The sequence below is a fragment of the Polaribacter sp. KT 15 genome, assembly GCF_900143115.1.
Classification (GTDB): Bacteria; Bacteroidota; Bacteroidia; order Flavobacteriales; family Flavobacteriaceae; genus Polaribacter; species Polaribacter marinaquae.
Genome location: NZ_LT670850.1, coordinates 790,729 through 906,071, shown reverse-complemented (window position 1 = coordinate 906,071; position 115,343 = coordinate 790,729). Strand labels below are relative to the sequence as shown.

The 115,343-nt window shown below is 28.2% G+C and carries 119 protein-coding genes and 1 tRNA gene (2 of these 120 only partly in view); 27 read left to right on the top strand and 93 right to left on the bottom strand.

The window, feature by feature from the left end; translation table 11 throughout:
- Window positions 1-114, top strand: partial view of a response regulator gene (locus tag B5464_RS04270; RefSeq protein ID WP_079737341.1) — the end only. It extends 555 nt beyond the left edge of the window; 114 of the gene's 669 nt are visible here — the last part of the coding sequence; its start codon lies off the left edge, out of view; the stop codon is at window positions 112-114.
- A gap of 371 nt (window positions 115-485) precedes the next feature.
- Here the strand turns inward: B5464_RS04270 and B5464_RS04265 are convergent, their stop codons facing one another.
- The 29 genes from B5464_RS04265 to B5464_RS04120 all read right to left on the bottom strand — a co-directional run bounded on the left by B5464_RS04265 (window position 486) and on the right by B5464_RS04120 (window position 22,625).
- The gene (locus B5464_RS04265) at window positions 486-1,838 is read right to left on the bottom strand and encodes a TrkH family potassium uptake protein (RefSeq protein WP_079737340.1); all 1,353 of its coding nucleotides are present in this window, start codon (window positions 1,836-1,838) and stop codon (window positions 486-488) included.
- Between the two features lie 463 nt (window positions 1,839-2,301).
- Window positions 2,302-3,282 carry a hypothetical protein gene (locus B5464_RS04260; protein WP_079737339.1) on the bottom strand — a complete coding sequence of 327 codons (981 nt, stop codon included), beginning with the start codon at window positions 3,280-3,282 and terminating at the stop codon, window positions 2,302-2,304.
- 148 nt (window positions 3,283-3,430) lie between these two features.
- Window positions 3,431-4,021, bottom strand: coding sequence for a hypothetical protein (locus B5464_RS04255; protein ID WP_079737338.1), 591 nt, complete (start codon window positions 4,019-4,021; stop codon window positions 3,431-3,433).
- 115 nt (window positions 4,022-4,136) lie between these two features.
- Window positions 4,137-5,045: a hypothetical protein gene (locus tag B5464_RS04250; protein ID WP_079737337.1), complete on the bottom strand. Its 909-nt coding sequence runs from the start codon at window positions 5,043-5,045 to the stop codon at window positions 4,137-4,139.
- A 39-nt stretch (window positions 5,046-5,084) separates the two neighbouring features.
- Entirely contained in the window at window positions 5,085-5,936 is an 852-nt protein-coding gene (locus B5464_RS04245; RefSeq protein WP_079737287.1) for an IS3 family transposase, read from the bottom strand.
- Window positions 5,936-6,307, bottom strand: a complete 372-nt coding sequence (locus B5464_RS04240; RefSeq protein ID WP_079737286.1) for a transposase — start codon at window positions 6,305-6,307, stop codon at window positions 5,936-5,938. The genes B5464_RS04245 and B5464_RS04240 overlap by 1 nt, the downstream gene beginning before the upstream one ends.
- A 195-nt stretch (window positions 6,308-6,502) precedes the next feature.
- Window positions 6,503-6,853 carry a hypothetical protein gene (locus B5464_RS04235; RefSeq protein ID WP_079737336.1) on the bottom strand — a complete coding sequence of 117 codons (351 nt, stop codon included), beginning with the start codon at window positions 6,851-6,853 and terminating at the stop codon, window positions 6,503-6,505.
- An 8-nt stretch (window positions 6,854-6,861) separates the two neighbouring features.
- The gene (locus B5464_RS04230) at window positions 6,862-7,146 is read right to left on the bottom strand and encodes a DUF3997 domain-containing protein (RefSeq protein WP_079737335.1); all 285 of its coding nucleotides are present in this window, start codon (window positions 7,144-7,146) and stop codon (window positions 6,862-6,864) included.
- Window positions 7,147-7,443: 297 nt separating this feature from the next.
- Window positions 7,444-7,968, bottom strand: coding sequence for a hypothetical protein (locus B5464_RS04225; RefSeq protein ID WP_154066931.1), 525 nt, complete (start codon window positions 7,966-7,968; stop codon window positions 7,444-7,446).
- Between the two features lie 151 nt (window positions 7,969-8,119).
- Window positions 8,120-8,626 (bottom strand): hypothetical protein, encoded by a 507-nt coding sequence (locus B5464_RS04220; RefSeq protein WP_154066930.1) that lies wholly within the window; start codon window positions 8,624-8,626, stop codon window positions 8,120-8,122.
- 112 nt (window positions 8,627-8,738) lie between these two features.
- Entirely contained in the window at window positions 8,739-9,587 is an 849-nt protein-coding gene (locus tag B5464_RS04215; RefSeq protein WP_231963671.1) for an IS3 family transposase, read from the bottom strand.
- Window positions 9,548-9,991, bottom strand: a complete 444-nt coding sequence (locus B5464_RS04210; RefSeq protein WP_079737331.1) for a helix-turn-helix domain-containing protein — start codon at window positions 9,989-9,991, stop codon at window positions 9,548-9,550. The genes B5464_RS04215 and B5464_RS04210 overlap by 40 nt, the downstream gene beginning before the upstream one ends.
- Window positions 9,992-10,496: 505 nt before the next feature.
- Window positions 10,497-10,826, bottom strand: coding sequence for a hypothetical protein (locus B5464_RS04205; RefSeq protein WP_079737330.1), 330 nt, complete (start codon window positions 10,824-10,826; stop codon window positions 10,497-10,499).
- Window positions 10,827-10,988: 162 nt separating this feature from the next.
- Window positions 10,989-11,534 (bottom strand): hypothetical protein, encoded by a 546-nt coding sequence (locus B5464_RS04200; protein ID WP_079737329.1) that lies wholly within the window; start codon window positions 11,532-11,534, stop codon window positions 10,989-10,991.
- A gap of 156 nt (window positions 11,535-11,690) precedes the next feature.
- A complete protein-coding gene (locus tag B5464_RS04195) occupies window positions 11,691-12,044 on the bottom strand; it encodes a hypothetical protein (RefSeq protein WP_079737328.1) in 354 nt (117 codons plus the stop codon).
- A 102-nt stretch (window positions 12,045-12,146) separates the two neighbouring features.
- Window positions 12,147-12,998, bottom strand: a complete 852-nt coding sequence (locus tag B5464_RS04190) for an IS3 family transposase (protein WP_079737287.1) — start codon at window positions 12,996-12,998, stop codon at window positions 12,147-12,149.
- Window positions 12,998-13,369, bottom strand: coding sequence for a transposase (locus B5464_RS04185; RefSeq protein WP_079737286.1), 372 nt, complete (start codon window positions 13,367-13,369; stop codon window positions 12,998-13,000). Before B5464_RS04185 ends, B5464_RS04190 begins: the two co-directional genes overlap by 1 nt.
- Before the next feature lie 187 nt (window positions 13,370-13,556).
- On the bottom strand, window positions 13,557-14,291 hold the full coding sequence (locus B5464_RS04180) for a hypothetical protein (RefSeq protein WP_231963642.1): 735 nt from the start codon (window positions 14,289-14,291) through the stop codon (window positions 13,557-13,559).
- Between the two features lie 58 nt (window positions 14,292-14,349).
- Window positions 14,350-14,823: an RDD family protein gene (locus B5464_RS04175; RefSeq protein WP_154066928.1), complete on the bottom strand. Its 474-nt coding sequence runs from the start codon at window positions 14,821-14,823 to the stop codon at window positions 14,350-14,352.
- 162 nt (window positions 14,824-14,985) lie between these two features.
- Window positions 14,986-15,465: a hypothetical protein gene (locus B5464_RS04170; RefSeq protein ID WP_154066923.1), complete on the bottom strand. Its 480-nt coding sequence runs from the start codon at window positions 15,463-15,465 to the stop codon at window positions 14,986-14,988.
- Window positions 15,466-15,706: 241 nt separating this feature from the next.
- The gene (locus tag B5464_RS04160) at window positions 15,707-16,558 is read right to left on the bottom strand and encodes an IS3 family transposase (protein ID WP_079737287.1); all 852 of its coding nucleotides are present in this window, start codon (window positions 16,556-16,558) and stop codon (window positions 15,707-15,709) included.
- Window positions 16,558-16,929 carry a transposase gene (locus B5464_RS04155; protein WP_079737286.1) on the bottom strand — a complete coding sequence of 124 codons (372 nt, stop codon included), beginning with the start codon at window positions 16,927-16,929 and terminating at the stop codon, window positions 16,558-16,560. The genes B5464_RS04160 and B5464_RS04155 overlap by 1 nt, the downstream gene beginning before the upstream one ends.
- Window positions 16,930-17,118: 189 nt before the next feature.
- Window positions 17,119-18,300, bottom strand: a complete 1,182-nt coding sequence (locus B5464_RS04150; protein WP_079737326.1) for a hypothetical protein — start codon at window positions 18,298-18,300, stop codon at window positions 17,119-17,121.
- A gap of 164 nt (window positions 18,301-18,464) precedes the next feature.
- A complete protein-coding gene (locus tag B5464_RS04145; RefSeq protein ID WP_079737325.1) occupies window positions 18,465-19,133 on the bottom strand; it encodes an energy transducer TonB in 669 nt (222 codons plus the stop codon).
- Window positions 19,134-19,176: 43 nt separating this feature from the next.
- Window positions 19,177-20,028, bottom strand: coding sequence for an IS3 family transposase (locus B5464_RS04140; RefSeq protein WP_079737287.1), 852 nt, complete (start codon window positions 20,026-20,028; stop codon window positions 19,177-19,179).
- Window positions 20,028-20,399: a transposase gene (locus B5464_RS04135; RefSeq protein WP_079737286.1), complete on the bottom strand. Its 372-nt coding sequence runs from the start codon at window positions 20,397-20,399 to the stop codon at window positions 20,028-20,030. The genes B5464_RS04140 and B5464_RS04135 overlap by 1 nt, the downstream gene beginning before the upstream one ends.
- A 190-nt stretch (window positions 20,400-20,589) precedes the next feature.
- On the bottom strand, window positions 20,590-21,093 hold the full coding sequence (locus tag B5464_RS04130) for a hypothetical protein (RefSeq protein WP_079737324.1): 504 nt from the start codon (window positions 21,091-21,093) through the stop codon (window positions 20,590-20,592).
- Between the two features lie 131 nt (window positions 21,094-21,224).
- The gene (locus B5464_RS04125; protein ID WP_079737323.1) at window positions 21,225-21,869 is read right to left on the bottom strand and encodes a tetratricopeptide repeat protein; all 645 of its coding nucleotides are present in this window, start codon (window positions 21,867-21,869) and stop codon (window positions 21,225-21,227) included.
- A gap of 237 nt (window positions 21,870-22,106) precedes the next feature.
- Entirely contained in the window at window positions 22,107-22,625 is a 519-nt protein-coding gene (locus B5464_RS04120; protein ID WP_079737322.1) for a hypothetical protein, read from the bottom strand.
- 444 nt (window positions 22,626-23,069) lie between these two features.
- On the opposite strand from B5464_RS04120, the gene B5464_RS04115 reads away from it, so the two are divergent.
- Window positions 23,070-23,999, top strand: coding sequence for a hypothetical protein (locus B5464_RS04115; protein WP_172830855.1), 930 nt, complete (start codon window positions 23,070-23,072; stop codon window positions 23,997-23,999).
- Window positions 24,000-24,356: 357 nt separating this feature from the next.
- On the opposite strand, the gene B5464_RS04110 is transcribed toward B5464_RS04115, so the two are convergent.
- From B5464_RS04110 to B5464_RS03845, 51 genes are all read right to left on the bottom strand, one after another.
- Complete coding sequence (locus B5464_RS04110; RefSeq protein WP_079737320.1) at window positions 24,357-24,797, bottom strand: hypothetical protein; 441 nt, start codon at window positions 24,795-24,797, stop codon at window positions 24,357-24,359.
- 84 nt (window positions 24,798-24,881) lie between these two features.
- A complete protein-coding gene (locus tag B5464_RS04105; protein WP_079737287.1) occupies window positions 24,882-25,733 on the bottom strand; it encodes an IS3 family transposase in 852 nt (283 codons plus the stop codon).
- Window positions 25,733-26,104: a transposase gene (locus tag B5464_RS04100; protein WP_079737286.1), complete on the bottom strand. Its 372-nt coding sequence runs from the start codon at window positions 26,102-26,104 to the stop codon at window positions 25,733-25,735. The genes B5464_RS04105 and B5464_RS04100 overlap by 1 nt, the downstream gene beginning before the upstream one ends.
- Window positions 26,105-26,296: 192 nt before the next feature.
- Complete coding sequence (locus B5464_RS04095; protein WP_154066927.1) at window positions 26,297-27,163, bottom strand: hypothetical protein; 867 nt, start codon at window positions 27,161-27,163, stop codon at window positions 26,297-26,299.
- Window positions 27,164-27,315: 152 nt separating this feature from the next.
- On the bottom strand, window positions 27,316-28,110 hold the full coding sequence (locus B5464_RS04090; RefSeq protein ID WP_079737318.1) for a cation transporter: 795 nt from the start codon (window positions 28,108-28,110) through the stop codon (window positions 27,316-27,318).
- A gap of 158 nt (window positions 28,111-28,268) precedes the next feature.
- Window positions 28,269-28,916, bottom strand: a complete 648-nt coding sequence (locus B5464_RS04085; RefSeq protein ID WP_079737317.1) for a hypothetical protein — start codon at window positions 28,914-28,916, stop codon at window positions 28,269-28,271.
- A 45-nt stretch (window positions 28,917-28,961) separates the two neighbouring features.
- A complete protein-coding gene (locus B5464_RS04080; protein ID WP_079737287.1) occupies window positions 28,962-29,813 on the bottom strand; it encodes an IS3 family transposase in 852 nt (283 codons plus the stop codon).
- Window positions 29,813-30,184, bottom strand: coding sequence for a transposase (locus B5464_RS04075; protein ID WP_079737286.1), 372 nt, complete (start codon window positions 30,182-30,184; stop codon window positions 29,813-29,815). Before B5464_RS04075 ends, B5464_RS04080 begins: the two co-directional genes overlap by 1 nt.
- A gap of 199 nt (window positions 30,185-30,383) precedes the next feature.
- Window positions 30,384-31,577, bottom strand: a complete 1,194-nt coding sequence (locus tag B5464_RS04070) for a TlpA disulfide reductase family protein (RefSeq protein ID WP_079737316.1) — start codon at window positions 31,575-31,577, stop codon at window positions 30,384-30,386.
- A gap of 190 nt (window positions 31,578-31,767) precedes the next feature.
- Window positions 31,768-32,637, bottom strand: a complete 870-nt coding sequence (locus tag B5464_RS04065; RefSeq protein WP_079737315.1) for a restriction endonuclease — start codon at window positions 32,635-32,637, stop codon at window positions 31,768-31,770.
- A gap of 6 nt (window positions 32,638-32,643) precedes the next feature.
- Complete coding sequence (locus B5464_RS04060; protein WP_079737314.1) at window positions 32,644-33,756, bottom strand: ParB N-terminal domain-containing protein; 1,113 nt, start codon at window positions 33,754-33,756, stop codon at window positions 32,644-32,646.
- Between the two features lie 171 nt (window positions 33,757-33,927).
- Window positions 33,928-34,611, bottom strand: coding sequence for a hypothetical protein (locus B5464_RS04055; RefSeq protein WP_079737313.1), 684 nt, complete (start codon window positions 34,609-34,611; stop codon window positions 33,928-33,930).
- 158 nt (window positions 34,612-34,769) lie between these two features.
- Complete coding sequence (locus B5464_RS04050) at window positions 34,770-35,447, bottom strand: hypothetical protein (protein ID WP_079737312.1); 678 nt, start codon at window positions 35,445-35,447, stop codon at window positions 34,770-34,772.
- A 776-nt stretch (window positions 35,448-36,223) separates the two neighbouring features.
- On the bottom strand, window positions 36,224-37,261 hold the full coding sequence (locus B5464_RS04045; protein ID WP_079737311.1) for a RelA/SpoT domain-containing protein: 1,038 nt from the start codon (window positions 37,259-37,261) through the stop codon (window positions 36,224-36,226).
- A gap of 146 nt (window positions 37,262-37,407) precedes the next feature.
- Complete coding sequence (locus B5464_RS04040; protein WP_079737310.1) at window positions 37,408-39,255, bottom strand: ATP-dependent endonuclease; 1,848 nt, start codon at window positions 39,253-39,255, stop codon at window positions 37,408-37,410.
- A 262-nt stretch (window positions 39,256-39,517) separates the two neighbouring features.
- On the bottom strand, window positions 39,518-40,009 hold the full coding sequence (locus B5464_RS04035; protein WP_079737309.1) for a hypothetical protein: 492 nt from the start codon (window positions 40,007-40,009) through the stop codon (window positions 39,518-39,520).
- Between the two features lie 44 nt (window positions 40,010-40,053).
- Complete coding sequence (locus tag B5464_RS04030) at window positions 40,054-40,377, bottom strand: hypothetical protein (protein WP_079737308.1); 324 nt, start codon at window positions 40,375-40,377, stop codon at window positions 40,054-40,056.
- Window positions 40,378-40,436: 59 nt separating this feature from the next.
- Window positions 40,437-41,288: an IS3 family transposase gene (locus B5464_RS04025; RefSeq protein ID WP_079737287.1), complete on the bottom strand. Its 852-nt coding sequence runs from the start codon at window positions 41,286-41,288 to the stop codon at window positions 40,437-40,439.
- Window positions 41,288-41,659 carry a transposase gene (locus B5464_RS04020; protein WP_079737286.1) on the bottom strand — a complete coding sequence of 124 codons (372 nt, stop codon included), beginning with the start codon at window positions 41,657-41,659 and terminating at the stop codon, window positions 41,288-41,290. The genes B5464_RS04025 and B5464_RS04020 overlap by 1 nt, the downstream gene beginning before the upstream one ends.
- A gap of 648 nt (window positions 41,660-42,307) precedes the next feature.
- Window positions 42,308-44,185 (bottom strand): hypothetical protein, encoded by a 1,878-nt coding sequence (locus B5464_RS04015; protein WP_079737307.1) that lies wholly within the window; start codon window positions 44,183-44,185, stop codon window positions 42,308-42,310.
- A gap of 789 nt (window positions 44,186-44,974) precedes the next feature.
- Window positions 44,975-45,709 (bottom strand): hypothetical protein, encoded by a 735-nt coding sequence (locus B5464_RS04005; RefSeq protein ID WP_079737305.1) that lies wholly within the window; start codon window positions 45,707-45,709, stop codon window positions 44,975-44,977.
- 163 nt (window positions 45,710-45,872) lie between these two features.
- Window positions 45,873-46,922 (bottom strand): type I restriction enzyme HsdR N-terminal domain-containing protein, encoded by a 1,050-nt coding sequence (locus tag B5464_RS04000; RefSeq protein ID WP_079737277.1) that lies wholly within the window; start codon window positions 46,920-46,922, stop codon window positions 45,873-45,875.
- Between the two features lie 187 nt (window positions 46,923-47,109).
- Window positions 47,110-47,553 (bottom strand): TlpA disulfide reductase family protein, encoded by a 444-nt coding sequence (locus B5464_RS03995; RefSeq protein ID WP_079737304.1) that lies wholly within the window; start codon window positions 47,551-47,553, stop codon window positions 47,110-47,112.
- A 9-nt stretch (window positions 47,554-47,562) separates the two neighbouring features.
- Window positions 47,563-47,856: a hypothetical protein gene (locus B5464_RS03990; protein ID WP_079737303.1), complete on the bottom strand. Its 294-nt coding sequence runs from the start codon at window positions 47,854-47,856 to the stop codon at window positions 47,563-47,565.
- A gap of 158 nt (window positions 47,857-48,014) precedes the next feature.
- Window positions 48,015-48,596 carry a hypothetical protein gene (locus tag B5464_RS03985; protein ID WP_079737302.1) on the bottom strand — a complete coding sequence of 194 codons (582 nt, stop codon included), beginning with the start codon at window positions 48,594-48,596 and terminating at the stop codon, window positions 48,015-48,017.
- 256 nt (window positions 48,597-48,852) lie between these two features.
- The gene (locus B5464_RS03980) at window positions 48,853-49,233 is read right to left on the bottom strand and encodes a hypothetical protein (RefSeq protein WP_079737301.1); all 381 of its coding nucleotides are present in this window, start codon (window positions 49,231-49,233) and stop codon (window positions 48,853-48,855) included.
- An 11-nt stretch (window positions 49,234-49,244) separates the two neighbouring features.
- The gene (locus B5464_RS03975) at window positions 49,245-50,447 is read right to left on the bottom strand and encodes a hypothetical protein (RefSeq protein ID WP_079737300.1); all 1,203 of its coding nucleotides are present in this window, start codon (window positions 50,445-50,447) and stop codon (window positions 49,245-49,247) included.
- Complete coding sequence (locus B5464_RS03970; protein WP_079737299.1) at window positions 50,444-52,951, bottom strand: DNA cytosine methyltransferase; 2,508 nt, start codon at window positions 52,949-52,951, stop codon at window positions 50,444-50,446. The genes B5464_RS03975 and B5464_RS03970 overlap by 4 nt, the downstream gene beginning before the upstream one ends.
- Window positions 52,948-53,271: a helix-turn-helix domain-containing protein gene (locus B5464_RS03965; protein WP_079737298.1), complete on the bottom strand. Its 324-nt coding sequence runs from the start codon at window positions 53,269-53,271 to the stop codon at window positions 52,948-52,950. The genes B5464_RS03970 and B5464_RS03965 overlap by 4 nt, the downstream gene beginning before the upstream one ends.
- Window positions 53,272-53,541: 270 nt before the next feature.
- The gene (locus B5464_RS03960) at window positions 53,542-54,090 is read right to left on the bottom strand and encodes a hypothetical protein (protein WP_079737297.1); all 549 of its coding nucleotides are present in this window, start codon (window positions 54,088-54,090) and stop codon (window positions 53,542-53,544) included.
- A gap of 164 nt (window positions 54,091-54,254) precedes the next feature.
- Window positions 54,255-54,797, bottom strand: coding sequence for a hypothetical protein (locus B5464_RS03955; protein ID WP_079737296.1), 543 nt, complete (start codon window positions 54,795-54,797; stop codon window positions 54,255-54,257).
- Window positions 54,798-54,816: 19 nt separating this feature from the next.
- Window positions 54,817-55,110 (bottom strand): hypothetical protein, encoded by a 294-nt coding sequence (locus B5464_RS03950; protein ID WP_079737295.1) that lies wholly within the window; start codon window positions 55,108-55,110, stop codon window positions 54,817-54,819.
- 150 nt (window positions 55,111-55,260) lie between these two features.
- Complete coding sequence (locus B5464_RS03945; RefSeq protein WP_079737294.1) at window positions 55,261-56,052, bottom strand: hypothetical protein; 792 nt, start codon at window positions 56,050-56,052, stop codon at window positions 55,261-55,263.
- Window positions 56,053-56,851: 799 nt separating this feature from the next.
- Window positions 56,852-57,493 (bottom strand): DUF4253 domain-containing protein, encoded by a 642-nt coding sequence (locus B5464_RS03940; protein WP_079737293.1) that lies wholly within the window; start codon window positions 57,491-57,493, stop codon window positions 56,852-56,854.
- A gap of 166 nt (window positions 57,494-57,659) precedes the next feature.
- The gene (locus B5464_RS03935; protein WP_079737292.1) at window positions 57,660-58,637 is read right to left on the bottom strand and encodes a DUF3644 domain-containing protein; all 978 of its coding nucleotides are present in this window, start codon (window positions 58,635-58,637) and stop codon (window positions 57,660-57,662) included.
- A 157-nt stretch (window positions 58,638-58,794) separates the two neighbouring features.
- Window positions 58,795-59,547 (bottom strand): hypothetical protein, encoded by a 753-nt coding sequence (locus B5464_RS03930; protein ID WP_079737291.1) that lies wholly within the window; start codon window positions 59,545-59,547, stop codon window positions 58,795-58,797.
- A 1,394-nt stretch (window positions 59,548-60,941) separates the two neighbouring features.
- Complete coding sequence (locus B5464_RS03925) at window positions 60,942-61,109, bottom strand: hypothetical protein (RefSeq protein WP_154066926.1); 168 nt, start codon at window positions 61,107-61,109, stop codon at window positions 60,942-60,944.
- A 117-nt stretch (window positions 61,110-61,226) separates the two neighbouring features.
- The gene (locus B5464_RS03920) at window positions 61,227-61,586 is read right to left on the bottom strand and encodes an EF-Tu/IF-2/RF-3 family GTPase (RefSeq protein ID WP_079737289.1); all 360 of its coding nucleotides are present in this window, start codon (window positions 61,584-61,586) and stop codon (window positions 61,227-61,229) included.
- Between the two features lie 883 nt (window positions 61,587-62,469).
- The gene (locus B5464_RS03915; protein ID WP_079737288.1) at window positions 62,470-63,069 is read right to left on the bottom strand and encodes a hypothetical protein; all 600 of its coding nucleotides are present in this window, start codon (window positions 63,067-63,069) and stop codon (window positions 62,470-62,472) included.
- A 51-nt stretch (window positions 63,070-63,120) separates the two neighbouring features.
- Window positions 63,121-63,972: an IS3 family transposase gene (locus B5464_RS03910; protein WP_079737287.1), complete on the bottom strand. Its 852-nt coding sequence runs from the start codon at window positions 63,970-63,972 to the stop codon at window positions 63,121-63,123.
- The gene (locus tag B5464_RS03905) at window positions 63,972-64,343 is read right to left on the bottom strand and encodes a transposase (RefSeq protein WP_079737286.1); all 372 of its coding nucleotides are present in this window, start codon (window positions 64,341-64,343) and stop codon (window positions 63,972-63,974) included. The genes B5464_RS03910 and B5464_RS03905 overlap by 1 nt, the downstream gene beginning before the upstream one ends.
- Before the next feature lie 185 nt (window positions 64,344-64,528).
- Entirely contained in the window at window positions 64,529-65,683 is a 1,155-nt protein-coding gene (locus B5464_RS03900) for a DUF3800 domain-containing protein (protein ID WP_079737285.1), read from the bottom strand.
- Between the two features lie 158 nt (window positions 65,684-65,841).
- The gene (locus tag B5464_RS03895) at window positions 65,842-66,321 is read right to left on the bottom strand and encodes a hypothetical protein (RefSeq protein WP_154066925.1); all 480 of its coding nucleotides are present in this window, start codon (window positions 66,319-66,321) and stop codon (window positions 65,842-65,844) included.
- 343 nt (window positions 66,322-66,664) lie between these two features.
- Window positions 66,665-67,378 (bottom strand): class I SAM-dependent methyltransferase, encoded by a 714-nt coding sequence (locus tag B5464_RS03885; RefSeq protein WP_079737283.1) that lies wholly within the window; start codon window positions 67,376-67,378, stop codon window positions 66,665-66,667.
- A 166-nt stretch (window positions 67,379-67,544) separates the two neighbouring features.
- Complete coding sequence (locus B5464_RS03880; RefSeq protein WP_079737282.1) at window positions 67,545-68,117, bottom strand: WG repeat-containing protein; 573 nt, start codon at window positions 68,115-68,117, stop codon at window positions 67,545-67,547.
- A gap of 165 nt (window positions 68,118-68,282) precedes the next feature.
- A complete protein-coding gene (locus B5464_RS03875) occupies window positions 68,283-69,275 on the bottom strand; it encodes a DUF3644 domain-containing protein (protein ID WP_079737281.1) in 993 nt (330 codons plus the stop codon).
- A 168-nt stretch (window positions 69,276-69,443) separates the two neighbouring features.
- Complete coding sequence (locus B5464_RS03870; protein ID WP_154066924.1) at window positions 69,444-69,956, bottom strand: hypothetical protein; 513 nt, start codon at window positions 69,954-69,956, stop codon at window positions 69,444-69,446.
- A 165-nt stretch (window positions 69,957-70,121) separates the two neighbouring features.
- Complete coding sequence (locus B5464_RS03865; RefSeq protein ID WP_154066923.1) at window positions 70,122-70,601, bottom strand: hypothetical protein; 480 nt, start codon at window positions 70,599-70,601, stop codon at window positions 70,122-70,124.
- Between the two features lie 345 nt (window positions 70,602-70,946).
- Window positions 70,947-71,996, bottom strand: a complete 1,050-nt coding sequence (locus B5464_RS03855) for a type I restriction enzyme HsdR N-terminal domain-containing protein (protein WP_079737277.1) — start codon at window positions 71,994-71,996, stop codon at window positions 70,947-70,949.
- 188 nt (window positions 71,997-72,184) lie between these two features.
- Complete coding sequence (locus B5464_RS03850; RefSeq protein WP_154066922.1) at window positions 72,185-72,931, bottom strand: hypothetical protein; 747 nt, start codon at window positions 72,929-72,931, stop codon at window positions 72,185-72,187.
- Window positions 72,932-72,982: 51 nt separating this feature from the next.
- Complete coding sequence (locus B5464_RS03845) at window positions 72,983-74,140, bottom strand: tyrosine-type recombinase/integrase (protein WP_079737275.1); 1,158 nt, start codon at window positions 74,138-74,140, stop codon at window positions 72,983-72,985.
- A gap of 220 nt (window positions 74,141-74,360) precedes the next feature.
- Here B5464_RS03845 and B5464_RS03840 point away from each other — a divergent pair, with 220 nt between their 5' ends.
- Together B5464_RS03840 and B5464_RS03835 are read left to right on the top strand one after the other, a co-directional pair.
- Window positions 74,361-79,394: a translocation/assembly module TamB domain-containing protein gene (locus B5464_RS03840; protein ID WP_079737274.1), complete on the top strand. Its 5,034-nt coding sequence runs from the start codon at window positions 74,361-74,363 to the stop codon at window positions 79,392-79,394.
- 3 nt (window positions 79,395-79,397) lie between these two features.
- Entirely contained in the window at window positions 79,398-81,698 is a 2,301-nt protein-coding gene (locus B5464_RS03835) for a BamA/TamA family outer membrane protein (RefSeq protein WP_079737273.1), read from the top strand.
- Window positions 81,699-81,704: 6 nt separating this feature from the next.
- On the opposite strand, the gene B5464_RS03830 is transcribed toward B5464_RS03835, so the two are convergent.
- Window positions 81,705-82,391 (bottom strand): Crp/Fnr family transcriptional regulator, encoded by a 687-nt coding sequence (locus B5464_RS03830; RefSeq protein ID WP_079737272.1) that lies wholly within the window; start codon window positions 82,389-82,391, stop codon window positions 81,705-81,707.
- A 103-nt stretch (window positions 82,392-82,494) separates the two neighbouring features.
- On the opposite strand from B5464_RS03830, the gene B5464_RS03825 reads away from it, so the two are divergent.
- The 10 genes from B5464_RS03825 to B5464_RS03780 all read left to right on the top strand — a co-directional run bounded on the left by B5464_RS03825 (window position 82,495) and on the right by B5464_RS03780 (window position 93,473).
- Window positions 82,495-84,870, top strand: a complete 2,376-nt coding sequence (locus B5464_RS03825; RefSeq protein WP_079737271.1) for a heavy metal translocating P-type ATPase metal-binding domain-containing protein — start codon at window positions 82,495-82,497, stop codon at window positions 84,868-84,870.
- 1 nt (window position 84,871) lies between these two features.
- The gene (hemN, locus tag B5464_RS03820) at window positions 84,872-86,236 is read left to right on the top strand and encodes an oxygen-independent coproporphyrinogen III oxidase (protein WP_079737270.1); all 1,365 of its coding nucleotides are present in this window, start codon (window positions 84,872-84,874) and stop codon (window positions 86,234-86,236) included.
- 82 nt (window positions 86,237-86,318) lie between these two features.
- Window positions 86,319-86,495, top strand: coding sequence for a cbb3-type cytochrome oxidase assembly protein CcoS (gene ccoS / locus B5464_RS03815; protein ID WP_077810081.1), 177 nt, complete (start codon window positions 86,319-86,321; stop codon window positions 86,493-86,495).
- Between the two features lie 10 nt (window positions 86,496-86,505).
- Window positions 86,506-88,701, top strand: coding sequence for a cytochrome-c oxidase, cbb3-type subunit I (gene ccoN / locus B5464_RS03810; protein ID WP_079737269.1), 2,196 nt, complete (start codon window positions 86,506-86,508; stop codon window positions 88,699-88,701).
- A 5-nt stretch (window positions 88,702-88,706) separates the two neighbouring features.
- Complete coding sequence (locus B5464_RS14500) at window positions 88,707-88,874, top strand: cytochrome C oxidase subunit IV (protein WP_077810079.1); 168 nt, start codon at window positions 88,707-88,709, stop codon at window positions 88,872-88,874.
- Between the two features lie 12 nt (window positions 88,875-88,886).
- A complete protein-coding gene (locus B5464_RS03800) occupies window positions 88,887-89,744 on the top strand; it encodes a cbb3-type cytochrome c oxidase N-terminal domain-containing protein (RefSeq protein WP_079737268.1) in 858 nt (285 codons plus the stop codon).
- Between the two features lie 37 nt (window positions 89,745-89,781).
- The gene (ccoG, locus tag B5464_RS03795) at window positions 89,782-91,203 is read left to right on the top strand and encodes a cytochrome c oxidase accessory protein CcoG (RefSeq protein WP_079737267.1); all 1,422 of its coding nucleotides are present in this window, start codon (window positions 89,782-89,784) and stop codon (window positions 91,201-91,203) included.
- A gap of 7 nt (window positions 91,204-91,210) precedes the next feature.
- Window positions 91,211-91,657 carry a FixH family protein gene (locus B5464_RS03790; RefSeq protein WP_079737266.1) on the top strand — a complete coding sequence of 149 codons (447 nt, stop codon included), beginning with the start codon at window positions 91,211-91,213 and terminating at the stop codon, window positions 91,655-91,657.
- Window positions 91,657-92,355, top strand: coding sequence for a sulfite exporter TauE/SafE family protein (locus B5464_RS03785; RefSeq protein WP_079737265.1), 699 nt, complete (start codon window positions 91,657-91,659; stop codon window positions 92,353-92,355). The genes B5464_RS03790 and B5464_RS03785 overlap by 1 nt, the downstream gene beginning before the upstream one ends.
- A gap of 128 nt (window positions 92,356-92,483) precedes the next feature.
- Window positions 92,484-93,473, top strand: a complete 990-nt coding sequence (locus tag B5464_RS03780; protein WP_079737264.1) for a type IX secretion system membrane protein PorP/SprF — start codon at window positions 92,484-92,486, stop codon at window positions 93,471-93,473.
- Here the strand turns inward: B5464_RS03780 and murI are convergent.
- The 8 genes from murI to B5464_RS03740 form a co-directional block, all read right to left on the bottom strand.
- Window positions 93,470-94,258, bottom strand: a complete 789-nt coding sequence (murI, locus tag B5464_RS03775) for a glutamate racemase (protein ID WP_079737263.1) — start codon at window positions 94,256-94,258, stop codon at window positions 93,470-93,472. The genes B5464_RS03780 and murI overlap by 4 nt on opposite strands.
- Before the next feature lie 64 nt (window positions 94,259-94,322).
- Window positions 94,323-94,856 (bottom strand): OmpH family outer membrane protein, encoded by a 534-nt coding sequence (locus B5464_RS03770; RefSeq protein ID WP_079737262.1) that lies wholly within the window; start codon window positions 94,854-94,856, stop codon window positions 94,323-94,325.
- A 13-nt stretch (window positions 94,857-94,869) separates the two neighbouring features.
- On the bottom strand, window positions 94,870-95,661 hold the full coding sequence (locus B5464_RS03765) for an OmpH family outer membrane protein (protein WP_079737261.1): 792 nt from the start codon (window positions 95,659-95,661) through the stop codon (window positions 94,870-94,872).
- 63 nt (window positions 95,662-95,724) lie between these two features.
- Complete coding sequence (gene bamA / locus B5464_RS03760; RefSeq protein WP_079737260.1) at window positions 95,725-98,280, bottom strand: outer membrane protein assembly factor BamA; 2,556 nt, start codon at window positions 98,278-98,280, stop codon at window positions 95,725-95,727.
- A gap of 7 nt (window positions 98,281-98,287) precedes the next feature.
- On the bottom strand, window positions 98,288-99,031 hold the full coding sequence (locus B5464_RS03755; protein ID WP_079737259.1) for an isoprenyl transferase: 744 nt from the start codon (window positions 99,029-99,031) through the stop codon (window positions 98,288-98,290).
- Between the two features lie 3 nt (window positions 99,032-99,034).
- Window positions 99,035-99,712: a DUF6089 family protein gene (locus B5464_RS03750; RefSeq protein ID WP_172830854.1), complete on the bottom strand. Its 678-nt coding sequence runs from the start codon at window positions 99,710-99,712 to the stop codon at window positions 99,035-99,037.
- Window positions 99,713-99,818: 106 nt separating this feature from the next.
- On the bottom strand, window positions 99,819-100,718 hold the full coding sequence (locus B5464_RS03745; protein WP_172830853.1) for an NAD kinase: 900 nt from the start codon (window positions 100,716-100,718) through the stop codon (window positions 99,819-99,821).
- Window positions 100,719-100,774: 56 nt separating this feature from the next.
- Complete coding sequence (locus B5464_RS03740; protein WP_079737257.1) at window positions 100,775-101,434, bottom strand: CBS domain-containing protein; 660 nt, start codon at window positions 101,432-101,434, stop codon at window positions 100,775-100,777.
- Between the two features lie 60 nt (window positions 101,435-101,494).
- On the opposite strand from B5464_RS03740, the gene B5464_RS03735 reads away from it, so the two are divergent.
- From B5464_RS03735 to B5464_RS03725, 3 genes are read left to right on the top strand one after another with little or no spacing between them, the layout of a single operon-like run.
- Complete coding sequence (locus B5464_RS03735) at window positions 101,495-102,208, top strand: pyridoxine 5'-phosphate synthase (RefSeq protein WP_079737256.1); 714 nt, start codon at window positions 101,495-101,497, stop codon at window positions 102,206-102,208.
- A gap of 23 nt (window positions 102,209-102,231) precedes the next feature.
- Window positions 102,232-103,002: an alpha/beta fold hydrolase gene (locus tag B5464_RS03730; protein WP_079737255.1), complete on the top strand. Its 771-nt coding sequence runs from the start codon at window positions 102,232-102,234 to the stop codon at window positions 103,000-103,002.
- 31 nt (window positions 103,003-103,033) lie between these two features.
- Window positions 103,034-103,897 (top strand): phosphatase PAP2 family protein, encoded by an 864-nt coding sequence (locus B5464_RS03725; protein ID WP_079737254.1) that lies wholly within the window; start codon window positions 103,034-103,036, stop codon window positions 103,895-103,897.
- Here B5464_RS03725 and B5464_RS03720 read toward each other — a convergent pair.
- From B5464_RS03720 to B5464_RS03710, 3 genes are all read right to left on the bottom strand, one after another.
- Window positions 103,894-104,127 carry a hypothetical protein gene (locus B5464_RS03720; RefSeq protein WP_079737253.1) on the bottom strand — a complete coding sequence of 78 codons (234 nt, stop codon included), beginning with the start codon at window positions 104,125-104,127 and terminating at the stop codon, window positions 103,894-103,896. The genes B5464_RS03725 and B5464_RS03720 overlap by 4 nt on opposite strands.
- Window positions 104,128-104,130: 3 nt before the next feature.
- Window positions 104,131-104,736 (bottom strand): thiamine diphosphokinase, encoded by a 606-nt coding sequence (locus B5464_RS03715; RefSeq protein WP_079737252.1) that lies wholly within the window; start codon window positions 104,734-104,736, stop codon window positions 104,131-104,133.
- Window positions 104,737-104,804: 68 nt separating this feature from the next.
- A complete protein-coding gene (locus tag B5464_RS03710) occupies window positions 104,805-105,161 on the bottom strand; it encodes a MotA/TolQ/ExbB proton channel family protein (RefSeq protein WP_079737251.1) in 357 nt (118 codons plus the stop codon).
- A 224-nt stretch (window positions 105,162-105,385) separates the two neighbouring features.
- On the opposite strand from B5464_RS03710, the gene B5464_RS03705 reads away from it, so the two are divergent.
- Genes B5464_RS03705 through B5464_RS03675 form a run of 7 tightly spaced genes read left to right on the top strand, consistent with a single transcriptional unit; the run spans window position 105,386 to window position 111,507 of the window.
- The gene (locus B5464_RS03705) at window positions 105,386-106,444 is read left to right on the top strand and encodes a sensor histidine kinase (protein WP_079737250.1); all 1,059 of its coding nucleotides are present in this window, start codon (window positions 105,386-105,388) and stop codon (window positions 106,442-106,444) included.
- A gap of 1 nt (window position 106,445) precedes the next feature.
- Window positions 106,446-107,162: a LytTR family DNA-binding domain-containing protein gene (locus tag B5464_RS03700; protein ID WP_079737249.1), complete on the top strand. Its 717-nt coding sequence runs from the start codon at window positions 106,446-106,448 to the stop codon at window positions 107,160-107,162.
- Between the two features lie 34 nt (window positions 107,163-107,196).
- The gene (locus tag B5464_RS03695) at window positions 107,197-108,276 is read left to right on the top strand and encodes a diphosphomevalonate/mevalonate 3,5-bisphosphate decarboxylase family protein (RefSeq protein ID WP_079737248.1); all 1,080 of its coding nucleotides are present in this window, start codon (window positions 107,197-107,199) and stop codon (window positions 108,274-108,276) included.
- A 15-nt stretch (window positions 108,277-108,291) separates the two neighbouring features.
- A complete protein-coding gene (locus B5464_RS03690; RefSeq protein WP_079737247.1) occupies window positions 108,292-108,687 on the top strand; it encodes a hypothetical protein in 396 nt (131 codons plus the stop codon).
- Window positions 108,688-108,740: 53 nt separating this feature from the next.
- Entirely contained in the window at window positions 108,741-109,667 is a 927-nt protein-coding gene (locus B5464_RS03685) for a mevalonate kinase (RefSeq protein ID WP_079737246.1), read from the top strand.
- 8 nt (window positions 109,668-109,675) lie between these two features.
- Window positions 109,676-110,593: a geranylgeranylglycerol-phosphate geranylgeranyltransferase gene (locus tag B5464_RS03680; protein ID WP_079737245.1), complete on the top strand. Its 918-nt coding sequence runs from the start codon at window positions 109,676-109,678 to the stop codon at window positions 110,591-110,593.
- A 38-nt stretch (window positions 110,594-110,631) separates the two neighbouring features.
- Window positions 110,632-111,507 carry a pseudouridine synthase gene (locus B5464_RS03675; protein ID WP_077810054.1) on the top strand — a complete coding sequence of 292 codons (876 nt, stop codon included), beginning with the start codon at window positions 110,632-110,634 and terminating at the stop codon, window positions 111,505-111,507.
- 332 nt (window positions 111,508-111,839) lie between these two features.
- On the opposite strand, the gene B5464_RS03670 is transcribed toward B5464_RS03675, so the two are convergent.
- Window positions 111,840-111,912 (bottom strand) — tRNA-Phe (locus B5464_RS03670).
- A gap of 99 nt (window positions 111,913-112,011) precedes the next feature.
- On the opposite strand from B5464_RS03670, the gene B5464_RS03665 reads away from it, so the two are divergent.
- The 3 genes in view from B5464_RS03665 to B5464_RS03655 are tightly spaced (at most 20 nt apart) and all read left to right on the top strand, a layout consistent with a single transcriptional unit that may run on beyond the window.
- Window positions 112,012-112,740: a type III pantothenate kinase gene (locus tag B5464_RS03665; RefSeq protein ID WP_079737244.1), complete on the top strand. Its 729-nt coding sequence runs from the start codon at window positions 112,012-112,014 to the stop codon at window positions 112,738-112,740.
- On the top strand, window positions 112,737-114,035 hold the full coding sequence (locus tag B5464_RS03660) for a hypothetical protein (RefSeq protein ID WP_079737243.1): 1,299 nt from the start codon (window positions 112,737-112,739) through the stop codon (window positions 114,033-114,035). Before B5464_RS03665 ends, B5464_RS03660 begins: the two co-directional genes overlap by 4 nt.
- Before the next feature lie 20 nt (window positions 114,036-114,055).
- Window positions 114,056-115,343 carry the 5' portion of a lipopolysaccharide assembly protein LapB gene (locus B5464_RS03655; RefSeq protein ID WP_079737242.1) on the top strand. The gene runs 44 nt beyond the window's last position, so the window shows 1,288 of its 1,332 coding nt (coding positions 1-1,288); it begins with the start codon at window positions 114,056-114,058; the stop codon falls past the right edge of the window.

Below are 115,343 nucleotides of genomic sequence, written 5' to 3'. Positions count from 1 at the left end.
ACACCTTCAAGCACAAGTGCTATAGAAAAAAGATTAAAGTTTTTAAAAGAACATTTTAATGCCAATAATCCTGCACATTTGGTTGCAATAGCTAAAGATTTTGGTTTGATTTAAAATTCTAATATAATTGTTTATGCTAGGGAAATCATTAGTGTTTTTTGTGCTCTAAGAAATTAGGTTTGTTATTTAAAAATGCTAAATACTTCAAAAAAGAGAATCAAAGTATAAAGGTGTATCGATATACTGAACTAGCGGAAATATTTAAATAATTAATTAATAACCTTTCGGATAACTATAAAAGTCTGGGAATTTAAAGGTGTAATACAGATAGTTGACGGATATTTGGTGTTTATTTTCTTCGAATAAGCAACAACCTTAATTAAAAAGAACCGACCTAAGTAATTTTATATTACGTCTTAGCTACTGTGGCACAGTAAGATGTAATACTTAGGTAGGGGTTTACTGATAAGGTAGGTTCTAACTTTCTAAACAGCTAAATCATCAAGTTTAATTTTTTTAATTCCCTTATTTTTTTGTTGTAATAATGCAAAACCAAAAGTTAATACACCAACACGTCCAATAAACATCAAAATAATAATCAATATTTTTCCAATATTAGATAAATCTCCGGTTATACCCGTACTTAAACCTACGGTTCCTAAAGCAGATGCAACTTCAAATAAGATGCTTTCAAAAGAAAATTTTTCAAAATAAGAAAGTAAAAATGAAAACAAGAAAATTAAACTTGTATATAACATAAAAGTTGAGGTAGCAACATATATTCTTTCAAAAGGAATTAATCTATTTAAAAATGTAATTTTTGTTTGACCAAATAATCTACTTTTTAATATTGCTAACATTGCTGTTAAAGTTGTAATTTTCATACCACCAGCTGTTCCTGAAGGTGAGGCGCCAATATACATCAGAAAAGTTATAAGTAGTAGTATTGGTAAAGAAAATTCACCAATAGCTATCGTGTTAAAACCAACTGTTGTCATTGCAGACATTGCTTGAAAAAAAGATGTCATTAGTGTACTACTTGATCCTAAAATAGATAAAGATTCTGAAGAGTAAATTAGTAAAGTACCTAATATCAGTAAAAATAAAAAGCCGTAAATAATAATTTTAGTCGTAAACGAAATTTCTTTTGATTTACCACTTATTCGATACCAAAGATCTGTAATAACAATAAAGCCTAACGAACCAGAGATAGCTAATATAGAGATGATTGTATTGATAAAAGTATTGTCTTGGTAGCTTTCGAAACCATCATTAAATAAGCCAAAACCAGCTGTACAAAATGTAGAGACACTATGAAAAATAGAAAACCAAACAGCCTTTAAATTATCCATTCCGGCATTAGTAAAGGCAAAGTAAAAAAGAATTGCTCCAATAATTTCCATCACCAAAGTAAAAATTATAACACTTTTGATGAAATCTTTAATTTGAATTGTATTAGGTAACGTAAATTCTGTACCTATTAACTTACTGTGCCAGTGGGTTATTTTTTTTGTGGTAAATATTAAATAATATGTTGTTAATGTCATATATCCAATTCCTCCAATTTGTATCAATCCCATAATTATAAATTGGCCAAAAAAATTATAGGAATCAAAAATACTTACAGTTACCAGACCTGTAGTAGAAATAGCAGAAGTAGAAATAAATAAATTATCTAAAAAAGCGATATCAGTTTTGTGAAATAATGGAATAGACAGTAGAATAAATCCGGTTAAAGTGTACAAGAAGAAACCCCAGACTAAATTCATTTGTGGTGATTTGCTAATTTGAAGTTTTCTATACCAATTTGATATTTTCTTATATTTTTTATTTTCCATTATTTATACTCAGATGTTTAATTAAAAATGAGATTTACTTTAACTAACATAGCATATTTATAGGCACAAAGTTATTAAATAAAAGAAGAAAAAAAAGGTTATTGTATTTTTTGTATTTCTGTAAAGTATAAAAATCTTTCGGTTAGATATATTTTTATTGATTCTCAATAGAATTCTGTTTTGATAAGTTTTGTATCGTTGTGCTTATTATAAATTTCTCTGATTCTTTATATAGAGTAGGTATTTTATAATGAATTGTAAAATTATACTTCTCTTTCTGATTTGTGAATTAATTCTTAATCAGGTTATTTTAACGTTCAAGAGTTGTACTTCTGTATTTAATATTAAGCTAACTCAAGTTCTAAAATAGTGAGTAAAGCTACAGTTTTGCCAAGTTTTAAGGTTTATAGAAAAATTAATAAAATCTAAAAATAGGAATCAATTATATATGATGTATGCGAAGTTATTTTTCCGATTGTTTATTGATCCAATTCATTAATTCATCTTTATCTATTTTATTCCAAGTAGTCTGTGTATTTCGATTTTCAGATTGATTATATTCAGGCTGCAAAATAACTAATTCTGTATTTTTATTTCCTGCAAGTTCTAATTCGGCTAAAAATCCAATAATATCAGTAGCATTATTTTCATATAAAGTTCTGTAATACTTTTTAAGTCTGTACTTTATTTTTGGCTCGATATAGGCTCTTACAGCATAATTTTTATAAAAATTAATATTTTCATTATTTTGATTAGAGTAACTATAAGTCGAGAAATTATGATAATTATCTTGAGCAGTTTTGGGTGTACCTTTCAGATATGTTTCCAACATAAAATTCATAAAAGTCGGCTCCCAAAGTTCGATTCGATTTATTTTAATGTCTCGTTTATGTTGTTGCCATTTTCTTATCCAATCTAATGTGAAATCACAAATAACCACCCCTTTAATGTTAATCTTAAAATCGGAATCTTCTTTATTGATAAATTCAACATATTTCATTGCTCTATGACCAACTAAACCTGCGCCCAAAAAGAAAATATTTTCATTAGGGAGATTGAATTTTTTTAAAATTTTTTGAATTAAATTATGAGTAGATTTAATCGAAGATTTAGAAAAATAAAAATCTAGAGGTATTTCGGTAGAAATTGATAATACTGCAAAATTACTTATAGATGCTTGATTATATATCTGCTTAGAACTAAAATTCTTTTTGTTGTACTTTGAATCTTCTAAGAAAATAAGTACACCTTTTATCTTTTTATTTTCGGGAAGCATTAGAGTATATCCTTTTTGAATAAAGGGTAAAAAGTCATTTTCTCCTATTCCAATTTTTAGGCTATCATTTTTTACAGGTTCGTAATCTTTAATTATTTTCTGCGAAAAAGATTTCGTGCTTAAAGTAGTAAGAAAGAGTAATAGTAATAACTTAAAAGGTGTTTTCATTATTGTTTTTTATTTACAACAAGGTCTTTATGTATTGTTGGTTGTGTAAATTAAGTAACTAATTTACTAAATAAATCACGAACGGCGAAAATCCGAAGGATTTTCCAAGTGAGCTAAAACTATAAATTAATTATGCACTTTCTTGGCATTAGTTTCTTCTTTCGTTCCTTTTTATTTTTTTCATAATCTTTTCAAAACCTTTTCTGGTTAGTTTTTCTACGCTTTTTGTAAAAGCAAAATCTTGATTGTTTTCGTCAATAGTTAAATTAGCAACAACAGTGTGAAAATAAAATTTTTCAAGTAAATTTAAATCATATATTTCAATGCTAATTTCTACATTGTTTTCAAGACGTGAGTACACTGGTCCAATTTGTAGGTCTCCTATTTCATTTTTATTCGTATTTGCCCTTATATTAATGAAATAATCAAAATCAGTTCCATTCTTGATATCTTTAAGAATAGATTTATTGAAACTGTCTTTACTTTTAAGTTGTGGGACTAAAATGTTTTTTGCTTCATTTAATGTCGAAAATCTTTCACCTAATATTTTTGAAAATTTTTCTCTAGCTATTTTTGTTAAAACATAGTTAACTTCTTTAGGAGATTCTATATTATTTAATAACCATTTTCCCTTTCTAAAATCAAGGCTAGAATTAACATTTCCTGAATGTCTATAACTAGGAAAATGGCAAGATGAAAAAGTTATAAATATTATTAATAAAAAGGTAAGTTTTTTCATAGTTAGTGCTCACGTGTTTGTGAATGCTTCTTTGCATCGGTTTAGCGTAAATCTAGTAAATAAATCACGAACGCTGAAAATCTGAAGGTTTTTCCAAGTCAGCTAAAACTAGCAGTTAATTATATACGGTGTTGGGCATAGTTTTTTTCTTGATCCATTCTATAATTTCACTTTCATTTATTATTGACCAAGAATGTGGATTTCTTTCCCCATTTTTTCTGTAACCTTTATTTTTGGTTTCTATATACGATGTTTTAAATCCATTTATTTTTAATTCTCTATGTAAATTTTTTAATTGAAAACTATTTGTTTCCTCAAAACTTCTATTATAAATAGTTCTATTAAATTCTAAAGCTGGTTCTGTGTTAAATACCAATTCTGTTTTTTTAAATTTAACATTTTCAATATATTTTAAAGAATCTAAATATGGTGAAAATACTTTATAATTTTCTAAATTTTCTTTGGGTTTTCCTATTTTTTGATTTAAATAATTTAAAAGGAATTTAGATTCATTTACAAGGATAGAATTATTCTTTTTTATTTTCTTTTTACAATTTTTATATAATTGTATTAAATCTACAGGAGAATCCACAACAAAAATTCCTTTTGGATTAAATTCTCCATTTTTATAAAAAGTCAGATATTTCCCTAATTGTAAAGCGAGATTTCCACCTGCAGAAAAACCACCAATATAAATTTCGTTTCCTTGAATGTTGTTTTCATTTATTACCTCCCAAACAAGTTTTGCATTTTTTTCTTTTTCAAATTTATTCAGAAATAGATTTCTGTTTGTTTTAATAATTAAGACGGAAATATTTTCATCTAAAACACTTTTAATTAGTTTTGAAGCACTTTTAATTCCCTCATTACTTTCTCCAAAACCTGAAAATAGAATTAATAATTCTTTATGGTTTTTAGGAACTATTAATTCATAAGATTCAGAGTTAATATTTATTTCCTTTTTAGTGTAGTTTCTGCAGCTAAATAGAATTAAAACAAGTAATATGTATAAAGTTGTTTTCAAATGTCTTGTCCTGAAATATGGCTACAGGTTAAAATTGAATTAAGCTGATAATTTATATACCATATTTGGTGTTTTATAGTCTAAAGATAAGTGTAATCTTATCTCGTTGTATAAATTAATTGCATTTTTTGTAGCTCTCTTTGCGTGTGCCACATTATCAAAGGTTTGGTCTAGATAAAATTCATCTTTTAAAATACCATTTACACGTTCAGCCATTGCGTTTTCATAACAATGATTTTCTTCAGTCATACTGATGTCTATTTTCTTTCTTTTTAATATTTGAGTATATACATTACTGCAATATTGTATCCCTCTGTCTGAATGATGAATAAGCCCATTAATGTTTTTAGCTTTATAAATCGCCTTATTTAGCGCTCTCACACATCCTTTAAGTTCCAAGCTATCACTAAGGTCGTAACCAACAATTTTTCGAGAGTGCATATCTGTTATTAAAGCTAAGTAACAAAATCCTTTTACGGTTCTTATGTAAGTTATATCACTTACCCAAACCTGATTAGATTTTGTAATTTTTAAGTCTTTTATAATATTATTATATTTATAAAATCGATGATATGAGTTTGTTGTTCTGGCACTAGTTTTCCTTCTAAGTGTTAGCATTTGGTGTTTTCTAAGGACATTAAATAAAGTATCTCTACCAACTTTAATATTTACTTTATTAAAATCTACATCTAAAGATTTAGTAAGTTTACGCACACCTTCTCTAGGAAGAGATTTGCGTCTTTTTCTAACAATATTTATAATCTGTTGTTCTAATATTAAACGTTTATCAGCTCTAGATTTGTATTTATAATACGCATCACGTTTAAGTCCAAAACAATGAGTTATAGTCGTTAAAGACGCAAATTTCTTAGATTTCTCTTTAGCTTTTATTAAGGCTTTATACTTAACTTTTTTTTTAGTTCAGCAATAGATTTATAACCTAAATCTTCAGCAGCTACTTCTAAATAGGATTCTTCTACCATAGCATCGAGATCTTTTTTAAGTAGTAGTTTTTTTAGTTGCTCAACCTCTTTTTGAAGAGCTTTAATTCTGGATATTTCGTCTTTAGTCTCCACTTTTACTCTGGTGTTCATTAAGTCTTTACGATTGTACTTTTTAATCCACTCATTAACGGTTGTAGGTGCAATAGAGTAGAGTTTACAAAGTTCGCTCTTTGTGTGTTTTCCGATTGTAAGTTCGGCTAAAATTTTTAATTTAAAAGGTTCACTGTAACGTCTAATTACTTTGTCATTTCTATACATAATGTTTAAAATTATGTAGCCTTATTTCAGGACGGGTGTATATTGTTGCCAACGTTGTTGTATAAGGGAAGTTGCGGTTTTGTCAGCGAGGAATTTCCGAAGGAAATTCAGAAGTTGGCAAAAATGCAACCGACTTTAATTAATCACTAATTTAGCAAATTTTTTTATACGGTGTTGTGTACAGTTTTTTTATTTTCAACTCTTTAATAAATTCAGTTTCTTCACGAGAAATAATGGCAAAGATTGAATTCTGTATGTTGAAATTACAAGTGGTTTAAGACTTGTGGGTTTTCCATATTTAAATTCCAGTTTTAGTTCAGATTCTAGATATTTAAAAATTCGCTCATTGCATTTTATTTCTCCCTCAAACCAATTAGTCCAACCAAACAATATTTTTTTAAATCCCTTTCTTAAAATCAAAAAATCATCATCAATTCCAGCGTCAAAACCGTAATACTTAGCAGTAACAATCCAACCTCTTTTTCTTAATTCAGAGATTATTTCATTCCATTTTTCAGTTTTAATATTTATGGCTGTTCTCTTCAATTATATTTCTATTTTAATTCGTCGTAAACAATTTCAAAATCCAAACTTTTCGGAATATTCAGTTCTTTTCTTTTATTCTCAAATTGTTCTAAAGTCAAATTCGGATTTTGTTTAATACTTTTTTTGTCAACTTCTATGATATGATAGTATGTAACACTTTTATTAATTCCGCTTTCAAGATTTTTTGGATGACTTTTTGCAATAATAAAATCTCCGTTTTCTCCTAATGCAAAAACTGTTTCAGGTACAATTAGTCGATTAGAATATTTTTCAGCGTGAAACCAAATACTCATTTCGTCAAGTGAATTATTTGCAAATAAAAAATAGTCGTCCGTAATTTCCTTTTCAACTAATCCAGCTCCGAAATAGCAAGATTGTAGAATCAACAATATGATTATTCCTAATATTTTTTTCAAATTATTCAATGTGTTTTCGGTCGTTTCTTAAATTGTACACAACGTTGTTGTATAAGCTTTGTTGCGTTGTTTAAGCAGTGAATTTGCTGAATAAAACACGAACGGCGAAATTCCGGAGGAATTTTCCAAGTGAGCTAAAACTAGCAATAAAGTTTATACGGTGTTAGCAAAAGTTTATCTCTGAAATATTTGTTTCCTATTTGTTGAATGTGAATAATTCGTTCTTTTCCTTGTTTCATTCGTTGTTGTTATTACAATCCAAGAATTTTCTAATTCTGAATTATCGGTATATGGAATTTCGAATGTCATTCCTGATAAATCAATTGAATTATTAATAGAATTGATTGTGAAGTCAAGTACTTTTTTTTGGCTTCTATTAAAAGTTTCCCAAGTTCCTTTCTCTTTATCAACATATTTTCCTAAACTCATATAAATATCACCAACTGTGTATTTAGGGTTATCAAATTCAGGATTAATTTTAATGTTTCCTTTTTTGATTTTTACTTTCAGTTTTTTTTCATAAACTTTAATTTTTCCAAAACCACTAATATTTGTGGCTAAACAGCAGTTTTCAAAATTCAATTTTATATTTCTATATTTTACTTTTCCATTTTCAAGTTTTGTAGAAGAACAACTTGATATTAATAAAGTTAGAATTAGATAGAATAGAGATTTTTTCAGTGTATTTAGTTTCTTCATTTTAATTTTTGCTAACGTGTTTGTGTTATGATTAGTTGCGTGTTTAAGCAACTAATCTACTAAATAAATCACGAACGGCGAAAATCCGAAGGATTTTCCAAGTGAGCTAAAAGCAGCAATTAATTATACACGGTGTTGGCAAATCGTTATTTTAATTTCCGTTCTGCCATTCACAGCCATTATTTCTTTGTTCTTTAGTTATGGTCCAAACATTAATTGCTTTATTCTTAAGCTTATTTTCAGAATCAGGTTCGACTAACTCAATATCCATAATACATTCAGTCGCAATTTTGTATTTAGAATTTTCTATTAAATAACCATTCACATAAATTTCGTTATCTTTTTTTATTCCGAAAAATTCATTTAATTCAGATTGTGTTTTAAAATCAGTTTTTTTCTCTAATTTGGCAAAAATAATTCCGTTTTCAGTTAGATTGAAGAAATCATGCTTTTTTCGATTTGGTTTGTCTTTCAGAACACTTATCTCAGCAGTAAATTCTTTTGTTGATTCGATAGCGCTTTTGTTTCCAATAATATCTTTTCCAATAATTATTATCGGACAAGTATTTTTTACATTTGGTAATTTCAAATAAGTATCTTGACAATATATATTCATAAAGTACAAAGTGAAAATTACAGTAAAAATTATTCTTTTCATTTGCGTTTGTATTATACTGAAATAGGTTGACCTTTTTTAGGTTTAATTTATACGTTCAAACTATTTTTTTAAGCCGTTTAGAAGGCAAAAAATAGCTTGAACTGCTTATTGTTTAAATTTCGAGTTCAGTCAAATTTACATTATTTTTTCTATACGATTTGTATTTTATATTGGGATTAAGATGTACTTCAGCTGGTTTTCTTAAATTTAAGCTAAAATGTGTTCTTAAATTATTATAAATATACACAGCTTGTTTCGTTATTTTTTGAGCTACATCTGTATTTTTAATGCAGTTCTTAAGCCCATATTCATATTTTATCGTTCTATTAATTCTTTCAGCAATAGCATTTTCATACGGGGCATATTGTTCAGTCATACTCATCATAATTCCATTGTTTTCAGCGAATTGAGTGTACTTAGGATTGCAGTATTGGAATCCCCTGTCAGAATGATGAATGAGTTTTTTATTAGGATATTTTCTATTTTTAATTGCCATAGCCAAGGCGTCTTTACAAAGCGATGTCTTCATATGATTATCAATTTTATAGCCCATAATTTGTTTAGAATAAGCGTCTGTTACAATAGCTAAATAGTTGTGGCCATTTTCTGTTTTGAAATAAGTAATATCACTTACCCAAAGCTGTTCTGGACGAGTTGGAACTTTATCTTTTACAATGTTCTTATATTTTCTAAAGATATGATTAGAATTGGTAGTTGTAACGTAGTTTTTTCTTTTAGGGATTAATAAATTATTGAGTCTTAAAAAGCGATAGAACTTATCTCTCCCTATGTTGATGTTTTGTTCAATCATTTGAGATTTGAGTTCATTATAGAGTTTAATTCCACCCGTTTTAGAGCCTACTTTTTTACGATACTGTTGTACCATTAAGATTAGTTTTTTGTTATCTAATTCTTTTTTTATTAGTGTTTTGTGTCTTTTGTAGAATGCTTGTTTAGAGATCCCAAAACATTGATAGATCCATTTTGTTTTAAAATGTTTTTCTTTTTTAGTTCTATCTCTTTTGCTAATGTTTTGGGCAAGGACTTTTTTGCTAAATCGACACCAGTAATGATTTCCATATCCGCAATAATATCTTGTTGAAAGTCTTTTACAAACTCCAATTCTTCAATTTTTTCCTTTAATTTTTTGATTTCATCGTTTTTACTCATACCATTATTTTGTTGTACTAAGGTACTGTATTTTTTAATCAAATACCCAATAGTAGTTCTAGGAACATCATATTTTTTGGAAGCGAAGTTTGTTGATATTTGACCATTCTGAATTTGGTCAACGACGAATAATTTGGTTTCTAAAGTTACTTTTTGGTACTTTTTTTTCTGCCAGTGTTCATTTTGATTTTTCATAAGTGACTATCATTAATTGATGAATTTTTAGTCAACCTATTTCAGGAAAGTACATTTTCTCAAATTACTGCCAACGTGTTTGTGTATGATTCGTTGCGTGTTTCAAGCAACTAATTTACTAGATTAATCACGAACGGCGAAATTCCGAAGGAATTTCCCAAGTGAGCTAAAACTAGCAATTAATTATACACGGTGTTGGCAATTGGCTTTTCTTTCGTTAATAATTTTCAAAACATTGCATTCCGAATGCTCCACCAGTATAAGAAAGAACTATATTGTCCTTATAAAATATATTGTTGCATCCGTCATTATATTTTTCAATCTCTTGTTCATTCAGATTTTTCTCAAATATTTGATAGGAATAAACTCCAGCACCATTATAATCATATTCGATTTCAGTTGGTTTCCAATTTGATATTCCAACACATTCTGCTGATTCTAACTTTTCGTATAATTCTTTAAAAATTTCATTATTCCAATTCAGTTTTTTCTTGACTACTTCTAATCAATTCGTTTTTCCGTAATATTTTTTCCCTGAGTTTTTTTGAGGTTTTTCTTTATAATCTAAAAAATTCACATTGTAATCTCTAAATAATAATTCGTTTTCTGAAGAATCATTTATTTTTTCATAAATTTCTAATTTTATAATATTAGAAGATTTATAACGAATACTTACTTTAAAATTTTCGGGTATAGTTTTATCGAAATAGTTTTTTACTTCGTTTATTTCAGAACTTTTATTTTCGTAATTTCTTATTAAATCAGATTTATTTTTAGAATTACAACTCAAAATTAAAAGTGTCAAAATTCCGATAATTACTATTCTATGTTTCATTATCTGTCCTTTTTTTGCTTGTTGCCAACGTGTTTGTGTTATAATTAGTTGCGTGTTTAAGCAACTAATCTACTAAATAAATCACGAACGGCGAAAATCCGAAGGATTTTCCAAGTGAGCTAAAAACAGCAATTAATTATACACGTTGTTAGCAAACGTTTTTTATGTTAATCTACTTTTCTCAATTAATTTTTGAAGTTCTTTTTCAGAATGTTTCACTAAGTTTTCAATTGAACGATTTATAAAAAAATCTTTAAATATTTTATTTTCGTAAATCCAATCACGATTATTAATATTAATTATTTTAAGGTTTTTACCATTTCCATTATGCTCAGACTTTTCGATGTAAGCTTTAAGTCTGTTTTTTGGTACTGAAAATCGGTGAGGAGGATAATTAGAAAAGTCAAATTTTAACAATACATTTCTATTTGATATTTTTAAATTCAAGTATTGATTGTCTTCGAGTATTTTAACGTTTCCATACTTTTTCATTAAAAGTTTAGCCGTTTTTTTTCTTCTATTTTTTAAAATCCATAACCAATATTTTTTTTGAATATAACCCAATATATATGTTAAAAGAAATACATATATAACATATAAAATAATTCCAATATTTGATTTGCCAATTCCAAAGTAAAAAGGAAATCCTACTAATAAAATTATTGAAGGTAAATAAGTTAAATAGTAAATTATATTTCTGTATTCCATTTAAATGTTTGCTAACGTGTTTGTGTTATGGAAAGTTGCGTTTTTAAGATTGGCTGATTTTCCGAAGGAAAATTAAGACAAGATTAAAAAAGCATCAACTTTTGATTAAGCTAAAAATAAGCAATTTTTTATACACGGTGTTGTGTGCAGTTTTTATTATTTCAGTTTAAATTGATTCATTCCGATTTCAAATACTAATTCATTATTCAATTCAATTTGCTTTCCTTTTTTGTCATAAAATTCTGCAAATATTTTGTTCTCATTAATTATTTCCAAGACAACTCCCTTTTGTCCAGATTTTAATTTTTCATTCAGGTTTTTAGACAGTTCAATTTTTTTATGGAGAAACTTTTTTTCCAGCATTTTGATTGGGTCAATTTTCTTTTCAGTTCCGCTAAATAATTCACCAATTTTATTAAATCCTTTTCCAATTAATCTAAAAAAACCATATAAAATTCCTTCGAGTATTATGTCGATAAAAATCTTTCCAAGAATTTCAATTATTATCATATTTTCAATCTTTTTCTAAAATGAAATTTTCAAAATAGTTTCCTCTTTTGAGTTAATTTGGCAATGTCTTGTCCTGAAATATGGCTACAGGTTAAAATTGAATTAAGCTGATAATTTATATACCATATTTGGTGTTTTATAGTCTAAAGATAAGTGTAATCTTATCTCGTTGTATAAATTAATTGCATTTTTTGTAGCTCTCTTTGCGTGTGCCACATTATCAAAGGTTTGGTCTAGATAAAATTCATCTTTTAAAATACCATTTACACGTTCAGCCATTGCGTTTTCATAACAATGATTTTCTTCAGTCATACTGATGTCTATTTTCTTTCTTTTTAATATTTGAGTATATACATTACTGCAATATTGTATCCCTCTGTCTGAATGATGAATAAGCCCATTAATGTTTTTAGCTTTATAAATCGCCTTATTTAGCGCTCTCACACATCCTTTAAGTTCCAAGCTATCACTAAGGTCGTAACCAACAATTTTTCGAGAGTGCATATCTGTTATTAAAGCTAAGTAACAAAATCCTTTTACGGTTCTTATGTAAGTTATATCACTTACCCAAACCTGATTAGATTTTGTAATTTTTAAGTCTTTTATAATATTATTATATTTATAAAATCGATGATATGAGTTTGTTGTTCTGGCACTAGTTTTCCTTCTAAGTGTTAGCATTTGGTGTTTTCTAAGGACATTAAATAAAGTATCTCTACCAACTTTAATATTTACTTTATTAAAATCTACATCTAAAGATTTAGTAAGTTTACGCACACCTTCTCTAGGAAGAGATTTGCGTCTTTTTCTAACAATATTTATAATCTGTTGTTCTAATATTAAACGTTTATCAGCTCTAGATTTGTATTTATAATACGCATCACGTTTAAGTCCAAAACAATGAGTTATAGTCGTTAAAGACGCAAATTTCTTAGATTTCTCTTTAGCTTTTATTAAGGCTTTATACTTAACTTTTTTTTTAGTTCAGCAATAGATTTATAACCTAAATCTTCAGCAGCTACTTCTAAATAGGATTCTTCTACCATAGCATCGAGATCTTTTTTAAGTAGTAGTTTTTTTAGTTGCTCAACCTCTTTTTGAAGAGCTTTAATTCTGGATATTTCGTCTTTAGTCTCCACTTTTACTCTGGTGTTCATTAAGTCTTTACGATTGTACTTTTTAATCCACTCATTAACGGTTGTAGGTGCAATAGAGTAGAGTTTACAAAGTTCGCTCTTTGTGTGTTTTCCGATTGTAAGTTCGGCTAAAATTTTTAATTTAAAAGGTTCACTGTAACGTCTAATTACTTTGTCATTTCTATACATAATGTTTAAAATTATGTAGCCTTATTTCAGGACGGGTGTTAATGGTGTACAACGTTGTTGTATATGGTTTGTTGCGTGTTTTAAGCAACTAATTTAGTAAATAATTACCGACCAAGAAAGTCTGCGAGGACTTTCGCAAGTAGGCAAGAAGCCAGCAATAAATTATATACGGTGTTGTGGTGCGTATTTATTCAAAATTTTCTTCATTTACGGGAATTGGCGGTGGTTTTGGAATTTCCAATTTTTCAATCAGCCAAATATTGATATTCGTTTTTTTCGCAATTTCTTCGTAAGTTTCTGTTAATTTTTTCAGTGTTTGTTCAAAATTTTTGAACTCTTTTTTGTCATATGAAATTTGAATTAGTAGTTTCTCGGGATTATCGCTCAAACTCGGATTTTTTCCATTGTTTTCGTAATCTCTTTTTAAAATACTTTTCAAACTGTCTAAAGAATATAATTCTCCAAAATTTTTGCTAATTTTATTATTATGGATTTCAATAACATTTTTTTCCTTTATTAAAATACAACCAAAATTTTCCCAACAAGGATTTTGAAAATAAATTGTTTTCAATGTATTTTCAGTTTTTAAAGTAATTTTCGGAACACTATCATTACAAGAAATTCTTTCAGCTCGTTCTATTAATTCATTCCAATTATTAAACTTTTTAATATTTAATTCAACACTCAAACTGTCATTGTCTTTCCTCCATTTTCCGAATTCTTTTTGAACAAGTAAATTTCCATTTTTTTTATAATTTTTACATCCGGCTATTGTCAGAATTAGTAAAATCAGAAATGTTTCTTTAATGTTCAAATTTTCGTTTTTATATGCACCACAACGTGTTTGTATAAGGATAGTGCGGTTTTGTGCAAGGCTAATTTTCCGCAGGAAAATCAGACTTAGCAAAATTGTACTATCCATTGATTAAGTACTAAACTACGCATTATTTTTATACTGTGTTGTGAGCTGGCTTTTCTATTCACGATAATATAATTTCATATAACCATAGAAGTCCGTAAATATTTGCAATTCCGAAAATTATTCCGAAAATCAACTCTTTATTGATTCGGTATTTTTTCAATTCAGAACTTAATGTTTTTAAATTTTGTTCCGTTTCAATTCCGATTTTAGTTTCCGCAATTCTGTCTCCAATTCTCCGTGTTGGACTCACAAATGTAAAAAGTAAATCAAGTGGGATAATAGGTAAAAAATTCCGTAACGAACTTTTCCATTCAGACGCTTTTTGATTGTTCAGGTTTTGAACTTGAATTCCGAAAAGTCTTTTTCCTATGCTTTTTCCATTCAGAAAGTCCTTATTCATTGTAATTGGATAAACAATTATCATTGCGAGGAATAGATTGTCAGTAAGAGCAATAATTAGAAATCCGATTATTCCCATAATTAGATAATCAACTACAAATGCTTTAATTCTATTTTCTAATATTGGTTTCAAACGATGTTTTTTTTAGCTTGCTCACAACGTGTTTGTGTTATGGAAAGTTGCGTTTAAAGTGAACGGCTATTTTCCGCAGGAAAATAGAAGTTTACAAAAAAGCAACAAACTTTGGTTAAGCTAAAAATAAGCAATTTTTTATACACGGTGTTGTAAAACGTTTTAATTCATTTTTTTCTCAATTAATAAAATCATTTCGTTTATTTCTTCTAAAAATGACTTTTTATTTTGTGCAATTAAATTTTTTGAGTCACGGTTCAAGTTTTCAGGCTTTTCGATAAGTCTTCTCCAAAGTTTATAATGTTCTTTTCTAATACTCAAATAATTTTTGAAACCAGAATAATTTTCAACATATTCTCCTTTTTCATACTTATAAATTTTGTCAAATTCAAACGCACTGGATATTTCAATATTTAAAAATCCAGGTGCATCATTTTCAACTTTATTCTCTCGTTCAATAATTTCAAAAATTCCGTCATTATTAAGGTCAGTTAGAAAGTATGTGTTGAGAGAAATTCCGTGTATTTTTTTACTCTTTACTTTTAATTCAGAAATTTTTCCTTTTGCAACATTTAATTCTTCTTGAGCATTAATTGTGTTTATAGTAGCAAAAAATAATAATGTCATTATAAATCTTCTCATATTCTTTTCATTTTTTTGATTTAGAGAATTTTCCAATTGTTAATAAAAAAACAGATATTAAAATTAAGCTTAAAAAAAATATTTTTTCTCCAAAGAAATGCACAATTCCAATTTTAAAAACATAAATAATCCCACAACCTAAAATCAGAGCTATTGAGAATCGAAAAATTATTAATATTAACTTCATTTATTTTCGTTCTTAATGTCTTGTCCTGAAATATGGCTACAGGTTAAAATTGAATTAAGCTGATAATTTATATACCATATTTGGTGTTTTATAGTCTAAAGATAAGTGTAATCTTATCTCGTTGTATAAATTAATTGCATTTTTTGTAGCTCTCTTTGCGTGTGCCACATTATCAAAGGTTTGGTCTAGATAAAATTCATCTTTTAAAATACCATTTACACGTTCAGCCATTGCGTTTTCATAACAATGATTTTCTTCAGTCATACTGATGTCTATTTTCTTTCTTTTTAATATTTGAGTATATACATTACTGCAATATTGTATCCCTCTGTCTGAATGATGAATAAGCCCATTAATGTTTTTAGCTTTATAAATCGCCTTATTTAGCGCTCTCACACATCCTTTAAGTTCCAAGCTATCACTAAGGTCGTAACCAACAATTTTTCGAGAGTGCATATCTGTTATTAAAGCTAAGTAACAAAATCCTTTTACGGTTCTTATGTAAGTTATATCACTTACCCAAACCTGATTAGATTTTGTAATTTTTAAGTCTTTTATAATATTATTATATTTATAAAATCGATGATATGAGTTTGTTGTTCTGGCACTAGTTTTCCTTCTAAGTGTTAGCATTTGGTGTTTTCTAAGGACATTAAATAAAGTATCTCTACCAACTTTAATATTTACTTTATTAAAATCTACATCTAAAGATTTAGTAAGTTTACGCACACCTTCTCTAGGAAGAGATTTGCGTCTTTTTCTAACAATATTTATAATCTGTTGTTCTAATATTAAACGTTTATCAGCTCTAGATTTGTATTTATAATACGCATCACGTTTAAGTCCAAAACAATGAGTTATAGTCGTTAAAGACGCAAATTTCTTAGATTTCTCTTTAGCTTTTATTAAGGCTTTATACTTAACTTTTTTTTTAGTTCAGCAATAGATTTATAACCTAAATCTTCAGCAGCTACTTCTAAATAGGATTCTTCTACCATAGCATCGAGATCTTTTTTAAGTAGTAGTTTTTTTAGTTGCTCAACCTCTTTTTGAAGAGCTTTAATTCTGGATATTTCGTCTTTAGTCTCCACTTTTACTCTGGTGTTCATTAAGTCTTTACGATTGTACTTTTTAATCCACTCATTAACGGTTGTAGGTGCAATAGAGTAGAGTTTACAAAGTTCGCTCTTTGTGTGTTTTCCGATTGTAAGTTCGGCTAAAATTTTTAATTTAAAAGGTTCACTGTAACGTCTAATTACTTTGTCATTTCTATACATAATGTTTAAAATTATGTAGCCTTATTTCAGGACGGGTGTTAATGTTTTACAACGTGTTTATATATGGTTTGTTGCGCGTTTAAGCACCTAATTTAGTAGATAATTACTGACAAAGAAAATCCGCGAGGATTTTCGTAAGTAAGCAAAAAGCCAGCAATAAATTATATATGTTGTTGTGGCACGTTATTTCTATTCATTCCTTTGTTTTAATTCAGGTAAATCTTTTGAAATTTCATAATATTTATTGTCATTAATTAAACTGTCACGTACTTTTTCTAACTGCTCAATTATTTGCTTTGGAACGTTGTATTTCACACCAAAACTTTTCCTTATTTCAGTATCTGTATGTTTGTCATATTCTTTCCAATCTATTTCTGGTGTGTTAATTAAGTAAATTTGTTCCTTTAATATTTCTATGAGCTCTTTTGATTCGTTTGACTTAATATCATAAAGTTCAAGTTGTCTTAAGATATCTTTTGGAAAAGCATAACGCCAATTGTCAATTGAATTTCTTCTAAAATATCTACCATTTTCTTTAAAGTTCTTAATCACAATTTTTTGAAGAATAATTGTATCTAAAGATACTTTTTTGTCTTTTGAAAATGCTGATTTTAAATTAACTACTTGTTTGGTTGAACTTTCAGTTTTCCATTTTTTTAATGTTTCTAATGTATTTTCTTTAAAATCAATTCCGTATTCAACTTTTGCCTTATTTATTTGTTGGTCAATATAATTATAATCCGATTCAAATTTTTTGTAATAAGCTCTGTTTAAAATTTCTTGATTAATTGATGTTGTAGTTTTTAATGTAAACGTTATTGCTACACAAATTAAGATTGAATAAAATATCCACTTTGCAGAATGATAAACTAATCTAACAATAAACCAATTTTGGGCAAAAACTACAATTGGAATTAAAACAAATAAAAGCCAATATTCTTCGAATAAATTTAATTGATTATCATAACCTGGCATTCCATACAAAATGAAAGGAAGAACCGAACCAAATCTCGCAATCATCATTAATATTAACCAAAAAGTAAAGTATATATTTGTTCGTGATAATTGTTTATGAATTTTATCTTTTCTTCTTTTATGATTATTATTCGTCATCCAAATAGCAACTGTTATTGAAAGACCTAAAATTGTTGCAAGTGATGAAAAGAAGTAATTATAAAATTGTAATTCAGATTTTTCTAAAATGAGTAAATCAGCAGATAAAGTTGTAAAAAACCGAAATAGTTCTCGAAAATAACTGAACGTTAGCGAAATTATAATCGCAGAAAACAGACCTAAAATAATTCCAATCCAAAATCTTTGTTTTCCAATGTTTTGAATTGATATTTTTTCTTTCCTAAATTTTACTGCCATTTTCGGATTTCGTTTTAATGTGCCACAACGTGTTTGTACAAGGTTAGTTGCGTGGTTTAAGTACTAAATTTACTAAATAATTACCGACAAAGAAAATCCGCGAGGATTTTCGTAAGTAGGCTTAAAGCAAGCAATTAATTTTGTACGGTGTTGGCAATAGTATTTTAAATATAGATTAATAAATCAATTTGCGTTCTAACTTTTTTTCCGTTTTTAATGGCAGGTTCAAGATTACCTAATGACTTTAATCCTTGTATTGCTGATTCATTAGATATTTTTCCGCTTATTCCAATTAATTCAATATTTGTTAATTCACCATTTTTTTCAACAACGGATAATAAATTCATAGTTCCATCACAACCATATTTACAGTTTATAATCCATTCATATTCGTCATTTTTTTCTTTAAAGTATGGTCGTTTGTCGGGATTTATTTCAAAATCATTTCCTTTCAAAAAATACTCAGGATGATAGGCGAAATTTATAGTTTTAAAAAATCTTTTGTTAATATAATTCTCACCTTTTTTATAATGTTTCCATTTTGTAAATGATTCAATTAGCTTTTTAGATTCATTAATAAATTCAGTTTTATTCGTTTTTTTAAATTTATTTTTTTGGAAAACCATTCTTGGTAATTTATTTACAAATTCAGATTTTCTAACATTTTGAGGCGTATTATTAGAATCCAATTCAAATTGAATATCTACCTCAAAAAATCTTCGTTTTATTAATCTTCTCAAACCTGTTATTTCGGGATAAATCAAATTCAGCCGTCTAAAATTATCAAATTTAAATTCAGTTTTTTGTATTTCGAGATGATTATCGTGTTCCATTTATATGTCTTGTCCTGAAATATGGCTACAGGTTAAAATTGAATTAAGCTGATAATTTATATACCATATTTGGTGTTTTATAGTCTAAAGATAAGTGTAATCTTATCTCGTTGTATAAATTAATTGCATTTTTTGTAGCTCTCTTTGCGTGTGCCACATTATCAAAGGTTTGGTCTAGATAAAATTCATCTTTTAAAATACCATTTACACGTTCAGCCATTGCGTTTTCATAACAATGATTTTCTTCAGTCATACTGATGTCTATTTTCTTTCTTTTTAATATTTGAGTATATACATTACTGCAATATTGTATCCCTCTGTCTGAATGATGAATAAGCCCATTAATGTTTTTAGCTTTATAAATCGCCTTATTTAGCGCTCTCACACATCCTTTAAGTTCCAAGCTATCACTAAGGTCGTAACCAACAATTTTTCGAGAGTGCATATCTGTTATTAAAGCTAAGTAACAAAATCCTTTTACGGTTCTTATGTAAGTTATATCACTTACCCAAACCTGATTAGATTTTGTAATTTTTAAGTCTTTTATAATATTATTATATTTATAAAATCGATGATATGAGTTTGTTGTTCTGGCACTAGTTTTCCTTCTAAGTGTTAGCATTTGGTGTTTTCTAAGGACATTAAATAAAGTATCTCTACCAACTTTAATATTTACTTTATTAAAATCTACATCTAAAGATTTAGTAAGTTTACGCACACCTTCTCTAGGAAGAGATTTGCGTCTTTTTCTAACAATATTTATAATCTGTTGTTCTAATATTAAACGTTTATCAGCTCTAGATTTGTATTTATAATACGCATCACGTTTAAGTCCAAAACAATGAGTTATAGTCGTTAAAGACGCAAATTTCTTAGATTTCTCTTTAGCTTTTATTAAGGCTTTATACTTAACTTTTTTTTTAGTTCAGCAATAGATTTATAACCTAAATCTTCAGCAGCTACTTCTAAATAGGATTCTTCTACCATAGCATCGAGATCTTTTTTAAGTAGTAGTTTTTTTAGTTGCTCAACCTCTTTTTGAAGAGCTTTAATTCTGGATATTTCGTCTTTAGTCTCCACTTTTACTCTGGTGTTCATTAAGTCTTTACGATTGTACTTTTTAATCCACTCATTAACGGTTGTAGGTGCAATAGAGTAGAGTTTACAAAGTTCGCTCTTTGTGTGTTTTCCGATTGTAAGTTCGGCTAAAATTTTTAATTTAAAAGGTTCACTGTAACGTCTAATTACTTTGTCATTTCTATACATAATGTTTAAAATTATGTAGCCTTATTTCAGGACGGGTGTTAATTGTGGCTAACGTTGTTGTATAAGGTTAGTTGCGTGTTTCAAGCAACTAATTTACTAGAGTAATCACGAACGGCGAAATTCCGAAGGAATTTCCCAAGTGAGCTAAAACTAGCAATTAATTTTATACGGTGTTGTAAACAGGCTTTTTTCATTCTATAATTCCGCTAAATGTTTTTGATTCGTTATAAACAGTAATTCCAAAAAGATTCCATTTTAAAATTCCATTAGCAATAAATTCCGCTTTTCCATTCATATTCAAATTGTTCGTATCTATTGACTTAAATTCCCACATATAACCGCTCACAATTCCAGTCAAATAACTGTTACTTTCAATTGGGATATATTCATTCTGTTCTATAGAATATTTTACAAGCATATTTATATCAAAAGTCCAATTATCTTCCAATTTCACTTGTTTAATTTCCGAGTTATTTTTTCTCTCATAGTTTTCTGTTATTGATATTCGGTTTGAGTTTTTTCCTGAATTAGATGCGGAAATTATTTGTACAATTCCGATTACCATTATAAAGATTGAGACAAATTTAAATTGTGGTTTAAATATTTTTTTTCCTTTAGCTATAAATCCAACAATTAGATAAAGAAAGTAAAGAACAATCATTCCGTTTATTATAGACCAAATCAAATGTATCATAGTTTTCGTTTTTCAGCTTGTTTACAACGTGTTTGTGTTATGATTAGTTGCGTGTTTAAGCACCTAATCTACTAAATAAATCACGAACGGCGAAAATCCGAAGGATTTTCCAAGTGAGCTAAAAGCAGCAATTAATTATACACGGTGTTACCTGCAGTTTTTATTTTCCCCAATTTTAGTTTATAATATTCAGCTTTTTCAATATTTCCTAAAACTCGATAAATACTTTCTATTTCTTCAATTATGAATTCGGATGAAATTCCATTTTTTTCTGATATTAGGAAATAATTCAATGCTTCTTTATGTCTGTTTTCATCTATAAGAATATAGCCTAAATCTTCGGCAATAACACTTTTTTCTTTACTTATTTCTAAACCTTGTTTTAATACTTTTATTGATAATTCAGTATTGTATCTTGAATAGTAGGTTTCGTAAGAACCATAACAGTCAGAGGCTACTGCAGGAATTACTTCTATATTCATAGAATCATATGCATAAGAATATTCAGGTTTTTCTAAGTTAAATATCACAAAATCAACTATTCTTTCAGGAGTGTTTACATTAATGTATGCGGATTTATATATTCCAGTTTTTTCTATTTTGTATGCCTTTACAAGATAATGACCTTCTCCTTTTGGTATTATTTTTAAAGTAGTCGGTTCAATATTCCATTCAATTGGGTTTTCGCTTTCAGAATTAATTATTTTATAAATTCCACAATCAGGATTATTTTCAATTATATTTATTAATTCAGAATTTAATTTTTTTTTACTCAAACTATTTTTCTTTTTCACAAAATTACACTCAATAAGACTTAATATTATTAATAGAATTAAATATTTCACTTCTTTATTCAGTTTTTTTAAATTGCAGGTAACGTTGTTGTATAAGCTTTGTTGCGTTGGTTTAGCAGTGAATTTACTAAATAAAATACGAACGGCGAAATTCCGAAGGAATTTCCCAAGTGAGCGATTACCAGCAATAAATTTTATACGGTGTTACCCAACGTTTTTTTATTCCATTTCTATTTTCCAATTTTCAGTATTTAAAAAGCCATCTATTATTTCATAATTAGGTAGTTTCTCAAAGTTTATTTTCAATCTTTTTTCCTCATATTTTCCAAACACAATATTTTCAATCTCAAATTCAAGATTTAAATACTTTATTTTAAAATTTTCGTCAATTATTCCGATTTCGCCAAATTCCGAAACAATGAATTTATCTTTTGTTGGGATTTCAGCTAATTCTCCATATTCTACTTTTTGGTCAAAATATAGGATTTCTTTTTCCTCAATATCTAAAATATAAAGTCCGTCACTTGTTAGAATTCCTATTTGATTAATTTTTTCCGCAATTGCAATTCTTTTCTGTTCTCCACGAAACATTCCTACCCATTCAAATCCACTTTTTGTTACGAATTTTGTCCAACTCCAAATTTGACTTTTCCAAACTGTATTTAAGTCAAAAATTTTTTCCTCATATTGTCCAGAAGTTGGTTGATTAATAAATTCAGCTTTCAATTTTTCTTTCAATTTTTCCTTCAGTTTTGAGTTGAGTGGTTAATGTTGGGTAACGTTGTTGTATATGGTTTGTTGCGTGTTTCGAGCAACTAATTTAGTAAATAATTATGGACAAAGAAAGTCCGCGAGGACTTTCGTAAGTAGGCGAGAAGCCAGCAATAAATTATATACGGTGTTAGCAAATCGTTTTTTTAGGATGAATATTACTATGACAAAATGTTTAAATAATGTTAAATTTGCTAAAAACATCTCAAATTATAGTATATGGATATATTTCATTTTTTCGATAATAATTTTTTTAATGCAGTTTCTATTATTTTTTTATTTATCATTTGTTTATTTGTCATTCTTTTTATAGTGGCAAAAATTATTGATTGGGTTCCAGTAATTAAAAATATTGTAACAAAAATCATTAGTCATTTTTATCTCATACTTATTCCGTTTCCAGTAATATATTTGATTTATTATAATGGAAATATTTATGATGGTGAGTTACTTAAAACCTTTCCCATAAAAAAAGAAGTTGCTGAAATGTTAAGTCAGTTAAGTATATGGTTTTTTACTGTAGGTATTTTTTCAGGAACATTAAAGTACTTAAATACTATAACTTATGTTAAACAAAAATTCAAAGAAATAATTCTTTCAGAAGAGTTTGATAATAAATTAACAGATAAACTTGAGGTATTTGCTTATTCTGATGAATCTTTAGAGAAATATGATAAAATTGAAGAATTATGGGAAAGAGTTACACTTTTAAAGTATAAAACTAATTTTCCATTAATATATGATAAATTAAAAAAGAAAGTAAATAATGAGTTATTTAATAAAGAAACAACTCCTTTTTATTATCGAAATTTTTTCATGGATATTAATATAAAATTAGATGGAGATAATTTAATTATTGATAAAAAAACCAGGTATACATTAATCAGACCTAATACTGATAGTTTTAAGTGGAGTTTTAAAACAGAAGTTATTAAGTCTGAAACGGAGGAAACAGAATCTCATTTAAAATTATACTTGAATGGTGATGAAAATTTGATAGAGTTTAATAAAAGCAATTCTAAAATAGAACACATTGGTGATCGTACTGTTATAACTTTTGAAGAAGAGTTTAAAGATCATTTAGAGTATGATATTGTAACAGAAAGGAAATCAATTCAGAATATTGATGATGATAGGTTTATTGGATTTGGTACTAACAGAATTATTGATTATATTGAAGTTAATATTAATTGTTGTGATAAATTACAATATGTTTTTAATGATTTAAATAAATATAGATTTAAAAAAATTGAACAATTTAATGGAAGCAATAAGTATACTTACAGCAATATTATTACTCCAAGTGATATTTTTAAGATATTTTTAATAAGAAAATATTAAATATTACTTACATTTGTTTAAGAATAAAAAAACAACATTATGAGAACTTCAATAAACATTATGAGAACTTCAATAATTATTAATGGTAACGAATGGCATGGTTAAAATGTCTATAAATTTATAAATAAAAAAAACACCTTAAAAGGTGTTTTTTTTATTTATAAATTTATGTTTTAAATGTTTGCTAACGTTGTTGTGTATGGTTAGTTGCGTGTTTTAAGCACTAAAGTTAGTAAATAAATCACAGATAGAAAGTCCGCGAGGACTTTCGTAAATTGGCTAAAACCAAGCAATTAATTATACACGGTGTTGTGGCACGTTTTATTCATTACTATGCTTTTTTTAAATTTCCCTTTTTTAATTAATTCCATAAATTTTGGAAACCGAATTTATTTCATTTTTTTCAAGTTTTACACTTTTCAGTTTCTCTTTATATTTGGTTAGATTTCTGATTGTATTCATTAAAATTGTTATTCCAACTGCAATTATTCCAGCTTTATGAACTAAAAAATAAGTTTCGTTTTTATTCAATTCAGCTATTGTTCCGCTTTTAAAAATTAGAAGAAAACTAAATCCAATAAGTAGAAAAAAAGATAAATAATTCCATTTTTTCTTTCTCTTTAATTCTAATAGTTTGAAATTAACATTTTCCAATCTTTCATTGAATTTTTTATTCAGTTTAATATCAGAACAATATTTTTCAAATTCAGGCTTCTTTTTTGATATTCCACAAATTATTCCTTTTTCAAAAGTTGCAATTTCGTTATCGCATAAATTACAATGTTTTGAATGTTTCATTTATTAACTATTCTATTTTTGACTTGAAATTGAGTTCAGTTTTTAATGTCTTGTCCTGAAATATGGCTACAGGTTAAAATTGAATTAAGCTGATAATTTATATACCATATTTGGTGTTTTATAGTCTAAAGATAAGTGTAATCTTATCTCGTTGTATAAATTAATTGCATTTTTTGTAGCTCTCTTTGCGTGTGCCACATTATCAAAGGTTTGGTCTAGATAAAATTCATCTTTTAAAATACCATTTACACGTTCAGCCATTGCGTTTTCATAACAATGATTTTCTTCAGTCATACTGATGTCTATTTTCTTTCTTTTTAATATTTGAGTATATACATTACTGCAATATTGTATCCCTCTGTCTGAATGATGAATAAGCCCATTAATGTTTTTAGCTTTATAAATCGCCTTATTTAGCGCTCTCACACATCCTTTAAGTTCCAAGCTATCACTAAGGTCGTAACCAACAATTTTTCGAGAGTGCATATCTGTTATTAAAGCTAAGTAACAAAATCCTTTTACGGTTCTTATGTAAGTTATATCACTTACCCAAACCTGATTAGATTTTGTAATTTTTAAGTCTTTTATAATATTATTATATTTATAAAATCGATGATATGAGTTTGTTGTTCTGGCACTAGTTTTCCTTCTAAGTGTTAGCATTTGGTGTTTTCTAAGGACATTAAATAAAGTATCTCTACCAACTTTAATATTTACTTTATTAAAATCTACATCTAAAGATTTAGTAAGTTTACGCACACCTTCTCTAGGAAGAGATTTGCGTCTTTTTCTAACAATATTTATAATCTGTTGTTCTAATATTAAACGTTTATCAGCTCTAGATTTGTATTTATAATACGCATCACGTTTAAGTCCAAAACAATGAGTTATAGTCGTTAAAGACGCAAATTTCTTAGATTTCTCTTTAGCTTTTATTAAGGCTTTATACTTAACTTTTTTTTTAGTTCAGCAATAGATTTATAACCTAAATCTTCAGCAGCTACTTCTAAATAGGATTCTTCTACCATAGCATCGAGATCTTTTTTAAGTAGTAGTTTTTTTAGTTGCTCAACCTCTTTTTGAAGAGCTTTAATTCTGGATATTTCGTCTTTAGTCTCCACTTTTACTCTGGTGTTCATTAAGTCTTTACGATTGTACTTTTTAATCCACTCATTAACGGTTGTAGGTGCAATAGAGTAGAGTTTACAAAGTTCGCTCTTTGTGTGTTTTCCGATTGTAAGTTCGGCTAAAATTTTTAATTTAAAAGGTTCACTGTAACGTCTAATTACTTTGTCATTTCTATACATAATGTTTAAAATTATGTAGCCTTATTTCAGGACGGGTGTTAATGTGCCACAACGTTGTTGTATATGGTTTATTGCGTGTTTCAAGTAACTAATTTAGTAAATAATTTCTGACCAAGAAAGTCCGCGAGGACTTTCGTAAGTATGCAAGATGCTAGCAATAAATTATATACGGTGTTGCCAAACGTATTTTTCTTATTCGTAATATTTTATTTCTCGTTTAAAAACTGTTGATAATTTACCTCTCCAACCAAAATGTCTTTTTTCAATCCAATTTCCAAATTTATCATAATCATATTCATATCGATTTATAGAAGTGTCATTTTTGTTGAAATTTCCAATAATCATTTTAATTGAATTATCATTTTCGTTATATTCAAATTCATTGTAAAAACTATTATTGTGTTTTGTCCAAATCACAACCTCTTTAAATTTATTAGAAGTTATTGTGTCTTTGTAACTTGTAATTCTTAAATCTTGAACAAATTCTTTGTTTTCATAATCTTCGGATCTAATTACTCGATTAAACTTATCATATAAATATAATCTTTTGGTTACATAAGAACTGTCTGAATTTGTGTGATTAAGAAATTCAAAATTTGCTTTTTCAATGTATGTATAATATAAAATTTTATAAGTTTTGTCAAGTTGTTGAACATTTATAATTGAATCTCCAACATACTCGTAATTCCAAGTTATAGTATCTTTTGAATATTGAAATGAAAGCCTCTGTTCTTGCAATATTCTATTTTTGTTATCATATTTATAATTCCAAATTGCACCAACTTTTATTGAGTCATTTTCTGTTCTTAATTCAGATTTCTTTTTTAAGTTTCCATATTCATTAAATTCAAGTTTGAAGTTGCTCGGTCCGAGAAAGTCATATAGTTCTAAAGTATATGTTGTATCGTTCGAAAATCTCGGTTCATATTCCTTAAAGACCATTTCTTTAACATTCCCCTTTAATTCATAGCGATTTAGGTCAGTTGAATTTAAACGATTTCTCATTTGCGAAAATCCAATTATTGGAAGTAAAATTATTAATAGGAAGGTTTTTTTCATATGTTTGGCAACGGTTTTGTGTATGATTAGTGGCGTGTTTAAGCACCTAATTTAGCAAATAAAAACCGAATAGAAAATCCGCGAGGATTTTCGTAAGTAGGCGAGAACCAGCCATTAATTATACACGTTGTTGTAAGTAGTGCTTTTTTAGTTCACTTACTTAATTTCAAAATCCGAAATGCTCCTTGAATTACCAATGCAAAAACAATTGTTCCGATAATCAAATCAGGTTTATTAGAACTCAAATAATGCACTAAAATTCCTGCAATAATTACTCCCAAATTGATAATCACGTCATTCGAAGTGAAAATCATACTCGCTTTCATATGTGCTTCTTCTTTGCTCTTTGACTTTTGCAAAATATAAAGACAAATTCCGTTTGCAATAAGTGCAAAAATCGAAACTATAATCATTGTTGAAAAATCGGGAAGTTTCTCGTTTCCGAAAAATCTTCTCAAGACTTCTACAAATCCAATAATCGCAAGTATTATTTGAAAATATCCAGCAAGTTTGGCAATCCGTTTTTTCTTTATTACTGTTCCGCCAACCGCAAACAAACTAATTCCGTACACAAAACTGTCCGCAAGCATATCTAAACTATCGGCAACAAGTCCCATAGATTTTGAGATAATTCCTGTTGTCATTTCAATAATGAAAAAAGCAAAATTTATGGCAAGTACAGACCAAAGTAGTTTTTTCTGATTTTCGTTTTCTTTAAATTCCGTTTGGTCAGTCTGTTCGGTCGAGATTTTTTTTCCGCCTAAATTTAGTTCAATAACGGACTTTTCGATTTGGTCAGATTCTCCGCTGTGAAAAACAGTCAGTTTTCGGTTTGGAATATCAAAATCCAAATTCGCAATACTTGAAATTCCGTCCAATTTCATTCGGATTAGATTTTCCTCTGAAGGACAGTCCATTTTGGTAATTTCGAATATTGTTTTTTTCATTCGGTTTCTGGGTTTTTCGGCATTACTTACAACGTGTTTGTGTATGCTTTGTTGCGTTGGTTTAGCGTAAATTTAGCAAATAAATACTGAATAGAAAATCCGCGAGGATTTTCGTAAGTTGGCTAAAAGAAAGCAATAAAACATACACGTTGTTGGCATTAGTTTTTTTCTTGTTCAAGCATAGATTTCAATTCTTTATTGCAGTTTATACTATTCAATATTCTATCTTCAAAATCTTTCAATGTTTTAATAGTGTATTCTACATTATTAATAGAATAAAATATATTCGTTCCATTTAAAGTAGCTATTTTTAAGGAATGAATCATATTGTAGGCAGCTGTTACTCCAGCTCTATTGTCATTCATATATGCATTAAAACTATTTACAGAGTTTTCATTCCACTCCAGTTTTTTTGGCTTATAATATTTAAACTTGTTAATAATAAATTCAGGAAGCATTAAAGCAAAGAAATTACTTGAAATTTTTCCCTTGATTTTTTCATATGCCTTTACATTTAAGTCCCAATTTCTCTCGTGAACAAGTATAAGTTCTCTTAAAAGTTCACGATATTTTTCTGATGATTTGTTATTGAAATAAAATTCAAAATCAATTTTCAGATTTTTAAGTTTCTCAATTGAAATATTTATACAAGTTTGTGTAGCTATTGATTCTCTTAAAAGATGTGAAATTTCCGTTAATTCTAGTTTAGAAATATCTTTAGAAATTATAAATTCGGTTTTTTCAGATATTCTATTTCCGATAAAAGTTGAATTTTTAATTGTGTTTTTACTTTTAAATAATTTCATTTCTTAATGTCTTGTCCTGAAATATGGCTACAGGTTAAAATTGAATTAAGCTGATAATTTATATACCATATTTGGTGTTTTATAGTCTAAAGATAAGTGTAATCTTATCTCGTTGTATAAATTAATTGCATTTTTTGTAGCTCTCTTTGCGTGTGCCACATTATCAAAGGTTTGGTCTAGATAAAATTCATCTTTTAAAATACCATTTACACGTTCAGCCATTGCGTTTTCATAACAATGATTTTCTTCAGTCATACTGATGTCTATTTTCTTTCTTTTTAATATTTGAGTATATACATTACTGCAATATTGTATCCCTCTGTCTGAATGATGAATAAGCCCATTAATGTTTTTAGCTTTATAAATCGCCTTATTTAGCGCTCTCACACATCCTTTAAGTTCCAAGCTATCACTAAGGTCGTAACCAACAATTTTTCGAGAGTGCATATCTGTTATTAAAGCTAAGTAACAAAATCCTTTTACGGTTCTTATGTAAGTTATATCACTTACCCAAACCTGATTAGATTTTGTAATTTTTAAGTCTTTTATAATATTATTATATTTATAAAATCGATGATATGAGTTTGTTGTTCTGGCACTAGTTTTCCTTCTAAGTGTTAGCATTTGGTGTTTTCTAAGGACATTAAATAAAGTATCTCTACCAACTTTAATATTTACTTTATTAAAATCTACATCTAAAGATTTAGTAAGTTTACGCACACCTTCTCTAGGAAGAGATTTGCGTCTTTTTCTAACAATATTTATAATCTGTTGTTCTAATATTAAACGTTTATCAGCTCTAGATTTGTATTTATAATACGCATCACGTTTAAGTCCAAAACAATGAGTTATAGTCGTTAAAGACGCAAATTTCTTAGATTTCTCTTTAGCTTTTATTAAGGCTTTATACTTAACTTTTTTTTTAGTTCAGCAATAGATTTATAACCTAAATCTTCAGCAGCTACTTCTAAATAGGATTCTTCTACCATAGCATCGAGATCTTTTTTAAGTAGTAGTTTTTTTAGTTGCTCAACCTCTTTTTGAAGAGCTTTAATTCTGGATATTTCGTCTTTAGTCTCCACTTTTACTCTGGTGTTCATTAAGTCTTTACGATTGTACTTTTTAATCCACTCATTAACGGTTGTAGGTGCAATAGAGTAGAGTTTACAAAGTTCGCTCTTTGTGTGTTTTCCGATTGTAAGTTCGGCTAAAATTTTTAATTTAAAAGGTTCACTGTAACGTCTAATTACTTTGTCATTTCTATACATAATGTTTAAAATTATGTAGCCTTATTTCAGGACGGGTGTTAATTAATGCCAACGTTGTTGTGTATGATTAGTTGCGTGTTTTAAGCAACTAATTTAGTAAATAATTACCGACAAAGAAAGTCCGCGAGGACTTTCGTAAGTAGGCTAAAACCAGCAATAAATTATATACGGTGTTAGCATAAGTAGTTTGGCATACAGCTTATTCATTTTCCGATTCAAATTCAACATTTTCTATGTTACTTTTACTAAAAATAACTTTATAAATAAGTGAGTCGTTATTTTGAGTTGGAAATTTTTCAATTAATAAATTTATGAATTTTGCTTTCTCCTTTTTTCTCATTGTATCTAGATTATTATTTAGTTGAGCAGCTAATAATCTATTTTTCTCATGCGTTGTATAGTATATTGTATTTGTAGAATCTAATTCTACATATTTTACCATTCTATAATTATCAATATCAAATGAATTTATTTTTTTGGGTAATTTTCTGTGTATAAATTTATTTAGATGAACAGAATCTGATAAAAGAAAATATGCTTTTTCAATAATTCTTGCTTTTCCAAATTCTCCTTTTTTGTTAACTACAAGATGTGCAGGAATTCCAGATAGGTTGAATAAGTTTCTTGTTTTTGCGTAATCTTTAGATATTAATTGAATTCCTGAAGGTTTATTTAATTCAATATATTTTTTCCATTTTTCTTCGTCTCCATCTACTGAAATGTCTATAAATATTATGTCTGAATTATTCTTAAAATCTGCTTTTAGTTTTTCAAGTTGTGGTTTTTCTGTTCGACAAGGTCTACACCAAGTTGCCCAAAAAGAAATGTATAAAGTTTTATTTTTTAAAGATTTTAAATCAAAATTTTTAGATTTTGAATCTAAAAAAACTGATTCTGGCAACAAATTGCTCTTCTTTTCAGTAAAATCCCAAATTGTCTTTCCATTTATTAATTCTCCATATTGGTCTGATTTTATTGATTCTCCTTGTTTAATAATTAGAGGTTGTGAAAAAAGGAAATATACAAATAGTCCACTCATAACTGCAATTGACGCTAATTTGATTGTTTTATTAACCTCATTTCTTGTCATTAATAAACTTATTGTTGCAAATAAAACAAGAAAATAAATTAGAGGAAAATAAAAGCACCTCATAGGAATAAATATGAGAAGTGATATATAAAGGAAAGGAACAAGTTTTAAAGATGTTTTTCTATTAATTAAACCAGAAATGTAAAATCCTATTGCGCAAATTAATAATGCAATCCATTTCAACTGGTCATATTCATATATTCGTATGACATTAGTTAATAGGAATACAATAATCAAAAAGGGAAGTGCTATTGATACAATTCCTAAAATGATTTTAGATATAATGATTAGATTTTTTTTCATTTATTAAATTCCTTTTCTTAATTCAATTCAGGTTTTGATTGAGTGAGCTATTTATGCTAACGTGTTTGTGTTATAATTAGTTGCGTGTTTAAGCACCTAATCTACTAAATAAATCACGAACGGCGAAAATCCGAAGGATTTTCCAAGTGAGCTAAAAGCAGCAATTAATTATACACGGTGTTGGGTGTAGTTATTTTGATATTTCTTTTATTAATTCCTTTAATTTTTCTAACGATAAATCTTGAGAAATATCGTCAAAAAGTTTGTCGATATTTTTTTTCGTTGCTAAATCTTGAGAAATTTGTTCTCCATCCCAATATATTATTCCATATTCATTAGCGAAATCTTTCGCTTTGATAGGATAATAACTATTTGTTATAAAAATACCTAAAATAGGCCATTTTGAGTTTATAAAATCATCATCCAGATTTACGAAATAAGATTTGTCAGTTGTTTTCCTTAGTTTATTTATTTCCGTTCCAAAAGAGGCTACTTTTTGGTGATCCACTCCTTTGTTTTTTTCACTATGTTTTACTTGACCAATTATTCTAAACTTAAAATAATTATAAAAACGAGGAAGTGATTTGATGTTTTTTAAACTAAAATACCCATAAAAATCAATTCCCTGATCTTTTTGGGATTTTGTAATTTGTATATTTTCAATATGATTTTCTGTTAGGATAAGTTGTCCTAATAGTTCAAATTCTCTCCAATCAATTTGCTTTAATAATTCATAAAATTTATTTCTCCATTCGAGTTTGTATTCTATGTTGTCTTTTTGATCTTTACCTTCTAAAAATTTAGTGTTAATTAAAACATCTGCATCGAATTCATCAAATTTGAATTCAGAAAAAATATGTTTCGATTCACAGGATTCTATATAACTTTTTATTTGTCTACTTATTTTATTTGCGTTAATTTCATAAACTTCCGCAGATTCATTTTCTGACATTTTAAAATTGGAGCTATTCCATTTTATAAATTCTTCAGATAGATAGAATCGGTTTTTATTTATTACTTTTAGATATTCAACAAATTTTTTTATGTCGCTAATTTTCATAGCTTTTTATTTGTCTAAAATTGTCAATTGAAAAGAAGCTGATTCGTTTATTTTTTTTATTATTTCTTTAAACTTTTCTTTGTTAGAGTCTTTGAGTATGTTAACAATTGGTAAAGTAGATAATTCAGTATACAAATCATTAAGTCGAGTAATTCGCTCTTCTAAATCAAGTTGATGTTTTTGAGCTGACTTTTCAGCATCTTTATTTCTTAATTCTTGGATCGCTTCATTTATTGAAAATTCCTCTTCTTCCTCAAATTTCACTAAAATACTTTTGTTTTCGGGAAGCAGTAATTTGTTAAAGTGATCCCTTATGTCAAGTACTCGTTCAAGTTTTCTATTTCCTTCTTCATCTCCAACATACCAATTTAGTAAGTTTTCTAAGTTTTCTAAATTATCAAACTTAGATTCTCCTTCATTCCATTCCAACCAAGATTTTATTAAAGGTCTTGTAAAAATGGCTTCTTGAAATAAACTAAAATTATTCTCATTTAGTTCTCCGTGATAAACTTCTTGACTAAAATTAAAACCTTTATATGATCTAATTTTATTGGCAATTGTATTTCGACCAAACCCAGTCATTTTATCCAATTCAGTTGCGTTTAAAGACTCTTCTTGTTGCATTACGTGAAGAAATCTTGCTTGTTGCAATGCTCCCCATTCTTTGATTCCGTTAATGTGTCTCATTCCTTGCAAAAGCCAAAGGACATTTTTGTCGGTACCAGAATAAACTAAAACTTCTATGTTTTTTAACGAGTTTAAAAGATTATCTTCTAATGTAATTATACCATCTAAATGTTCTTGTAATAAAGTTTTAGCAGTTGAAATTCTTCTATTTCCTTCTAAAACTAAATAATTATCTGAATCAGAAATTTTTCGCACTACAATTCTATCTATTGATAGAAATCCAAGTTTCTTAATTTTTTCATATAAATCACTAATTCCCTCAAGTCTTATATCTCTTAATACTGTTTTTTGAATTTGCTCCTCAGAAACTCTACTGTCAGGAAGATCTACTTTCCTGCTTTTCCCCATTAATCTTGGATTGTTAGGATTCAATAGTAGATTATTCAATTCTACTTTTTCCGTTTTAAGATTTTCTATTAAATCAAGTTCCATTTTTAATATTTAGTTTGTTAGTTTTAATTACACCCAACGTGTTTGTGTATGCTTTGTTGCGTTGGTTTAGCGTAAATTTAGTAAATAAATACTGAATAGAAAATCCGCGAGGATTTTCGTAAGTTGGCTAAAGCAAAGCAATGAAATATACACGGTGTTAGGGCACGTTATTTATGAAATCCAAGTTCCTTCAATTTTATCAATTCTCCATTTTCCTGATATTTTCTTTATAAATATTCGAAAACCATTTCCGTTTAATCTTTCAAATGTAGTACCACTTTCTAATATTCCAAATTTTTTATTTTTATCAAAATATATTCTAGAAAATGAAATCACTGCTCCAAAATAAAAAGGGTACTCAGTTCTCCATATTTTTCTACCTTTTGGAAATTCTGAACGATATTTAAAGATATATTTTTCATTATTTTTAATCCTTGATAAATTGATTTTATATTCAATGTTTTTTTCAAGAGTATCATTTTCAAATTCTATATTTTCAAAATGTGCACTCAATTTTTCACGGTTTATTTTACTTGATTTAAATATGGTGTCAACTATTGCTAATACAATTCTGGCTGTATCGTTTTCAATTTTAATTTTCCTTTTTTCAAATTCAGCTAAATATTCTTTATGAATTTTAAGGTTTTCCTTTTTTTGACTTTCACTTATTATAATTCCATTTGGAGGAGGAGCAATTGTCAAAGGAGGTTGAAGTGTTCTGAAATCATAAAATGTAGAATCTATTAGTTCTAAAAATATTTCATTAAAAACTTTTTTTTCAAATTCTAATTCATTTTTTTGTGAATTACAACCTAAAATAATTGATAATAGGAAAAATATTATTAATCTGTTCAAGAGTTCGTTTTTATGTGCCCTAACGTGTTTGTGTTATGATTAGTTGCGTATTTAAGCAACTAATCTACTAAATAAATCACGAACGGCGAAAATCCGAAGGATTTTCCAAGTGAGCTAAAAGCAGCAATTAATTATACACGGTGTTAGGGCAAGTATTTTTATGAAATCCAAGTGCCTTCTATTTTTTCAATTTTCCATTTTCCTGACACTTTTTTTATGAAAAATTTCAATCCATTTCCATTTAATCTTCCACGTGTAACACCACATTCAAGTATTCCATATTCTCTTTTTTCGTCAAAATAGATTTTTGAAAACGAAATAACAGCTCCAAGTTCAAAAGGATATTTAGTTCTCCAAATTTTTCTACCTTTTGGAAATTCAGAATATTTTTTGAATCGATATTTTTTGTGATTATTAAAAATGGATAAGTCTATTTTGTTTTCGTTTTTGGAATCTGAATACTGACTTTTAGGTTCTATTTCTTTATAATTACCAGATAAATTTTTAAAACTACTGCTGTCTAAAGGAAAAGTCTTTTCAATAATTGCTAAAACGATTCTAGTGGTATCTTTTTCAATTTCAGCTTTTCTTTTTTCAAACTCAGCCAAAAATTTCTTGTAATTCTCAAGGTTTTCCTTTTTTTGTTTTTCACTCAAAATTATTCCACTAGGAGGAGGAGGGTAAGGAGGAGTCATTAATCTAAAATCTACATAAGCTGAGTCAATTAATTCTAGAAATAATTCATTAAATACTTTTCTTTCAAGTTGTAATTTTTCCTTTTTGGTATTACAACCTAAAAGAGCAATTAGTAATAAAAATAAAACTGTCTTTTTCAAATGTGCGCTTTTATTTGCCCTAACGCATTTGTGTATTGAATTTTGCGTTTCTAAACACTAAAGTACACAAATAAATACTTACTTAGAAAAAAACGGAAAAGTTTCGTAAATCTGCTATAAGCAGCAATTTTTAATACACGTTGTTAGATATAGCAGTGCCACCAAAAGTAAAAGTAAATCAATTACTTATCTTAAAATACTTGTTTCTTTTTTTTGTTAAAAATCGAAGCAGAATGCAATTGAACTAAGTTGCCAAATATTTACTTAAAATACAGTTTTCAAGCAAAAATGGACTAAGTTTTTTTAGCATTTAGATTTAGAAAAAAAGGTGGATAAGCAATTAACTTTTTTTGGATTAGATTGAATCAGAACGCAAACGAATATTTTCCAAATAAACTACCAACACTTCACTTATAAACAACTCAAAAAAAAACGGATAAAAAGTTTCGCTTTTAATCAAGCGATTACCAATTCAGTTTCTGGTTTCAATTCGCTATTAAATATTCAGAATCTTTTGATGCGTTTAAATCCCAAAAAAAGAACTTTATTTCTAATATTTAGCAAGTATTTTGATTGTCGAGGTTGAGGTAATTCAGCAATTAAAATGCACTAAACTTCGTTTGGCACTGTTTTCTCTAACGTGTTTATATATGGTTTGTTGCGTGTTTTAAGCAACTAATTTAGTAAATAATAACTGACAAAGAAAATCCGAGAGGATTTTCGTAAGTAAGCAGAAAACCAGCAATAAATTATATATGGTGTTGTGCGTTCGTTTTTTATTTAACTAATTTTAATCTTTCACAATTTTCATTTATTCTTTCAAGAGCTGAAATAAATTCAGATGTATCTAAAAAGTAACTCGGATATGCTTTTTTCAATGATTTTATTGATGATGCTGATACAAGAACTACAGCATTTTCATTTTCCTTAATATCTTTTTCTAATTTCAAATACTCTTCTGAAGCAATTCCATAATCTCTTTTTTTGAAGGTCTGAATATTTACAAATTTTTCCTTGACGTTGATGTTTATTAAATAATAATCTCCATTAAATTTCTCAATTTCTATTTGTCTAGCAGAAATTCGTAATGCCTTCAGAATATCTATAACTTTAAGTTCATTGGTTAAATTAAAGCATTCAACCATTAAGTTCTCCATTGAGCGTTTTTTATGTTCTTCTAAAACAGGTAATTCCTCTTTAATTGCGAAAAGAGAACTAACTATCTTGAAAAAATCAAGCCATTCATCAGGACCTTGGCTCGATTTAAGAGAGGTTTTGGTCAAAATACCAGCTGTTTCTACAGCCGTTGCCCAATTGTGTTGTAATTTTGTTCTGATTTGTAATTCTAAAAGAAGATTTTCGTATTTGTCTAATTTTGAATTGTATGTGTAAATAAAATGTATGCTTCTATATCCTGATTTTTTTGGTCTATCAACATAATCTACAGTTTTATTTAGTTTATGATTTGTTGTGTTTCTTTCTAAAATACCTTTTAACTTAAATAAATCTTTTGTGTCTTTAACAACAGCTCTGTAACCTCCAATATCTTGCATTCCTCCAAGTCCCATTGATTCGTTCAAATCGAGTTTATATTCAATCGATGTTAAACGTTTTAGTCTTTGAGAAATTAATATTGGTTTAATTCTATGTTTGGTTAATATTCGAATTAAACCATTTTTCATAACGTTAAGTGGATGTAAATGATTTGCTCTCCAGTCATTTATTAATTCTAGAGCAATATTTCTTTCCTCAATGGATTTTGAGGTCATAATCTTTTTTCCTGCTTTTGTTATTTTCTTTCTACTATATTTCATTTTTTAAATGACGCACAACGTTGTTGTGTAAGGAAAGTTACGTGGTTTAAGCACTAAAGTTAGTAAATAAAACACGAACCAAGAAAATCCGCGAGGATTTTCGTAAGTAGGCTTTTACCAGTAATTTTTTTTACACGGTGTTGGGCTTAGTTTTTTTTCCATATTTTTTCAGATATTTCTATTAGTAATGAATCTTTTAAGAATTCACTTTCCATATCAATTAAAGCATTTTTTTTATATTTTTCTTGTATTTTCCTTTTAATACTTTTATAAACAAACTTTCCGTGGAAAAAATATTTCTCGTTTTTCTGGTAATGTTCCTCAAAATATTTAGTTAAATGACTACTCTTATTTTTATGTTGTTGACCAAACTCTTTTAGTTTCATCAAATCTATTGCTTTTTCTTTATTTTCTTTTTTCGCATCGAAAATAATCTCTTGTAATTCAGTTTTATCTAGTTCGCTATGACAATGAATTATATGTTCTTCATTAGTGAAATATGATTCAATATCTGTGCCATTGGTTATAAATAAAGAAATCCCTAATTTAATATACTTTTCTTTTTCTGTAATTATTTCCTCAAGAGTAAGGTAGTCTTTATCTCTATGAACAACTATGTGAGGATGATTACCTTCATATTTATCATTTAAATATTTACTTAAAACATCTACAGAACCAATATTAGTACATCCTTTATATGTTCTTAAATCGACCTCATTTAGTATGAAATTATTTGCCGTTATAAATTTTTCAACTAATCCTTTTTTCTTGTCTTCAGTAAGAAAAATACATTTGTAATCATTATTAAATGATTCTAATTGTTCTTTTAGTTTTACTTTTTCTTGTTGAAGGTTAATTATTTTATTATTTATTGTTTCCCAATGTTTAGAAAGTTCAAATAAAGGTAAAAGTTTCATTTCTGTTTCCATTAGGATATTATCCTCATTTGCAATTGGTTTTATGTCAGAACTTTCATCTCCTTGTTTTTTTACAAAAAAAGAATTAATTTTTGAATTTTTTGCATTAGATAAAGTATAAAAAACTGGTGAATGGGTTGTTATAAATATTTGAATACCTTCATCATAATTTGAATAATTTTCATCTTGGAAATGTATTTTGTTTATATATTCAAGAAAAGATTCTGCTAATTTTTTAGCTGAGTCATATTCTAAATTATTTTCAGGTTCTTCAAATCCCCAAATAGTACTAGCAATTGGTTCTCTAGTTCTGTTCTCTCTTAATTCCGTTTCTGCAATATTCTGAAGAATAATAGGAATGTGTCTTATTTTTACTCCATCACCTCTTTGAGATAACATTGATTTTCCGTCTATAGAACCAAATTCAAGCCTATTAAATAAATCTTTAAAACTTCCTTTAAATTGAATTATACTTTCTAAATTAAGTCGGTTTGATAATTCATCACTAATAAGTTTTGTTTTTTCTCGTATTTGTTTATTAAAAGCATTCTCTAATTCGTTTGTGTCTTTTTGTAGTACTTCATAAAGACTGTACATTAATTCACTAAAATATTGTTCACTTTTGATTGCAGGAACATATTTGAATTTTATTTTTTTTAACCATTTGTAAAATGCACTTCTATTATTTGCTGTAAAAGTACTATCATCTAAGTAAGAAAATGATTCATCTGGTATGATCGAGTTTTCCTTCCATATTTTAGTCCATTTTATAGCTCCATTATTTTTTAAGTATTGTTTTTTAGGAGGATTAATTATTAGTTCTATTTCAATTCTATTTTCTTCCTTTCTAATTCCGTGTCTTTGTTTAGAGTAATCTTTCCAAAAATTGAATGCAGAATTGGGGTCACTAGAGCCATTAAAAAATAAATTAAGAGCTTTTAAGTAATTTGATTTTCCAGCATCATTACTTCCTACAATTATATTAAGTTCATTTGTTTTTAAATGTTTTTGACTTCCTCTTGTTGTATTTAAAATAGAGCGAAAATACTTAATTCGGATACTTTCTATTATTTTCATTTAGTTTTTATATGATTCCTACTAATTCTATTTTTTATCATTTTCTAGGAAGTTAGTTTTTATTTATTAAACGTAATATTCAATCAATGTATTTTCGTAATCGTGGAAATTAAGCCCAACGTTGATGTATAAGGTTAGTTGCGTGTTTTAAGCTCTAAAGTTAACAAATAAATTACAGATAGAAAGTCCGCGAGGACTTTCGTAAATTGGCTAAAACCAGCAATTAATTTTATACGGTGTTGTACGTTCGTTTTTTATTCTCTTATTTTACTTTAGAAGCATTATTATTTTTTCTGCGTTTTTTTTCTTTTATAATTTCCCAACCACTATAAGCATATTCCTTTTCAAAACAATTTTTAATTCTTTCTAAAGATTTTAGGACTTTTTCTGTCTCTTGTTTACATATTTCAAGGCTAAAAACTTTTTCTCCGTGAATTAGCTTATTTCTCATTGTAGCAGCTTCTTTTATTATTTTGATATCATCATTTTCTATTAAATCAGAAAACTTACGATTCTTTGGGGCATAAATTTCCCAATTATCTATAAGTTTATTTAGTCCATTTGATTGTTTAACAATTTTATCAGCCATTGTTCTTTTAAATCCCTGTGTAACTATTAATTGTTTAAATGTTCGTCTTATCGTTTTTTCGACTGTAAAAACAGATGTAACTAAACTTTCTGAATGATGTCCATTATCTATAAGTGAATTTATTCGTTCTAATGCTTTGTCATAGCCAAGTTTAATTGAGTACATTTTTATTTAAATATATTTTATGTATAATTATTTAGGAGTAAAAATTAATCCACATTTCCTCTTGTTATTTCGTCTAACAGATCATCTGCTTCTCTTTTTAATTCATCTTTCATAAGTTTATCAATTTCACGGTCTTCTTCACTTTCATATTGGTTTGAATCTATATTCCAATTGTTTAGTCTTGAGCGTAATTCTCTATGTTTTTTCCGTTTAGATTCTAATTTTTCATTGTACTCTAAATTAGCTTTTTCAGTACCTTTTTCCCATTGATTATATATAAAAATTATTATCGATAATATTATTATAAAATGAAAGGTTCCCCATTTTTCAAAAAAAAGAAATGGAAAATTGTATAAATGTATGTTCATAGTTTTAAATTTTACTTGAAATGTCTTGTCCTGAAATATGGCTACAGGTTAAAATTGAATTAAGCTGATAATTTATATACCATATTTGGTGTTTTATAGTCTAAAGATAAGTGTAATCTTATCTCGTTGTATAAATTAATTGCATTTTTTGTAGCTCTCTTTGCGTGTGCCACATTATCAAAGGTTTGGTCTAGATAAAATTCATCTTTTAAAATACCATTTACACGTTCAGCCATTGCGTTTTCATAACAATGATTTTCTTCAGTCATACTGATGTCTATTTTCTTTCTTTTTAATATTTGAGTATATACATTACTGCAATATTGTATCCCTCTGTCTGAATGATGAATAAGCCCATTAATGTTTTTAGCTTTATAAATCGCCTTATTTAGCGCTCTCACACATCCTTTAAGTTCCAAGCTATCACTAAGGTCGTAACCAACAATTTTTCGAGAGTGCATATCTGTTATTAAAGCTAAGTAACAAAATCCTTTTACGGTTCTTATGTAAGTTATATCACTTACCCAAACCTGATTAGATTTTGTAATTTTTAAGTCTTTTATAATATTATTATATTTATAAAATCGATGATATGAGTTTGTTGTTCTGGCACTAGTTTTCCTTCTAAGTGTTAGCATTTGGTGTTTTCTAAGGACATTAAATAAAGTATCTCTACCAACTTTAATATTTACTTTATTAAAATCTACATCTAAAGATTTAGTAAGTTTACGCACACCTTCTCTAGGAAGAGATTTGCGTCTTTTTCTAACAATATTTATAATCTGTTGTTCTAATATTAAACGTTTATCAGCTCTAGATTTGTATTTATAATACGCATCACGTTTAAGTCCAAAACAATGAGTTATAGTCGTTAAAGACGCAAATTTCTTAGATTTCTCTTTAGCTTTTATTAAGGCTTTATACTTAACTTTTTTTTTAGTTCAGCAATAGATTTATAACCTAAATCTTCAGCAGCTACTTCTAAATAGGATTCTTCTACCATAGCATCGAGATCTTTTTTAAGTAGTAGTTTTTTTAGTTGCTCAACCTCTTTTTGAAGAGCTTTAATTCTGGATATTTCGTCTTTAGTCTCCACTTTTACTCTGGTGTTCATTAAGTCTTTACGATTGTACTTTTTAATCCACTCATTAACGGTTGTAGGTGCAATAGAGTAGAGTTTACAAAGTTCGCTCTTTGTGTGTTTTCCGATTGTAAGTTCGGCTAAAATTTTTAATTTAAAAGGTTCACTGTAACGTCTAATTACTTTGTCATTTCTATACATAATGTTTAAAATTATGTAGCCTTATTTCAGGACGGGTGTAAATGACGTACAACGTGTTTGTGTAATAAAAGTTGCGATTTTTGTGAACGGCTATTTTCCGCAGGAAAATTGAAGTGAGCAAAAATGCAAAAACTTTTAGTTAAGCACTAATTTAGCAATTTTTTTTACACGGTGTTGCAAGTAGTAGTTTTTTTCAGTTTATAATTCCATTTTATTTCACTTTCCCATTTTTAAAAATTCAAATTTCGAGAGAGAATTCCTACAAGTTTATAATTTCACGTTTGAGTGATTTTCCGCAATTCTTATTTTCAAATTTTGAGTGATTTCACATTTTTTATAAATTCCACAAACTTGCTAAATTCTGGTTTGATTGATAATTCCGCAATTTTGATTTTCAGAGTTTAAATTGATTCCTTTTTACAAAATTTCACGAGTGAGAGAGTGTTCCACTTTTTAAATTTTTATTTTTGAACCGCAATTTTTTTTCAGCTTGAGTGATTTCCGCTATTACTGGCAACGGTTTTGTATAAGATTAGTTGCGTGGTTTAAGCACTAAAGTTAGCAAATAAATCACAGATAGAAAGTCCGCAAGGACTTTCGTAAACTGGCTAAAAACAGCAATTAATTTTATACGGTGTTGGCAATAGTTTAATTACATTTTCCATTTTCTAAATCATTTTTAGAAGGATTGTAAGCATTTGAATGAACATTATAATTACCGTTAACAATATTCTTAAACGCATTAACAAGTGAGCAATAATCTTTTAGTTTCGCATTATATTCAGCACTAAAATTTTGTAAATAAGTAAGGCTTTTTAAATCTGATAAATCTGATAAATTTGTTTCTCTTAAATTAAAGGTTGTTATGGATTCTAAATTATTAAATCCATCCAAGTTTTCTAGACTGGAGTTAGCGTTAATATTCAAAGTTTTAAGTGATTTTATTTTCATAAAACTTTCAATAGTTTTTAATTTCGGGTTAGAAAAGATGTTTAAAAAATTAATATTTTCAATATTATCTATTCCACTAGTGTTCTCTAATTTATTATTATAAGAAATTGATAGACTATTAACAGTTTGCAAGGATTCTAAACCTTTAAGAGAAGTTATGTTTAATCCCCATAGTTTTAATTCATCTACCTCTTTTAAATTAAATCCTTCTAAATTTTCAAAGGTTTGACAATTTGTAATAGATAAAAAAGTAATTTCATTTATATTTTCAACTCCGATAAAATTTTTTAGTTTATGACAATTATGAATTTCTAGAGTTCTTATTTTAGCTTGGGAAAGACCTAAAAAAGATTCAATGTTAGCATTTTTTATTTTAATTGAGTTGATGTTTTCTATATTTTCTAAACCAGTAAGATTTTTAATTTTATTACCAGATAAAATATCTATATTGTAAATAGTTTTAAGTTTATTAAATTTGGGAAGTGTAGTTAGGTTTTCATTATTTATTATATATATAGAGTTTAAAGACTCTATATTGTTAATGCCATTTAAGTTTGATAAAAGAGGATTATTTTTAAGTATAACAGATGAAATGTTTTTTAAGGATTCTAAACCATTTAGACTGGATAAGATTGAATTATTATGAATTTGAACCGAGCCAAGTGAGTTTTTCGCATTTTTTAAATGAGAAATATTTTCAAGGCTAATATTATCGTATAGAAATAATCCATTTTCTAAAAAAACTAATTTTTCTAACCCTTCTAAGTTTTTTAAATTATCACAATTTTGTATTGTTATAGATCCTGCTTCAATTGAAAAAGGCTTTCCAAAACCATAAAAGTTCTTTAAGTTTTGATTGTCTCTAATATTTATTTTACCTTTTATTTTTTCAAGATTATTTAGACCTTCAAAGTTTTCAAAAGATGAGTTATTAATTAGTTCTAATCCAAAATCACTACTGCTTTCAATTCTATTTAAATTTTCTAATCCTTTCAAATTTTTTAGTTGATTTGTATTTATAATTCTTAATAAGCCAGAAACAGTATATAAATCTTTTAGTGGAGATAAATCTGAAACAAAGTCTTTTATAAATAAAAATCCATTTATAGTATTATAACCATTATTTCCAAATTCATTTACTTCTTCCTGATTAGATAAAATTACATCACCAAAATAAACTTTATTACCCAAAGATTGAAAACTTATTTCATTTCCATAAGTAGTAATTCCTTGTGAATTTATTACATATGCTCTTACATAGTTAATCTTACTCTCTGCTGATAAATGTTCATCTACAATAGAATATTGATTAGTATCATTTTTTTCGAATATATATTTTTTAATATTATTTTCAACAGTTGGTGTAGGAGTATAACTCTTTACTAACCCTAATTCTATAATTTCAAAATCACCCTCGTCAATAATTTCAAAACCCAATTTTACTGACAATACATTTATTTCTGAAGCTAGATTGGTTTCTATCTTTGGTTGAACAACAATTTCTTCAATTAAATCCTTATTACTACAGGATATTATAATTAGAGAAAAAATTAATATAATCGATATTTTTTTCATAGATTTTTGGATTCAATTTGTTAATTATTGCCAACGTGTTTGTGTGATGATTAGTTGCGTTTTTAAGCAACTAATCTACTAAATAAATCACGAACGGCGAAAATCCGAAGGATTTTCCAAGTGAGCTAAAAGCAGCAATTAATTATACACGGTGTTAGCTTTTAGTGCTTTTTAATTTATTTGTTATTTCTTTCCTGTTTTCTTTTGTCAGTTAGTTTTTAATTCCGTTACCTTGCTGAATTTTCGTAATATTTTTCAACTCCAATTTAGTGATTAATTTCTCAATTTGCTAAATTCGGTTTAGCCAGATTTCAAGTTTTAATTCAGATTTCTAATCCGTAAACGAGCTAAAAATACAGACTGAATTCAATTCAGGTTTTGAGTTAGATTTCAGTTTTTGCAAATTTTTCAAATTAATTTATTAAGATTTGGACTCATTACTATCGATATTATTCAATTTCAAAATAAAAATGAAGTTTAAAATCGAAAATAAAATAATTAGAATCGATGATGTTTTAGAACTTATAAGTTCAAATAATTCAAATATTTGATTTAACCCTAAAATGATTAATCCAATACTTGATATTAGAACAATTATAGATGCTTTTTTATTTTTCATTTTTATTCATTTCTTTTTTTTAATTCAATTCCCGCAAACTTGCTCCTGCATTAAAGCTAACGTGATTGTATAAGATTAGTTGCGTGTTTTAAGCACTAAAGTTAGCAAATAAATCACAGATAGAAAGTCCGCGAGGACTTTCGTAAATTGGCTAAAACCAGCAATTAATTTTATACGGTGTTAGGCATAGTTTTTTTATTCAAGTATATTGTTCTCAATTCACTCGTTTTCACTAAAATTGTTGAGTCAAGAGAAATTTCATTGTCTATTTCATCGATTAAACTTTCAAAATCTTTATCTAATTTACTTGCAAGTACTCTGTCTAAAACGTTTATTTTTTCAGAATCAACATTATTTAGAGCTCTTTTTAAATTATTGAGATTTGGAATAATTCTATCAATTCGATTACATTTCTTTAGTAAAATAATTGCTTTAATGTAACTGAAAACAGCAGGAATAAAACTTCTTTCAAGCATTAAAGAACGCCCTTGTAGATAGTATGTATTAGCATCTATTTCAAACATTGCTATATCATTTTTGGCTTCTAATTCTTTAAGATTGGTTTTATATTCCTCAACAATTTTGTTAATTCTCGATTCATTATTTTCTTTTAAATTCTCAAGTTTATTGTCAAAACTATTTTTTAAATTTTCGGCTAATTCTTTATAATTTTTTCTCTGAAAATATTGAACAAGTATTGGTAAAACTATTCCTAAAACTGTTATAACAATTAAAAGTTTTAACCAAGCTGAATCATAAAAGTTGTTTACTTCAGTTGCTATACTATTTTGTGTATCAATTTCATATTTCAACTTGTCTAATTGGTTTTGAATTTTCAAAGAATCTATTTGCTTTAAAAAGTTAATTTTTAGAGAATCTATTTCTGATATTGTATCTTGAATCATTTTTCTGATTTCAGGTTTTAATTATGCCTAACGTTGTTGTGTAAGAAAAGTTGCGTGTTTTAAGCAATGAAGTTAGTAAATAAAATACGAACCAAGAAAATCCGAAAGGATTTTCGTAAGTAGGCTTTTACTAGTAATTTTTTTTACACGGTGTTGTAGTGCGTTATTTACTTTTCATTTTTTTTAACCATTCCTCATAATACGGTCTGTCATTATTTGCTGGAACTTCATACCATTGTGAACAAACAAAATAAATTTCTCCGTTTATTTGATATGGATTTTTCCAATATCTTATTCTCTCGTAATATGGTGAATTTTCTTTTGCTAAAAATGGAAACTGAATATCAAAAGTTAATTTTGAATAATCACCTCTTTGTAATCTCTCAATTTCATTTCTATCAATCAAGTTACTTTCAACCAAATCATTGAATGTTTTTCGGACATATTTTCCAATAGGAAGTTTTCCAGAAGTTTCATTAATATTCTCAAAAGTTTTATATTTTCTCGCTTTCGGTTTTTGGTAATTATCTAATGAAACTATTTTTTTCTTGCTCTCAATTTTTACTTGTAATACTTTGAAAACTTTATCGATTACTTTTGTGTCAAACTCATTTTGAAGTTCAGATTTTAAATATTCAATTATTTTTTCACCATAATTTTCAGATAGCATTTTAGTTTTCAATTTTTTAAAATCCTCTATTTCTTTTAGTTGTTGAATTTTCTCTTGAGCGTGATTTTCAATGTCTTCTTTGTTATAGTTTTCTTTACTGAATAATTGTACAAATTTTAACCCTTTTTCTATATCTCTTTTGAACTCAATTTCATCGATTAAAACAATGCCATTTTTATTGAAAAATTTACCGTCTAAAAATACTTGAATTTTATTGCCAATTAGAATTCCTAAATCAACTCTCATAATTCCCATATAAGATGATAATTGACCTTTGAAAGTGGAATTGTCAACTTCGATAGAAGGTTTTTTGACTTCTACAATGAAAAGGTTTCCTTTCTCTTGTGATTTTAATATTAAATCTGGACTAATTCTATTTGATGCTCCTAATTGAATACTTTCTCGGACAGCGATTTCATTATTAAATTCACTCCATCCTAATTTTTCAAATGCTTGAACTACTTTTAATTCGAATAACTGCTCACTTGTATTTGTAGGTAAGTTTTCAGAAAGTATGTAACATAGTTCATTCCATTTTTCCATATTGAATTTCTGTTTTTAATTAATGTTTTTCATTTTTCCTTTAATGCACTACAACGTTTTTGTATAAGGGAAGTTGCGGTTTTGTCAGCGAGGAATTTCCGAAGGAAATTCAGAAGTTGGCAAAAATGCAACTAACTTTGGTTAAGCACTAATTTAGCAATTTTTTTTATACGGTGTTAGCTACAGTTTATTTATTCAGATCTTCAATTATCTTTTCAAGATAAACTAAATCTTTTTCTGTTCTTTCTTTCATTTTCTTCTTTTCATAGTCGTATTCAGAGGGAATTCCTCCTCCAACATATTTGACAATTCCTTCTTTATTTAAAAGAATTATTTTAGGGTAAGACCTATTTCCTAAATCTTTACTTAAATAATTTTTAGCATTAATAATGTGTTCAAAATTGAACTTTTTCTTTTTTAGAAAATGTTTTACCTTTTCTTTAGAGTCAAAAGTTATAGCAACAAAGTTGACTTCATTCTTGTATTTTTCTTTCAAAGTATTGAGTAAAGGTATTTCTTTTACACAAGGAAAACAATTAGTAAACCAAAGATTAATAAAAGTAACCTTTCCTTTGAAATGCTCTAAGGTTCTTCTTTTTGATTCAACATTCCTTAAATTAAATTCAGGTATTTTTTTATTCTATAAAGTGAAAATTTTTTCATTTCTAGTAGATTCATATTTAATATCATAACGAACAATATTAATGATTGAATCAGATTTGTTTAATGTTTTAATTATTTTGTAATTAACTTTAAATCTGTGGGTATCATTTTTATTTCCATTTTTTTTTGCTTTTATATTTAATTCTGAAATTTTATTTTCTAATTGAATTTTAGTCAAAACTTCACTTTTCTCACCAATTTTATAAAATTCTTGAGATGCAATTGATAGATAGCAAAGCATAAATACTAATACTAAAATTTCCTTTTTCATATTGTTGATTTTAATTGTAGCTAACGTTTATGTATAAGAATAGTTGCGTGTTTGTAACGTCTGATTTTCCGAAGGAAAATCAGACGTTACAAACACGCAACGACCTTTGATTAAGCACTAAACCGCAATTATTTTTATACGGTGTTGTAAGCAGTATTTTATTGACAATAATCTTTAAATTCCATTTTTTTCAGCGCTTTGAAAAATTCCGCTTGAGTGGATTCCGATAAATTATTTCCATAAAAACTCATTGATGTTTTATTATGATTCGTTCCACTTCCTTTTAAACTGTCAATATAAATTCCGCTCGCACCAAAACCTTTGTTTGTCGGCTCAATAAATTTCGCTGAAAAACAAGCAATACTGTCTTTCGTGAATTTATATTTTAGATATTCTTTTGCGTCATATTCAGCAGTAAATTCGTCATCGACTATCAAATGTTTTACTTTTTCTAATCGACTCTTTTGTTTTTCAGAGAATTCAGAATATTCGGATTCGCTAAACACAAGTATTTCAATGTTTTTTGTCAAATCTCCAGAATACCAGCCCAAATCAAAAATCAAAGTATCTTGTTCATTCGTAACTAATCCGCCAACATAACTGTCAGTTCCTTTGATTTCGTATTCTTTCCAATTTTGAGGTACAGTTAATTCAAACGAGCCAAAGTCAATCGTTTTATATTCGGACTTTTTACAAGAAAAAATCAGAAGTAAAATTAGTATCGATAACGTTTTTCTCATATTGCTTACAACGGTCTTGTATATGAAAAGTAGCGGATTTTTAAGCACTACCTTTTCGGATTATAACTGACCTTTATTCTATTATTTATCCTTCGTTTAAGCACTAAAACCGCTATTTTTTATATACGTTGTTGTACACTGGCTTTTTCTTTCCGCAAACTTGATAGCGTTGGCAAAGACATACTCTTTTGCAATTTTTGGCTTGTGTGGTGGCTGAAGCGAATTGCAAATGTGTATGGCTTTTAGCGTTGGCAATTTATAAAGCTAAACCTCTGTCAAAATCTACTTGATATTGTAATGGAACTGTAAGTCTAATCGCTTGGTCATTTTGTGTAAATCCATACCCAAAACTATGATTGTCAACTAAATCTTTCACAAATTCATTACAATTCGCTCTACTTAATATTTTTCCTCCATTACCAGCAGTATGTTTAAAATAAGCAGTTACTGGTATTGTGTTTTGGTCTATGAAAAACTCAATTCTTCCTTCATTATCCCAAGCTCCACTATCTTTATTTCTTTCCCATTTTATTGCAGTATCATTATCTGATTTTGCTAAATATCCCATAGTCTCATAATATTCGTTTTCATTTGAAAATCGAATTTGTCTAATTGTTCCAAATTCTGTTTTATACATATTTTTTAGTTTTAAGCTGCGTTATAAATTCTACTTAATTCTCTTTTTATTGTTCTAAAATCTAGGTCAATTTCCAAATTTTCTGTTAGTCCTGTATTTACAACGTAAATTAAAGATTCTTTTCGGTAAACAAATTCACCTTTATTCAAAGATTGCTCTATACTATCAGTCTTGGCTAATAAACAAACAAGTTGGTAGTCTTTATTTATCTGCTGTGTTTTATTACTTGGATGTGCTTTTGTGTAATGTTGTGTTGGTGTTAATTTTATTAAATTTTCTAAATAATGAGCTAATTGTGGAAAATCTGCTTTTGGAAAAATATGATGTATTTGAGTCGCTTCTCCATTTGACCATTGGTCAGTAACTTCACTTTGAGTATACATTTTACGAATCATATTCATAGCCTTTTGGACTTGGTAATCTGAATAAGATTCATTTTGTTCAATCATTAGGTTTTCGTGTTCAGAAATTGCTTCTGTTCTTGAAATGCCTTTGTTTTTATCAATATCTCTCCAATTAGGACGATTATACATCAAATCAGTGTAATAGATTTGTCTTTTAGATAAACGACCTTTAATTGTTCCAAAAATATTGTTTTCACAAGCGTAAATATTTAAGATTTTTGGAAAAATTCTATTTACTTCTGTAGTTCCATTAATTGGTGTATTACCAATTATAAATCTTTGAAAACGAGTTTTCAAATCTTGAAATTCAGCATTGTCTATAGTTCCAGCTATACATTTGTCTTTAAAATCTTCAAAAAATCTTAGTAGATTACTATCTGACAAAACTTTTTCTAAATAGTGGTAAAGAAAAATGTAGGCATTTCTCTCTTTCATTCCAATAAATTCAAGGATGGATTTATTTGCTATTTTGTAAAGGTTTTTATTACCAGATTTTCGCATTTCTAAAACTCCTGAATATGCTAAAGTCCTCAATGGTTGAGAAGTGAATTTATCATATTCTTGACGAGTTGTTTCATTTTGAGCATCAGGTTTATTAAAAATGCCTTTTACATTTGTATTGAAATAATTGTCGTTCCAAATATCATCTTTAGTAAATTCAATATTTCTGTCAGCATCAAAATTTACAACACAATCTGCAATGATACTTAAAACGTCAGGTGTTACTTTTTGGTCCATAAACCTTGCATCTTTACTTTTTCTTACGTCAAAGTCAACTTCTTGCAAGTGGTTGTTAATATTTTCTATCATTCAGATAATTCTTTTAAAAGTCCAAAGAAAAACACAGAATTGTTATCTATGTTCAATGAACGTGTTCCGTGATTTCTTGCTACTCTGTAATAATTTTCAAATTCTTTTGTACTATAAAATTCTAAATCTTGTTCAGTTGGTAATCTACTTCCGTTTTTTAAGGTTAATAAAGCAACTGAACCATCAACAATTGTGTTTTTAGGTAAGAATGTTGCTCTTGGGTAATAAGTTAAATTAGGAACCATTACAACATCATTTTCATTTATATATTTTGAAACTGCCAAGTTTTCTAAATTATCTACGTAACAATCATAGTTTACAAGGTCTTTAATTTCATTATTACCAATATTCCTAGCTTTTAAAACTCTTATTTCTCCATTGTTTTTAGTTAATGACTTTGTTATTTGTCTATCTCTAAAACTTTGGAATATGTCAAGTTTCATTTTTGAAGCAATTTTATCGAAGTTTTGGCTTCTATATATTAACCAATATGGAAAGTCATTAGATAAAATATATATTTTACTCTTTAGAGAGTATTTTTTATTAATATAACTTTCAATATTAATGTTATCAGATTTTTCTGTTTTGATAGTATTAACTAAAAAACTAACAGTTTCTATTTTTACACCTTTAAACGCTTTTTCTCCATAATCACAAATTTTTTCTAGATTGTGAGTGTTAATTAGTTTTCGAGTTTTATTAAATTCTGGAGAATTTAAAAGACTTTTAGGAACAATTAGAGAAATATAATTACCTAATCTTATTGATTTTTCAATAAAAAAAGAAAACAAGTTATTGGTATCTGTATTTTGCAAATCAAATCTATACCTGTCAAGTAATCCTTTGTTTTTTGTTAGTTTTTTATACGGAGGATTTCCGACAACTAAATCATATTTTAATTTAGTATTCCATAATAGAAAGTCTACATTTTTCAGATTTATTTTGAAGTTTTTGGGTACTTTAATCTTTTCTAAAATAGTTTTTAATACTCTTAATGAGTTATTATCAATATCACAAACATCAATAACTATTTCTTCTTTGTCTTTATATTTTTCAATTAATTGAGGAATGAAATTACCAACACCAACAGAAGGTTCTAAAATCCTAATTTTCTTTTTCTTTTTAAATTCTGGTAAATCTTTAATTACTGAAAAAGCAATGTCTTTTCTTGTGAAATAAGCAGAGGTTTCTTGCCTTTCAGAATTAGAAAACTCTGCAATTAAAAAGATGTTTTCTAATGATAGTTTGTTAAAGTTTTCTTTTATGAACAGAATTAAATTTTCTGTAATATTTAATTTATTTTCTTCAATGATACTTTTGATTTCAGTACTTGATATTTTTTCTTTTTTGTAAAAGTTTTTAATATTAGAAGCAATACTTTTAAAAACACCAGTTGGAACAGCTTCACCTAGACAATGTCTTATGTTTAATTCTTCTTTTTTTAGAAATAGTTTTTTTTCTAAATCTGTTTTTTCGTTTAAATCTTTCGTACTTACATTAAACCATTCAAAACTTTCTGGAATAGACATCATTCGCATAAGTTCTCTTATCGAGAATACTCGGTTATCTGTTGGGTGAACTGTGTTTTGGCTTGACAAGATATCATTTCTTGTATGCACACAAGGACCTTCTTTTTCCCAATACCATCTTGCATATTTATCCCCATTTTTACTTTTGTTTGGAACTAACTTTCCATCAATGATTCTGTGAGGTATCCTTAATTCGTCAGTTTGTTCAAAAGCAGATTGACCTTCTTCTAAATTTTCAATCCAAGGAAGCATTCTTTTGTCAAATTCACGATAAGCGTGAAAAATATCTTCAGATATTTCACCCATTTCTTCTAATCGTGGTAAATCCCCAATAAGTTGACGTAAAGTTTTTGCTTTTTGTTTTTTTGGAAATATATCAAAAGGTGAAACATCTTGAATATCTTTTCTAATACCAATTACTAAAGTTCTTGTTCGACTAGAATTTGAACCATATTCTTTGAAGTTTACAATTTTAGTAAGAATATTATACTGACCACCAAGATTATATTTTATTGCTTCTTTAATAGGTTTATCTATACCATCAACATCTGTACAAATTGTATTTAAAAATGCTCTTACATTTTCGTAAATGAAAAATTTAGGAAGTATTTCTTGTGTTACTTTTATAGATTCAATAACCAATGAGTTTCTTGATTTTTCATTGTTCTTCTTGTGGTTTGCAACAGACATACCTTGGCAAGGAGGAGTTGCAATAATCACGTCAGGTTCTTTTATTTTATGTTTTTCTTGCCAAAATTTTAATTCAGAAAAAAGTTTTTTCTTAACATCTGAATTTGAAATATCTCCAGGGATATATCCAGTTTCATATTTACATTTATTGTTGTAAAGTTGAATTTTTAAGCGTTTTGGTAGAAGTTCATTTGTTGCTATACATTCAAAACCATTTTGTTTGAAGCCATAGCATCCAACTCCAGCACTGCTAAATAAGCTGATGTATGTTAATGGTTTTTTCATAATTCTAATTTCCCTTGTTTTACGTTTACATTTCGATAATAGTTAGCAGTATCTTCTGCAACTGAAAAAATAGATTCAGAACATTTATATTTCATTGCTTCTTTAACGAATTTATCTGCAAAAAATAAATCAGTTACGGTTTGCAAATCGGTTTGAAAGAGTTCAGCTAATTTTCTCAATTTCGTTTTACTAAATTTTTGACTTTCATTTTCAATACGACATATCGCACTTGTATTGATTCCTATTTTTATTCCGAGTTCGGTTTGTGTCCATTCTCGTTTTTCTCTTTCAGTTTTTATATAATGTCCGAAACTTGCCATTTGACCTATTTTTAGCAAATGTAATAATAAATTGCGATTTTTATATCAAGTTGTTCTGTTTATTTTCGGGTGGTGGTGGGAAAAGGCAAGCTCTTTTTATTTTTTGAGGCACGAAAAAAATGAAATGTGCTTGACTTTGTGGTGGCTTTTCGGAGCTTGTGTACAACGTGTTTGTGTTATGATTAGTTGCGTGTTTAAGCAACTAATCTACTAAATAAATCACGAACGGCGAAAATCCGAAGGATTTTCCAAGTGAGCTAAAAGCAGCAATTAATTATACACGTTGTTGCCAACTGTTTTTTTTCTAAAATTCGGATTATATTTCTCATATTTCAAATCAAAATTTGAGCTTAAAAATTCAATTGTTGGTTTAACGTATTCCTTCTTTTTCAAATTTAATATTGATTCACGTTTTGTATGTCTTTCATTCAAAATGTTAATTTCAAAGGTTTTATATATATCTGCTAAATCTGGTTTTGCATCACTAAACCAAGCAAGTTTTTGAGATTTCCTAAATTTCAACACTGCTAATTTCGGTGTTTTAGAAATGTCAATTCGTTTTTTAAAAAACAATTCTCCTAAAAAAAATGAACCAATATAAAGATTTGAATTTCTTTTCAAGAGCCCTCTTTTCAGAAATGCTATTGATATTAGGAATAGATAACAAATAATGCAAAGTGAAAGAATTAAATAATCTTTCGGACTTAAATTATTTTTGAACAAAAAGAAAATTTTAATTAAAAAAGGAGCTCCAAGATAAAGTAAAAATGTAATTTTCTGATGATTAGTAAATCTATATTCTAAGATAATTTTTTTCATTCAGAGTGTTTTCCTAAATAGTTGGCAACGTTGTTGTGTAAGATTAGTTGCGTGTTTTAAGCAGTGAATTTAGTAAATAAAACACGAACCAAGAAAGTCCGTTTGGACTTTCGTAAATTGGCTAAAACCAGCAATTAATTTTACACGGTGTTGGCAAATCGTTTTTATTCTGTTTTTATTTTTTCCCACTTTCCTTTTCTAAAATACATATTATGAAACTTTTTAGATTTAAAAACTAAATAAAAATTCCACCAACTTTTTCGATAAGTTGTCGGATTAGTTTCAGTAATATGGTGATTAGGTTCATTCATTTTCAGAACGAGTCTTTCAGAACTATATGGTTTTACAGTTGATATTGTTCCTTTATTTATTGAAATTATTTTTTCGTTTTCCATTGTATAAAGAAAAATAGAATCGTTTTCAGTTATTTCCATTTTAAAATGGTTGTATTGCCAATCAGCTTGTTTTCCTTTGAAAAAGTTTCGGTCGATTGTATATTCTCCATAATAATCGTCCTTTTCAAGAAAACTTGTATCAGGAAATAAGCTCGCAATTAAGAATAGTCCAATCAGACAAAAAAATGGTATCCAAATACAACCAATTGCTTTAAAAAACCCTTCTTTTTTACTGAATGCTCCCAATAAAAAAAGTATTAAAGTTAAAGGAAGAATTATGAAAATCATTCCAAGATTAAATCCAAATCCCATTTAGTTTATATTCATTTTTTTATTCGGAAAACACATAAAATTCATCTAAAAATTCTCCAGAAATATTTAAGTGATATTCGTAAAATCCAATTTTATTTTTTTCAAAAATATTAACCTTTCCAATAATAACTATTCTGCCATTAAAATCATTAGGTATTTTAATCTCAATTCCGCTAAATTCATATTTTAATTTATCTGTTTCTCGATTATCAATTGTAGTATTATTTTTAATTAATTCACCGAGAAAATGGAATGTTTTCTCTTTGACTTTTAAGGTATTTATTATTTCAAATATTTGATTTTTCGCTTTCATTAAATGTTTGCCAACGTGTTTTTGTATGGTTTGTTGCGGTTTTAAGCAATAAAGTTAGTAAATAAAACACAAACCAAGAAAATCCGCGAGGATTTTCGTAAGTATGCTTTTTGCAAGCAATAAATTATACAAGGTGTTGGGCTTTCGTTTTTATTTTTCCTGCTTTTTTTCAAATAAAGAACTTAATTTGTAAATTCCATTTTCTTCGAAATAATAACTGTTTTCATATTCTTTATCAAATTCCTTACTTAATTTTAATTCTGATTTTTTCCAATTTTCAATAAGTTTTTCTGTTGAAATAATGATTTCTTTTGATTCCATCATTTGTGACGGAATTTTATTCCAAGGTAAACTATAAGTTGCTTGTTCAAATTTTATAGCAATTGAATCTCCATATATTTCTTTAAATAATTTTGGAAATATTTCATTTTTTACTGGTAATGGATAACCTGAATATGGATTATATAAAATTGGATTCAAAAACTTTCCACCTGCAACTTCTCCTTTTTCTAAAGGAGTAATATAAATTCCAGTTCCACAACCAAAACCTTCAAAAGGAATAGAATCAATTTTTCCGTTTTTGAAGACATTATAACTAATTCTAATTCTCGAATTTGGTTCACCCCAAGTTACATAATAGAATTTTTCATTTGTGGCATTTTTAAAACCAAGATATATTGAATCTATTTTTTCAAAATCTTTTGAATTTGAAATCCATTCAATTGTTCTTTCATTTTCATTTGTAACTTTATTCCAACTGTTATCCCAAAATTCAGCCCAAGGTCTTTCTTCATCTTTTTCAAAGAATGATTGAGCTATAAATAAATCTAAAGAAGCAGGTTGTTCATATAGGCTTTTTTTCCAATTCAAATATTTCCAACTAAACATTCCAGCTAGAATAATTAAAATTAAAAAAAATGTAATTATTATCTTCTTTTTCATTTTTTTGAGTTCGAGTGAGAAATGAAGCCCAACGTTTTTGTATATGATTTGTTGCGTATTTCGAGCAACTAATTTAGTAAATAAAAACGGAATAGAAAATCCCCTAAGGATTTTCGTAAGTTTGTAAATCACCAGCAATAAATTATATACGGTGTTGTATTTAGCGGTTTTGAGTTCTAAATAATCTTTCTACTTGAAATTTTATTCCGCTCTTTTTTCCCGCTTCAAAGCTCAATATTTTTCCCGCTTTCAATGCTCAAATTTCCTGTTTCCTGTTTTCTGCTTTAAATTCCGCTGTTGTGCTAAAATCTTTTCTCTCCACAGTTTTTTCCAGCTCAAATTTTATTTTTAAATGATTCTTTAATTTTTCCGTTTTATTCAATTTTTAGATCTCCGCCGTTGCGCTAAAATCCTTTCTTTCCACAGATTTTTTTCCCGCTCAAATTTTAAGTTTTAAATGAATCTTTAATTTTTCATTCTATTTCTAAACTAGTCTTAAATAATTTTTAACGGTGCAATTTTCTCTTAAAATGGAGGAGAATATATTTTCATTTTTAGCTTTTGAGTATTTCTTTTCGGCGTATAATTATGTTAATTTACTTTTTAGAACTCCTAAAACACAAATTAGGAATTTCTGGCTGAAATTCCGCCGTTAAATACAACGTGTTTGTACAAGGTTAGTTGCTGTGGTTAAGCAATAAAGTTAATAAATAATTACTGACAAAGAAAATCCGAGAGGATTTTCGTAAGTAGGCAAGAAGCAAGCAATTAATTTTGTATGGTGTTGTAACCAGTACTTTTAATCCCACCATAACCAAAGTCCGTTCATTTGCTTAATCATTAATTTCAAGTTTTCGATTTCTCCAACACCTTGGTCAACAGAATCAGGGCAAAATTCATAAACTTCTTTTGAAAATTCATCTAAATCTGCTGGCATTTTCTTAAATTCCAATTCAAGCCAATCTCTTCCACATCCAATTATGTTCAGCCCAAACTTATCATTCCATTCAGATATTTTTGAAACAATATCTTGATTTTCTAAATCGTGATTAATTCCATCTGTTCTTCTATAACGTAAAATATCGAGGTCATTTTTCCCTTTTATTATTCCAATACTTCTTAAATCGTCTATTCCAGTGTAAACAAATATTAAATATCCTTTTTTTCTAAATTTTTCTTTAAGTTTTCGAACTATAGAATTTCCTTTTTCTTCTGAAGTTATCGAGTTAATTCCGTTATGAAATTGCTCCAAAATATCTCCGGTTTCTTGGTCGATTCCTGGTAACTGAATTAATTCATTTTTCGTTTCTTTTTTCAGTTCTTTTATAAGTTCGATTTCAAAGCCTAACTTATTCACTAATTCAGTTTCTTTTGGTGAGAGATTTTTTGCTCCACAACCAAAAATTGATAAAATTCCCATAATTATAAATACCTTTTTCATTTAGTTCGAATTTTTCTTGTATTGGTTACAACGTTGTTGTATATGGTTTGTTGCGTGTTTCAAGCAACTAATTTAGTAAATAATTACGGACAAAGAAAGTCCGCGAGGACTTTCGCAAGTAGGCAAGAAGCCAGCAATAAATTATATACGGTGTTAGGGCACGTTTTTATTCCAGATTTAATTTATTCTTTTTACAATGTTCTTCTACTATCTTAAGCCAATGATCATACCAATACCAAGCACCTTCTACACTAACTCCGTAATTTTTAGAAGGATTTTTTCCGTCTAATTTTTTCCAAAGTTGAGTATGTTTATGAACACTAAATTTATTAAACCCTTTCTTTTTCATTAATGCAACAATATTAGATGGAAGATGTTTTTGCTTTTCCTTTTCTTTTATTAGTACATATTCTTTATTTAGCCCTTCAGCTTCTGGCGTGTTGGCTGGAATAAATTCAATCACTTTATCTGCTTGTCCTTTATTATTTGCTGATTTTGGAACGTACAAGACTCTATATGAAAACCTAATATCATTATATAATTCATCGCTTAGTTTGTCATCAAAATCATTTATATAAGTAGCAATATTTTTAGGTAAGTCAGTAAATTCTTTTAATTTTTCTGTTTGTTCTTCATTAATTGTTGAAAACTGTAAAGAAACTGAAAGATGCTTGTCAATTGCATATTTTGATTCGAAGAGTTTTTTGATAAATAAATTATAATTCAAACAACAAGATTGGAATCTTGCACTTAAATATTCATCTATTTTGGTTGTCATTTGATGTTCAATTTCGTGACGAAGCCCGATTAAAAACCTCAAATTTGATGCAGTTATATTGTCAATGGGACTTTTTTCTTCGTTTAAACATCTTTCTAATTCCCAATATTTATATGCTCCTCTTTTTGTTCTATGATACCTTTTTCGTGTATTGACAACATCGTGATATCTATACTCAATTTTCTTATCACGATAATATGCGTGTAATAAATACATCCAAGCAATGTTTGATAAAACAATAAAACTTTCGGATTTGAACTGAATATTTGGATTGTTAAATATTTGAACAGCAGAAAGCATTGCTTCTCTAGATTTTGTTAGAAGTTCAGTTTTTACTGATTTTACTTTTCTATTTCTTGTTGCCATTCGTTTTTTCTAATGTGCCCTAACGTGTTTGTGTATGATTTCGTTGCGTGTTTCAGCAACTAAATTAGCAAATACAAACCAAATAGAAAATCCGCGAGGATTTTCGTAAGTAGGCGAGTACTAGCAATGAATTATACACGGTGTTCTACACCGTTTTTTATTCAGATGTTTCTCCTCCTATATTTTCTTTTTCTTGATTTCCAATAATATCTTTAACATCCTTATCAAGCAGAAAATGTGTCATTCCAAATTTTGGATTATATCTTATAGCTTTATCGAAATTTACTATTGGTACTTTAAATTTCTTTTTGTATTTATTTCCAAAAGCGTCTTTGATTTCTATTTTCAATTCCGTATTTCCATTTTCATCTCGTCTCGGATAATGATTTCCCCAACTTGATGACTGTTCAAAATAACAAGTTCCGTTTTTAGAGTTTCCTATTCTCAAAAACCCACTATATCTATCTTCAGTTTCAGGGTTTACTTGTCTTAAATTTGGTGTAACAAGAGATTTTTCATCTCCTGTTGGAATTGCAAATAAATCCAAAATATTAGATTCTTTTATCCATAATCTTTTTTGAAATAATTTCCTTTTTCCATCATCTTTGTAATACCCAATTCTGATTTTTCCAATTGAAGAATCAGCAGTTCCACGGTTTGTTATTTCTAAATAAACAACAAAAGCTGTTTTATGAACATCATATGTTCCAAACTTTGGTGGTGTATACTTTTCTCCAGTTAAAAAAACTGAACCATAAGTCATTTTCGGAATTATTCTAATATTAAATCTTGGTCTTTTAACAATAGATTTAAATATTCCGCTTAAAAATCCGACTGCTAAAGTCGAAAAAAAGATGATTACGTTTAGAACTCCTATGTTTGAATTCAGCCAATTTTTAATTTCTTCCAATCTAGTTTGTTTTAAATGGTGTAGAACGCATTTGTGTATTGAATTTTGCGTTTCTAAACACTAAAGTACACAAATAAATACTTACTTAGAAAAAAACGGAAAAGTTTCGTAAATCTGCTATAAGCAGCAATTTTTAATACACGTTGTTAGATATAGCAGTGCCACCAAAAGTAAAAGTAAATCAATTACTTATCTTAAAATACTTGTTTCTTTTTTTTGTTAAAAATCGAAGCAGAATGCAATTGAACTAAGTTGCCAAATATTTACTTAAAATACAGTTTTCAAGCAAAAATGGACTAAGTTTTTTTAGCATTTAGATTTAGAAAAAAAGGTGGATAAGCAATTAACTTTTTTTGGATTAGATTGAATCAGAACGCAAACGAATATTTTCCAAATAAACTACCAACACTTCACTTATAAACAACTCAAAAAAAAACGGATAAAAAGTTTCGCTTTTAATCAAGCGATTACCAATTCAGTTTCTGGTTTCAATTCGCTATTAAATATTCAGAATCTTTTGATGCGTTTAAATCCCAAAAAAAGAACTTTATTTCTAATATTTAGCAAGTATTTTGATTGTCGAGGTTGAGGTAATTCAGCAATTAAAATGCACTAAACTTCGTTTGGCACTGTTTTCTCTAACGTTGTTTTGTATGGAAATTTGCGTTTTAAGTCGACGGCTATTTTCCGCAGGAAAATAGGAGTAGACAGAAAAGAGCAAACTTTTGATTAAGCCAAATTAAGCAATTTTTTATACAAGGTGTTGTAAAATGCGTGTTTAATTTCCACTTTACAAGTTGTAAAATTATTATTTCTTTTTTTTTTTTTTCTAGTTTCTGAGCAAATTCTGAAATTTTGATTTTCCGAGCTTTAAGAAGATTTTAATTAAACCTTTATTTTACTCTTAGAAATCTCTCAGTCTTTTTAAATTAGTCTTTAAGAACGAATTTCTCCGACTATTACTCAGGACTTTGCTTAACACCGCAATTTTAGTTTCAAACATTAAATAGTTACAAGTTTTCAGATATTTTCAAACAAGCTAAATTCCTCAATTTTTTTCCTTTTTTTTATATTTTAAAACTCCTAACTCAAACAATTATTTTTAAAACTCTAAAAACACAAAATTTTTCACGCGAGAGAGAGTATTTCTAATTAGTCATTTTCAAATAAATTTTCCGCCTTTGGAATTTAAAATCACAATGTTTATTAAAAGAACTTTTGTTTTCGGATTATACTTTCGCCCAGTTTTTTACAACGTGTTTATATATGATTTGTTGCGTGGTTTAAGCACCTAATTTAGTAAATAATTACCGACAAAGAAAATCCGCGAGGATTTTCGAAAGTAAGCAAAAAGCCAGCAATAAATTATATATGGTGTTGGCATTTCGTTGTTTTTATTCCGATATATTTTTTCTTTTAAAAGGTATATATTTAAAAATAAAACCTAAAGAAACTGCACATAATGCTCCTGAAATTGTGTGAATTACACCATTTTCAGTTAAAAAATAAGCCATAATTCCGACAACCCCAATTCCAATTCCAATAATTTGTGATTTATTCATATTTTTTATTTTCAAGTAAATTTATTCAATATTTTATTCCGCAAACTTATTCAATTCCGATTGAGTGAGCAATTCCGCAACTTTCAAAACTCCGAAAGAGTGATTTGAATAGGTCCTTTAATGTTTTATAATTAAAATATCACCTTTCTTAATTTTGTCAAAGGATATTCCGCTAATTGTAATTCCAACATCATCTGTTCCTGCTTTAACTTGTTGTAAATTCTCTTGTTCAAATTTTTCAAGTTTAGTAACTTCAACGATAATTTCAGAACTGTTTGAAACAAGAATAATTTTTTCTCCCAAAGTGATATTTCCTTTTTCAATTTTTCCAGTTACAGTTGGACCTGAATTTGTTTTGATATTAAACACGTCTTGTATTACCATCTTAAATTCCATTGATTCATTATTTTTCTTACTATTATTACATCCAAAACTTAAAATTCCGATTATAAATAGAATGGTTTTTAATTTTCTCATTTTAATGAATACTAAATTTCAATATAAATTATTTCTTTCATTTTTAACGTGATTTTGATTTCGCTCGCCAATGAATGCCAACGTTGTTTTGTATGGAAATTTGCGTTTAAAATGAACGGCATTTTTCCGCAGGAAAAATAGAGTTTATTAAAAAGTGCAAACTTTTGATTAAGCCAAATTTAGCAATTTTTTATACAAGGTGTTGTAAAATGCGTGTTTAATTTCCACTTTACAAGTTATAAATTACCTATTTCTTTTTTTCCTTTTTTGAGTTTCTGAATAAATTCCGCAATTTTTATTTTTCAGCGTTTTCACAAGTTTTTAATTCAGAATATGAGTAAACCTTTATTTTACTCTTAGAAATCTCTCAGCCTTTCTAAATTTGTCTTTAAGAACGAATTTCTCCGACTTTTACTTAGCACTTTGCTTAATTCCGCCATTTTAGCTTCAAACAGTAAATAAGTTTCAAGTTTTCAGATATTTTCAAACAAGCTAAATTCCGTAAACTTTTTCCTTTTTTTTGCGTTTTAAAAATCTGAAGGAAAAGAACTATTTTTCTTTTCTTAAAATTCTAAAAACCTTCTAATTTTTTTCAAAATTTTGATTCGCGAGAGAGTGTTCCAAAAAACTAATTTTTCAAACGTTTTATTTCGTTTTTTCGAGTTTTCAGACTTTAAAGCTAAATGTATTTTTAAATATCTGCTGTTCTTAAATTATACTTTCAGCCAGTTTTTTACAACGTTGTTGTGTATGATTAGTTGCGTGTTTTAAGCACTAAAGTTAGCAAATAAATCACAGATAGAAAGTCCGCGAGGACTTTCGTAAATTGGCTAAAACCAGGCAATTAATTATACACGGTGTTACCTGCAGGCTTTTATTCAATTCAGTTTATTTTATAAATCATTTCATAATCGTGTGCAGTTACGAACATTGGTAAATCGCTCCATTTTTTTCCGTTTTCTTTAGCTTTTTTATATGTTTCCCTAAAAAGCTCTTGCAATCGTAATATGATTAATAATTCCGCAATTTCATAAGCTTGTTCAATTTCTGAAATGTTGAATTTTTGATTTTTATAAACGTCTTCGTAAATTTTTTGAAGTTTTTCAAATCCAGTTATGGTTAAGTCCTTATTCGTATGATTGTCAAAATCCGCTAACCATTCATAATCCTCTTTTCCGATTTCGCTAAACGAAAACAAGTCTATAAACCATCTGTCGTAATTTATAGTAAATCCGTTCATTTCGCAATAAAAGGCTTTCAGATTTTTTGTAAAACTAAAAGTGTATTTCAGTTTTACACCTGAATAAAATTTGGAAATAAATTCGCTTAATTCAGATTCCAAATGCAGAAGATTCATTCCAATTAGTTGGTGAAATTCCGTTTCAGAAATCTTGCTCAATTCTGATTCCGCAATTTGTATCGCAGAATCTAAATCATTCCGTTTTACATATTCGTTAAGTTTATCTTCTAATTCGAAGTTCATAGGTTTGTTTAGCTGTCTTGTCCTGAAATATGGCTACAGGTTAAAATTGAATTAAGCTGATAATTTATATACCATATTTGGTGTTTTATAGTCTAAAGATAAGTGTAATCTTATCTCGTTGTATAAATTAATTGCATTTTTTGTAGCTCTCTTTGCGTGTGCCACATTATCAAAGGTTTGGTCTAGATAAAATTCATCTTTTAAAATACCATTTACACGTTCAGCCATTGCGTTTTCATAACAATGATTTTCTTCAGTCATACTGATGTCTATTTTCTTTCTTTTTAATATTTGAGTATATACATTACTGCAATATTGTATCCCTCTGTCTGAATGATGAATAAGCCCATTAATGTTTTTAGCTTTATAAATCGCCTTATTTAGCGCTCTCACACATCCTTTAAGTTCCAAGCTATCACTAAGGTCGTAACCAACAATTTTTCGAGAGTGCATATCTGTTATTAAAGCTAAGTAACAAAATCCTTTTACGGTTCTTATGTAAGTTATATCACTTACCCAAACCTGATTAGATTTTGTAATTTTTAAGTCTTTTATAATATTATTATATTTATAAAATCGATGATATGAGTTTGTTGTTCTGGCACTAGTTTTCCTTCTAAGTGTTAGCATTTGGTGTTTTCTAAGGACATTAAATAAAGTATCTCTACCAACTTTAATATTTACTTTATTAAAATCTACATCTAAAGATTTAGTAAGTTTACGCACACCTTCTCTAGGAAGAGATTTGCGTCTTTTTCTAACAATATTTATAATCTGTTGTTCTAATATTAAACGTTTATCAGCTCTAGATTTGTATTTATAATACGCATCACGTTTAAGTCCAAAACAATGAGTTATAGTCGTTAAAGACGCAAATTTCTTAGATTTCTCTTTAGCTTTTATTAAGGCTTTATACTTAACTTTTTTTTTAGTTCAGCAATAGATTTATAACCTAAATCTTCAGCAGCTACTTCTAAATAGGATTCTTCTACCATAGCATCGAGATCTTTTTTAAGTAGTAGTTTTTTTAGTTGCTCAACCTCTTTTTGAAGAGCTTTAATTCTGGATATTTCGTCTTTAGTCTCCACTTTTACTCTGGTGTTCATTAAGTCTTTACGATTGTACTTTTTAATCCACTCATTAACGGTTGTAGGTGCAATAGAGTAGAGTTTACAAAGTTCGCTCTTTGTGTGTTTTCCGATTGTAAGTTCGGCTAAAATTTTTAATTTAAAAGGTTCACTGTAACGTCTAATTACTTTGTCATTTCTATACATAATGTTTAAAATTATGTAGCCTTATTTCAGGACGGGTGTAGCTTGCAGGTAACGTTGTTGTATATGGTTTGTTGCGTGTTTTAAGCACCTAATTTAGCAAATAAAAACCGAATAGAAAATCCGCGAGGATTTTCGTAAGTAGGTTAGAACTAGCAATAAATTATATACGGTGTTGTAGCTAGTTATTATAATTGTTCTATTAGTTTCTTTATTCTTTCAAATTGATTGTCTTTCTCTAATGGATTGATTTTATTAAATGATAACTGTGAAATATTTTGATTTAAAATCTTTATTTTATTTAACATTGGAATTATATATTTCATAAAATGGCTAAAATGCTGTTCAATGTCGGAATAATTTGAAGCTAATTTATAACCTGGTTTTCCAGAATGACTAATAATAAATAATCCTTCATATCTTAAATCTCTAATTAATAATCTGAGTTTATCTTCCGTTATAGTTTTTGAGAAGTTTTTCAAAAAATTAATTAGTTCATAACTAGGAACAAGTCTTTCCGAATCAATTTTTGAATTTGTATATAAATATTCCAATAATCTTCTTTTTAGAGCATCTTCACTTTTTTTAGAGGATTCTAAATAGTTTTTTAATGATTCAAGATTTAACTGACTTATTTCCTTACTTAAAGTTTTAGTTTTTTTAATTTCTTTATTACTAATTTTTAAATATGGATAATAACTAACAGACATTCTTGTGTGTAGAATTTCGTAAATTTTAGAACTTTCAGGATTGTAATGACTTAAACAAAAAAGGCGACCTAACGAACCTGCTATTATATCAGCTAATTGGACTAATTTTTCATCAGTTTTGTCATCTGAGAGTTCAAATGTTCTATCAGGATTAAATAAATCTCTTTGAGTTCCATTATTATCTATGAAATTAACTAACTCAGTTCTGAAATCATCAGAACCTAGTTTATCTAAATAAATATTATATGAGCTATAAACTTGATTGTATTTTCTGATTAGTACTTTTTGAAAATATTTATAGAATGTTTTTTTAAACCTTAAACCACCTTCATCTTTATCTAATTTATCTTTGTCAATTACTAAAACGTCAATTGAGAAGTCTAAATTTTCTATTAAGTAATTTAGAATATCTAGTCTTTTTTGAAAATACTTTTTGTCTCCAATATTTTTTGATTTAATATCATTTCCTAATCTGAATTTTTTACATATTTCTTTTCGTAAGATTCTTGCATTGTCAACTTCAGATTCTGGTATAATTACAGACGCATATACAAAATGACTAAATGTTCCTTTTTTAGAAAGGTCTAAATGCGAATTTCCAAATTCATCGATAAATATTTTCGCTTTTTCCAAAGTTCGTCTTTAATTAGCTACAACGTGTTTGTGTTATGGAAAGTTGCGTTTAAAGTGAACGGCTATTTTCCGCAGGAAAATAGAAGTTTACAAAAAAGCAACAAACTTTGGTTAAGCTAAAAATAAGCAATTTTTTATACACGGTGTTGTAAAACGTTTTAATTCATTTTTTTCTCAATTAATAAAATCATTTCGTTTATTTCTTCTAAAAATGACTTTTTATTTTGTGCAATTAAATTTTTTGAGTCACGGTTCAAGTTTTCAGGCTTTTCGATAAGTCTTCTCCAAAGTTTATAATGTTCTTTTCTAATACTCAAATAATTTTTGAAACCAGAATAATTTTCAACATATTTTCCTTTTTCATACTTATAAATTTTGTCAAATTCAAACGCACTGGATATTTCAATATTTAAAAATCCAGGTGCATCATTTTCAACTTTATTCTCTCGTTCAATAATTTCAAAAATTCCGTCATTATTAAGGTCAGTTAGAAAGTATGTGTTGAGAGAAATTCCGTGTATTTTTTTACTCTTTACTTTTAATTCAGAAATTTTTCCTTTTGCAACATTTAATTCTTCTTGAGCATTAATTGTGTTTATAGTAGCAAAAAATAATAATGTCATTATAAATCTTCTCATATTCTTTTCATTTTTTTGATTTAGAGAATTTTCCAATTGTTAATAAAAAAACAGATATTAAAATTAAGCTTAAAAAAAATATTTTTTCTCCAAAGAAATGCACAATTCCAATTTTAAAAACATAAATAATCCCACAACCTAAAATCAGAGCTATTGAGAATCGAAAAATTATTAATATTAACTTCATTTATTTTCGTTCTTAATGTTTTACAACGTGTTTGTGTTATGATTAGTTGCGTGTTTGAGCAACTAATCTACTAAATAAATCACGAACGGCGAAAATCCGAAGGATTTTCCAAGTGAGCTAAAAGAAGCAATTAATTATACACGTTGTTGCCAATAGTTATTTTATTTTTCTTCCTTTAATTCCGCTTGCACAACCGAAAAAATATTCCACATATTCAACCTCAAATTCAGGTCTGTTAAAAATGCGATGTGTGTTTTTTGAATTCCCAAATTCCTCTGTATAAACTCCAAGCATTTTATAAGTTTCTGGGTTTCCGAGAAATACTTTGCCTAAAATCGGTATAATATTTTTCAAGTAAAACATATAAAAAAGTTTCAAGATTTTTCTTTTAGGAACAGAAACATCAATTAGCGAAAATCTTCCGTCTGGTTTTAAAATTCGGCTAATTTCATTAGCTAATTCTCCAAGTTGTTCATCATTAAATGTCTTTAGTCCGAATCCTGAAATAACATAATCAGCAGTTTCATTTTCGATTGAATTGTCAAAAACGTTTTCTTTAAGAATTTCAACCGAATGTTTTTTCAATTTCAATTTATTCTTCTCTGCACGATTTGTCATTTCTGTTGAGAAGTCAAGTCCGATTAGTTTTGAGTTTTTGTCCGATTTTCTTAAGATATGTTTCCAACATTCTCCCATTCCAGTCATTAAATCGACAACTATTTTTCCTTTTTCGATTTCAATTTCCTCAACACATTGTCTTCTCCATCTTTCACTAAATCCGAATGAGGTTATGTAATTCATTTTTGAATACGAACTACTCATTTTGTCAAATAGCTTTTCAACAAATTTAGGCTCGTATATTTCTTTCATTCGTGATAATGTTCATAATTATTGGCAACGTGTTTATATATGGTTTGTTGCGTAGTTTAAGCAATAAAGTTAGTAAATAATTACAGACAAAGAAAATCCGCGAGGATTTTCGTAAGTAGGCAAAAAGCCAGCAATAAATTATATATGTTGTTGTGGTGTCGTTTTTTTATTCAATTCGTTTTCCTGTTTTATCTATTTCAAACCAACTATCACTTTCAGAACGTAAATGTTCATCCAAGTCATAATACAAATAACAATCGTAAGTTACTGTTGCAATTCCATTCTCAAAATTAGAAGCACATTCAAATTGAGGCTTAATTATTATTTCTCCTTTTTCATTAGCAAAACCAATTTTTCCGTTTTTCTTAATTCTGAATAAACCTTCAGAAATATAATCAGGCCCATTGTCATACATATAAACTTCAAAAATTCTTTCTCCTTTCCGATTTATTCCAATTAAATCATAAGTCTCTCTTTCAAGTATAATTCCGAATGTTGTTATAGTGTCTTTAAATGTGAAATAGATATTTTCTGATGAAATTAAAGTGTCTCCTTTTCGATTCATAAAAGCAAAGTCATCTCCCATTTCGTAAAATTTACTTTTCGAAATTCTGAATAATGTGTCTTTAGAATTTAGTTCAGTTAATTCTGAATATTCATTTTCATTTGTACTTGGTTTAAATCTTTTCGAACAAGAAAAAAGTGACAAAATCAAAACGATATATATTATTTTCTTCATTTTTTTGGTTCGAGTGAGAAATGCACCACAACGTTGTTGTATATGGTTTGTTGCGTGTTATAAGCACCTAATTTAGCAAATAAAAATCGAATAGAAAGTCCGCGAGGATTTTCGTAAGTAGGCTAGAACTAGCAATAAATTATATACGGTGTTGTGCGTTCGTATTTATTTTCTTTTATAATGTTTGTCAAATTCTTTCATAATGTTTGGACTATAAAATTTTCTCGGTGTTCCCGTTTTCATTCTAAAATCCATATACCTTTTTCCACATAGTTTATCGTCATTTTCAATTTCTCTCATAATCTCTCGAAATTCCTTTCCAAATTTTATGTCCTGATATGTTGCTTTTAATTTAGGAACAAGGTCGTCTTTAAATGACCATTTATATTTTGCTGCAAATTGCTCTTCTGCAGATACTTTTACTGTTATTGCATTAGGGTCGTCATTGTCATAACGAACTGCCATACTTTCGATTGATTTTGAGCGAACGAATTTTGTTTCTAATACTAAACTAATATTATGCTTTTGTTTTAACTCAGAAGGAAAGTCAGATTCTTTTTTCTCTATATATTTCAGTAAGTTTTTGTGTTGGTCATCTTCATTTGCGATAGAAAAGCTTTCCATTTCGTAGGAATGAAAAAAGGAAATAGGCATTAAATAAAAATTGTATTGAGTCAAGTCATATGAAAACCATTCGTTTGCACATTGAACATAACTTTTCAAGCTAGCAGTTCCAATCTCTAAAACCTTTTTTTCAAATAATTTACTTTCATTAAAAAAGTGAATTGCATTATCTCTAATTTCAACTAAAAGTTCAATGTTTTCCGCTAACCTTGTTTGTAGTTTAAGTTTTTTGATGGCTGTGAAAATATCAATCGTCATATAATTTCCAGAACGATTAACTTTATATTTTGGACGTTTAAATGGCTCTCCATTTTTTTTCCTTGCAGAAGTATCAATTAAATTAATTGATTTTAAATCATTTTTGTTGTCAAATACAATTTTAGCTTTTAAAAGTGTTTCCCAAGCATTGACCATTAAAATAGAAAAACTTTCCTCTCTATATTTAAAGTCAGGTTTATTGTAAATTTCAATTGCAGAAATTGCTGCATTAACTGACTTTTCAAGTAGGTATGAATATTTTGATTTTCTTGCCATTCTCGATTTTCACAGGTTTTTGGTTATATGACGCACAACGTTATTGTGTATGGTTTGTTGCGTAAATTTAGCTAAAAATAACCAATAATTACAGACTTTTATGCGTGCGAGGTTTTTCGCAAGAAAAACTTAGTAAGCAATAAAACATACACGGTGTTGGGCACTGCTTTATTCTTTTTTCAAATTGTTCATTACACATTCTAAACTTTCAAAATTTTTTCTATTATTTCCCATAATCGAATAGTAAGAAAATAGAATGGTTTTATATTTATATTTTTTCACAATATGTTTGTCAAAATAAGGATTTCCATTCGTGTTTTTTAGTACATACATATATAGAGTTCCATATTTTTCAGTTGTTCTAGCAAAAGAAAAAATTTCATTGTTATAATATTTTTCTCTAATTAATAAATCAATTTTTTGATATTCAGAAGTTTTAATTTTGTCACTTAAAGTTTCAATAAGAATTTTTGAATAATTTTTTGAAGTAATTAAATCTGTTTCAATTATTAATTTTTCATTAATTAAATCAATTTGTTTATTATAAATTGTTATTCCACAATCAACTAGTGATTCCTCAATTTTTGGAAATAAATCTTGAGAAAATAATTGGAAATTCAGCATTAGAAAAACACATAAAAATTTCAGATTTATTTTTTCAATATTGTTTGTTTTTTTCATTTTTACCTTCCCATTTTTAGTTGTGCCCAACGTGTTTGTGTTATGGAAAGTTGCGTTTAAAGTGAACGGCTATTTTCCGCAGGAAAATAGAAGTTTACAAAAAAGCAACAAACTTTGGTTAAGCTAAAAATAAGCAATTTTTTATACACGGTGTTGTAAAACGTTTTAATTCATTTTTTTCTCAATTAATAAAATCATTTCGTTTATTTCTTCTAAAAATGACTTTTTATTTTGTGCAATTAAATTTTTTGAGTCACGGTTCAAGTTTTCAGGCTTTTCGATAAGTCTTCTCCAAAGTTTATAATGTTCTTTTCTAATACTCAAATAATTTTTGAAACCAGAATAATTTTCAACATATTCTCCTTTTTCATACTTATAAATTTTGTCAAATTCAAACGCACTGGATATTTCAATATTTAAAAATCCAGGTGCATCATTTTCAACTTTATTCTCTCGTTCAATAATTTCAAAAATTCCGTCATTATTAAGGTCAGTTAGAAAGTATGTGTTGAGAGAAATTCCGTGTATTTTTTTACTCTTTACTTTTAATTCAGAAATTTTTCCTTTTGCAACATTTAATTCTTCTTGAGCATTAATTGTGTTTATAGTAGCAAAAAATAATAATGTCATTATAAATCTTCTCATATTCTTTTCATTTTTTTGATTTAGAGAATTTTCCAATTGTTAATAAAAAAACAGATATTAAAATTAAGCTTAAAAAAAATATTTTTTCTCCAAAGAAATGCACAATTCCAATTTTAAAAACATAAATAATCCCACAACCTAAAATCAGAGCTATTGAGAATCGAAAAATTATTAATATTAACTTCATTTATTTTCGTTCTTAATGTTTTACAACGTTGTTGTGTAAGAAAAGTTGCGTGTTTTAAGCAATGAAGTTAGTAAATAAAATACGAACCAAGAAAATCCGAAAGGATTTTCGTAAGTAGGCTTTTACTAGTAATTTTTTTTACACGGTGTTGTAGTGCGTTATTTACTTTTCATTTTTTTTAACCATTCCTCATAATACGGTCTGTCATTATTTGCTGGAACTTCATACCATTGTGAACAAACAAAATAAATTTCTCCGTTTATTTGATATGGATTTTTCCAATATCTTATTCTCTCGTAATATGGTGAATTTTCTTTTGCTAAAAATGGAAACTGAATATCAAAAGTTAATTTTGAATAATCACCTCTTTGTAATCTCTCAATTTCATTTCTATCAATCAAGTTACTTTCAACCAAATCATTGAATGTTTTTCGGACATATTTTCCAATAGGAAGTTTTCCAGAAGTTTCATTAATATTCTCAAAAGTTTTATATTTTCTCGCTTTCGGTTTTTGGTAATTATCTAATGAAACTATTTTTTTCTTGCTCTCAATTTTTACTTGTAATACTTTGAAAACTTTATCGATTACTTTTGTGTCAAACTCATTTTGAAGTTCAGATTTTAAATATTCAATTATTTTTTCACCATAATTTTCAGATAGCATTTTAGTTTTCAATTTTTTAAAATCCTCTATTTCTTTTAGTTGTTGAATTTTCTCTTGAGCGTGATTTTCAATGTCTTCTTTGTTATAGTTTTCTTTACTGAATAATTGTACAAATTTTAACCCTTTTTCTATATCTCTTTTGAACTCAATTTCATCGATTAAAACAATGCCATTTTTATTGAAAAATTTACCGTCTAAAAATACTTGAATTTTATTGCCAATTAGAATTCCTAAATCAACTCTCATAATTCCCATATAAGATGATAATTGACCTTTGAAAGTGGAATTGTCAACTTCGATAGAAGGTTTTTTGACTTCTACAATGAAAAGGTTTCCTTTCTCTTGTGATTTTAATATTAAATCTGGACTAATTCTATTTGATGCTCCTAATTGAATACTTTCTCGGACAGCGATTTCATTATTAAATTCACTCCATCCTAATTTTTCAAATGCTTGAACTACTTTTAATTCGAATAACTGCTCACTTGTATTTGTAGGTAAGTTTTCAGAAAGTATGTAACATAGTTCATTCCATTTTTCCATATTGAATTTCTGTTTTTAATTAATGTTTTTCATTTTTCCTTTAATGCACTACAACGTTGATGTGTATGATTTCGTTGCGTGATTAAGCACTAAAGTTAGAAAATAAAAACCGAATAGAAAATCCGCGAGGATTTTCGTAAGTAGGCTTTTACTAGCAATGAATTATACACGGTGTTGTGCAAAGTATTTTATTCACCCGATGTTGGTATTTTTCCATTTATCCATTCTTTTATCTGATTTTCAGAACCAGGAAAATAAGCTAATTTTTTATTCTTAGTATTTAAAATTCCAAATGCTAAAATATGATATTTTTCGTTATGTATTTTTCTTTCAAATTGGCTGTCATTTTCAGCTATTTCAAATAAATAACCTACAACTCTTAATTTATTTCCAACTTTTTCAAATTTACTATCTATCATAGAAATTACCCATATTTCTTTTTCTCCAATTTTTAGTTTAGAGTATGGCGTTTTTTGCCTACTTTCTCTGATTTCAATAACTTCTCCTTCTAATGCAATAATTTCATTTTTCCACCTTTTTATTTTTTTCCATTTTTTCTCTGTGAAATTAATTGGGAAAGATTTTATTTTTTTATTAGAAGCTTTTTCAGCAGTATTCTCTATTTCAGAAGTTGTTACTTTTCTAATTTTTTCACAATTATTATCTAAATAAGGAATTATTCCATTCTTTACTTTACTTAAATTCCCGTTTTCAATTAAAATTTTATGTTCTTTTGAGTCTATGATATTAAAAATAAAGTTAAATTCTTTATCATAACACCTGTTAAACTCAGTTTTTATTTCAGAACTATTCTTTACATTTTCGTCAATACATTCACAAATCTTAATTGAAATTTTTTTAGTGATGGATTCAACACTTTGACCAAGAATTGATAGACTTGAGAAAGTCAAAATTAATGTTACTATTTTCTTCATTTTCATATTTTGCACAACTAGTTATATGCAATCAAATATATTGCATTTTCATTATAATTTACCGGATAATAAAACTTTTTTGTTGTTATTATCGGTCATTTTTATCTTTTGTAAAGCTCTATCTAACGGATTCTGAATCTCCATTAAATCTTTTCTTTTTACATGTGTATATATCATGGTAGTTTCTGGTCTAGAATGTCCTAACAAAGACTGAATGTATCTTATATCAACTCCGTTTTCAAGTAAATGTGTTGCATAGCTGTGCCTTAAAGTGTGTGGTGTTACCGTTCTTCTAATGCCTGCTTTTAAACAACTTTTCTTTAAAAACTGACGTACACTTTCCGCGCTGTATTTTCCCTTGTTTTGTCCTTCTACAAAATAAATTTCGGGTTTGTATGAGTAATAATAATTAGATAGTAACGGAATAAAACTATCGGCTAAACTAACATATCTGTCTTTTCTTCCTTTACTATTTTTAATAACTAATTGCTTTCTATCAATATTAAAGTTCTCTAATTTTAAATTAATCAATTCGCTAATTCTTAATCCGCAAGAATAAATTAAAGCCAATATTGCTTTGTGTTTTAAGTTTTGGGTAACGCCAATAATTTTTAAAACTTCCTCTTGAGATAAAATATTAGGTAATTTTTTAGATTTCTTGGGTCTAACTAATTCTAAATTATTTATTAAAGTTTCAGGATAAAAAACTATAAATAGTTTTAAAGCGCTAATAAATTGTCTTTGCGAACTTACAGAGTAATTTCTCTCTATAAATACACTTTCAATAAAAAGTTCTACAGATTTATTAGTTAGTTCGTTTAACGCAGTTTTTGTGTGAAAGTTTATAAAATCGGCAACAAAAAAAGTATACGTCTGTATGGTGCTTTTACTATACCTTTTCCCTTTTAAATAAAGATAAAAATTATTTAAAAGCACTTTTTCATCCGCAGAGAAATTTCTTTTAAAAGGGGTTTTCTTTGTTGGGTTTTGAATTGTTAATTTTGTAATTTTATCAAAATTTCGCTTAAGAGTTTCTAAATTTAAGTCGGTATCTGGCAAATACCAACATTTAAGAGATGTGCTCCATAAAGCTCCATTAATTTTTCTTATAATATTTATTAAATCATTATTATAATCAAACTTAATTAGAAGTTGTTGCTTGTTACGGTGCTTTTTTCGCTCAACAAATATGTTAGGATATTTTTTCAATTTTCTTATTTATAGCACCTAAATATACTAAATATAAGTCGATTATAAGTGTTTTTTAAATAGGTTTTTTAATAATTTTGTTAGAAAAACGTTATTGCTACAAATAAAATGTGTTTGTAAATTTTAATTAAAACTTTAGTAAATCATTCACATAATAAATAGCTGTAAAACTTAAAAATTAATAATACTGATGTATTTTTACATAATTATTTAAACTTTTATGTCGAAAAGAAAGAAAACTAAAAAGAAATATCGTTTTGTAAGAAGAACTTTAAGGGTTCTTATTGCTGTTTTGTTTTTTTTCCTTTTTTTAGTTTTATTTATCCGAAGTTCTTGGGGACAAAATTTAATCGTACAAAAAGCTGTTAATTATGTTTCTAATAAAACAAATACAAAAGTAGCGATAGATAAGTTGTTTATTACTTTTGATGGAGACATCCAGTTAAACGGTTTATTTTTAGAAGATAAAAAAGGTGATACCTTAATTTATTCGAAATCTTTAGAAGCAAATGTCCCACTTTTTGCAATGATTTCTGGAAAATCTATCGGTGTAGATAATTTAGAATGGAATGGCGTAAGAGCAAATATCGTAAGAAAAGACACGCTAAATAATTATAATTTTCAGTTTTTAATTGATGCATTTGCATCAGAAAATACTACGGAAGTAGCTAAAGATACAGCAACAAATCCTGTTGATATTGTCTTAGGAACCTTAAACTTTAAAAACATAAATGTAAATTTTAAAGATGATGTTTTAGGTGTTGATAGCAAGTTTAAGATTGGTAGTTTAGCTGCAGATATCGATAAAGTTGATGTGAATTCTATGCATTTTGATGTTCATGAAGTTGGACTTGAAAATTCTGAAATCTCTTATATTCAAAAGCCTACATCAATAGTTTTACCTGCTACAGAAGTAATTTTACCAACAATTACTGCGGATAAAATCTCGATTAATAACACAAAAGCTTTTTATCAATCTAAGATAGATAATTTGTCTGCAAATGTTGCCATCACAGATTTTTATTCAGAAATACCCAGCGCAGATTTTAAAGAGAATAGCTTCGATGTAAATACAATTCAGTTACATAAATCAGAAATTTTATTAGCTTTAAATTCTAAAGACAATCAAAAAGTAAATAATAACACACCAGTAACTTTTAGTTGGCCAGCAATCGATTTAAAAATAGATGAATTAGATTTTTTAGAAAACAAAGTTCAATATGCTGTAAATAATCAAAAACCGAGTTTAAATGTATTTAATCCAGAAGCTATATTTATTAATAATTTAAATTTAAAAGCGAAAGAAATTCAATTAAAAGATAAACAAGCGAAATTAGAAATAGAGCGTTTTAATTTTAAAGAAAAATCTGGTTTAAATCTTTCAAAATTCCAATTAGCTATAAAGGCAACAGATACAAAAACTAGTATTTCCGATTTAAAAATTGCTGTCAATCAAAATAAAATATCTGGTAATTTACAAGCTAATTACACATCATTGTCCAAACTAATTTCTTCACCAGAAACTACAAATTTGCAAATCAATTTGCCTTCATTTAATGTTTGGTTAAAAGAGGTTTTTAGTTTTCAGCCGCAATTAAAAGAAAACGAATACTTATCTAAATTAAGTGCAAAAGCATTTCAAGGAAAATTATTTATAGACGGAAATTTAAATGATTTAAAGATTGAAAATACTAGTGTTAATTGGGGTAATGCTACAAATGTTTCTTTAAACGGAAGTATCAAGAATGCTACAAATCCGGATAAATTACAATTGAATTTGCCAAATTTTAAAGCTGAAACTAAAAGAGCAGATCTTTTACAAATTCTTAATGAAAAAGAATTAAGTTTAAAATTACCTGAAGAAATTTTAATTGCTGGTAATGTTAACGGTAGTTTAAAGAACAGTACAATTGATGCTAGTATAAATACATCTCAAGGGAATGCTTTTGTAGAAGGAAATTTATCTAATGATACAAATATTAGTTACAATGTTAAAGCATCTATTACAGATTATGATTTAGGTGAATTATTACAAAATAAAAATTTTGGTGCGTTATCACTTTCATTACAATCTAACGGAAATGGTGAAAATCTAAATAATTTAGATGCGAAATTAGAAACAAACATTTCAAAATTTCAGTTACAAGAATATGCAATAAAAGATTTAAGTTTAGAAGGTAATTTTAAAGATGGTGTTGGTGCTATTTCTTCTAATTATAAAGATGATAATTTAAATTTAAATCTTAACGGATCTATTATTTTAGATTCTGTAGCAACACAAGCAAATGTAGATTTAAATGTAATTGGTGCAGATTTACAAGCTTTAGGTCTTTTAAATAGAAATGTTAAAACGGGTATGGAGGTATCTGCTGATTTTAAAGGAAATTTAGATAGTTATAATATAAAATCTACTATTAAAAATGGAGTTGTAGTTTACGATAATAACACATATTTAATTGGTGCTGTAAATGCAGAAGCTTTTATTAATAAAGACACCACTGCTGTTAAAATAAATAACAAAATGTTAAATGTTAATTTGCAGTCTAACACAGATCCAGAAACGTTTAGCAAAGGTTTGCAACGTCATGTTTTAAGTTATTTTTATAGAGATGATAAAGTTTCCGACACAATTAAAAATCCTATAAATTTAAAATTAGAAGCAAAAATTTCGCAAACTTCTTTAATTAAAGACGTTTTTCTGGTGAACCTAAAAGATATTGATACCATTGATATTGCATTAGATTTTAAAGAACAAGAAAGACTTTTAAAAGCAAATGTTTCTGCGCCATTTATCAATTATAGTGGTAATAAATTAGATAGTTTGTCTTTTTCTATGGATACAGATAAAGAGAATTTCAACTTTAATTTAGGTTTTAAAAACATTAAAGCGGGTCCTGTAGATGTGCCCAAAACTGTAATTACTGGTAACCAAACTAATAATGAATTAGCGCTTAATTTCTTAGGGTTTCACAAAGGTGAAAAATTGATGAATGTAAATACTAAAATTACAGGAAATCGAGATCGACTAAAATTTACGGTAAACAAAGACAGTTTAACTTTAAATAAAAGTAAATGGTCTATACCAGAAGAAAATGAAATTGTTTTAGAAAATAATAACTTAACCTTTTCGAATTTTAGAATCAATAAAGAAAATCAATCTATAGAAATAATAAACAGCTTAAAAAATGTTCAGAAAAACCACATTGCGTTGGTGTATAATAACTTTAACATAAATGAAGTTTTTAATTATTTGAATCCGGAAGATGAAATAGCAAACGGTGTTTTAAATGGCGATTTTGTGCTTGTAGAACCATTTACAAATACAGGTGTTATAGCAGATGTATCGGTTTCTAATTTTAAAGTTTTAAATACCAATTTGGGTAAATTATCTATGGATGCAAAATCTTTAGGAAATAATAAATATAATTTTAATACCTATTTAAAAGAAGGTGACGTCGATTTAGATCTAAAAGGAGATTACTTTGTAAATAACAATATTGCAAATTTAAACCTAGATTTAGACATAAATCAGTTTAAAATGAATGCTCTTAAAACTCTTTCTTTAGGAGAAATAAAAGAAACTAGCGGAAGTTTTTTTGGTGATTTTAAAGTTACTGGTACAACAAGTAAACCTAAATACAATGGTAGTTTAACGTTTGATAATGCTGTTTTTAATATCACAAAGTTAAATACAAAATTTACGTTAAAAAAAGAGCAATTAACTGTTGATAATTCGGGTATTTCGATGGCAAATTTTACAGTTTTGGATGCTAAAAATAATGCATTAACGCTTTCCGGAGACATTAAAACAGAAAGTTTTATAAATCCAGAATTCGATTTAAAATTAAAAGCAGAAAACTTTAGAATTTTAAACGCAACACAAAAAGACAATCCAGATTTGTATGGTAAAGTTACTTTTAACACCAATGCAACATTAACTGGCGATTTACAAATACCAAAAGTAAATGCCAACTTTACACTTGGTAAAGATACAGATGTAACTTATGTAATGCCATCTACGTATGCAAATGTAGAAGAAAGAGATGGTGTTGTGGCTTTTGTAAATCGAAAAAATCCGGATGCTATTTTAACGCAAACAGAAGAACAATCTGCAGTAATTAGCGGGTTTGATATTTCTTCTCAATTAAAAATTAACAAAGAAGCTGTAGTTACCATTATTATAAACGAAGATACTGGCGATAATTTTAAAGTTTCTGGAGAAGGTGATTTTCTTTTTACAATGGTGCCAAATGGTAGAATTACGTTTACTGGCGCATATCAAGTAGCTAGTGGGCATTATGAACTAACTTTATACAATTTAGTTAATAGAAAATTTTTGCTTGCACCTGGCGGAAGAGTTACTTGGTCTGGTGATCCTTTTGATGCAAAATTAGATGTAAGTGCTATTTATAAATTAGAAACGTCTGCGTCTTCTTTAATGGCGGCACAAATTTCAAATGAAGATGCATCAGTACAAAATAAGTACAAACAAGTATTACCTTTTCAGGTATATTTAAATATTGATGGCGAATTATTACAGCCAAAAATATCTTTTGATTTAAGCATGCCAGAAGAAGAGCAAGGTGCTATTGGCGGACAGGTTTATGGTAGAGTTCAGCAAATTAAGCAGCAAGAAGAAGAATTGAACAAACAAGTTTTTTCGTTATTAGTACTTAATAGATTTTATCCTGATGCTGGTAGCGATGGTAGTTTTGGTGGTTTTGCATCCATAGCAAGAAACAATTTAAACGATGCAGTTTCAGAACAATTAAATACTTTTTCTGATAAACTTTTGGGTAAATCTGGGATAGAATTAGATTTCGGTTTAAACAGTTTTACAGATTATCAAGGTGATGCACCAACAGACAGAACGCAACTAGATGTTGCTGCACAAAAACAACTGTTTAACGAAAGGTTAACTGTTAGAGTTGGTAGCGAAATTGATATACAAGGAAGTAGCACAACCGGAGAGCAAACTCCGTTAATTGGTAATGTTAGTTTAGAATATAAAATAACAGAAGATGGAAGATATCGTTTAAAAGGATTTAGAAAAAGTGAATTCGAAAATGTAATCGATGGTCAAACGATTGTTAGCGGAATTGGGTTGATTTTTACACAAGAATTCAATGAATTTCAAGAATTATGGAAAGCTCTTTTAGGTTCAAATTCAGACAAGAATACATCAGGAAAAAAGCCAAAAGAAGAAGAGAATCAACCAAAATCAGCTAAAGAATCTGTTAATAAAAAGAATTAAACTTTGAATAAAATTGTAAAACACTTATTAATTGCAGTACTTTTTGGTACATTTTTATATTCTTGTAGTATTCAAAAATACATACCCGAAGACGAGCGTTTGTATACAGGTGCAAAAATTGAAATGGATGTAGATTCTGCGGTAGATAATGCAACCAATTTAAAAGTAGATTTAAATACAGTGCTAAGACCAGAACCAAATTCTAAGTTTTTAGGTGCTTATTTAGGCTTGTACTATTATTACAAAAATCAAAAAGAGAATCCTAACTTTTTAAATAAATGGTTGTTTAAAAGATTTGGTGAAGAACCCGTTTACCAAAGTGATGTAAATGAATTAGAAGTTACAGAAATACTAAAAAACAGATTAGAAAATCATGGTTTTTTCTACAGCAGAGCAAGTTCTTTCTTTGATGAAAAGGATAAAAAAGCGAGCGTAGTTTATAAGTTAAAAGTACCCGCGCCTTATAAAATGGCGAGTTATCAAATAGATAGTATAGAAAGTCCTATTTACCAAGAAATAAAAGAATTAACCAAAAAATCTCCTTTTCCAGAAAACATGCGTTTCGATTTAGCGAATTTAAAGTTAGAGAGACAACGTTTAGATACCGAATTAAAGCAAAGAGGTTATTATAATTTTAATCCTAGTTTTTTAATTTTTGAAGCAGACACAAATCAATATAAAAATAAAAGATTCGATTTGTTTTTAAAATTGAAGGCAAAAGTGCCTCAGAAAGCTACAATTCCGTATCAAGTAAAAAAGATAAATATTTACCCAAATTTTAATTTAAAAGATTCTACAAACGTAAAAGAAACCAGGTTCGATAATAAAAGTTATTTTCAAGATTCTGTGTTTTTTAAACCAAAATATTTAGATGATTTTATTACAATTAAAGAAGGCGAAAACTACAATCCGTTAACATCTAAAAATACAGCAAGACGCTTGTCTTCTATTGGTGCTTACAAATATGTAAACATTCAGTATAAAGAATTAGAAAGTTTAGAAACAGATAGTTTAGGTGTTTTAGAAGCCAATATATTTTTATCGCCGTTAACAAAAAGAGCTATTAGAGCAGAATTACAAGCGGTTACAAAATCTAATAACTTTGCAGGTCCAGAATTGTCTTTAACTTACAGCAATAGAAACCTTTTTAAAGGTGGCGAAACATTAAATATTAGCACAAACTTTGGATATGAAACACAAGTTTCTAGTGGCGAAAATTCTGGTTTAAGTAGTTTAGAATTAGGTTTAAAAACCGAATTAATTTTTCCTAGAGTTATTGCTCCTTTTTCTATTGATGAAGATTTTTTTGAATATTCTGTGCCAAAAACAAAAACGAGTTTGGGTGTAACATATTTAAATAGAAGTAAGTTGTATACACTGCTGTCTGGTAGTGCACTTTTTGGTTATGTTTGGAACGCTAATAAGTATATTACTTACGAGTTAAATCCTATTTCGGTAAATTATACAAGATTATCAAACACTACAGAAGAGTTTCAGGAAATATTAGAAGACAACTCTTTTCTAGAACAAAGTTTTGAGCAACAATTTATAAGCGGATTAACATTTTCGTTTACTTATAATGAAATGTTGAATAATGCTAAAACGCATCAATTTTATTTAAATTCTACATTAGATATAGCAGGTAATTCTATAAGTTTATTAGCAAAAGAAAATGAACCAAATGGTACTAAAGAATTTTTAGGTTTGCAATATGCACAATATGCAAAAGCAGATTTTGATGCAAGATATCATTACAATTTTGGTACAAATAAAAGCCAAACCATTGCAGCCAGATTGTTTGCTGGTTATGGTTATGCGTATGGTAATTCTGATGTTGTTCCGTTTGTAAAACAATATTATGCTGGTGGCCCATATAGTGTTAGAGCATTTAATATTCGATCTTTAGGGCCAGGAACGTATAATGAAAATGATGTTGCAGATAACACAGATACGACAAGTAATTTTTTCGATAAAACTGGTAATATTCGTTTAGAAGCAAATTTAGAATATCGTTTCCCAATCTTTTCGTTTTTTAAAGGAGCGGTTTTTGCTGATGCTGGAAATGTATGGAATTCTAAAGCAAATCCAGATTTTGGCACTGCAGGTAAAGATAAGTTTACATCAAATTTTATAAACGAATTAGGAATCGGAGCAGGTGTTGGTGTTCGTGTAGATGTGCAAGGTTTTGTAATTCGTTTCGATTTGGCTGCACCATTTCATGATCCGGCATTGCAAGAAGGCAAGCGTTGGGATTTTAGAGTAGACGAACCTGTATTTAATTTTGCAATTGGTTATTCTTTTTAAAAAGTATTAAAAACCAGTAACCATTTTTTCTAAGGCTATTTTGTCTAAAATTTTAATGTTTTTACCTTTAAATTCGATAACGTTTTTCTTCTTAAGATCAGAAAGTAATCGAATTGCAGATTCTGTTGCTGTACCAATAATATTTGCAATATCTTCTCTAGAGAGCTGAATGTTAATATTATTGTCTGCGTTTATACCAAATTTAGTTTCTAAATGTAAAAGAGTTTCAGCCAAACGTTGTTTTACTGTTTTTTGAGCCATATCTACAATTAAATTGTCTGCTGTTTTTAAAGAATTGGCCATATCTTTTAAAACACTCATTGTAAAATTATTGTTTTTCTCTAAATCTCTAATAATTTCATCTTTCGGAATAAAACAAATTTCCATATCATTTAAAGCCACAGCTTTTAGGTTCGAAACTTCTTCAGAAATTAAACTGCGTTCACCTAATAAATCACCTTTTTGCACCAAGTTAACAATGTGATTTCTACCGTTGTCGCTCATTTTAGATACTTTGCAAACACCATCTTTAATACAAAAAACACCATTGATGTGTTCGCCTTCATCAAAAAGAATTTCGCCTTTTTTTATAATTTTAGAAGTTTTGCAATTAGACATTCTTAACAATTCTTCTTTAGAAAGATGTTTTAAAGAATTAAACTGTCGAACAATACATTGTTCACATTTGCTCATGTTAAAAATGTTTTAGGTAAAATCAAAAATAGTAAAAACCTGATAAATATCATATTTTAAAAGACACTCTTATTAGAAATTTGCAGTAGGCAAAAGAGTAAATATGAATTCTACACAATGTTATCACTGTGGCGATTCTTGTAATGATAGTTTAATTACGTTTGATGATAAAAGTTTCTGTTGTAACGGTTGCAAAACTGTTTATGAGATTTTTTCTGAAAACGATTTAACCTGTTATTATAATTTTCAAGACAATCCTGGGGCAATACCTTCAGAAATTAAAGGCAAATACGATTTTTTAGATACTAAAGAAATCGCAGCAAAATTATTAGATTTTTCTGATGGTAATATAGAAATCGTATCACTTTACATACCACACATTCATTGTAGTTCTTGTATTTGGGTTCTAGAAAATCTACATAAATTAAACGAACATGTTAGTGCATCTCAAGTAGATTTTCCTAAGAAAAAAGTGAGAGTTACTTATAACTCTGCTAAAACAACAATTAAGGAAATTGTATTGTTATTAAGTGCAATTGGTTACGAGCCTTACATTAGTTTAGAAGATTATGAAAGCGGAAAAAAAGCAGTTGATAGAAGCTTAATTTACAAACTTGGTATTGCGGGTTTTGCATTCGGAAACGTAATGTTTTTATCTTTTCCGGAGTATTTCGAAGTCGATGGTTTTTGGATAGAACAGTATAAGAACATTTTTAGATGGTTGATGTTTTTCTTTTCGTTACCCGTAGTTTTTTATGCAGGTAAGGATTATTTTATTTCTGCTTATAAAGGTTTACGATCTAAAATATTAAATATTGATGTGCCGATAGCACTGGGTATTTCGGTGTTATTTATTAGAAGTTCTGTAGAAATAATTTTCGATTTAGGAACCGGTTTTTTTGATAGTTTAACCGGCTTGGTTTTCTTTTTATTACTAGGTAAATTTTTTCAGCAAAAAACTTACAATTTCTTGTCTTTTGAGCGTGATTACAAATCGTATTTTCCTATTGCGGTCACAAAAATAACTAAGGATAATCAAGAAGAAACCGTACAGATTTATGATGTTGAAAAAGGTGATCGACTATTAATTAGAAATGAAGAATTGATACCTGTAGACGGTATTTTAATAAACGGAAATGCAGACATTGATTATAGTTTTGTTACTGGAGAAGCAGAGGCGGTTTCAAAAAAATCTGGGGATAAACTTTTTGCAGGTGGTAAACAACTATCTGGAAGCATAGAAATGGAAGTTTTAGCATCGGTTTCTCAAAGTTATTTAACTCAATTATGGAGTAATGATGTTTTTCAAAAAGAGCACAAGTCGCATTTTAAAACAATAACAGACAGAATTAGTAAAAATTTTACAATTGCAGTTTTGGCAATTGCGTTTATAGCAACATTATTTTGGTTATTTATAGATGTAAACAAAGCATTAAACGTTTTTACGGCAGTTTTAATAATTGCTTGTCCTTGTGCAATAGCATTAGCGGCGCCATTTACTTTAGGAAATATGTTGCGCATTTTTGGTAAACAAAAATTCTATTTAAAAAATGCCACTGTAATAGAGCAATTGGCAAAAATAGACACAATAATTTTTGATAAAACAGGTACATTAACAACGCACAAAGAAAATACAATTTCTTATGATGGAACAGCACTAAATTCCCTCGAAAAAAGAATTTTAAAAAGTGCTTTAAGATCTTCTAATCATCCGTTAAGTAGAACTTTATACAATACATTTTCTAAGTTAGATTCTGTACCAATTTTTAAGTACGATGAGTTAGTTGGTAAAGGAATTGTAGCAACTTATAATAACCAAGTTTTAAAATTGGGATCTTCTAATTTCGTTTTAAATTCTAGTGATTCTTCTAATTTAGATACAGCAATTTATATCAGTTTTAATGGTGTTTATAAAGGTAAATTTACTTTTAAAAATTCTTACAGAAAAGGAGTAAAAGGATTATTCAAATCTTTAAAAGATAAATTTAGTTTATCTGTGGTTTCTGGAGATAATGAAGGAGAGAAATTGTACTTAGAACAAAATCTACCAAAAGCAACCACGCTTTTATTCAACCAAAAGCCAGAAGATAAATTAAATGTTATAGCACAGCTTCAACAAGAAAACAAAAAAGTGGCTATGATTGGTGATGGTTTAAATGATGCTGGCGCTTTGGCACAGAGTGATGTAGGTATTGCTTTATCAGAAAATATCAATGTTTTTTCACCTGCTTGCGACGGAATTTTAGACGCATCAAAATTTTCTAAAATAGCAACGTTTATTAACGCATCTAAAAAGGCTATTAAAATTATAAAGTATAGCTTTTTACTGTCTTTATGTTACAATTTAATTGGTTTGGGTTTTGCAATTACAGGTAATTTGATGCCCGTTATTGCAGCTATTTTAATGCCTTTAAGTTCTATTAGTATCGTAATTTTTACAACAATTTCTACCAATATTTTGGGTAAAAAAATAAAATAATATGCAAAATTCTTTAATTCAGAAATATAATATTCCAGGTCCTAGGTACACAAGTTATCCAACAGTTCCTTTTTGGAACAAAGCCGGAATCGATAAAAATGTTTGGATCAATTCCTTTAAAACTTCTTTTAAAGAAAGCAACACATCCGAAGGAATAAGTATTTACATTCATTTACCATTTTGTGAGAGTTTATGTACTTTTTGTGCGTGTCATAAGCACATTACGAAACGTCATGAAGTAGAAGAAGAATACATAGAAACTGTTTTAAAAGAATGGAAATTGTATGTTGGTTTGATTGATGAAACGCCAATAATTAAAGAGTTGCATTTAGGTGGCGGAACACCAACTTTTTTTTCGAAAGAAAATTTAGAATATTTAATGAATGGAATTTTTTCGATTTCTAAAAAACATCAAAATGCAGAATTTAGTTTCGAAGGACACCCGAGTAACACTACAAAAGAGCAACTACAAACTTTATATAATTGTGGTTTTAGAAGGGTAAGTTTTGGTGTGCAAGATTATAATGAAAAAGTACAGAAAGCAATTCATAGAATTCAGCCGTTTGTAGAGGTAGAAAAGGTTACAAATTGGTCTAGAGAAATAGGATATACATCTGTTAGTCACGATTTAATTTTCGGATTACCATTTCAAACTAAAGAAAATGTAATCTACACAATTAATAAAACAAAAGAATTACAACCCGATAGAATTTCTTTTTACAGTTACGCACATGTACCTTGGGTAAAAGGAGTAGGGCAAAGAGGTTTTAATGAAAATGATTTGCCTGCAAACGAAGAAAAAAGAGAACTGTACGAAATAGGTAAAGAACTTTTTGCTGCTTTGGGCTATGTAGAAATTGGTATGGATCATTTTGCTTTAAAAACAGATAGTTTATTTAAGGCAACAGAGCATAAAACTTTGCATAGAAACTTTATGGGCTATACGGCCAATAAAACTCAATTAATGGTTGGTTTAGGTATGTCTGCAATTTCAGATTCTTGGTATGCTTTTGCACAAAATGTAAAGACAGTAAAAGAATATCAGCAAATAGTAAACTCTGGTGAAATTCCTATTTTTAGAGGACACCTTTTATCTGAAGAAGATAGAATTATTAGAAAACATATTTTAAATATTATGTGTCATTTTTCTACTTCTTGGGAAGATGATAGCTTAAAAATTAAAAGTATAGAAAACCATTTGACTTTACTAAAAGAAATGGAAAATGACGGATTGGTTGTGATAAATGAAAATTCACTTTCTGTGCCAGAAGAAGCAAGACCTTTCGTTAGAAATATTTGTATGGCTTTTGATGTGCATCTGTTAAAAAACAAACCAAAAACACAATTATTTTCTATGACAATTTAAAGATAAATTTTAAACATGACAAATGTCATATTTTAAGAAATGTATCAATATTATTTTTGTTGTATCAATTATCAGGCAAGATATGAGCGTAATATATTTACTACTTACACTAAGTATTTTAGTGGCATTAATATTTTTTATAGCATTTATTTATTCAGTTAAAAAAGGGCAATACGATGATTCGTATACACCATCTGTTCGCATGCTTTTTGATGATGAGCTAATTATAAAAAAACAAGAAAAATCAACTTTAGACTAAATTTTAAATTATGGAAATGCAACAATTTTATTACGATAATAAAATCGTAAAAAAATTCATCTACGCAACATTACTTTGGGGAATTGTAGGATTCTCTGTAGGTTTATTGCTAGCGTTTATGTTTTTATTCCCAAACGTAACAGACGGAATTTCGTGGTTAAGTTTTGGGCGTTTAAGACCTTTACATACAAATGCAGTAATTTTTGCTTTTGTAGGTAATGCAATTTTTGCAGGTGTTTATTACTCTTTACAACGTTTGTTAAAAGCAAGAATGGCAAGTAACTTTTTAAGTAATTTTAACTTTTGGGGTTGGCAAGCAATTATTGTAGCTGCTGCAATTACATTGCCATTAGGTTATACTTCGTCTAAAGAATATGCAGAATTAGAGTGGCCAATAGATATTGCAATAGCTTTAGTTTGGGTTGCTTTTGGTGTAAACATGATCTGGACTATTCTACAAAGAAGACAAAGACATTTATATGTTGCAATTTGGTTTTATTTAGGAACCTTTGTTACCGTAGCTGTTTTACATATTTTTAATAGTTTGGCATTACCAGTAGGTTTTTTAAAGTCTTATTCTGTGTATGCTGGTGTGCAAGATGCTTTGGTGCAATGGTGGTATGGTCACAATGCAGTTGCTTTCTTTTTAACAACTCCGTTTTTAGGTTTAATGTATTACTTTGTTCCTAAAGCAGCAAACAGACCTGTTTATTCTTACAGATTATCAATTGTGCACTTTTGGTCTTTAATATTTATTTATATCTGGGCAGGACCACACCATTTATTATATACTTCATTACCAGATTGGGCACAAAACTTAGGTGTTGCATTTTCTGTAATGTTAATAGCGCCTTCTTGGGGTGGAATGATAAACGGACTGCTAACATTAAGAGGAGCTTGGGATAAAGTAAGAACAGATCCTGTTTTAAAATTTATGGTAGTTGCAATTACGGGTTATGGTATGGCAACTTTTGAAGGCCCGATGCTTTCTCTAAAAAATGTTAATGCAATTGCACATTTTTCTGATTGGATTATTGCACACGTGCATGTTGGTGCATTAGCATGGAATGGGTTTTTTACTTTCGGTATGTTATATTGGTTAATACCTAGAATGTTTAAAACTAAATTATACTCAACAGGTTTGGCAAATTTCCATTTCTGGATTGGTACTCTAGGTATAATAATGTACACTTTACCAATGTATGTTGCAGGTTTTGTACAAGCTTCTATGTGGAAACAATTTAATCCGGACGGAAAATTAACTTATGGAAACTTCTTAGAAACTGTCAACGAAATTATACCAATGTATTGGATGCGTGCTATAGGAGGATCTTTATTTATTGTAGGTGCAATTGTAATGTTGTACAACGTTGTTAGAACTGTAAAAGCAGGTGTTGGCGTTACAGACGAATTAGCAGAAGCACCAGCTTTAACTAAAGTTTCTAAATACAGAACTAAAGGAGAAGGATGGCATACTTGGATTGAAAGAAAACCAATTAAATTAACATTATATGCTACAGTAGCTATTTTAATTGGTGGTGTTGTACAAATTATACCAACTTTATTAGTAAAATCTAATATCCCAACAATTAGCAGTGTAAAACCTTATACACCATTAGAATTAGAAGGTAGAGATCTTTACATAAGAGAAGGTTGTGTTGGTTGTCACTCGCAAATGGTAAGACCTTTTAGAAGTGAAGTAGAGCGTTATGGCGAGTATTCTAAAGCAGGTGAATTTGTGTACGATCATCCTTTTTTATGGGGAAGTAAACGTACTGGGCCAGATTTACATAGAATAGGTCAGAAGTATAACGATAGTTGGCACCTTAATCATATGTACGATCCACAAAGTACATCCGAAGGTTCTATAATGCCTGCCTATAAATGGCTGGTAAGAAACGAGCTAGATAAATCGAATACAGAAAATAAAATGAAAGCAATGGTAACATTAGGTGTACCATATACTGAAGAAGAAATTTCAAATGCGCAAGCTAATATGTTAGCCCAAGGTACACAGATTGAAGAAAATCTATATTCAGATCCAGATTTTGCAAAAACTTATGAAGCTGATAAAAAATATGCAAAAGATAATGGCGAAGCTTTTATAGAAATGAAAAACAGAGAAATTGTAGCGATTATAGCTTACATACAACGTTTAGGTACAGATATAAAAGTTAAAGACGAACAAAAACCTACTAAAAAATAGAAATTATGTTTAAATTTTTAAAAGGACATTTAGAGAGCATAACCGGTATAGAAATTTACCCAATGATATCATTACTTATATTTTTTACTTTTTTTGTTGCCTTATTTTGGTGGGTTTTTACAGCCAAAAAAGAGTACATCAGTAAAGTAAGCAGTATACCATTAGATAATTAAAAAGTTAGTAAAATGAAAAAATCTATACAATCTACAGTATATGTAATTTTTGTAATTGTTACGTTTATAACGCTTGCAAAATCGTTTATGGTGTACGAAAACCCATTTAGTTTTTACGAGAATCCGTTGGTTTGGTTGGCCTTAATTGGTTTTGTTTTAGTAGTTGTTTTAAAAGAAGTTGTTAATGTATTAGCAATTAAAAGAGCTACAGAACTGCAAAACGAAAAAGATGGTATTGTGCCAGAACCAAGTAATGCTTGGATTCAGAAATTATTAAAATCCTGGACCAAAGCAAAAGCAATAGAAGAAGAGCAAGAAATAGTTTTAGATCATAATTACGACGGAATTAGAGAATTAGATAATTCGCTTCCGCCATGGTGGATTTATATGTTTTATGCAACCATAATTTTCGCGGTTGTTTATTTAGTAAGATTTGAAGTTTTAGATGGCGATAATCAGGTGGTAGAATATAATAAGGCGGTTGCAGAAGCAAAAGCAGCGTTAAACAAATACAAAGCCACGGCTAAAGATTTAATTACAGCAGAAAATGTAACACTTTTAACAGATGCTAAAGATTTAAGTAGAGGTAGAGCAGTGTTTAATCTAAACTGTGCTTCTTGTCATCAAAAAGATGGAGGAGGTTCTATTGGACCAAATTTAACAGATGAATATTGGATTTTAGGTGGCGGAATTAAAAATGTCTTTGCAACTATTTCTAATGGAGGTAGAGATGGTAAAGGAATGATTGCTTGGGATAAAACATTAAAAACTGCAGATATTGCAAAAGTAGCAAGTTATGTTCTAACCCTTCAAGGTACAACACCTGCCGTTGCTAAAGCACCACAAGGAGAAATCTGGACAGAAGAATAATATAGAAAAAGGAAAAGTAATTTAATAGTTAATTTTTATGGATAAGCCCAAGAACGAGTATTTTAGAGATAGTATTGCGACTGTTAATAATGAGGGAAAGCGTTCTTGGGTATTTCCTAAAAAACCAAGCGGATTTTTCTATAAATACAGAACTTACGTTAGTTATTTTTTATTGCTTTTTTTATTATCTGCACCTTTTATAAAAATTAAAGGCAACCAATTTTTGTTGTTTAATGTGTTAGAAAGAAAATTTAATATTTTCGGATTTCCTTTTTGGCCACAAGACTTTCATTTATTAGTTATTTCAATGATTGTTGGTGTTGTTTTTGTAATTCTCTTTACGGTTGTTTTTGGTCGTATTTTCTGCGGATGGATTTGTCCGCAAACCATATTTCTCGAAATGGTTTTTAGAAAAATAGAATATTGGATTGATGGTGATCGAGGCAAACAAATCCGTTTAGATAAACAACCTTGGAATGCAGAGAAAATTAGAAAAAGACTCTTAAAATGGTTTGTGTTTTTTATAATTTCTTTTTTAATCGCAAATGTATTTTTAGCGTATTTAATTGGTGGTGATACACTAATAAATTACATAACTGGTAATCCTTTAGATAATATTAGTACATTAATTTCATTAACAATTTTCACCTGTGTATTCTATTTTGTGTTTGCTTGGTTTAGAGAACAAGTCTGCATAATTGCTTGTCCGTATGGTCGATTACAAGGTGTTTTGTTAGATAATAAAACAATTAATGTCACCTATGATTATAAGAGAGGAGAAGGAGAAAACGGTCGTGCAAAATTCAGAAAAAATGAAGATAGAAATGCTTTAGGTAAAGGAGATTGTATCGATTGTAAACAATGTGTAGTTGTTTGTCCTACAGGTATAGATATAAGAAACGGTACACAGCTAGAATGCGTTAATTGTACAGCTTGTATAGATGAATGCGATCATATGATGGAGAATGTTGGTTTACCTAAAGGATTGATTAGATATGCAAGTGAAGATAACATTGCAAAGAAAAAACCTTTTGAATTTACAGCTAGAATGAAAGGTTATTCTGCAGTTCTGTTAATTTTAACCGGTATTTTAATTGGTATGCTATTTCTAAGAAACGACGTAGAAGCAAGAATTTTAAGGCTACCAGGGCAATTATATCAGCATAAAGAAAATAATATCATCAGTAACGTTTATACCTTTAAGGTGATCAATAAAACAACAAAAGATATTACAGATGTTAGCTACAAATTGTTATCTCACAAAGGAGAAATAAAATTAGTCTCTAACAAAAATTTTGTAGTACCAAAACAGGGTTTAGCAGAAGGTACTTTGTTTATCGAAATTAATCAAGCAGCTTTAAAAGGTGATAAAGACAAGCTAGAAATTGGCGTTTATACAAAAGGAAAATTAATAGAAACGGCTAAGTCTAGTTTTTTAGGACCTAGAAGTTATAAATAATAAGATTATGAAATTTAATTGGGGAACGGGTATTGTAATTGCAATTATGGCTTTTATGGGGTTTATTTTGTACTTCGTAATAACTATGAGTACAAATAATTCTTACAGTCATGATTTAGTAACAGAAAAATATTACCAAAAAGAATTAGGTTTTCAAAATGAAATTGATGCAACACAAAATGCAAATAATTTAGAAGAGAACGTAAAGATTTTAAAAGTTAATAATGATTTAAAAGTAATATTTCCTGCAATATTTAATCCTAAAAAAATTCAAGGAAAAGTGTTCCTATACAGACCATCTAATAAACAATTAGATTTTGAAATTCCTATTTCGATTTCTAATTCATATTTGCTCGTGCCTGAGAAACGTTTGTTAGGTGGTCGATGGAACATTAGTGTTGCTTTCAAATACAATGATAAAGAATATTTAGTAAAACAAGAAATAGAATATTAATGTTAATATCTGCACTAATTTTTGGTTTATTGGGTAGCTTTCATTGCATTGGTATGTGCGGGCCAATAGCATTTATGTTACCAATAGATAGGCAAAATAAAACCAAAGGTTTTCTGCAGGTTATGATTTATCATTTTGGTAGATTGTTAGCATATGCATTAATTGGTTTATTGTTTGGTCTGTTGGGTAAAGGTTTTTATTTCTTCGGATTTCAACAGCAAATATCAATTATTGTTGGTGTACTCATGATTTTATTTATTCTATTTCCAAAGCTTTTTCATAAAATTAAATTTTCTAAAAAAGTAAACACTTTACTAGTGCATTTAAAAAACACTTTAGGTAAAGAGTTAAAAAAGAAAAGAAACGATACTTTTTTCACAATAGGTTTTCTTAATGGATTTCTACCTTGCGGATTAGTTTATATGGCTTTATTTGGTGCTTTGGCAACTAAAAATGCTTTAGAAGGTAGTTTGTATATGTTTTTATTTGGATTGGGTACAATACCGTTAATGACCTCTGTTGTTTTCTTAGGAAACTTTGCAAAAGGAAGTTTAAAGAAATCAATTCAGAAAGCAATACCATATGTTGTTGTTTTTATAGGTTTATTATTTATTGTTAGAGGTCTTGGATTAGGTATTCCGTATGTATCACCAAAACCAATTTTAGATATTGTTTCTAATAATGCAAGTTGCCACTAAATATTTGCATAATTTCTAAAGAACAACTATTATTTTTTATTTTTAACTGTGTTAAAACTTATTAGAACAAAGAATTCTTAAAGATTTTTATAATATATTTGATTTTCTTAAAAAACGCTATTGGCTTAATGAAGTTTACAAGTATTAAAATCTGTCTTTTATTTATTGTTTTATTTTCAATAAAAAACCAAGCACAAGAAACGTTACCAATTTATACAGATTACTTATCAGATAATGTTTTTTTAGTACACCCTTCTGCAGCAGGTATTGGTAATTCTAGTAAATTAAGATTAACTGCAAGACAACAATGGATTGGTGTGCCAAATGCACCGGCATTACAAACGGTAAGTTTTCATACCAAATTTGGCGAAGAATCGAATGCTGGTTATGGTTTGGTTTTATTTAATGATAAAAACGGATTTCACTCTCAGCAAGGTATACAAGGTGCTTATGCTTATCATTTACCAATGAGTACAAGTAATATGTTTCAGCAATTATCTTTTGGTTTGGCTTTTTCTTTTGTACAAAACCAATCAGATCAAAGAACATTTTCTGGAGATAGACCAGGTGTTGTTAGTCAAATTATAGAAAGTACAAGTTACTATAATGCAGATTTTAGTTTGGCTTATCACAGAGGAGGTTTATCTTCTTATTTTACAGTTAAAAACTTATTCTTAACAGCAAAAAACAATTTGAATGTTCAAGAACCTTTAGATTTAAGAAATTATATTTTATCCGTTGGTTATTATTTCGGACAAGAAAGATTTGTACAATTTGAACCTTCTGTTATGTTGCAAATAAGAGAAGGAACTAAAGAAAGAATTGCAGATCTAAATTTTAAAGCTTACAAAACTTTTAAAAACACGCAATTTTGGGCAGCACTATCTTATAGAAGAAATTTTGATGCTAGTAGCGAAGATAACTCTTCTTACATCTCGCCTTTAATTGGTGTAAATTATAAGAATTTGATGTTTTCTTACACGCATACAAAGCAATTAAACGATGTATTATTCGCAGAGAATGGATTTCATCAAATTTCTATAGGTTTTAACCTATGGACAAGAGAACCAAGAGGTGCAGCTTGCCCTAATATAAATGCAAGTTACGGTAGCTTTTAGAAATCTTTTTCTATTACTTCTATACCATCATTAACAATTAAATTCTTTAATGCAGTCTTATCTTTGTTGATGTAAATAATATGAGATGCTTTTCTAGCATCTTTTTTAATTAGATTGTTTTTCTCTAAAATAGCTTTCGTTTGTTTTGCAACTGCTTCGCCAGAATCTATAATTTTAATTTTAGAACCTACAATTTTTCTAATTTGAGGTATTAAATAAGGATAATGAGTACAACCAAGTACCAAAGAATCGATATCATTTTTAATCATAGGATACAGGTATTTAAGAAGTAAATCATTCATTTCTTCTGAATGTAATTTTCCAGCTTCAATTAGTTCTACAAGTCCTTTACCTATCGTTTCTTTAATCGTAATATCTTTAGATATAGTTTTAGATGTTTTCTCGAACAAAGTGCTGTTTAACGTTCCTTTTGTTGCTAAAATTCCTATAATTTTAGTTTTTGTAATTAAAGCAGCTGGTTTTATAGCAGGTTCTATTCCTATAAAAGGAATTGCATATTTTTCTCTTAAAAAATCAATTGCATTTGTTGTGGCAGTATTACAAGCAACAACAATTATTTTACAATTTTTAGCTAATAAAAATTCAGTATTTTTAATGCATAATGCAATAATTTCTTCTTTAGTCTTTTGACCGTAAGGGGCATTTTTACTATCAGAAAGATAGATTGTATTTTCAAAAGGTAAAAGCGTTGTCACTTCTTTTAATATTGATGTGCCACCAACACCAGAATCAAAAAAACCAATAGAATTATTGTTAGATATCATATGCGTAAAAATAAAAAAACCTACTTAAAAAAGTAGGCTTCTTATATAATTTAAAAAGTAGAAATTATTGTCTTACTTGTTGTGGCTTTGGTAAATCTTTTAATAAACCTAATTTTGCTTTTACAGCACTATATAAATCTTCTCCTTTTTTTACGATTAAACTTTTAGCATCAAGAACATATAAAATTCCTTTAGAAGCAGCAGCAGATTCAATTGCTTTTTCAGCTTTTTCTACAATTGGCTTTAAACCATCTGCTTGTTTCTTTTGCATTTCTTGGTAAGCAGCTTGTTGTGCTTGATCAAATCTTGCCTTGTCTACTTGTACTTCTTGTGCTCTTTGCTTGTTAGTAGCTTCTGTTTGTGTTGCTTGCTCAGCAGTATATTTTTGAACTTTAGCTTCTAACTTTTTCTTTAAACCTTCAATTTCATTTTGGTACGATTTACCTAATTTTTCTAAAGTAGTAGATAATGCTCTTGTTTCTGGCATATTATCTATAACTCTTTGGTAATCTACATGACCTATTTTTTGTGCATTCGCAACACCAGCTACTCCTAAAGTAAATACAGCAATTAATAGTAATGTTTTAAAATTTTTCATTCTTGTTTTTAATTTAATTATTATTCTCTTGTTTTTCTTGCTCTTTCTTTGCGTCTTCTTTTTTCTTTCTAAGCGCTTCTTTCTTTTTTCTAAGCAACTCTCTTTTTTCGTCTCTTTTCTTTAACAGTGCTTGTCTTCTCTCTTCTGCTAATTTTTGCTTCGCTTCTTTATCAGATAGTTTTTTTGCAATTGCTGCTTCTTTTTTAGCGATTGCAGTTTTTTGTTTATCTGTTAATTCTTTTGACGCACTTGCTTGCTTCTTTTTAGCATTTTTTTGATCTACTAATCTTGTTCTATCAATAGTTGCTAAAACGAGGTCGCTAATATCGTATTTTTTATTTGAATATAGCATTACTAATTCACTAGATTTATCAAAAACAAAATCGTATTTTTTTCTAGCAGAAATACTTTGTATTGCATTGTAAACTTGGTCTTGTATAGGTTTTACCAATTGTTTTCTTAATAAAAACATATCACCTTTAGGTCCAAAATATAAAGATTCTAATCTTCTTAATTCGTCTTGTTTTAATGCTATTTCTTCTTCTTTTTCTTCTATAAGATCTTTTGTAAGAATAGCTTTTTCGTTTGCTAAATCAGTTTTTAGTACCTCAATAAATCTTGCTTCTTTATCTAATTTTTGTCTCCACTTCACTACTTTTTCGTCTAAAGTATTTTGTGCTTCTAGATATTCAGGAACATTTTCTAGAATGTATTCCATATCTATGTAGGCAATAACTTGATTTCTTTGAGCGCAAGAAATACTAACTGTAAATAAAAGAACTGTAAATAAAAATATTTTTTTCATTCGTTTAGTATTTAGAAAAAACCATGCCAAAAAAACTTTAGTCTTAACAAATGTACAGTTTTCTTAGAATTGTCTTCCGATAATAAAATGTGTTTGCCAACCAGATTTTTCTATTTGACCAGGTAATGGATCGAACCCATGAGCAAAATCGATACCTAATAAACCAAATGCAGGCATAAAAATTCTTACACCTAAACCAGCTGATCTTTTTACGTTAAACGGATTAAATGTTCTAAAATTGTCATAAGAGTTACCAGCTTCTAAGAAACCTAAAGTATAAATAGATGCAGATGGTGAATCTGTAATAGAATACCTTAATTCTAATTGAAATTTATTATAAATAGTACCTCCAGAAATTGAAGATAATCTGTTGTTTTCATATCCTCTTAAACCTACTGTTTCTCTACCGTCTAGTTGAAATTGAGCTATACCGTCTCCACCAACAAAGTAACGTTCAAATGGTGTTTGACCTAATTTATCACTATAAAAACCTAAGAATCCCATTTCAGCATTCGTCATCAACACTAATTTATCTGTAAAAGAAGTATACCATTTACCTTTAGCGTTTAATTTATAGTATTCTAACCACTTATATTTATCAGCTAAAAAGTCATTTTGCTCTTCTGCAGTTAAATTATCTGGTTGATTGTAATCTTTATCTGTAAATAATGAATACGGAAGTGTCGCTTTAATTCCGAAAGAAAATTCTGAACCATAAGTTGGGAAAATTAAACTTGGTCCTGAAGAATTTCTTGTTAAGTTAATATTATAAGATAAGTTATTTAATGTACCATTGTCTAAAACATTGTCTCCAACTCTAAAACCATAATTTTTTAATTGAAAACTTTGGTAAGATATTGTTTGTGATAACTGAAAGAAATCATCTGGCCATTTTAAACGTTGTCCTAAACCAATAGAAGCACCTGTAATACCTAGTTTTCTACTTCTGTCTACATCAAAAGTTTGAGGGTCTAACTGAAACTGATTTGATTGATAAATAGAAAATGATAAAGATTTTGGAGTTTTACCACCAAACCATGGCTCTGTAAAAGAAAAACTATATGTGTTAAAAGTTCTACTAGATTGAAGTCTTAAAGATAATTTTTGACCGTCACCGGTTGGTAATGGTTTGTAAGCTTCTTTATTAAAAATGTTTTTTATAGAAAAGTTGTTAAAAGATAAACCTAATGTTCCTATAAAAGAACCACCACCATAACCACCTTGTAATTCTATTTGACTACCACCTTTTTCAATTACGTTAAAATTGATGTCTGTAGTTTTATCTCCGTAATTTGGCGTTACATCAGGTGTTACATTTTGATCAAAAAATCCTAACTGACCTATTTCTCTAATAGATCTAATGATTTCTCTTCTACTAAATAAATCTCCTGGTTTTACACGTAATTCTCTAAAAATTACATGATCGTTTGTTTTGTCATTACCAGAAACAGTAACCTTTTTAATTCTTGCTTTTTCGTCTTCTCTAATTCTAATTTCTACTGTAATAGAATCGTTTTCTACTTTAGTTTCTACTGCATTAATTTGAGAGAATAAATAACCGTTGTTTTGGTATTCCGAAGAAATATCAAAAGAAGTTGGGCTTCCGTCTCCGCTAACACGTTCTTTTAAGACAGCTCCGTTATAAATGTCTCCTTTTTCAATCCTTAAGACTTGCTGTAATTGCTCATCTGTATATTCTTTGTTACCAACAAATAATATTTCTGCAAAACGATATTGTCTACCTTCTTCTAAATCGATATTAATATCTATTGTATTATCATCATTCCAAGAAATTCCTTCTTTTAAAATACGAGCATCTCTATAACCTTGCCTGCTATAAAGATCTAAAATGCTTTCTAAATCTTCTTGATAATCTTCTTCTATATATTTAGAGCCTTTCCAGAAACGACCAAAAAATTTCTCTTTGGTGTTTTTCATGGCACCTCTTAATTTTTTATTTGAAATAGCGTCATTTCCATTAAAGTTGATGTCTTTAATTTTAATTTTTTTCCCTTTATCTATAAACACAGACATGTTTACGATATTAATATCCGAAGTATCTTTTTGAACATCTAAAGATACTTTTGTTTTTAAGAATCCTTTATCTGTATATTTTTTTCTGAAATAATTTTTAGAGGTAACTAACAAGTTATCTGTTACCATTTTACCAAGTTTTAATTCGGTTTCTTTTAAAAGTTCTTTGGCTTTTGACTTCTTAATCCCGTTTATTTTAACTTGATTTAGTTGAGGTAATTCTTGCACATCTAGTTGCAGATATACTGTATTACCATCAATTTTTGCTAAATAGACATCTACGTCACTAAATTGGTCACTTTCATAAAGTTTTTTAATAGCACTTGTAAGCTTGTCTCCAGGCAATTTTATTGTCTGCCCGTATCTTAATCCTGTAAAAACTCGAACTGTTTCTTCGCTAAATTTTTGAAGACCAGTTACAGTAATACCGCCTAAAATGTATTCTTGTCCTTTAACGAACGAAGCTTTTTTAGTGGATATGGTATCCTTTTTAATTATAGATATACTATCTTTTTTAACTTGAGCATTTGCGCTGTAAGTAGAAAATAGTGCTGTAAACACTATTGCTGCAGAAAATAATTTCATAAAAAATTTATTCTGTAATTTGTTCGCTTGTTTTTCCAAATCTTCGTTCTCTATTCTGGTAATCTATAATTGCATCATAAAAATGCTCTTTTCTAAAATCTGGCCAAAGTACATCTGTAAAATATAGTTCGGCATATGCCAACTGCCACAATAAGAAGTTACTAATGCGTTGTTCTCCGCTAGTTCTTATCATTAAATCAACGTCCGGCAAATTAAATGTATATAAATGATTATTTATAGTATTTTCATCTATTTCTTCTAAATTAAGTTCTTTATTAACAACTTTTTTAGATATATTTTTAATTGTATTAACAATTTCTTCTCTAGAACCATAACTTAAAGCCAAAGTTAATACGATTCTAGAATTGTTTTTTGTCTCTTCAAATACTTCTTTAAGAGCTTTTTGTGCTTTTTTAGGAAGACTTGTTATCAATCCTACAGCATTTACCTTAACTCCGTTTTTCATAAAAGTTGGTAATTCCTTTTTTAAAGAATTAACTAATAAAGTCATTAATGAGTCTACTTCTAACTTTGGTCTGTTCCAGTTTTCTGTAGAAAAAGCGTATAAAGTAATTGCTTCTATATTAATTTCTGCTGCAGCTTCAACAGAGTCTCTTACTGCGTTAAGTGCATTTCTATGACCAAAAATCCTATTCATTCCTTTACCTTTTGCCCATCGGCCATTGCCATCCATAATTATGGCAACGTGTTTTGGTACTCTTTGTAAATCGATACGTAGTTTTTTATCCATATTTTAAAATCCTTGTGTGTAACAAGCGGGTCTACCAAAAGTATAAATTAAAGATACTCCGGTAAACATATACCAATCATTACTATTACCTTCTATATTGTAATTTAAATTGTCTTCTGTTAGATAATCTAAATCATCTTCAAAAGTATATCTAAATTTACTTTCTATAGAAAATGCAAAATTACCACTTAATTTAGACTTAAAGCCCAAACCTATTGGTATCGCAAAAGATGTTTTTTTATCAAAAATATCTTCTCCTGCAGTAGTTTGTTCTCTAATATAAGAGTAATTAAATGCTGCAAGCTCAATTAAAATGTACGGTGTCCAAGTTTTATCTTCTGATGAAATATCATATTCATAAAAATTAAACTCCATTCCTAAAGCAATTTCACCTATTGTATTTGTAAAATTTAATCCTCTATTTCTTCTAAAATCTGTATCGGCATTCTTATCATTTCCTTTAATTGGTAAATAAGAAAGTGTGCCTTTAAAAGCAATTCTAGGATTATAATTATATTTAAAAAAAGCGTTACCTGCTAATTGATTTGGGTATATGTAATTGGTTCTACCAACATCACCAACGTAATTTGTGCCTCCTAAAGAAACACCAATTTCATACACTTGCCCAAACATAATTGCAGATAGGCTAACAAATACGATAAATAAAATACTTTTTTTCATTCTAAAAAATAGCGAGCAAATATAGGAATTTCAATTTGCTTTATAAAGTTAATACTCAGTCTTTTTTGAATAACCTTTTTTTTTAGGTTTTATTGTAGTTAGTGCGTTAAAGATTTGTTGCGTTTCTTGTGTCTTCTCCCCAAAGCAATTTGCTTCTAAGAGTTTGTAAAAAAGATTGATTATTTGGAATGATACTTTTTATAGTGAATGGTGCTTTTTCTATAAAAACTTTTGTGTTTTCGGAAACTGTTGTAATTCTAGAATCTAATGAAATTAAAAAGTCTTTTTCTCTTGAATCTACTTCTAATTGTATCGAAGTTTGGTCTGAAATTACCATCGATCTTGCATTTAAATTGTGTGGTGCAATTGGTGTTATTACTAAGTTTTTAGAATCCGGAGAAATCACAGGGCCATTGCAGCTTAAAGAATAACCAGTAGAGCCTGTTGGTGTTGCTATAATTAAACCATCTGCCCAGTAATTTGTTAAGTATTCGTTGTTAAGATTGGTTGTTACACCAATCATAGAAGTTGTGTTTTTTCTGGCAATAGTGACTTCGTTTAAAGCAAAATTAAGTTCAGAAAATTCTTTTGTTTCGGGTGCCGTTTTTACTGCCAAAAGAGTTCTTTCTTGAGTAGTATATTCTTCTTTTAAAATTAACTCTACACTTTCGTTAATCGTGTTTTTGTTGATGGTTGCCAAAAAACCTAATCGCCCCGTGTTAATACCTAAAAGCGGAATGTCTAAATCTCTAATGTAGGTTACAGCTCTTAAAATGGTACCGTCTCCGCCAAGTGTAAACATCAAATCGAAAGAATTATCTAAATCTTTAAAATGAGAAAATGTTTTGTATTTATTATCAAGAATTGTTCCCTCTACAAGCAAATTGTAAAACTTTTCTTCAATAAAGCACTCGATATTATTTTCTTCTAAAATCTTTAAAAGAATTTGAATTTCTTTTTCTGCTGATATAGAATATGATTGGCCGTAAACTGCTACTTTTTTCAAACTTGTAAAATATTTAATATTTTAAATTGTGTTTCTTTTTAATAATTTTTTAGAAATTACATTTCGAGGTATTTCTGTAAATAATCAGATCTGTTTTTTAAATCTTCTAAATAAATATCGTTTTCATGCGTAGAAATTATTTTATAGTCATAACGTCTAAAGGTATGCATAACTTCATTGATATCTTCTGCTTTAATTTTTAAAGTTACTTGTACATTGCCTTGAGTTTTTTCAGAAACATATAAACCTAATAATTTACCACCATTAGATTCTACTATTTGCGATACTTCGCTCATCGAATAGTCATTTTCATTTTTTTCGATAATTAAAGTTTCGCTGTCTTCTATCATAAAAGGACTTGTAGAAAAAACATCTAAAACATCACATAAATCGTAATAACCAATATATTCCTTTTCTTTATTAAGCACCGGAATAATCGTTGTGTCATTATCAGCAAAAATCTTTAAAAGTTCTAAAACTGTTGCTTTTTCATCAGCAAAAAAAGAATTTAACAAATGTGCATAACCAACTAATTCATCAGATTTATTTTCTATTGTTTGTATGTCGTCTTGCGCAAAACATCCTAAAATCTTGTTATTTTCTACGACGGCAAAATGTGTTATCGGAAAATTATCGAACAATTTTTGTGCAGCCTTTACACTGCTTTTTAAGCTTAAAGGCTTTATTTCATTTAGTATATAGTCTGTAATATTCATGCTTTACGAATATAGGATAAAATGATTTAATAATTTATCTTTGTTGTCTAATTTAAGACGATGACAAAGTTAAGTGTTAATATTAATAAAATAGCAACTTTAAGAAATTCTCGTGGCGGAAATGTGCCAAATTTACTAAAAGTCGCAGCAGATATTGAAAGTTTTGGTGGTCAAGGAATCACAATTCATCCAAGACCAGACGAAAGACATATAAAATACCAAGATGCTAGAGATTTGGTTTCTGTGGTTAAAACAGAGTATAATATTGAAGGAAATCCGATACAGTCTTTTATAGATTTGGTGTTAGAAACAAAACCAACTCAAGTTACACTTGTACCAGATGCAATAGACGCTATTACATCTAATGCGGGTTGGGATACGATAAAACATCAATCTTATTTAAAAGAAGTAATTCAAGAGTTTCAACAAAATGGTATTAGAACTTCTATTTTTATTGATACAGATTTAAAACTGATTGAAGCTGCAGCTAAAACAGGTACTGATAGAATAGAATTGTACACAGAAGAATTTGCAACACAATACGATTTAGGAAACAAAGAGGCAATTAAACCTTATACTAACGCAGCGATTTTAGCACATGATTTAGGTTTTGGTATAAATGCTGGTCATGATTTAAGTCTTGATAACATAAAGTTTTTTAAAGAAAACATACCAAACTTAGCAGAAGTTTCAATTGGGCATGCGCTAATAGCTGAAAGTCTATATTTAGGTTTAGAAAATGTTGTAAACATGTATTTACACAAGTTAAAATAGTTTCAATCTTAAATAAAACTCACATGTCTAAAGAAATATTACATGCCACAGTAAAAGGAGAAGGTTTTCCTTTGTTAATTTTACATGGTTATTTTGGTATGTCAGATAATTGGAAAACTCTTGGAAATAAGTTTTCAGAAGATTTTGAGGTGCATTTAATAGACCAAAGAAATCATGGTAGAAGTTTTCATGAAGATGAGTTTAATTACGAAGTTTTAGTTGAAGATTTACATCGATACATTTTACATCATAATCTACAAGAAGTTTATTTGCTAGGGCATTCTATGGGCGGAAAAACAGTAATGCAATTTGCTGTAAATTACCCAGATTTAGTTAAAAAACTAATTGTTGTAGATATTTCGCCAAGGCAATACCAACCGCATCATAATGCTATTTTAGCTGGTTTAAATTCGATAGATTTTAAAGTAGAAAATTCTAGAAGTAAGGTTGATAAGAAGTTGGCTAATTTAGTGCCAGATTTAGGTGTTCGTCAGTTTTTGTTAAAAAACGTGTATTGGGTAGAAAAAGGTAAATTGGCTTTTAGATTTAATTTAGAATCTCTAACAATAAATAATCCAGAAGTTGGTGCAGCATTGCCTCTATTTACTGTATTCGATAAAGAAACTTTGTTTTTAAAAGGAGAAAAATCAAATTACATTACAGAAGATGAAGAGGCTATTATAGAAGCACATTTTCCAAGTTCAAAAATTGCTACAATTAAAAATTCCGGACATTGGTTACATGCAGAAAATCCGAAGCAATTTTACAGCGAAGTTTGTGCATTTTTAAATTAAACAACAAAAAGCTGTGTCAATAAAAATATTCATGAAAAAAATAATAGCATTTGTATTTCTTCTTAGTTTCGGACTTTCTTACGGTCAGAAAGATTCTATTAATTTGAATTTAAGAAAAGATAGCGATAGAGATTTTTGGCAAAAATTCACATATGATTTAGGTAATATGGCAGGCGGAATGGGCTATGCATATACTAGACCTCTGTATTGGAAAAAGAAAGATTTTGCAAATTTAGGATATGTAGCAGCAGGAACAGCAGCTTTGTATGTAATAGATGATAATGTAGATAATTGGGCAAATGGTTGGCGAAACGATGTACCAAGATGGTTAACAAACTATGGCAATGATATTGGTAGTCCGAATAACAATTTTATGCTAACTGGTGCTGTGTATTTAACAGGTTTGTTTACAGAAAACCCCAAATTAAGAAGAACTGGTGTTTTATTGATATCGTCTGCAGCTGCTTCTGGTTTATTACAGCAAGTTTCTAAACGAATTATTGGTAGAGCAAGACCAAGAATAGATGTTGGTAAAAGTTCTTTTGATCCTTTTCATATAGATAGGGTTTTTAATTATGATTCTTTTCCTTCTGGACACACCATGTTAGGTTTTACAAATGCTTATGCAATTGCGAAACATTTTGAAAGTCCGTGGATAAAAGCAGGCTTGTATACCATTGGCTCAATACCAGGTATTGCAAGAATTATAGATCGTTTTCACTGGATTTCTGATGTTGCATTTTCTACAGCAATAAGTATTTTTATTGTTGAAGCCATAGATCGATTTTTAGATACAAAATACGATCAAAAATATAATGACCAAAGATTTAAGAAAAAAGTGGTTTGGAATTTACAAGTAACACCACAAAGTTTTGGTGTTACTATGAATTTTTAGGCAATTTCACCTCTTTGAGGTTTTAGAGCGTCTCTGTAAATTTTCATGTCTTTTTCATCAACCGTTATAAATGCAGCACAAAGCATCGGGTTTTGCTCTATAATATCAATTTCGTGAAAGTTTAATTTTTCTAGTTCTGCAAACTCTCTTAAGTGTATTGTGTGGTGTTTGGCAGTTTCTTTTGCGTCTTCACCTCTAAAATCCCACAATAATTTTATTTTTCTGCTCATAATTTAATCGTTTATAAAAATAAATAAGTTTCCAGAAGTATAACTTATATCTACGTTGTTTTCTATTGCCTTGTTTCTTGTGCCAATTCTTTCTCCAAAAACTAAATCTTCATTATTTACAGAATACTGAAGTCCTTTAGTGGTAATGTTTTTAACTTCAGGAAAAGGTATTAAAGAAACTGTTTTATGTTTACAGTTATTAAGAACTGTTTTTTTATCAGCAAGAAAGTAACTACCATAATTATCATAAAAAGTAAGTTTTAGCTTTTCTTGCCATTGAATAGTGGTGTGTAAATTTCCTAAAAAATGATCTTGTTCTTTTCCACTAGCTCCAAAAATATCAATTGTAAAAAAACCTTTGTCCAATAGAATTTGTAGCATTTTGTCAAAATCTGTAAAATTTTGATCTGGTGTTTCTATTACTTCAATTTCTGTTGGTAAACTCTCTAAAGAATCAAAATCTCCCGTAATAAAATTTGGTGTAATTTTTTTTTCTTTTAAATATTGATAAGCGCCATCGGTTGCACAAATAATATCGTAATTAGATAGATTTGGCAGTTTTTTTGGCTTTTCGCCATTTAATAATAAAAAAACTTTTTTGGTTTTCATGTGATGCAAAAATACCCATTTCTTATCGAATGAAATGGGTAGGAACTTCAATAAAAAAAAGAAGTCGATTATTTTTGTTTTAGTATTATACCGATAATGCCTAAACGTGCAATTAGAAAAGTTAAAGAACCAAAAATAGGAGAATACAAACAAATTTTCAATCCTCCTGCTAAGATTTTAGTTGAAAAACCTGAAGAAATTGAAAGAGCTTGAAATGCTCCCATTAATCCAAGCATCATACCTAAAAACCCCCAAACTAAAGCAAACAAACTTATAGACTTAATCAATTTTAGACCTTTATCGTTTTTATCACTTTTAATTAATACTACTATTGTTAATAGAACACAAATAATTAAGGTGATTAAAATTGTGTACATAAATAATGGTCCGCCATCATTTAGTAAATTCATTGGTAATAATTTCATAATAAGTTGTTTTTAGTAATTAATATGAATCAAATGTATTTTAAATAGACGTTCAATTTTTTAAAAAACGACGTTTGATTATTTAAAATTAGTAAACAACCAAATAATAAGGGGTTTTAACAAAAATAACTTAATTTGGTAGAAAAGGTTCGTTTTCTGGTATTTTGCCTCAAAAACTTCTGAGTTTTTAAAAAATATATGATATTGGTAAATTATTTAAAACAATGAATTCATATATAAAATTATTATTTACTGCTTTTTGCCATATCATTTTTTGGGTTGGTGTCTATTTCTTTTACACTTATTTTTTAGGTTATGGTAGCTTAAATGTAAATTATGTAAATTCATTTTCATGGTATTTAATGCCAAGTACAATTGCTACAAGTTATTTTTTTCTGTATTATTTGTTTCCTTTTTATCTTCAAAAAAAGAAATATTTTTTATTTTTTCTTTACAGTATTTACACGTTTATAATTTCTAATTGTGCTATAATTTTATCAATTTTATTTGGGTTTATTTTTTTAGATGCGTCTGATAATATAACTGTAATTCCTTTAACTAAAGGTTTGCCATTTATAGTTTTTGGAGTTTACATGGTTGTTTTGTTTTCAATTGTGATAGGATTAATGTTATTTAATTATTTAGATCAAAAAAAAACAGAAGATTTAAAGAATAAATTTCTACAGACTCAACTACAATTAAAAGAACAAGAATTAAAGTTTTTAAAAATGCAAATTCATCCACATTTTTTATTTAATTCTTTAAATACAATTTATGGTTTTGCGTTGCAAAAAGGAGATGAAGCGCCAGAAATGATTTTAAAATTATCTAATTTATTAGATTATATATTATATCAAATAGAAAAACCTAAAGTTAACTTACAGCAAGAAATTAATCATTTAGAAGATTATATTTCTTTAGAGAAAATGCGTTTTCACGATTCTTTAAAAGTGAATTTTCAAAAAGAAATTTTATCAGAAAATATAGAGATTTCGCCAATGTTATTAATTCCTTTTGCAGAAAATAGTTTTAAACATGGTAAAATAAGCAATGGTTTTTTAGAAATTGATATCAAGCTATGTGTAACTGATGATGAATTGGTCTTTACAATTCAAAATTCATCAAAAAATGATGTTAATTCAAATGTTGGTATTGGTATAGAAAATATTAGAAAAAGATTGCAAATGCTGCATCCAGATAAACATCAGCTTAAAATTCAAGATAAAGAAGCAATTTTTAGTGTAAGTTTAAAAATTCAATTAGAAGATTTTCAAAATAATTAATATGAAAAAAATTACTTGTGTTATTGTTGATGATGAGCCTGTAGCAAGAGATATTTTGACTTCTTATGTAGCTAAAATACCTAGTTTAGAATTGATAGCAACTTGTAAGAATGCAATGGAAGCTTTTGAGGTTTCAAATACTCAAAATATAGATATTTTCTTTTTAGATATTAATATGCCAGACATTTCTGGATTGTCTGTGGCGAAATCTATCAACCAAAAATCTAAAATTATTTTTACAACTGCATACAGAGAATATGCTGTAGATGGTTTCGATTTACAAGCGGTAGATTACTTGTTAAAACCGATTTCGTTTGACCGTTTTTTACAAGCAATTAATAAATTGTTTCATCAAAACTCTAAAGTTTCTTCAGAAATTTCATCAGAAAAAAATCTTGTAAAGAATGATTTTATTTTTGTGAGATCTGATAGAAAAATGCTAAAAATTAATTTTGATGAACTACTTTATGTAGAAAGTTTGTCTGATTATATTAAACTTCATTTAAAAGATAAGGTAATTACAACAAGAGAAACAATTAGTAATATTGAAACGAAATTACCCGCTAAAAACTTTCTTAGAATTCATAGATCTTTTATTGTAAATCTTAAAAAAGCAACTTCTTACACAAACGAATTTGTAGAGATTGGTAAAAATGCGATTCCTATTAGTAGAACTTACAAAGAAAATGTACTTAAAAAGTTGACAGAAATTTCATAGAAATAGTTTTATCTTTGATGCAAATTTTAGACTTTTGAATACGACACAATTTATTCCAGAAATACTTTCAGAAAAAATAGAAAAGGCAACTTTTACGTGGCAAACACCAAGTAATATTGCATTAGTAAAATATTGGGGAAAAAGCAATCCTCAAATTCCTAAAAATGCTTCTATAAGTTTTACGCTAAATAACTGTCATACAATTACTACAATAGATTTTTTTAAATCAGAAAAATCTGAAAAAGTAGATTTTGATTTATTTTTTGAAGGAAAAGAAAAGGAAGAGTTTAAGCCAAAAATTGCAGAGTTTTTTAATAGAGTAGCAAAGTATTGTCCGTATATTTTTGATTATAAGATGGTAATTAAATCAGAAAACTCTTTTCCGCATTCTAGCGGAATTGCATCTTCGGCAAGTGGTTTAAGTGCAATTGCTATGTGTTTAATGAGTTTAGAAAAAGAGTTAAATCCTGATTTATCTAAGAATTTTATCAATCAAAAAGCATCTTTTTTAGCACGTTTGGGTTCTGGAAGCGCCAGTAGAAGTATCGAAGGACCTTTGGTGGTTTGGGGAGCGCATCCTGAAATTGAAGGAAGTTCAGATTTATTCGGAGTTCAATTTCCGTATGAAGTTCACCCGGTTTTTAAAAATTATCAAGATGCTATTTTATTAGTAGATAAAGGCGAAAAAATTGTTTCTAGTACGGTTGGTCATAATTTAATGCACAATCATCCGTATGCAGAAAATAGATTTACGCAAGCAAATGAAAATCTAGAGAAAATATCTAACATTTTACAAAACGGAGATATTAAGGCTTTTGTAAATTTAGTTGAAAGTGAAGCTTTAACATTACACGCAATGATGTTAACGAGCAATCCGTATTTTATTTTGATGAAGCCAAATACTTTAGAAATAATCAATAAAATTTGGAAGTATAGAGCCGAAAATGAGAGTAATATTTGTTTTACTTTAGATGCCGGCGCAAATGTGCATGTTCTATATCCTGAAAACGAAAAAGATGCGGTAAACAAATTTATCGAAGAAGATTTGGCAAACTACTGTCAGAAAAAGCAGTATATTTATGATACTGTAGGTTTAGGAGCAGTAAAAAAGTAACCTAATTTTGATATTATGAAGTTTATTTTAGTATGGTTTTTTTTCTTTTCATCATTTTTAACGTTAGCACAAGATAAGATTTGGTTTGATGCAAACGGAAATATAACAACAAAAGAAAATGCTGTTTATTACAGGATTTCATCAAAAAATAAAGCTAAAAAGCAACTAATTATAGATTATTATATCTCTGGTAAAAAAGCCAAAGAATCTTATCTTGTTAAAGGCAAACAAGATGGTAAGTATGTAGAGTTTTATAATACAGGTGAGGTAAGAGTAACTGGTGTTTACCAAAATGGATTAAAAACTGGGATGTGGAAAACCTACGACAAAAAAGGAAAAATAAAGAAAAAAGGAAAGTATTTTAAAGGCGAAAAAGTAGGCGTTTGGAAAACTTTTTACAAGAATAATTAATAAGAATTTGTTTACAAATAAATTCGTATTTTTGTAACGTAATAAACATAACTATGAAAGGCCCACTATTTTACGCTAAAATCTTACTTTTTGGAGAATACGGAATTATTAAAGACTCGAAAGGGCTTGCGATTCCTTTTAATGCATATAGAGGCGCTTTAAAATCATCTGAAGATCTTTCTGGAAAAGCTCTAGATTCTAATGGTAATTTAGAAAAGTTTTATACTTATTTATCTAACTTAAAAACAGATTTAGTTACTTTTAATTTAGAAGAACTAAAAAAAGATATCGAAAACGGTATGTATTTCGATTCTTCAATTCCGCAAGGTTATGGTGTTGGTAGTTCTGGTGCTTTAGTAGCATCTATTTATGATAAGTATGCTTCTAATAAAATTACTGTTTTAGAGAATTTAACAAGAGACAAATTGTTGAATTTAAAATCAGTTTTTTCTTTAATGGAATCTTTTTTTCATGGTAAAAGTTCTGGTTTAGATCCTTTAAATAGTTACCTAAGTTTACCAATTTTAATCAATTCTAAAGATAATGTCGAGCCAGCAGGAATTCCTTCGCAAAAAGAAGGTAAAGGCGCTGTTTTCTTGTTAGATTCAGAGCAAATTGGTGAAACAGAGCCAATGGTAAACATCTTTATGAATAAAATGAAGAACGAAGGTTTTAGAAAAATGATTAGTGAAGAATTTTCTACAACTACAGATGCTTGTATAGAAGACTTTTTACAAGGTAATGTAAAATCTTTGTTTGGTAATGTAAAGTCTTTGTCTAAGATTGTTTTAAAGAATTTTAAACCAATGATACCTTCTGCTTTTCATAAAGTTTGGGAAAAAGGAATATCAACAAATGACTACTATCTTAAACTTTGTGGTTCTGGTGGTGGTGGTTACATCTTAGGTTTTACAGAAGATTTTGCAAAAGCTCAAAAAAGTTTAAAAGATTATAAGCTAGAATTGGTTTATAGATTTTAAAAAACTTTATGAGTACTTCAAAATTAAAAAGAACAATTCTTAAATTTTTTAGTTTATTTTCTGCAGTTAGAGGTTACAATATTTTAGTTTTAATTGTAGCACAATATCTCGCGGCAATATTTATTTTTTCACCAGCTAGGTCTTTAAAAGAAGTACTTTTCGATTTACATTTACTGTTTTTAGTGTTGGCATCTGTATTTGTAATTGCTGGTGGTTATATAATTAATAATTTTTACGACTCTAAAATTGATAAGATTAACAGGCCTGTAAAAGCTGGTTTAGATAATTTTATAAAGCAGTCTACAAAACTTAGATTGTATTTTATATTAAATTTTATAGGTTTCTTATTCGGAGTTTTAATCTCATGGCGAGCAGCATTGTTTTTTGCTGTTTACATTTTTGCTATTTGGTTTTACTCACATAAATTAAAAATGAACCCTATTTTAGGCTTTGTAACTGCTACAATCTTAACAGTTTTACCATTTTTTGCTGTTTTTGTCTATTTTGGCAATTTCTCTCCTATAATTTTTGTGCATGCTAGTTTTTTGTTTTTAGTAGTTATGGTTAGAGAGCTTATTAAAGATTTGCAAAATTTAAAAGGAGCTATTGTAAATAATTATAACACGTTTCCGGTTGTTTATGGCGAACGTAAAACTAAAATAACATCTATAATAATACTTGCTTTAACTATTTTGCCAGTAAGTATTTTGTTTAGTTATCCTTCTTTAAGTTACATGCGATATTATTTTTATTTTGCATTAATTATCTTCTTTTTTGTAGGTTTTTCACTTTGGAAATCTCAAACAAGAAATCACTACAGAATGTTACACAACATTTTAAAAATGTTACTTTTAATTGGCGTTTTGTGTTTGATTTTTATTGATACGTCACTTCTTTTAGATAAAGTGATTGATAGATTGAACTAGAATTCAATAATATAACTACCTTTGCAAAAATTTTTATAATGAATTCAAATAGAAACTCGTCGAGAGGACGACAAGAAGGTAAAAAAAGTACACCTTTAAGTAGAAAAAGTGGAACTTCAAACAAGAAAAGTTCTCCGTTAGGAAGAAAAAACACTAAAAAATCTTTTTCTAAAGTAAAAGAAACTCCAAAATCTGATGAATCATCAGGAATCCGTTTAAATAAATATATTGCCAATTCTGGAATTTGCTCAAGAAGAGAAGCAGATACTTATATCGAACACGGTAGTGTAGAGGTTAACGGTAAGTTGGTTACAGAAATGGGATATAAAGTTCAGCCAGATGATGTGGTTCGTTTCGACGGAACTTCAATTTCTCCTGAACAAAAAAGATATATTTTACTGAACAAACCTAAAAACTATATCACTACAATGGATGATGATAGAGGTAGGAAAACAGTAATGGAATTAGTGTCAAATGCTTCTAAAGAAAGAATATATCCGGTTGGTAGATTAGATAGAAATACAACAGGTTTGTTGTTGTTTACTAATGATGGTGATTTGGCTAAAAAGTTAACGCATCCAAAACACAATGTTCGTAAATTATACCACGCTTCTTTAGATAGAAAGCTAGATTTAAGAGATTTAGAAAAGTTAAGAGGTGAGGTGATTATAGAAGGTAGAAAGGTGTTTATTGATGCTGTTTCTTATGTAGAAGGACAACCAAAATCTGAAATCGGAATTGAAATTCATTCAGGTAGAAATAGAATTGTTCGTAAAATTTTTGAACACGTAGGTTATAAAGTTAATAAGTTAGATAGAGTAATTTTTGCTGAATTAACTAAGAAAAACTTACCAAGAGGAAGATGGAGACCTTTAACAAATCAAGAAGTAAACAATCTTCAAATGTTAAAGTAATTTTATTGTAATACATAATTAAAAAAAGCCTTTTAGAATTCTAAAAGGCTTTTTTATGCTTTACAAATATATAATCTAATATGCTTGTTGTTAGATTTAGAGTTTAACTTCTATTAAAAACATATTTATTATACTTTTTTTAGTTTTCTAAGGGTTCTTACGGAATGTTATAAAGAACAATATCGGAATTTTCGAAATAGTGTGTTAAGCTTATGTATTGGCCTTTAAACCTTTTTATATATATGATCTAGAAAAATAGGTTTATAAGTATCTTATTAAGCACCCTAAAAAAGAAAAAACCCTAAAAACATAGTGTTTATAGGGTTTTTAAGTGGTACCTCCAGGAATCGAACCAGGGACACAAGGATTTTCAGTCCTTTGCTCTACCAACTGAGCTAAGGTACCATTGCCTTAGCGGATGCAAATATATAATGTTTTTTGATATCTCCTAATTTTTTTTCGAAAAAAAGTAAAAAAAAATTAATTTTTATCTAAATTTGAATCATGAATCTAACAATTGATGTAGGAAATACAAGGGTTAAGTCTGCTGTTTTTGAGGGAGATAAATTAATAAAACTTTATGTTTTTGATAAAAGAAAAATTATTTCAGAAATTCGAAAAATTTTAAAAGAAAATTTAATTTCGCAGGCAATTATTTCAAATGTTGCTTCTATTTCAGAAAAAAAGATGTTGCACCTTCATAAATTAGTAGATTTAGAAGTGGTTTCATCAGCAACAAAAGTTCCTTTTAAGAATTTGTATAAAACGCCACATACTTTAGGTGTAGATAGAATTGCATTAGTTGCAGGTGCAGTTCAACAATTTCCTAATAAAAATGTTTTAGTAATAGATGCGGGTACATGTATTACTTTTGATTTTGTGAATTCTGATGCAGAGTATCTGGGTGGAGCAATTTCTTTGGGAATAAAAATGCGTTACAAAGCATTAAATAAGTTTACTGCAAATTTACCTTTATTAGAAACATTAGAATTAGAAAATCTTATTGGTAAAAACACAAAAGAAAGTATAATTTCTGGTGTTTTAAATGGTGTAGTGAAAGAGTTACAAGGAATAATTGATAGCTACGAGCAAAAATTTGCAAATTTAACAATAGTTTTAACGGGAGGAGACACAAATTTCTTGTCAAAACAATTTAAAAGTAGCATATTTGCCAATCAAAATTTTCTCCTACAAGGATTAAATGAAATATTGAAATTTAAGGAACACAAATGATTAGAAAGATTTTAACGGTTTTTTTACTGATAACATCGGCAACATTATTAGCTCAAAGAACTAGTTCTTCTCCATATTCTTTTTTTGGAATTGGTGAGCAGTATACGCCAAGAACAGTTGAAAACGCAACAATGGGAGGAATAGGAGTTTCTTTTAACCATTATAAATATTTAAACTTTACAAATCCGGCAGCAAATGCTTTTTTAAGGCAAACTACTTATGCAATCGGACTTTTTAACAACGATTTAACGGTAAAATCTGCAGATGCTAAGCAAAGCTCTACATCTACAAGTTTAAATTACATTGCTTTAGGTGTTCCTATTGGAAGTAAAGCTGGTTTTTCTGTTGGTTTACAACCGGTATCTTCAGTTGGTTATTCTCTTTCAAATAGCGAATTTGACGCAAATGGTGATATATCTGCAATAACTTTATATTCAGGTGAAGGTGGTGTTAATAGATTATACGGAAGTTTTGGTATTAAGTTAACTAAAGAGATTGCCTTAGGTATTGAAGCTGATTATAGCTTTGGAAATATAGAAAATAGTATTACAAACCAAAGAGCAGATGTTAGTTTAGCTACGAAATATAAAGAAACTAGCATTGTTAGAGGTGGTACTGTTACTTTAGGATCACAATATCAAAAGTTCTTGAAGAACGATACTTATTTAAATGCAGGAGCAACTTTTAAGTTAGGTAATGATTTAAAAACATATGGTAACGAGTATTTATATTCTTTAACACTTTCTGGTGCAGGTATAGATATTCCTAGAGATACACTTTCTAGCAGTTCTACGAATGGTAGATATAAAATGCCTTTAAAATCTATCTTAGGAGTTAGTGTAGGTAAATATGATAAATGGCATGTTGGTGTAGAATATCAAAATCAAGATGCTATACAACCAGAAGGGTTTATCAACAATACAAATAATTCTTTTAAATACGAATCTTCTAAGAGAGTATCTTTAGGAGGTTATTACATACCAAAAGTAAATTCTATTTCTAGTTACTGGGATAGAGTTACTTACAGGGCTGGATTAAGATACGAAAACATCGGATTAGCGATAGACGGATCTGGTTCTGGAACAAATTATACCTCAATTAACGACTTTGGCATGTCTTTTGGTTTAGGTTTACCACTGAAACAATTATCTAACGTTAATTTAGGTTTCGAATATGGTAAAAGAGGTACAACCACAAACAACCTAGTTCAAGAGAATTACTTTAATTTTAGACTTAGTTTGTCATTGACAGCTTCCGGAGCTCAAAGTTGGTTCAGAAAAAGAAAGATTGATTAATTTATAAAACAACTATTAAAATGAAGAAAATTACGTTTTTATTAGCTGCAATGTTATTTATAACTACAGTAAAAACAAATGCACAGGTATCAAAAACAGATTGTGAAATTAAATACAATCTTTTTAGCGGAGACTATAAGTCTAAAAAATACGATGATGCTTATACAAATTGGATATTTTTATTAGATAATTGTAAAGATTTATCTGTAAACATTTATAAGTTAGGTGCTAACTTAGCAGAAGATGTTAGAAAAGATCCTGTTTTAGCAAAAAGAGTATACGAACAAAGGTTAGAAGTTTTTCCTAACTCTAATCCAGCAAAAGTACATAGTGATTATGCATCTTATTTATACAAAAATAAGTTAGCAGATGATAACGCTATTTTTACAATATTAGAAAAAGCATACAAGATTGATCCTACTAAGTTAGGTGTAAAGAATCTTTATATTTACTTTCAAGGAATTACTGATAGAAATAAAGATACTAATCCACAAGTAGTATTTGATACTTATGATAATGTATTAGAAAATGTAAATATCAAATTAGAGGGATACGCTAAGAAATTAGTTGAATTAAGAAAGGATTCTGTTAATTTAGATAAAAGAGGTTTAGGAAGATTAAGAGCGTACAAAATAAACTCTAAGGCTTTAGGTACTGTTGAAGGTGGATTGGATAATATTATTTCTGAAATAGCTACTTGTGAACGTTTAATCCCTTTATATCAAAGAGATTTTGAAGCAAATAAAACAGATGCAGTTTGGTTAAAAAGAGCGGTTTCTAGAATGTTTAATAAAGGGTGCCAAACTGATCCACTATTCGAAAAGTTAGTTAGAGCTTACGCAGAAGCATCTCCTTCGCCAGAAGCATATTCTTTCCTAGCTAACGTTTTAGAAGATAATGGTGATTCTGCAGGAGCGAATGATATGAGAGAAAAATCTTTTAGCTTAGAAACAGATCCATTAAAGAAAGCAAAGTATAAATTAAAGTTTGCACAAGCAGCAAGAGATAGAGGTCAATTAAGTAAAGCTAGAAGTTTAGCTAGAGAGGCAATTAAATTTAATCCTAACTTTGGTAGAGCATATTTATTTATCGCAACTTTATACCAATCTAGTGTAAATAATTGTGGAGAAAACTTATTCGAAAAAAGAATGGTTTATGTAGCTGCATTAAATATGGCTAGAAAAGCATCTTCTGTAGATCCAAGTATATCGTCTAGAGCTAGAAAATACATCAGTATTTATAGACAGAATGTACCAAGTCAAAAAGATATTTTTAACGCAACTGCAACTCCAGGAGGAAAGTTTACAA

Excerpts from the sequence above, each read along its gene's own strand:
- B5464_RS04265 (WP_079737340.1), bottom strand. The coding sequence starts at position 1,838 with ATGGAAAATAAAAAATATAAGAAAATATCAAATTGGTATAGAAAACTT.
- B5464_RS04260 (WP_079737339.1), bottom strand. The coding sequence starts at position 3,282 with ATGAAAACACCTTTTAAGTTATTACTATTACTCTTTCTTACTACTTTA.
- B5464_RS04255 (WP_079737338.1), bottom strand. The coding sequence starts at position 4,021 with ATGAAAAAACTTACCTTTTTATTAATAATATTTATAACTTTTTCATCT.
- B5464_RS04240 (WP_079737286.1), bottom strand. The coding sequence starts at position 6,307 with ATGTATAGAAATGACAAAGTAATTAGACGTTACAGTGAACCTTTTAAA.
- B5464_RS04230 (WP_079737335.1), bottom strand. The coding sequence starts at position 7,146 with ATGAGTATTTGGTTTCACGCTGAAAAATATTCTAATCGACTAATTGTA.
- B5464_RS04225 (WP_154066931.1), bottom strand. The coding sequence starts at position 7,968 with ATGAAGAAACTAAATACACTGAAAAAATCTCTATTCTATCTAATTCTA.
- B5464_RS04220 (WP_154066930.1), bottom strand. The coding sequence starts at position 8,626 with ATGAAAAGAATAATTTTTACTGTAATTTTCACTTTGTACTTTATGAAT.
- B5464_RS04210 (WP_079737331.1), bottom strand. The coding sequence starts at position 9,991 with ATGAAAAATCAAAATGAACACTGGCAGAAAAAAAAGTACCAAAAAGTA.
- B5464_RS04205 (WP_079737330.1), bottom strand. The coding sequence starts at position 10,826 with ATGAAACATAGAATAGTAATTATCGGAATTTTGACACTTTTAATTTTG.
- B5464_RS04200 (WP_079737329.1), bottom strand. The coding sequence starts at position 11,534 with ATGGAATACAGAAATATAATTTACTATTTAACTTATTTACCTTCAATA.
- B5464_RS04195 (WP_079737328.1), bottom strand. The coding sequence starts at position 12,044 with ATGATAATAATTGAAATTCTTGGAAAGATTTTTATCGACATAATACTC.
- B5464_RS04185 (WP_079737286.1), bottom strand. The coding sequence starts at position 13,369 with ATGTATAGAAATGACAAAGTAATTAGACGTTACAGTGAACCTTTTAAA.
- B5464_RS04180 (WP_231963642.1), bottom strand. The coding sequence starts at position 14,291 with ATGGATAGTACAATTTTGCTAAGTCTGATTTTCCTGCGGAAAATTAGC.
- B5464_RS04170 (WP_154066923.1), bottom strand. The coding sequence starts at position 15,465 with ATGAGAAGATTTATAATGACATTATTATTTTTTGCTACTATAAACACA.
- B5464_RS04155 (WP_079737286.1), bottom strand. The coding sequence starts at position 16,929 with ATGTATAGAAATGACAAAGTAATTAGACGTTACAGTGAACCTTTTAAA.
- B5464_RS04150 (WP_079737326.1), bottom strand. The coding sequence starts at position 18,300 with ATGGCAGTAAAATTTAGGAAAGAAAAAATATCAATTCAAAACATTGGA.
- B5464_RS04145 (WP_079737325.1), bottom strand. The coding sequence starts at position 19,133 with ATGGAACACGATAATCATCTCGAAATACAAAAAACTGAATTTAAATTT.
- B5464_RS04135 (WP_079737286.1), bottom strand. The coding sequence starts at position 20,399 with ATGTATAGAAATGACAAAGTAATTAGACGTTACAGTGAACCTTTTAAA.
- B5464_RS04130 (WP_079737324.1), bottom strand. The coding sequence starts at position 21,093 with ATGATACATTTGATTTGGTCTATAATAAACGGAATGATTGTTCTTTAC.
- B5464_RS04110 (WP_079737320.1), bottom strand. The coding sequence starts at position 24,797 with ATGAAACATTCAAAACATTGTAATTTATGCGATAACGAAATTGCAACT.
- B5464_RS04100 (WP_079737286.1), bottom strand. The coding sequence starts at position 26,104 with ATGTATAGAAATGACAAAGTAATTAGACGTTACAGTGAACCTTTTAAA.
- B5464_RS04095 (WP_154066927.1), bottom strand. The coding sequence starts at position 27,163 with ATGAAAAAAACCTTCCTATTAATAATTTTACTTCCAATAATTGGATTT.
- B5464_RS04090 (WP_079737318.1), bottom strand. The coding sequence starts at position 28,110 with ATGAAAAAAACAATATTCGAAATTACCAAAATGGACTGTCCTTCAGAG.
- B5464_RS04085 (WP_079737317.1), bottom strand. The coding sequence starts at position 28,916 with ATGAAATTATTTAAAAGTAAAAACACAATTAAAAATTCAACTTTTATC.
- B5464_RS04075 (WP_079737286.1), bottom strand. The coding sequence starts at position 30,184 with ATGTATAGAAATGACAAAGTAATTAGACGTTACAGTGAACCTTTTAAA.
- B5464_RS04070 (WP_079737316.1), bottom strand. The coding sequence starts at position 31,577 with ATGAAAAAAAATCTAATCATTATATCTAAAATCATTTTAGGAATTGTA.
- B5464_RS04065 (WP_079737315.1), bottom strand. The coding sequence starts at position 32,637 with ATGAAAATTAGCGACATAAAAAAATTTGTTGAATATCTAAAAGTAATA.
- B5464_RS04060 (WP_079737314.1), bottom strand. The coding sequence starts at position 33,756 with ATGGAACTTGATTTAATAGAAAATCTTAAAACGGAAAAAGTAGAATTG.
- B5464_RS04045 (WP_079737311.1), bottom strand. The coding sequence starts at position 37,261 with ATGAAATATAGTAGAAAGAAAATAACAAAAGCAGGAAAAAAGATTATG.
- B5464_RS04040 (WP_079737310.1), bottom strand. The coding sequence starts at position 39,255 with ATGAAAATAATAGAAAGTATCCGAATTAAGTATTTTCGCTCTATTTTA.
- B5464_RS04035 (WP_079737309.1), bottom strand. The coding sequence starts at position 40,009 with ATGTACTCAATTAAACTTGGCTATGACAAAGCATTAGAACGAATAAAT.
- B5464_RS04030 (WP_079737308.1), bottom strand. The coding sequence starts at position 40,377 with ATGAACATACATTTATACAATTTTCCATTTCTTTTTTTTGAAAAATGG.
- B5464_RS04020 (WP_079737286.1), bottom strand. The coding sequence starts at position 41,659 with ATGTATAGAAATGACAAAGTAATTAGACGTTACAGTGAACCTTTTAAA.
- B5464_RS04015 (WP_079737307.1), bottom strand. The coding sequence starts at position 44,185 with ATGAAAAAAATATCGATTATATTAATTTTTTCTCTAATTATAATATCC.
- B5464_RS04005 (WP_079737305.1), bottom strand. The coding sequence starts at position 45,709 with ATGATTCAAGATACAATATCAGAAATAGATTCTCTAAAAATTAACTTT.
- B5464_RS04000 (WP_079737277.1), bottom strand. The coding sequence starts at position 46,922 with ATGGAAAAATGGAATGAACTATGTTACATACTTTCTGAAAACTTACCT.
- B5464_RS03990 (WP_079737303.1), bottom strand. The coding sequence starts at position 47,856 with ATGAAAAAGGAAATTTTAGTATTAGTATTTATGCTTTGCTATCTATCA.
- B5464_RS03985 (WP_079737302.1), bottom strand. The coding sequence starts at position 48,596 with ATGAGAAAAACGTTATCGATACTAATTTTACTTCTGATTTTTTCTTGT.
- B5464_RS03980 (WP_079737301.1), bottom strand. The coding sequence starts at position 49,233 with ATGTATAAAACAGAATTTGGAACAATTAGACAAATTCGATTTTCAAAT.
- B5464_RS03975 (WP_079737300.1), bottom strand. The coding sequence starts at position 50,447 with ATGATAGAAAATATTAACAACCACTTGCAAGAAGTTGACTTTGACGTA.
- B5464_RS03970 (WP_079737299.1), bottom strand. The coding sequence starts at position 52,951 with ATGAAAAAACCATTAACATACATCAGCTTATTTAGCAGTGCTGGAGTT.
- B5464_RS03965 (WP_079737298.1), bottom strand. The coding sequence starts at position 53,271 with ATGGCAAGTTTCGGACATTATATAAAAACTGAAAGAGAAAAACGAGAA.
- B5464_RS03960 (WP_079737297.1), bottom strand. The coding sequence starts at position 54,090 with ATGAAAAAAATTATCTTAGAATATAGATTTACTAATCATCAGAAAATT.
- B5464_RS03955 (WP_079737296.1), bottom strand. The coding sequence starts at position 54,797 with ATGGGATTTGGATTTAATCTTGGAATGATTTTCATAATTCTTCCTTTA.
- B5464_RS03950 (WP_079737295.1), bottom strand. The coding sequence starts at position 55,110 with ATGAAAGCGAAAAATCAAATATTTGAAATAATAAATACCTTAAAAGTC.
- B5464_RS03945 (WP_079737294.1), bottom strand. The coding sequence starts at position 56,052 with ATGAAAAAGAAGATAATAATTACATTTTTTTTAATTTTAATTATTCTA.
- B5464_RS03940 (WP_079737293.1), bottom strand. The coding sequence starts at position 57,493 with ATGAAAAAGGTATTTATAATTATGGGAATTTTATCAATTTTTGGTTGT.
- B5464_RS03935 (WP_079737292.1), bottom strand. The coding sequence starts at position 58,637 with ATGGCAACAAGAAATAGAAAAGTAAAATCAGTAAAAACTGAACTTCTA.
- B5464_RS03925 (WP_154066926.1), bottom strand. The coding sequence starts at position 61,109 with ATGAATAAATCACAAATTATTGGAATTGGAATTGGGGTTGTCGGAATT.
- B5464_RS03920 (WP_079737289.1), bottom strand. The coding sequence starts at position 61,586 with ATGAGAAAATTAAAAACCATTCTATTTATAATCGGAATTTTAAGTTTT.
- B5464_RS03915 (WP_079737288.1), bottom strand. The coding sequence starts at position 63,069 with ATGAACTTCGAATTAGAAGATAAACTTAACGAATATGTAAAACGGAAT.
- B5464_RS03905 (WP_079737286.1), bottom strand. The coding sequence starts at position 64,343 with ATGTATAGAAATGACAAAGTAATTAGACGTTACAGTGAACCTTTTAAA.
- B5464_RS03895 (WP_154066925.1), bottom strand. The coding sequence starts at position 66,321 with ATGAGAAGATTTATAATGACATTATTATTTTTTGCTACTATAAACACA.
- B5464_RS03885 (WP_079737283.1), bottom strand. The coding sequence starts at position 67,378 with ATGAAAGAAATATACGAGCCTAAATTTGTTGAAAAGCTATTTGACAAA.
- B5464_RS03880 (WP_079737282.1), bottom strand. The coding sequence starts at position 68,117 with ATGAAGAAAATAATATATATCGTTTTGATTTTGTCACTTTTTTCTTGT.
- B5464_RS03875 (WP_079737281.1), bottom strand. The coding sequence starts at position 69,275 with ATGGCAAGAAAATCAAAATATTCATACCTACTTGAAAAGTCAGTTAAT.
- B5464_RS03870 (WP_154066924.1), bottom strand. The coding sequence starts at position 69,956 with ATGAAAAAAACAAACAATATTGAAAAAATAAATCTGAAATTTTTATGT.
- B5464_RS03865 (WP_154066923.1), bottom strand. The coding sequence starts at position 70,601 with ATGAGAAGATTTATAATGACATTATTATTTTTTGCTACTATAAACACA.
- B5464_RS03855 (WP_079737277.1), bottom strand. The coding sequence starts at position 71,996 with ATGGAAAAATGGAATGAACTATGTTACATACTTTCTGAAAACTTACCT.
- B5464_RS03850 (WP_154066922.1), bottom strand. The coding sequence starts at position 72,931 with ATGAAGAAAATAGTAACATTAATTTTGACTTTCTCAAGTCTATCAATT.
- B5464_RS03840 (WP_079737274.1), top strand. The coding sequence starts at position 74,361 with ATGTCGAAAAGAAAGAAAACTAAAAAGAAATATCGTTTTGTAAGAAGA.
- B5464_RS03830 (WP_079737272.1), bottom strand. The coding sequence starts at position 82,391 with ATGAGCAAATGTGAACAATGTATTGTTCGACAGTTTAATTCTTTAAAA.
- B5464_RS03825 (WP_079737271.1), top strand. The coding sequence starts at position 82,495 with ATGAATTCTACACAATGTTATCACTGTGGCGATTCTTGTAATGATAGT.
- hemN (WP_079737270.1), top strand. The coding sequence starts at position 84,872 with ATGCAAAATTCTTTAATTCAGAAATATAATATTCCAGGTCCTAGGTAC.
- ccoS (WP_077810081.1), top strand. The coding sequence starts at position 86,319 with ATGAGCGTAATATATTTACTACTTACACTAAGTATTTTAGTGGCATTA.
- ccoN (WP_079737269.1), top strand. The coding sequence starts at position 86,506 with ATGGAAATGCAACAATTTTATTACGATAATAAAATCGTAAAAAAATTC.
- B5464_RS14500 (WP_077810079.1), top strand. The coding sequence starts at position 88,707 with ATGTTTAAATTTTTAAAAGGACATTTAGAGAGCATAACCGGTATAGAA.
- B5464_RS03800 (WP_079737268.1), top strand. The coding sequence starts at position 88,887 with ATGAAAAAATCTATACAATCTACAGTATATGTAATTTTTGTAATTGTT.
- ccoG (WP_079737267.1), top strand. The coding sequence starts at position 89,782 with ATGGATAAGCCCAAGAACGAGTATTTTAGAGATAGTATTGCGACTGTT.
- B5464_RS03790 (WP_079737266.1), top strand. The coding sequence starts at position 91,211 with ATGAAATTTAATTGGGGAACGGGTATTGTAATTGCAATTATGGCTTTT.
- B5464_RS03785 (WP_079737265.1), top strand. The coding sequence starts at position 91,657 with ATGTTAATATCTGCACTAATTTTTGGTTTATTGGGTAGCTTTCATTGC.
- B5464_RS03780 (WP_079737264.1), top strand. The coding sequence starts at position 92,484 with ATGAAGTTTACAAGTATTAAAATCTGTCTTTTATTTATTGTTTTATTT.
- murI (WP_079737263.1), bottom strand. The coding sequence starts at position 94,258 with ATGATATCTAACAATAATTCTATTGGTTTTTTTGATTCTGGTGTTGGT.
- B5464_RS03770 (WP_079737262.1), bottom strand. The coding sequence starts at position 94,856 with ATGAAAAATTTTAAAACATTACTATTAATTGCTGTATTTACTTTAGGA.
- B5464_RS03765 (WP_079737261.1), bottom strand. The coding sequence starts at position 95,661 with ATGAAAAAAATATTTTTATTTACAGTTCTTTTATTTACAGTTAGTATT.
- bamA (WP_079737260.1), bottom strand. The coding sequence starts at position 98,280 with ATGAAATTATTTTCTGCAGCAATAGTGTTTACAGCACTATTTTCTACT.
- B5464_RS03755 (WP_079737259.1), bottom strand. The coding sequence starts at position 99,031 with ATGGATAAAAAACTACGTATCGATTTACAAAGAGTACCAAAACACGTT.
- B5464_RS03750 (WP_172830854.1), bottom strand. The coding sequence starts at position 99,712 with ATGAAAAAAAGTATTTTATTTATCGTATTTGTTAGCCTATCTGCAATT.
- B5464_RS03740 (WP_079737257.1), bottom strand. The coding sequence starts at position 101,434 with ATGAATATTACAGACTATATACTAAATGAAATAAAGCCTTTAAGCTTA.
- B5464_RS03735 (WP_079737256.1), top strand. The coding sequence starts at position 101,495 with ATGACAAAGTTAAGTGTTAATATTAATAAAATAGCAACTTTAAGAAAT.
- B5464_RS03730 (WP_079737255.1), top strand. The coding sequence starts at position 102,232 with ATGTCTAAAGAAATATTACATGCCACAGTAAAAGGAGAAGGTTTTCCT.
- B5464_RS03725 (WP_079737254.1), top strand. The coding sequence starts at position 103,034 with ATGAAAAAAATAATAGCATTTGTATTTCTTCTTAGTTTCGGACTTTCT.
- B5464_RS03720 (WP_079737253.1), bottom strand. The coding sequence starts at position 104,127 with ATGAGCAGAAAAATAAAATTATTGTGGGATTTTAGAGGTGAAGACGCA.
- B5464_RS03715 (WP_079737252.1), bottom strand. The coding sequence starts at position 104,736 with ATGAAAACCAAAAAAGTTTTTTTATTATTAAATGGCGAAAAGCCAAAA.
- B5464_RS03710 (WP_079737251.1), bottom strand. The coding sequence starts at position 105,161 with ATGAAATTATTACCAATGAATTTACTAAATGATGGCGGACCATTATTT.
- B5464_RS03705 (WP_079737250.1), top strand. The coding sequence starts at position 105,386 with ATGAATTCATATATAAAATTATTATTTACTGCTTTTTGCCATATCATT.
- B5464_RS03700 (WP_079737249.1), top strand. The coding sequence starts at position 106,446 with ATGAAAAAAATTACTTGTGTTATTGTTGATGATGAGCCTGTAGCAAGA.
- B5464_RS03690 (WP_079737247.1), top strand. The coding sequence starts at position 108,292 with ATGAAGTTTATTTTAGTATGGTTTTTTTTCTTTTCATCATTTTTAACG.
- B5464_RS03685 (WP_079737246.1), top strand. The coding sequence starts at position 108,741 with ATGAAAGGCCCACTATTTTACGCTAAAATCTTACTTTTTGGAGAATAC.
- B5464_RS03680 (WP_079737245.1), top strand. The coding sequence starts at position 109,676 with ATGAGTACTTCAAAATTAAAAAGAACAATTCTTAAATTTTTTAGTTTA.
- B5464_RS03675 (WP_077810054.1), top strand. The coding sequence starts at position 110,632 with ATGAATTCAAATAGAAACTCGTCGAGAGGACGACAAGAAGGTAAAAAA.
- B5464_RS03665 (WP_079737244.1), top strand. The coding sequence starts at position 112,012 with ATGAATCTAACAATTGATGTAGGAAATACAAGGGTTAAGTCTGCTGTT.
- B5464_RS03660 (WP_079737243.1), top strand. The coding sequence starts at position 112,737 with ATGATTAGAAAGATTTTAACGGTTTTTTTACTGATAACATCGGCAACA.